Source organism: Mycoplana sp. 10N416 (assembly GCF_056394765.1).
On record NZ_JBFTIM010000002.1, the window covers coordinates 508,694 to 624,036 of the forward strand.

The 115,343-nt window shown below is 63.7% G+C and carries 98 protein-coding genes (2 of these 98 running past the window's edge); 56 read left to right on the forward strand and 42 right to left on the reverse strand.

Going from position 1 to position 115,343, the window contains the following annotated elements; all coding sequences use genetic code 11:
- The 4 genes from pcaF to qhpR all read left to right on the forward strand — a co-directional run.
- Nucleotides 1–668 carry the 3' portion of a 3-oxoadipyl-CoA thiolase gene (gene pcaF / locus AC1DDS_RS06685; protein ID WP_477478160.1) on the forward strand. It extends 541 nt beyond the left edge of the window, so only the last 668 of its 1,209 coding nucleotides appear in the window; the start codon falls outside the window, past its left edge; its stop codon occupies nt 666–668.
- Nucleotide 669: 1 nt separating this feature from the next.
- A complete protein-coding gene (locus tag AC1DDS_RS06690) occupies nt 670–2,748 on the forward strand; it encodes an FAD-dependent oxidoreductase (protein ID WP_477478161.1) in 2,079 nt (692 codons plus the stop codon).
- Nucleotides 2,749–2,775: 27 nt separating this feature from the next.
- On the forward strand, nt 2,776–4,797 hold the full coding sequence (gene paaZ, locus AC1DDS_RS06695; RefSeq protein ID WP_477478162.1) for a phenylacetic acid degradation bifunctional protein PaaZ: 2,022 nt from the start codon (nt 2,776–2,778) through the stop codon (nt 4,795–4,797).
- Nucleotides 4,798–4,964: 167 nt separating this feature from the next.
- Nucleotides 4,965–5,984 carry an AraC-like transcriptional regulator QhpR gene (qhpR, locus tag AC1DDS_RS06700; RefSeq protein ID WP_477478163.1) on the forward strand — a complete coding sequence of 340 codons (1,020 nt, stop codon included), beginning with the start codon at nt 4,965–4,967 and terminating at the stop codon, nt 5,982–5,984.
- A gap of 143 nt (nt 5,985–6,127) precedes the next feature.
- Here the strand turns inward: qhpR and AC1DDS_RS06705 are convergent, their stop codons facing one another.
- From AC1DDS_RS06705 to AC1DDS_RS06715, 3 genes are all read right to left on the reverse strand, one after another.
- Entirely contained in the window at nt 6,128–8,131 is a 2,004-nt protein-coding gene (locus AC1DDS_RS06705) for a copper amine oxidase (protein WP_477478164.1), read from the reverse strand.
- Between the two features lie 160 nt (nt 8,132–8,291).
- The gene (locus tag AC1DDS_RS06710) at nt 8,292–9,527 is read right to left on the reverse strand and encodes a dihydrolipoamide acetyltransferase family protein (RefSeq protein WP_477478165.1); all 1,236 of its coding nucleotides are present in this window, start codon (nt 9,525–9,527) and stop codon (nt 8,292–8,294) included.
- A 2-nt stretch (nt 9,528–9,529) separates the two neighbouring features.
- Nucleotides 9,530–11,608 carry a transketolase C-terminal domain-containing protein gene (locus tag AC1DDS_RS06715; RefSeq protein WP_477478166.1) on the reverse strand — a complete coding sequence of 693 codons (2,079 nt, stop codon included), beginning with the start codon at nt 11,606–11,608 and terminating at the stop codon, nt 9,530–9,532.
- 128 nt (nt 11,609–11,736) lie between these two features.
- Between AC1DDS_RS06715 and AC1DDS_RS06720 the strand changes: the two genes are divergently transcribed.
- The 7 genes from AC1DDS_RS06720 (at nt 11,737) to abc-f (ending at nt 21,096) form a co-directional block, all read left to right on the forward strand.
- The gene (locus tag AC1DDS_RS06720; RefSeq protein ID WP_310414004.1) at nt 11,737–12,204 is read left to right on the forward strand and encodes an Lrp/AsnC family transcriptional regulator; all 468 of its coding nucleotides are present in this window, start codon (nt 11,737–11,739) and stop codon (nt 12,202–12,204) included.
- A gap of 194 nt (nt 12,205–12,398) precedes the next feature.
- Complete coding sequence (locus tag AC1DDS_RS06725; protein WP_477478167.1) at nt 12,399–13,337, forward strand: ImuA family protein; 939 nt, start codon at nt 12,399–12,401, stop codon at nt 13,335–13,337.
- The gene (locus AC1DDS_RS06730; protein WP_477478255.1) at nt 13,288–14,808 is read left to right on the forward strand and encodes a Y-family DNA polymerase; all 1,521 of its coding nucleotides are present in this window, start codon (nt 13,288–13,290) and stop codon (nt 14,806–14,808) included. Before AC1DDS_RS06725 ends, AC1DDS_RS06730 begins: the two co-directional genes overlap by 50 nt.
- A complete protein-coding gene (locus AC1DDS_RS06735; protein ID WP_477478168.1) occupies nt 14,805–18,164 on the forward strand; it encodes an error-prone DNA polymerase in 3,360 nt (1,119 codons plus the stop codon). Before AC1DDS_RS06730 ends, AC1DDS_RS06735 begins: the two co-directional genes overlap by 4 nt.
- Nucleotides 18,165–18,447: 283 nt before the next feature.
- Nucleotides 18,448–18,759 (forward strand): (2Fe-2S)-binding protein, encoded by a 312-nt coding sequence (locus AC1DDS_RS06740; protein WP_310414332.1) that lies wholly within the window; start codon nt 18,448–18,450, stop codon nt 18,757–18,759.
- The gene (bfr, locus tag AC1DDS_RS06745) at nt 18,725–19,210 is read left to right on the forward strand and encodes a bacterioferritin (protein ID WP_310414013.1); all 486 of its coding nucleotides are present in this window, start codon (nt 18,725–18,727) and stop codon (nt 19,208–19,210) included. Before AC1DDS_RS06740 ends, bfr begins: the two co-directional genes overlap by 35 nt.
- A 263-nt stretch (nt 19,211–19,473) precedes the next feature.
- Nucleotides 19,474–21,096 carry a ribosomal protection-like ABC-F family protein gene (gene abc-f / locus AC1DDS_RS06750; protein WP_477478169.1) on the forward strand — a complete coding sequence of 541 codons (1,623 nt, stop codon included), beginning with the start codon at nt 19,474–19,476 and terminating at the stop codon, nt 21,094–21,096.
- An 85-nt stretch (nt 21,097–21,181) separates the two neighbouring features.
- On the opposite strand, the gene purH is transcribed toward abc-f, so the two are convergent.
- From purH to htpX, 4 genes are all read right to left on the reverse strand, one after another.
- Nucleotides 21,182–22,792: a bifunctional phosphoribosylaminoimidazolecarboxamide formyltransferase/IMP cyclohydrolase gene (gene purH, locus AC1DDS_RS06755; protein ID WP_477478170.1), complete on the reverse strand. Its 1,611-nt coding sequence runs from the start codon at nt 22,790–22,792 to the stop codon at nt 21,182–21,184.
- 106 nt (nt 22,793–22,898) lie between these two features.
- A complete protein-coding gene (locus AC1DDS_RS06760; RefSeq protein WP_477478171.1) occupies nt 22,899–24,584 on the reverse strand; it encodes a heparinase II/III family protein in 1,686 nt (561 codons plus the stop codon).
- 135 nt (nt 24,585–24,719) lie between these two features.
- Nucleotides 24,720–26,117: an RsmB/NOP family class I SAM-dependent RNA methyltransferase gene (locus AC1DDS_RS06765; RefSeq protein ID WP_477478172.1), complete on the reverse strand. Its 1,398-nt coding sequence runs from the start codon at nt 26,115–26,117 to the stop codon at nt 24,720–24,722.
- Nucleotides 26,108–27,070, reverse strand: coding sequence for a zinc metalloprotease HtpX (gene htpX, locus AC1DDS_RS06770; protein ID WP_477478173.1), 963 nt, complete (start codon nt 27,068–27,070; stop codon nt 26,108–26,110). Before htpX ends, AC1DDS_RS06765 begins: the two co-directional genes overlap by 10 nt.
- Before the next feature lie 128 nt (nt 27,071–27,198).
- Between htpX and AC1DDS_RS06775 the strand changes: the two genes are divergently transcribed.
- Both AC1DDS_RS06775 and AC1DDS_RS06780 read left to right on the forward strand, forming a co-directional pair.
- Nucleotides 27,199–27,396 (forward strand): DUF1674 domain-containing protein, encoded by a 198-nt coding sequence (locus tag AC1DDS_RS06775; protein WP_477478174.1) that lies wholly within the window; start codon nt 27,199–27,201, stop codon nt 27,394–27,396.
- A 48-nt stretch (nt 27,397–27,444) separates the two neighbouring features.
- A complete protein-coding gene (locus tag AC1DDS_RS06780; RefSeq protein WP_477478175.1) occupies nt 27,445–27,921 on the forward strand; it encodes a thermonuclease family protein in 477 nt (158 codons plus the stop codon).
- Nucleotides 27,922–28,041: 120 nt separating this feature from the next.
- Here the strand turns inward: AC1DDS_RS06780 and acs are convergent, their stop codons facing one another.
- Complete coding sequence (acs, locus tag AC1DDS_RS06785; RefSeq protein WP_477478176.1) at nt 28,042–29,997, reverse strand: acetate--CoA ligase; 1,956 nt, start codon at nt 29,995–29,997, stop codon at nt 28,042–28,044.
- Between the two features lie 215 nt (nt 29,998–30,212).
- Here acs and AC1DDS_RS06790 point away from each other — a divergent pair, with 215 nt between their 5' ends.
- A complete protein-coding gene (locus tag AC1DDS_RS06790; protein WP_310414041.1) occupies nt 30,213–30,914 on the forward strand; it encodes a DUF1013 domain-containing protein in 702 nt (233 codons plus the stop codon).
- A 101-nt stretch (nt 30,915–31,015) separates the two neighbouring features.
- Here the strand turns inward: AC1DDS_RS06790 and AC1DDS_RS06795 are convergent, their stop codons facing one another.
- Together AC1DDS_RS06795 and AC1DDS_RS06800 are read right to left on the reverse strand one after the other, a co-directional pair.
- Nucleotides 31,016–32,923 (reverse strand): propionyl-CoA synthetase, encoded by a 1,908-nt coding sequence (locus tag AC1DDS_RS06795; RefSeq protein WP_477478177.1) that lies wholly within the window; start codon nt 32,921–32,923, stop codon nt 31,016–31,018.
- Nucleotides 32,924–33,106: 183 nt separating this feature from the next.
- Nucleotides 33,107–33,763, reverse strand: a complete 657-nt coding sequence (locus AC1DDS_RS06800) for a YggS family pyridoxal phosphate-dependent enzyme (RefSeq protein ID WP_477478178.1) — start codon at nt 33,761–33,763, stop codon at nt 33,107–33,109.
- 196 nt (nt 33,764–33,959) lie between these two features.
- Between AC1DDS_RS06800 and leuS the strand changes: the two genes are divergently transcribed.
- From leuS to holA, 3 genes are read left to right on the forward strand one after another with little or no spacing between them, the layout of a single operon-like run.
- Nucleotides 33,960–36,578: a leucine--tRNA ligase gene (gene leuS / locus AC1DDS_RS06805; RefSeq protein WP_477478179.1), complete on the forward strand. Its 2,619-nt coding sequence runs from the start codon at nt 33,960–33,962 to the stop codon at nt 36,576–36,578.
- The gene (gene lptE / locus AC1DDS_RS06810) at nt 36,565–37,086 is read left to right on the forward strand and encodes an LPS assembly lipoprotein LptE (RefSeq protein WP_310414055.1); all 522 of its coding nucleotides are present in this window, start codon (nt 36,565–36,567) and stop codon (nt 37,084–37,086) included. The genes leuS and lptE overlap by 14 nt, the downstream gene beginning before the upstream one ends.
- A gap of 6 nt (nt 37,087–37,092) precedes the next feature.
- A complete protein-coding gene (gene holA, locus AC1DDS_RS06815; protein ID WP_477478180.1) occupies nt 37,093–38,127 on the forward strand; it encodes a DNA polymerase III subunit delta in 1,035 nt (344 codons plus the stop codon).
- A 12-nt stretch (nt 38,128–38,139) separates the two neighbouring features.
- Here the strand turns inward: holA and AC1DDS_RS06820 are convergent, their stop codons facing one another.
- The 8 genes from AC1DDS_RS06820 to hemE all read right to left on the reverse strand — a co-directional run bounded on the left by AC1DDS_RS06820 (nt 38,140) and on the right by hemE (nt 47,037).
- Nucleotides 38,140–39,036, reverse strand: a complete 897-nt coding sequence (locus AC1DDS_RS06820) for a ParB/RepB/Spo0J family partition protein (protein WP_477478181.1) — start codon at nt 39,034–39,036, stop codon at nt 38,140–38,142.
- Between the two features lie 20 nt (nt 39,037–39,056).
- Complete coding sequence (locus AC1DDS_RS06825) at nt 39,057–39,851, reverse strand: ParA family protein (RefSeq protein WP_477478182.1); 795 nt, start codon at nt 39,849–39,851, stop codon at nt 39,057–39,059.
- Between the two features lie 12 nt (nt 39,852–39,863).
- On the reverse strand, nt 39,864–40,499 hold the full coding sequence (locus AC1DDS_RS06830) for a 16S rRNA (guanine(527)-N(7))-methyltransferase RsmG (protein ID WP_477478183.1): 636 nt from the start codon (nt 40,497–40,499) through the stop codon (nt 39,864–39,866).
- Entirely contained in the window at nt 40,496–42,376 is a 1,881-nt protein-coding gene (mnmG, locus tag AC1DDS_RS06835; RefSeq protein ID WP_477478184.1) for a tRNA uridine-5-carboxymethylaminomethyl(34) synthesis enzyme MnmG, read from the reverse strand. Before mnmG ends, AC1DDS_RS06830 begins: the two co-directional genes overlap by 4 nt.
- A gap of 94 nt (nt 42,377–42,470) precedes the next feature.
- The gene (mnmE, locus tag AC1DDS_RS06840) at nt 42,471–43,811 is read right to left on the reverse strand and encodes a tRNA uridine-5-carboxymethylaminomethyl(34) synthesis GTPase MnmE (RefSeq protein WP_477478256.1); all 1,341 of its coding nucleotides are present in this window, start codon (nt 43,809–43,811) and stop codon (nt 42,471–42,473) included.
- 188 nt (nt 43,812–43,999) lie between these two features.
- Nucleotides 44,000–45,265: a transcription termination factor Rho gene (rho, locus tag AC1DDS_RS06845; RefSeq protein WP_310414073.1), complete on the reverse strand. Its 1,266-nt coding sequence runs from the start codon at nt 45,263–45,265 to the stop codon at nt 44,000–44,002.
- Between the two features lie 201 nt (nt 45,266–45,466).
- Nucleotides 45,467–46,006, reverse strand: coding sequence for a protoporphyrinogen oxidase HemJ (gene hemJ, locus AC1DDS_RS06850; protein ID WP_477478185.1), 540 nt, complete (start codon nt 46,004–46,006; stop codon nt 45,467–45,469).
- Nucleotides 46,003–47,037: a uroporphyrinogen decarboxylase gene (hemE, locus tag AC1DDS_RS06855; RefSeq protein WP_477478186.1), complete on the reverse strand. Its 1,035-nt coding sequence runs from the start codon at nt 47,035–47,037 to the stop codon at nt 46,003–46,005. Before hemE ends, hemJ begins: the two co-directional genes overlap by 4 nt.
- A 403-nt stretch (nt 47,038–47,440) precedes the next feature.
- Here hemE and AC1DDS_RS06860 point away from each other — a divergent pair, with 403 nt between their 5' ends.
- The 5 genes from AC1DDS_RS06860 to dnaQ are packed head-to-tail and all read left to right on the forward strand — an operon-like array spanning nt 47,441 to nt 51,041.
- Nucleotides 47,441–48,262, forward strand: coding sequence for a pyruvate, water dikinase regulatory protein (locus AC1DDS_RS06860; protein WP_310414081.1), 822 nt, complete (start codon nt 47,441–47,443; stop codon nt 48,260–48,262).
- Between the two features lie 27 nt (nt 48,263–48,289).
- Entirely contained in the window at nt 48,290–48,889 is a 600-nt protein-coding gene (locus AC1DDS_RS06865) for a Maf-like protein (protein ID WP_477478187.1), read from the forward strand.
- Entirely contained in the window at nt 48,882–49,742 is an 861-nt protein-coding gene (locus tag AC1DDS_RS06870; protein WP_477478188.1) for a shikimate dehydrogenase, read from the forward strand. The genes AC1DDS_RS06865 and AC1DDS_RS06870 overlap by 8 nt, the downstream gene beginning before the upstream one ends.
- Nucleotides 49,739–50,338 carry a dephospho-CoA kinase gene (gene coaE, locus AC1DDS_RS06875; RefSeq protein ID WP_477478189.1) on the forward strand — a complete coding sequence of 200 codons (600 nt, stop codon included), beginning with the start codon at nt 49,739–49,741 and terminating at the stop codon, nt 50,336–50,338. The genes AC1DDS_RS06870 and coaE overlap by 4 nt, the downstream gene beginning before the upstream one ends.
- Nucleotides 50,331–51,041: a DNA polymerase III subunit epsilon gene (gene dnaQ, locus AC1DDS_RS06880; RefSeq protein WP_477478190.1), complete on the forward strand. Its 711-nt coding sequence runs from the start codon at nt 50,331–50,333 to the stop codon at nt 51,039–51,041. Before coaE ends, dnaQ begins: the two co-directional genes overlap by 8 nt.
- 63 nt (nt 51,042–51,104) lie before the next feature.
- On the opposite strand, the gene secB is transcribed toward dnaQ, so the two are convergent.
- Together secB and AC1DDS_RS06890 are read right to left on the reverse strand one after the other, a co-directional pair.
- Nucleotides 51,105–51,593: a protein-export chaperone SecB gene (gene secB / locus AC1DDS_RS06885; RefSeq protein WP_477478191.1), complete on the reverse strand. Its 489-nt coding sequence runs from the start codon at nt 51,591–51,593 to the stop codon at nt 51,105–51,107.
- 89 nt (nt 51,594–51,682) lie between these two features.
- Complete coding sequence (locus AC1DDS_RS06890; RefSeq protein WP_477478192.1) at nt 51,683–52,141, reverse strand: FxsA family protein; 459 nt, start codon at nt 52,139–52,141, stop codon at nt 51,683–51,685.
- 164 nt (nt 52,142–52,305) lie between these two features.
- On the opposite strand from AC1DDS_RS06890, the gene AC1DDS_RS06895 reads away from it, so the two are divergent.
- The 9 genes from AC1DDS_RS06895 to AC1DDS_RS06935 all read left to right on the forward strand — a co-directional run bounded on the left by AC1DDS_RS06895 (nt 52,306) and on the right by AC1DDS_RS06935 (nt 62,773).
- Nucleotides 52,306–53,007, forward strand: coding sequence for a Tim44/TimA family putative adaptor protein (locus tag AC1DDS_RS06895; RefSeq protein WP_477478193.1), 702 nt, complete (start codon nt 52,306–52,308; stop codon nt 53,005–53,007).
- Nucleotides 53,008–53,015: 8 nt separating this feature from the next.
- Nucleotides 53,016–54,131 (forward strand): murein transglycosylase A, encoded by a 1,116-nt coding sequence (mltA, locus tag AC1DDS_RS06900; RefSeq protein ID WP_477478194.1) that lies wholly within the window; start codon nt 53,016–53,018, stop codon nt 54,129–54,131.
- Nucleotides 54,118–54,684: a Smr/MutS family protein gene (locus AC1DDS_RS06905; protein ID WP_477478195.1), complete on the forward strand. Its 567-nt coding sequence runs from the start codon at nt 54,118–54,120 to the stop codon at nt 54,682–54,684. The genes mltA and AC1DDS_RS06905 overlap by 14 nt, the downstream gene beginning before the upstream one ends.
- Nucleotides 54,681–55,055 (forward strand): helix-turn-helix domain-containing protein, encoded by a 375-nt coding sequence (locus tag AC1DDS_RS06910; RefSeq protein ID WP_310414114.1) that lies wholly within the window; start codon nt 54,681–54,683, stop codon nt 55,053–55,055. The genes AC1DDS_RS06905 and AC1DDS_RS06910 overlap by 4 nt, the downstream gene beginning before the upstream one ends.
- 138 nt (nt 55,056–55,193) lie before the next feature.
- A complete protein-coding gene (gene gyrB / locus AC1DDS_RS06915) occupies nt 55,194–57,629 on the forward strand; it encodes a DNA topoisomerase (ATP-hydrolyzing) subunit B (protein ID WP_477478196.1) in 2,436 nt (811 codons plus the stop codon).
- Nucleotides 57,630–57,842: 213 nt separating this feature from the next.
- Entirely contained in the window at nt 57,843–58,796 is a 954-nt protein-coding gene (locus tag AC1DDS_RS06920) for a glutathione S-transferase family protein (protein ID WP_477478197.1), read from the forward strand.
- 208 nt (nt 58,797–59,004) lie between these two features.
- Nucleotides 59,005–60,411 carry a pyridoxal phosphate-dependent decarboxylase family protein gene (locus AC1DDS_RS06925; RefSeq protein ID WP_477478198.1) on the forward strand — a complete coding sequence of 469 codons (1,407 nt, stop codon included), beginning with the start codon at nt 59,005–59,007 and terminating at the stop codon, nt 60,409–60,411.
- Between the two features lie 34 nt (nt 60,412–60,445).
- Nucleotides 60,446–61,900 (forward strand): NADP-dependent succinate-semialdehyde dehydrogenase, encoded by a 1,455-nt coding sequence (gene gabD / locus AC1DDS_RS06930; protein WP_477478199.1) that lies wholly within the window; start codon nt 60,446–60,448, stop codon nt 61,898–61,900.
- Between the two features lie 72 nt (nt 61,901–61,972).
- Nucleotides 61,973–62,773 carry an HpcH/HpaI aldolase family protein gene (locus tag AC1DDS_RS06935; RefSeq protein WP_477478200.1) on the forward strand — a complete coding sequence of 267 codons (801 nt, stop codon included), beginning with the start codon at nt 61,973–61,975 and terminating at the stop codon, nt 62,771–62,773.
- Nucleotides 62,774–62,797: 24 nt separating this feature from the next.
- Here the strand turns inward: AC1DDS_RS06935 and AC1DDS_RS06940 are convergent, their stop codons facing one another.
- The gene (locus AC1DDS_RS06940) at nt 62,798–63,676 is read right to left on the reverse strand and encodes a GntR family transcriptional regulator (protein WP_477478201.1); all 879 of its coding nucleotides are present in this window, start codon (nt 63,674–63,676) and stop codon (nt 62,798–62,800) included.
- 215 nt (nt 63,677–63,891) lie between these two features.
- Here AC1DDS_RS06940 and AC1DDS_RS06945 point away from each other — a divergent pair, with 215 nt between their 5' ends.
- From AC1DDS_RS06945 to AC1DDS_RS07010, 14 genes are all read left to right on the forward strand, one after another.
- On the forward strand, nt 63,892–64,911 hold the full coding sequence (locus AC1DDS_RS06945; RefSeq protein WP_477478202.1) for an aldo/keto reductase: 1,020 nt from the start codon (nt 63,892–63,894) through the stop codon (nt 64,909–64,911).
- Between the two features lie 26 nt (nt 64,912–64,937).
- Nucleotides 64,938–65,384, forward strand: a complete 447-nt coding sequence (locus tag AC1DDS_RS06950; protein WP_477478203.1) for an RbsD/FucU family protein — start codon at nt 64,938–64,940, stop codon at nt 65,382–65,384.
- A gap of 306 nt (nt 65,385–65,690) precedes the next feature.
- Nucleotides 65,691–66,680, forward strand: coding sequence for a substrate-binding domain-containing protein (locus AC1DDS_RS06955; RefSeq protein ID WP_477478204.1), 990 nt, complete (start codon nt 65,691–65,693; stop codon nt 66,678–66,680).
- Between the two features lie 113 nt (nt 66,681–66,793).
- On the forward strand, nt 66,794–68,344 hold the full coding sequence (locus AC1DDS_RS06960; protein WP_477478205.1) for a sugar ABC transporter ATP-binding protein: 1,551 nt from the start codon (nt 66,794–66,796) through the stop codon (nt 68,342–68,344).
- 32 nt (nt 68,345–68,376) lie between these two features.
- Complete coding sequence (locus tag AC1DDS_RS06965; protein ID WP_477478206.1) at nt 68,377–69,351, forward strand: ABC transporter permease; 975 nt, start codon at nt 68,377–68,379, stop codon at nt 69,349–69,351.
- A 112-nt stretch (nt 69,352–69,463) separates the two neighbouring features.
- Nucleotides 69,464–70,195, forward strand: a complete 732-nt coding sequence (locus AC1DDS_RS06970; protein WP_477478207.1) for an SDR family oxidoreductase — start codon at nt 69,464–69,466, stop codon at nt 70,193–70,195.
- A gap of 184 nt (nt 70,196–70,379) precedes the next feature.
- Nucleotides 70,380–71,663, forward strand: coding sequence for a polyhydroxyalkanoate depolymerase (gene phaZ / locus AC1DDS_RS06975; protein WP_477478208.1), 1,284 nt, complete (start codon nt 70,380–70,382; stop codon nt 71,661–71,663).
- Nucleotides 71,664–71,803: 140 nt separating this feature from the next.
- A complete protein-coding gene (locus tag AC1DDS_RS06980; RefSeq protein WP_310414156.1) occupies nt 71,804–72,232 on the forward strand; it encodes a DUF2852 domain-containing protein in 429 nt (142 codons plus the stop codon).
- Nucleotides 72,233–72,324: 92 nt separating this feature from the next.
- Nucleotides 72,325–73,086, forward strand: a complete 762-nt coding sequence (locus AC1DDS_RS06985) for a M48 family metallopeptidase (RefSeq protein ID WP_477478209.1) — start codon at nt 72,325–72,327, stop codon at nt 73,084–73,086.
- Between the two features lie 65 nt (nt 73,087–73,151).
- A complete protein-coding gene (locus AC1DDS_RS06990) occupies nt 73,152–73,844 on the forward strand; it encodes a phosphoribosylanthranilate isomerase (RefSeq protein ID WP_477478210.1) in 693 nt (230 codons plus the stop codon).
- Complete coding sequence (gene trpB, locus AC1DDS_RS06995; RefSeq protein WP_477478211.1) at nt 73,841–75,061, forward strand: tryptophan synthase subunit beta; 1,221 nt, start codon at nt 73,841–73,843, stop codon at nt 75,059–75,061. Before AC1DDS_RS06990 ends, trpB begins: the two co-directional genes overlap by 4 nt.
- Before the next feature lies 1 nt (nt 75,062).
- On the forward strand, nt 75,063–75,902 hold the full coding sequence (gene trpA, locus AC1DDS_RS07000; protein ID WP_310414168.1) for a tryptophan synthase subunit alpha: 840 nt from the start codon (nt 75,063–75,065) through the stop codon (nt 75,900–75,902).
- A gap of 38 nt (nt 75,903–75,940) precedes the next feature.
- Complete coding sequence (gene accD, locus AC1DDS_RS07005) at nt 75,941–76,843, forward strand: acetyl-CoA carboxylase, carboxyltransferase subunit beta (RefSeq protein ID WP_310414170.1); 903 nt, start codon at nt 75,941–75,943, stop codon at nt 76,841–76,843.
- A 38-nt stretch (nt 76,844–76,881) separates the two neighbouring features.
- A complete protein-coding gene (locus tag AC1DDS_RS07010; protein WP_477478257.1) occupies nt 76,882–78,210 on the forward strand; it encodes a bifunctional folylpolyglutamate synthase/dihydrofolate synthase in 1,329 nt (442 codons plus the stop codon).
- Between the two features lie 87 nt (nt 78,211–78,297).
- Here AC1DDS_RS07010 and trxA read toward each other — a convergent pair whose 3' ends face one another.
- From trxA to AC1DDS_RS07070, 12 genes are all read right to left on the reverse strand, one after another.
- The gene (gene trxA / locus AC1DDS_RS07015) at nt 78,298–78,621 is read right to left on the reverse strand and encodes a thioredoxin (RefSeq protein WP_477478212.1); all 324 of its coding nucleotides are present in this window, start codon (nt 78,619–78,621) and stop codon (nt 78,298–78,300) included.
- A 74-nt stretch (nt 78,622–78,695) separates the two neighbouring features.
- A complete protein-coding gene (addA, locus tag AC1DDS_RS07020) occupies nt 78,696–82,250 on the reverse strand; it encodes a double-strand break repair helicase AddA (protein WP_477478213.1) in 3,555 nt (1,184 codons plus the stop codon).
- Complete coding sequence (gene addB / locus AC1DDS_RS07025) at nt 82,243–85,434, reverse strand: double-strand break repair protein AddB (protein WP_477478214.1); 3,192 nt, start codon at nt 85,432–85,434, stop codon at nt 82,243–82,245. The genes addA and addB overlap by 8 nt, the downstream gene beginning before the upstream one ends.
- A complete protein-coding gene (locus tag AC1DDS_RS07030; protein WP_477478215.1) occupies nt 85,431–86,162 on the reverse strand; it encodes a nucleotidyltransferase family protein in 732 nt (243 codons plus the stop codon). The genes addB and AC1DDS_RS07030 overlap by 4 nt, the downstream gene beginning before the upstream one ends.
- A gap of 15 nt (nt 86,163–86,177) precedes the next feature.
- Nucleotides 86,178–87,677: a tRNA (adenosine(37)-N6)-threonylcarbamoyltransferase complex ATPase subunit type 1 TsaE gene (gene tsaE / locus AC1DDS_RS07035; RefSeq protein ID WP_477478216.1), complete on the reverse strand. Its 1,500-nt coding sequence runs from the start codon at nt 87,675–87,677 to the stop codon at nt 86,178–86,180.
- Nucleotides 87,678–87,681: 4 nt separating this feature from the next.
- The gene (locus AC1DDS_RS07040) at nt 87,682–90,186 is read right to left on the reverse strand and encodes a sensor histidine kinase (RefSeq protein ID WP_477478217.1); all 2,505 of its coding nucleotides are present in this window, start codon (nt 90,184–90,186) and stop codon (nt 87,682–87,684) included.
- 344 nt (nt 90,187–90,530) lie between these two features.
- The gene (gene ahcY / locus AC1DDS_RS07045) at nt 90,531–91,931 is read right to left on the reverse strand and encodes an adenosylhomocysteinase (protein ID WP_477478218.1); all 1,401 of its coding nucleotides are present in this window, start codon (nt 91,929–91,931) and stop codon (nt 90,531–90,533) included.
- 173 nt (nt 91,932–92,104) lie between these two features.
- Nucleotides 92,105–92,377, reverse strand: a complete 273-nt coding sequence (locus AC1DDS_RS07050; protein WP_477478219.1) for an HPr family phosphocarrier protein — start codon at nt 92,375–92,377, stop codon at nt 92,105–92,107.
- 32 nt (nt 92,378–92,409) lie between these two features.
- Nucleotides 92,410–92,811 (reverse strand): PTS sugar transporter subunit IIA, encoded by a 402-nt coding sequence (locus AC1DDS_RS07055; RefSeq protein WP_477478220.1) that lies wholly within the window; start codon nt 92,809–92,811, stop codon nt 92,410–92,412.
- Between the two features lie 150 nt (nt 92,812–92,961).
- A complete protein-coding gene (locus AC1DDS_RS07060) occupies nt 92,962–93,417 on the reverse strand; it encodes an HPr kinase/phosphorylase (protein WP_477478221.1) in 456 nt (151 codons plus the stop codon).
- On the reverse strand, nt 93,414–95,183 hold the full coding sequence (locus AC1DDS_RS07065) for a stimulus-sensing domain-containing protein (protein ID WP_477478258.1): 1,770 nt from the start codon (nt 95,181–95,183) through the stop codon (nt 93,414–93,416). The genes AC1DDS_RS07060 and AC1DDS_RS07065 overlap by 4 nt, the downstream gene beginning before the upstream one ends.
- 160 nt (nt 95,184–95,343) lie before the next feature.
- Entirely contained in the window at nt 95,344–96,069 is a 726-nt protein-coding gene (locus tag AC1DDS_RS07070; protein ID WP_477478259.1) for a response regulator transcription factor, read from the reverse strand.
- Between the two features lie 326 nt (nt 96,070–96,395).
- Here AC1DDS_RS07070 and AC1DDS_RS07075 point away from each other — a divergent pair, with 326 nt between their 5' ends.
- From AC1DDS_RS07075 to AC1DDS_RS07085, 3 genes are all read left to right on the forward strand, one after another.
- A complete protein-coding gene (locus tag AC1DDS_RS07075; protein WP_477478222.1) occupies nt 96,396–98,006 on the forward strand; it encodes a phosphoenolpyruvate carboxykinase in 1,611 nt (536 codons plus the stop codon).
- Nucleotides 98,007–98,160: 154 nt separating this feature from the next.
- Nucleotides 98,161–98,595, forward strand: a complete 435-nt coding sequence (gene arfB / locus AC1DDS_RS07080) for an alternative ribosome rescue aminoacyl-tRNA hydrolase ArfB (protein WP_477478223.1) — start codon at nt 98,161–98,163, stop codon at nt 98,593–98,595.
- Nucleotides 98,596–98,680: 85 nt separating this feature from the next.
- Nucleotides 98,681–99,298 carry an alpha-ketoglutarate-dependent dioxygenase AlkB family protein gene (locus tag AC1DDS_RS07085; RefSeq protein ID WP_477478224.1) on the forward strand — a complete coding sequence of 206 codons (618 nt, stop codon included), beginning with the start codon at nt 98,681–98,683 and terminating at the stop codon, nt 99,296–99,298.
- Nucleotides 99,299–99,424: 126 nt separating this feature from the next.
- Here AC1DDS_RS07085 and coaA read toward each other — a convergent pair whose 3' ends face one another.
- The 7 genes from coaA to hisB form a co-directional block, all read right to left on the reverse strand.
- The gene (coaA, locus tag AC1DDS_RS07090; protein WP_477478225.1) at nt 99,425–100,423 is read right to left on the reverse strand and encodes a type I pantothenate kinase; all 999 of its coding nucleotides are present in this window, start codon (nt 100,421–100,423) and stop codon (nt 99,425–99,427) included.
- A complete protein-coding gene (locus AC1DDS_RS07095) occupies nt 100,420–100,740 on the reverse strand; it encodes a phosphoribosyl-ATP diphosphatase (protein WP_477478226.1) in 321 nt (106 codons plus the stop codon). Before AC1DDS_RS07095 ends, coaA begins: the two co-directional genes overlap by 4 nt.
- A 21-nt stretch (nt 100,741–100,761) precedes the next feature.
- Complete coding sequence (hisF, locus tag AC1DDS_RS07100) at nt 100,762–101,538, reverse strand: imidazole glycerol phosphate synthase subunit HisF (protein WP_477478227.1); 777 nt, start codon at nt 101,536–101,538, stop codon at nt 100,762–100,764.
- 106 nt (nt 101,539–101,644) lie between these two features.
- The gene (gene hisA, locus AC1DDS_RS07105; protein ID WP_477478228.1) at nt 101,645–102,388 is read right to left on the reverse strand and encodes a 1-(5-phosphoribosyl)-5-[(5-phosphoribosylamino)methylideneamino]imidazole-4-carboxamide isomerase; all 744 of its coding nucleotides are present in this window, start codon (nt 102,386–102,388) and stop codon (nt 101,645–101,647) included.
- 28 nt (nt 102,389–102,416) lie between these two features.
- Nucleotides 102,417–103,067: an imidazole glycerol phosphate synthase subunit HisH gene (hisH, locus tag AC1DDS_RS07110; RefSeq protein ID WP_477478229.1), complete on the reverse strand. Its 651-nt coding sequence runs from the start codon at nt 103,065–103,067 to the stop codon at nt 102,417–102,419.
- A 2-nt stretch (nt 103,068–103,069) separates the two neighbouring features.
- Entirely contained in the window at nt 103,070–103,546 is a 477-nt protein-coding gene (locus AC1DDS_RS07115) for a DUF2628 domain-containing protein (protein ID WP_477478230.1), read from the reverse strand.
- Between the two features lie 25 nt (nt 103,547–103,571).
- Complete coding sequence (gene hisB, locus AC1DDS_RS07120; RefSeq protein WP_477478231.1) at nt 103,572–104,165, reverse strand: imidazoleglycerol-phosphate dehydratase HisB; 594 nt, start codon at nt 104,163–104,165, stop codon at nt 103,572–103,574.
- A gap of 204 nt (nt 104,166–104,369) precedes the next feature.
- On the opposite strand from hisB, the gene hslV reads away from it, so the two are divergent.
- From hslV to AC1DDS_RS07155, 7 genes are all read left to right on the forward strand, one after another.
- Entirely contained in the window at nt 104,370–104,930 is a 561-nt protein-coding gene (gene hslV, locus AC1DDS_RS07125) for an ATP-dependent protease subunit HslV (RefSeq protein WP_310414235.1), read from the forward strand.
- Entirely contained in the window at nt 104,917–105,432 is a 516-nt protein-coding gene (locus AC1DDS_RS07130) for a GNAT family N-acetyltransferase (protein ID WP_477478232.1), read from the forward strand. Before hslV ends, AC1DDS_RS07130 begins: the two co-directional genes overlap by 14 nt.
- Nucleotides 105,425–106,732, forward strand: a complete 1,308-nt coding sequence (hslU, locus tag AC1DDS_RS07135) for an ATP-dependent protease ATPase subunit HslU (protein WP_310414241.1) — start codon at nt 105,425–105,427, stop codon at nt 106,730–106,732. The genes AC1DDS_RS07130 and hslU overlap by 8 nt, the downstream gene beginning before the upstream one ends.
- Nucleotides 106,733–106,921: 189 nt before the next feature.
- Nucleotides 106,922–107,869: a DUF1402 family protein gene (locus AC1DDS_RS07140; protein WP_477478233.1), complete on the forward strand. Its 948-nt coding sequence runs from the start codon at nt 106,922–106,924 to the stop codon at nt 107,867–107,869.
- Nucleotides 107,870–107,943: 74 nt separating this feature from the next.
- Nucleotides 107,944–109,359 (forward strand): cytochrome P450, encoded by a 1,416-nt coding sequence (locus AC1DDS_RS07145; RefSeq protein WP_477478234.1) that lies wholly within the window; start codon nt 107,944–107,946, stop codon nt 109,357–109,359.
- Between the two features lie 139 nt (nt 109,360–109,498).
- Entirely contained in the window at nt 109,499–111,505 is a 2,007-nt protein-coding gene (locus AC1DDS_RS07150; RefSeq protein ID WP_477478260.1) for a hydantoinase/oxoprolinase N-terminal domain-containing protein, read from the forward strand.
- 124 nt (nt 111,506–111,629) lie between these two features.
- The gene (locus AC1DDS_RS07155; protein WP_477478235.1) at nt 111,630–113,798 is read left to right on the forward strand and encodes a malate synthase G; all 2,169 of its coding nucleotides are present in this window, start codon (nt 111,630–111,632) and stop codon (nt 113,796–113,798) included.
- A gap of 95 nt (nt 113,799–113,893) precedes the next feature.
- Here AC1DDS_RS07155 and AC1DDS_RS07160 read toward each other — a convergent pair whose 3' ends face one another.
- Entirely contained in the window at nt 113,894–114,562 is a 669-nt protein-coding gene (locus tag AC1DDS_RS07160) for a L,D-transpeptidase (RefSeq protein ID WP_477478236.1), read from the reverse strand.
- A gap of 234 nt (nt 114,563–114,796) precedes the next feature.
- Between AC1DDS_RS07160 and AC1DDS_RS07165 the strand changes: the two genes are divergently transcribed.
- Nucleotides 114,797–115,318, forward strand: coding sequence for an MmcB family DNA repair protein (locus AC1DDS_RS07165; RefSeq protein WP_477478237.1), 522 nt, complete (start codon nt 114,797–114,799; stop codon nt 115,316–115,318).
- 11 nt (nt 115,319–115,329) lie between these two features.
- Here the strand turns inward: AC1DDS_RS07165 and AC1DDS_RS07170 are convergent, their stop codons facing one another.
- Nucleotides 115,330–115,343, reverse strand: partial view of an ActR/PrrA/RegA family redox response regulator transcription factor gene (locus AC1DDS_RS07170; RefSeq protein WP_310414262.1) — the end only. 574 nt of this gene lie beyond the right edge of the window; only the last 14 of its 588 coding nucleotides appear in the window; the start codon falls outside the window, past its right edge; the stop codon is at nt 115,330–115,332.

Genomic DNA, 115,343 nt, shown 5'->3' on the forward strand with positions numbered 1-115,343 from the left:
AGGACCTCTTTGCCTATCGGTCGCAGCAGCGCACCAAAGCGGCGCAGGACGCCGGCTTCTTTGCCCGCGAGATTTCGCCGATCGACGTCGCCGGCAAGAAGGGTGCGGTGACCACCGTCAGCGTCGACGAACATCCGCGTGCGGAGACGACGCTGGAGCAACTCGCCAAGCTGAAGGCGCCGTTCCGGAAAGAGGGCGGCTCGGTGACGGCGGGCAATGCGTCGGGTGTCAATGATGGCGCAGGCGCACTGATCATCGCCTCGGAAGCGGCCGTCAAGCGCTATGGCCTGACGCCGCGCGCGCGCGTCGTTTCGGTCGTCTGCGCCGGCGTCGCTCCGCGCATCATGGGCATCGGCCCGGCCCCGGCGACGAAGAAGCTTCTCGAAAAGACCGGGCTGTCGCTCGCCGACATCGACCTGATCGAGCTGAACGAGGCTTTCGCCTCGCAGGGCCTCGCAGTGTTGCGCCAGCTCGGCCTGCCGGACGACGCCGAGCACGTCAACCCGCACGGCGGCGCGATCTCGCTTGGCCATCCGCTCGGCATGTCCGGTGCGCGCCTTGCCATGACGGCCGTCAGCGCCCTGGAAGTGCGCGGCGGCAAGCGGGTGATCGCCACCATGTGCATCGGCGTCGGCCAGGGGATCGCCGGATTGATCGAAAGGGTGTGAGATGACCAGCCCTGCCCATCCCGTTTCCATTACCCGCCATGACGGCGTCGCCGTCATCACCATCGACTACGCGCCTGTCAATGCGCTTTCTAAGGCCGTACGCGAGGGCCTTCTCTTTGCCGCCTCGGAGGTCGCCTCGGACGACAGCGTCACCGCCGCCGTCATCTACGGCGGTCCGGGCCGCTTCATCGCCGGCGCCGATCTGAAGGAAATGTCCCTGCCGCCGGACGAACCGTTCCTGCCGGACGTGGTGGCGGCGATCGACGCCCTGGAAAAGCCGGTCGTTGCCGCGATCGACGGGGCCGCCCTTGGTGGCGGGCTCGAGATCGCGCTTGCCTGCGACTACCGCATCGCCGGCCCGAAGGCGATGGTCGGCCTGACGGAGACACGGCTCGGCATCATTCCCGGCGCCGGCGGCACCCAGCGGCTGCCGCGTCTGACCGGCATGGCGGCAGCGATCACCCTGATCGCCGAGGGCAAGATCCTGAAGGCAGCCGAGGCCCAGAGGCAGGGCATCGTCGACCGCGTCGTCGAGGGCGACCTGCTGGCTGCGGCGATCGCGGCGGCGGAGACGATGGAGAAGCGCCGCGTGCGCGAACTGCCGGTCCCCGAAGGCGACGAGGCCGAAGAAGAAAAAGCAGCCGCGGCCGCCATCGCCCGCGCCAAGGGCGTGCCGGCGGTGACGGAGGTCATTCCGATCATCCGCACGGCGCGCAACCCAGCCTTTTCCGACGGGCTCGCCACCGAGCGCGCCGCGTTCCTGCAACTACGCGAAAGTGTGGAGGCGAAATCGCTGCGCCACCTGTTCCTCTCCGAGCGCGAGGTCTGGAAGGTGCCGGGGCTGCAGGGTGCCACCGCGCGGCCGGTCGCCAAGGTCGCCGTCATCGGCGCCGGCACCATGGGCGCCGGCATTGCCGTGGCGCTCGCCGATGCCGGCTTGACAGTCACCGTGCTCGAACGCGACGCGACCGCGGCCTCGGCCGGCCGGGAGCGCGTGAAGGGACTCTACGAACGGCAGGTCAAGAGCGGTCGCATCAGCGCCGAGACGATGGTCGAGCGGCTCGGCCGGCTGGCCGTCGGTGCCGACTGGAGCGTGCTGTCCGAGCAGGATCTCGTCATAGAGGCGGCCTTCGAGGACATGACCGTAAAAGCCGATATCTTCAAGCGGCTGGACGAGCTTTGCCGGCCGGGTGCGATCCTTGCCTCCAACACCTCCTATCTCGACCTCGATGCGATCGCCGCCGTTACGAAACGACCGGAAGACGTGGTCGGTCTGCATTTCTTCTCGCCGGCCAACATCATGAAGCTTCTGGAGGTCGTGCGCGGCGAAAAGACCAGCGCCGGGACGCTTTCGACCGCGCTGGCGCTCGCGAAGAAGATCGGCAAGGTGCCGGTCGTCGCCGGCAATTGCGACGGTTTCGTCGGCAACCGCATCTATGCCGTCTATCGCCGCCACGCCGAGTACCTGATCGAGGACGGCGCCTCGCCGGAGCAGGTGGATGCGGCACTGGAGGCCTACGGCTTCGCCATGGGCATCTTTTCCGTCTCCGACATGTCCGGCCTCGACATCGCCTATGCGATGCGCAAGCGCCGTGCTGCCAATCGCGATCCGGGCGAGCGCTACGTGACGATCGCCGATAGCCTGGTCGAAGCCGGCCGCCTCGGCCGCAAGACCGGTGCCGGCTGGTACGCCTATGACGCCGCCGGCAAGAAGGCGGTCGATCCCGTGGCGACGCAGGCGATCGAGGCCGCTCGCGCGGCAAAGGGCCTTTCGCCCCGCGCCTTCACGCCGGAAGAGATCCAGCGCCGCCTTGTCGCCGTCATGGCCAACGAGGGCGCGAAAGTGCTTGCCGAGGGGATCGCGCTGCGCGCCTCCGACATCGATCTCGCCTTCGTCAACGGCTACGGCTTCCCGCGTCTCAAGGGCGGGCCGATGTGGGCCGCAGACCAGATCGGGCTTACGCGCGTCCTCGAAGAAGTCGAGGCGGCGCACAAGGCCGGCGGCACCGGTTCCGGACCGGCCCCGCTTCTCACCGAACTTGCCCGCTCGGGCAGCACCTTTGCCGCGTGGCGCCGCTAAGCGCAGCGCAAACAAGGAGATCATAACATGTCGACCATCCTGAAAAGCTATGTCGAGGACCGCTGGTTCATGCCGGAAAGCGGCTTTGCCGACATTCCGAGCGCCATCGACGGCCGCGTCGTCGCACGCGCCTCGACCAAGGGCCTCGATTTCGCCGCAGCCCTTCGCCATGCGCGCGAGGTCGGTGGCCCGGCGTTGCGTGCGCTCACCTTCCACGAACGTGCGGGGATGCTGAAAGCGATTGCGGTCTACCTCAACGACCGCAAGGAAGAGCTTTATCAGTTGGCCTTCGACACCGGCGCCACCCGCCGCGACAACTGGATCGACATCGACGGCGGCATCGGCACGCTGTTCGCCTATGCCTCGCGCGGCAAGAAGGAACTACCGAGCGAGCGCTTCGTCATCGAGGGCGAGACCGAACCGCTTTCCAAGAGCGGCACCTTCGTCGCCCGGCACATCCTGACGCCGCTGACCGGCGTCGCTGTCCACATCAACGCCTTCAACTTTCCCTGCTGGGGTATGCTGGAGAAGCTGGCGCCGACGATCCTCGCAGGTGTTCCTGTCATCACCAAGCCGGCGACGGCAACCGCCTACGTGGCCGAAGCCTGCGTGCGGATGATCGTCGAAAGCGGCATCCTGCCGAAGGGAGCGCTGCAGTTCATCGCCGGCTCCACCGGCGACCTGCTCGACCACCTGACCGGCCAGGATATCGTCTCCTTCACCGGCTCGGCCGACACGTCGGAGAAGCTGCGCAACCAGCCCGCGATCTCGCGCAATGCCGTGCGCTTCATCGCCGAGCGCGATTCGCTGAACGCCGCCGTGCTGGGTCCGGATGCGGTACAGGGAACGCCGGAGTTCGACATCTTCGTCAAGGAAGTGGCGCGCGAGATGACGGTCAAGGCCGGGCAGAAGTGCACGGCGATCCGCCGCGTGCTCGTGCCGCGGGCGCAGGAAACCGCCGTGACCGAAGCGCTGAAAGCGACCCTCGGCAAGGCCGTTCCCGGCGACCCGCGCCTGGATGAAACCCGCATGGGCGCGCTTGCCTCCCGCGCGCAGCGGGCTTCCGTCATCGAGGCGATCGAAGAGTTGCGGACCGAAGCGAAGATCGCCGTCGGCCATGCCGACATCGCGGAAGGCCAGGGCGCGTTCTTCGCGCCGGTGCTGCTGCGCTGCGACGAGCCGTTGAAGGCGGCAAAGGTGCACTCGGTGGAAGCCTTCGGCCCGGTCGCCACACTGATGCCCTACGACACGCTGGACGAGGCGGTCGAACTGGTGAAGAAGGGCGAGGGTAGCCTTGTCGCCTCCGTCTACACCTATGACGCCGACGTCGCCGACGCGCTGATCTTCGGCATCGCGCCCTATCATGGTCGCGTGCTGGTGCTCGACCGCGACTGCGCCAAGGAATCGACCGGCCACGGCTCGCCGCTTCCGGGGCTCGTCCATGGCGGTCCCGGCCGGGCCGGCGGCGGCGAGGAGATGGGCGGCCTGCGCGGCGTGTTTCACTACATGCAGCGCACGGCGCTGCAGGGTTCGCCCGAGCGCATCGCGTCGATCACCCGCCGCTGGACCAAGGGCGCAGCCGCTCCGGTCACGGCCGAGCATCCCTTCAAGCGCAACTATGAAGGGCTCAAGGTCGGCGAGACGGTCGAGACCGAAGCGCGCACGGTCAGCCTGGAAGACATCGAGCATTTTGCGCATTTCACCGGCGACGAGTTCTACGCCCACATGGACGAGGAGGCCGCGAGCGCCAATCCGTTCTTCCCGGGCCGGGTGGCGCATGGCTACCTGATCCTGTCCTTTGCCGCCGGCCTGTTCGTCGATCCGGCGCCGGGCCCGCTGCTCGCCAACTACGGCCTCGACAACCTGCGCTTCCTCAAGCCGGTCTCGCCCGGCGATTCCATCCGAGTGCGGCTGACCGTGAAGGACAAGAAGGCGGCGCGCAGCCCGGAATACGGCGAGGTGCGCTGGGACGTCGAGGTGTTCAACCAGAACGACGAGACGGTCGCCCGCTACGACCTTCTGACGATGAGCGCGCGCACCGTCGTGTAACGGTCCCGATATCCAGCGCCGCACCTGGCGTGCGGCGCTATGAAAGCGAAGCGCTTGCGTTCGAGGAGGGACGCAAGCCATGCTTCGCTCATTTGCTTGGCGATGCCTTCCCGGCGTCACCCATCACATGCCGGAATTCGTATCACGATCGTCCTGGAGGAAAGGCGATGGAGCATGCGGAGGCAAGCGGACGCATCGACCGGCGAGTCCTCGCCGGCGTCGGTGCGCAACTGCGCGACAGGGGCGTCGATCCCGAACCGATCGGCCTGCGCATCGGCTGCCCGGTCACAAGCGGCGAACATTCCGATTCCACCATCGGCCTCGGCCAATTCGTCGGCTTTCTCGAGGAAGCCGGCCGGGTGCTTCGTGATGCGGCCGGTATCTGGCAGTGCGGCCGCGCCTTCGTGCCGTCCGGATTGCCGGAACTCTTCCCCCATTTCGAACGCGGGAGCCGGCTCGGCACCGTGCTTTCGGCCCTTGTCGCAACGATGAACGAGGTCCAGTCCGGCAGCCTTATCCGCCTCTCCGTCAAAGACTCGCTCGCCCTCATCGAATACCGGATCCTTGATCCGGCGATCTGGCCTCGCGCCTTCGATGTCGAGTTCACCTTCGGCTTCTTCGACGGCGTCATCCGTCACTATTTCAAGCCGGACTTCCGTCCCGAAAGCCTCGTTTTCGAGCACGAGGCCGGCCAGCGGCGAAACGCCTTCGACAGCGCCTTCGGGCTTACTTGCGTCTACGGCTATTCTTGCAATCTTTTCGCCTTTCCCGCCGCAATGCTGTCGCTGCCGGTGCTGATGGAGTGGCCGGCCGGTGCACATGTCGCCGATGCCCCGGGGCGCTCTGAACGCAGCGAACGGCTGGCCGACCGGTTGCGGCTTGCGCTGCTGTCCTGCATCGGCGAGGGTGAGATGGATCAGGCGACGATCGCCACGATGATCGGCCTTTCGGCCCGCACCCTGCGCCGGCGGCTGCTGGAGGAGGGTCTGTCGTTCCGTGATGAGATCGACCGCCTGCGGATGAAATACGCCCGCGAGATGATCCTGCGGACGAACCTGCCCTTCATGGAACTTGCAAGCCGGCTCGGCTACCGCCAGCAATCGGACTTCACTCGCGCGTTCCGCAGGGCAGAGGGCGTGCCACCGAGCATGTTGAGACGGCTGCGGTCTGATGACGATCCGAAATAAGAAAAGGGCCGGCGCGATGCACCGGCCCTTAGTTTCCGCCCAAAGCACGTCTCCCGAAAGTGGGAACCGGTTTCGGGATAAAGACATGCGCAAGAACAAGGACCTAAAGCGTGGCAAGCGAATTGAAAAGATCGCGACGCGCTTTACGACGGATTGCGGATCGTGATCGCCGGATTGTGATCGAAGAAGTTGTACGGCATCAGCGTGATGCCCTTCCACATCGTCGACATCACCGGCCAGTCCTCCATGTGCGGCACGTGGTGGAAGCCCATCGTGTACCAGGTGACGATGTCGGTGTCGTGGATGCTGCGGTCCCTCTTCACCCATTCCGGCAGGCTGTCCTTGCCGTCGCCCTGGAAGGCGTATTCGCCGCCGGCGTAGCGCTCCTTCGGGTCGTAGGGCGTGTTCCAGAAAGTATACTCGATATAGGCGTTGCGGCGGGCCGGCGGGTCGTTGACGACGTCGAGCGGCGAATAGGCGACGCTGTTCTCCGGCAGGATCATGTAGCCGGGATGATGGCCGAGCTTGGTTTCCTTGCCCATGTTCATGATGTGATACATGGCCGGCGTCGCCGGGTTGACCTTGTAGCGGCCCTCGAGTTCCGTCATCGGCATCTCGTCCTTCGTCTCCCAGAAGGTGCGGCGCGGCGTGCCTTCCGGCGCGGTCGCGGGCACGAGACCGGTGCGCGCGAACATGTTGTTCTGCCCGTCGATGTCGAAGTCGAAGCGGAAGTTGAAAAAGTGGTCGTGGTTCGGCGCGACGAGGTTCGGCGCGATCAGCGTGCCGTACTTCGTATCTTCCGCCGCTGTTGTGTCCTGCATCGACGTCGAGGCCACGCCCTTGACGGCATCGAGGCCGGTCGCGCCGACCATGACGCGCATCATGCCGTTCTGCTGGAAGACATAGTCGATCAGGTAGTCGTAGTTGCCGACTTCCGAAGCCGAGCGGACGACGAGTTCGGTCGCCGGTCGGCCTTCCGCCGGCAGCGGCTTGTCCGGTGTCTGGGCGAAGATCTCGTAGTGGCGCCAGGCCGGATCGCCGATGTTGCGCTCGAAGATGCAGATGGCGTTCGGGATCTCGACCGGCGAGCCATCGTCGGCGTGAACGACGGCCGGCAGAAACTTCGCATAGGCCGGGCAGTCGACGCCGGCGGTCAGCGGGCTCAGGAAGATGCCGAAGCCGTATTCGCCGCTGTCCATGTAGGTGCGCCAGTACCAGCCCTCGCTCGGATCCATGTAGGGAACGAAGACTTCGGAGAGATTGGCCTGATAGAGCACCGAGCGCGGCCCCTTGCCGTCATTGGCGGAGATCTCGGAGAGCACGACGCCGGGCCGCTTGTCGACGCGCCAGCGGAAGCTCCACATGTCCCAGTTGACCAGGCTGCCATTGATGGAGAAGTTGGCCCCATCCGGCTGCGACAGCGTCGCCGCCTTGATCGGTTCGGCGAGCTTCATGTCCTTGCGCGCACCGATATCCTCCTGCACGTATCCCCAGCCGTCCTCCGGCACCGGCACGACGCCGGTGTCGACCACCTTGACCACCTTCTGACTGGTCAGATCGACAGTGGCGAACAGGCCCTCGATCGGCTTCGCATAGAAGTTGCTCTGGGTCGGATTGACGTAGCAGGGCACCTTCATCAGGCGCTTTCCGGCCTCGTCGGGCGTTCCGAACGCACCGGCGGTCAGCGGCAGGCAGAAGACTTCGTCCGGTTTCAGGTTGCGCTTGGCCAGGGCCGCGACGAAATCGGGGTTCTGAACGGCCAGGTTCATCGCGCCGAGGAATTCCTCGAGCAGCAGCATCGGCTGGCCGGTGACCGGCTCCCACGACAGCACCTTCTTGGTCGTGATGTCCACCTCACCCTTGAAGACGCCCTTGGCGGTCTTGGCGTTGACAACGGCGCGGCGGTCTTCCGGGTCGCCGTCCTTCCATTTCAGCACGGCCTCCTTCGCTGGCTCCCGCAGTTCGATCAACGGATAGCGGCTGTCTGCGTCCGTCTTGCCGTCATCCTTGAGGATCTGGACGACGGCGGCGATTTCGGCCGTGGAGAGGCCGTCGAGCGGGTGAGACAGGGCAGCGCTGCCGCCCGCAACGGTGATGACGGTGGCGGCCAGCAGCCGGCCAGCCGTACGCTTCAAAAGAGTTGGCATGGTGATTTCCCTCTGGACTTGTTGCTACGCGCCCGGGGCACCAGCCCGCTCGCGCCGCAAGTCTAGCGGGGCAAATTTCTTGCGGTTTGGCATTTTCGGCCAAGGTGGAACAAATCGAGCGCCGGGGTTTCGGGCTTGGGAAGCCTCCCGAGCCGGAATGTCACGCGGGCCAGTTTTCCAGAACCTCGACGAAGCGGGTCAGCCACAGGTTCGTCTGGTGGCCGTCAACGGCGCGGTGATCGATCGTCAGGGAAACGTAGGCCATCGGGCGAATCTGGATCGTATCGACCCCGCCGACTTCGCGCACGACCACCCGCTTTTCCAGCTTGCCGATCCCCAGGATCGCCGTCTGCGGCTGGTTGATGATGATCGGGGAGGCGAAAAGCGAACCGGAGACGCCGTGATTGGAGATGGTGAACGTGCCGCTGCGCATGTCCTCGGGCTTGAGCGTCCCGGCGCGGGCACGCGTGGTCAGATCTTGCAACGCGGTCGCGATCCCGGTCAGCGACAGGTGCTGCACCCGGCGGATCACCGGCACCACCAGGCCCTTGTCGCCCAAGGCGGTTCCGACGCCGATATTGACGTCGTCGAAAATCTCCAGGTGGTCGTCATGCCAGCGGCTGTTGATCTCCGGCACGGCCCGCATGGCGGCAGCGGCAGCAGCGACCATATAGGCGGTATAGGAAAGATTGGTACCTCGCGCGGCCAGCGCGGCCTTGTTCGCTTCGCGATGCTTCAGGATGGCGGAGAAGTCCGCCTCGAACACCGCAGTGACGTGCGGGGCGACAGTCACCGAGTTGAGCATGTTGCTGGCAATCGCAAGCCGCATCGGCGAGTGCGGCACGCTTCGGCTGCCGCGTTCGGCAGGTTCGTCGCGCCCGGAATGGGCCTCGGCCGGTAGTGGCACGGGACGGGATTGCGAGATTGGCTCGATCGAGGGGGACGCGTCTGTGCGCGCGGCAAAGGCCGCCTCGATGTCGATGCGCGTCACGCGCCCGTTCTTGCCGGTGCCGGCGACTGTTCCCGGATCAATGCCGTACTGCAGGGCGGCGCGGCGCACCGCGGGCGAGTAGCGCATGAGATCGGGCGCCACCGCCTTGGCTGTTTCATGTGAAACAAGGACGGCCGCAACGGCCGGTGCGCTCTGGCGCGTGCCTTCGGCACGGATGCGCCCGAGCACCGAACCCGGCCCGGCATCGTCCCCGCTTTGCAGCAGGATTTCGGCAAGGATGCCGGCGACCGGGGAAGGGACCTCCTGCGTGACCTTGTCGGTTTCCAGTTCCACGAGCGGATCGTCAATATTGACCGTCTCGCCCGGCCGCTTGAGCCAGGCGCGCACGACCGCCTTGGTCCCTTCCTGCTCGAGCGGAGCCAGAACGTCCATCAGCGCGGCCATGCTCAGAACTCCACCAGGGACTGGATCTTTTCGCGGATGCGTTCGACGGAAGGCACGACCCAGTCGAGCAGCACCGGATTGTGCGGGCTCGGAATGTCCGGCATCGTCAGGCGGGAGACGGGCGCGTCGAGGTCCATGAAGGCTTCGTCGGCGACGACGGCGGATATTTCCGCGCCGAAGCCGGCCGTGCCGAGATCCTCGTGCACGATCAGGCAGCGCCGGGTGCGCCGCACCGACGACAGCACCGCCTCCCGGTCCCAGGGCATCAAGGTGCGAAGGTCGATCACATCGGCAGAAATGCCTTCCGCGGCCTCCTCGCAGCGCGGCACCATCGCCCCCCAGGTGACGATGGTGATGACGTCGCCCTGTCTGGTGAAGCGGGCCTTGCCGAAGGGCAGGGCGAAATCGTCGCCCGGATAGGGCCGGCGTGCCCAGGCATGGTCGAGCATCGCGCGATGCTCGAAGAAGATCACCGGGTCGTTGCCGCGCAGCGCCGTGCGCAGCAGGCCGACGGCATCCTCGGCATTGGAAGGCACGGCGACCTGCCAGCCCGGCTGATGGACGAAGGCGACCTCGTTCGTCTGGCTATGCCAGGGATCCCCGCATTTGAAGAAGCCGCCCGGCATGCGTAGCACGATCGGGGCGGCGAAGCGGTTGTTGGTCCGCCAGCGGATCGTGCCACAATCGTTGATCTGTTCGGTAGCCGGCTCAGCATATTTGCGGAACTGGATCTCCGGCACCGGCACGAGGCCGGCAAGCGCCATGCCGACGGCGCGACCGACAATGCCCTCCTCCGACAACGAGGTGTCGAAGACCCGCTCCTTGCCGAATTTCTCCTGCAGGCCAAGTGTCACCGCGTGGACACCGCCCTTCGGCCCAATATCCTCGCCGAAGAGGACGACGCGCTCATTGATGGAGAGTTCGCGGTCGAGCGTGCGCCGGATCGCTGTCACCATGTTGATGCGCTGGCCGTCGCCGGCCGGTTGATCGCTCGTCGGCGGCGCAAGGTAGCCAAGACTGTGCTGGCCGCCCATCTGCTGCATCTCGCCCTCGAAGAAGACGTGGCTGGTAACGGTCTGCGGATCGGCGACTGGCCGAGCCTCGGCGGCCTCGCGGGCGGCCTCGACGGCAGACGCCGCCTGGGCAACGGAGGCCTGCCACTCCTCCGCACTCATCACGGCGGGAACGAGATAGTCCTTCAGCCGCGGCAGCGGATCGCGGGCCCATTCGGCCCGCACGACATTTTCGCTCTTGTAGGTCTGCGTATCCTGGAAGCTGTGGCCTTCGAGGCGGGGCACGGTGAGCCGCAGAAGCGCCGGCGCGCGGTTCTCCCTGACGAAGTCCACCGCCTCCGTCGTCAGCCGCGCGGCCTCGGCGGGGTCGCAGCCGTCGCCGTCGAACACGGCCAGGTTCCGCCAGCCGGAGAGGTTGGCGGCGATGTTGCCGCCCGGCGTCTGCAGGGTGGAGGGAACCGAAATGCCGTAGCCATTGTCCTCGACGTAGAACAGCATCGGCAGGGCTTGCGTGGTAGCAATCGTCAGCGCCGACCAGAAGCCGTTCGAGGCGACCGAGCCATCACCGCCGAGCACGACAGCGATGGCACGGTCGTAGTCCGACTGCTTGAGCACCGTGCGGCAATATTCGATCGCCTGGGCCCAGCCGGCCGTCGGCGTGTATTGCGAGCCGACGCCGCCGCACATGGGCAGCGCCGAGGCGCCGCTGCGGTTCGGGTAGTTGAACACGACGCCGATGTCGCGGCCATCCGAATAGCCGCCGGCCCGGCCCATGGCCGAGGCGAGGGCATCCGCCGGATCAACGCCGAGCGCCAGGAGGAGAGGGCGGGAGCGATAGTAGCCGCATGCACCGTCATGCCGCTCCGTCAGTCGGCAGCCGAGCAGGATCTGCGCCATGTCGTGGCCACGGGCGGAGAACTGGTAGAGCACCTTCTTCTCCGGCACCAGCCGCGTCTCTTCCATCTCGTCGAGTGCCCGGGACAACTGGAGGAGATAGGCAATGCGCTTCCAGTCAATCGTCTCGTCCGGCGCATTGCGAACGATCCGTCTTAGCGCTGCCTGTGCCATCTCGGCGTCCTCCTCCGCGATACAATCCCATGAGAAATGATAATACGGCTTGACCGTGAGTTCCTTTCAGAGTTCTGCTGGAATGATGCATCCTTGAAACATACGTTTCACATGAGGGAAGAAAACGAATGAACCATATCGAGCTTGATGCCATCGACCGGCAGATCCTCCGCGTGCTCCAGCACCAGGCCGATATCAGCCACGCCGCCCTGGCCGAGAAGGTCGGCGCCTCGAGCGCGTCGTGCTGGCGCCGGATCAAGGCACTGGAGGCTGCCGGCGTGCTCGGAAAGACCGTTCGCCTGGTGGAGCCGGAGGCGATCGGCCGGGGGTTGAACGTCTTCTGTCAGGTGCGGATGAAGAGCCACGATCCCGTCGCTCGGCGGGATTTCGAGCGGTTCGTCGAAAGCCACGACGAGGTGCTCGAATGCTATTCGATGTCGGGCGAATGGGACTATCTGCTGCGCGTGGTGGCGGCGGATGTACGCGACTACGAACGGCTTTTAATGCATGGCATTCTCACCCATGAGGCCGTTGCGAATTCATCCTCGCATTTTGCTCTCAAGAGCGTGAAGTACACGACGGCACTGCCGGTTTAACGTCCCCAAATTGCCGACGCTGGCGGCGCCGGATCTTTCCAGGTCCCGCGCTTTTCCTCGAATATCGTCAGCCACTCCCGCATCCGGGAGCACGCGCGGCTTTGTGATCGCGCCAGTTCAAATTGCCGTTGACTCTTGTCCGGCGTTCTGGAATCCATAAGAACATAACAGGAACAAATAAAGGAACGAACGTCATGGCAACGCCTGCCTTGGCGCAGAGGCGGCTTTTTGCCCTGCGTGAGACCATCGCCCGCATCGAGAATGCCGATGGTCCTGGTCTGGCCGGACGCAAGCGCCGCTGGCAGTGGGATATGCAGGGGTCGCCGGGCGATGCGTCGCCTTTTTCCGAATCCGGCGAAACAGGCGGCCTCGAAGCTATTTTCAATGGCGATCTACCGGCTTGCGGTCTCGTCGAGATCCGCAACGCGCAGACCCGCGATATGGGGGCTGCAACCGGTTTCTCCCTGGCCTTGGCCGCGCTTCGTCAGGACCGGACCGAGAAGGGCCAAGGCGCAACACTCTGGATCGGTCAGGCGCTGGCATCCTCCGAAGCCGGCATACCTTACGGCCCGGGCCTGAAAAAGCACGGCCTCGATCCGACCCGTATGCTTCTTGCCAGGCCACGGACGATCGCAGATGCGCTCTTGATGGCGGAGACGGCACTCGGCGTGCCGGCCTTTTCCACCGTCATCCTGGAGATCCGCGGCAATCCCACCGGATTCGGGCTGACCGAAAGCCGCCGGCTGCAACTGCGGGCCAAGGCGAACGGCACCCTGCTCCTGCTTCTGCGCCAGGCCGGCGAGGAGGAGGCGAGCAGCGCGCTCTACCGGCTGCGCATCGATCCGGCCCCGGCTTGCGAACGCCCATTGCCAGACGGAACCACGCTGGCCGGCAGCATCGCCAATCCCGTCTTCCTGGTCACGCCGGAGAAGAACAAGACCGCCGACCCCGTCGGCATCCTCCTGGAGTGGAACTCCCATGACCGCCGCTTTTACCGCCTCGACCCCCGCCCTGCCGTTCCTCAAGAAGAGCAGCGACCAGCGGATCCTCTGTCTATGGTTTCCCTATCTGCCCGCCGATCGGGTGGCGCGGCAGCGTTGGGGGAGGTCGTGGCTTTCAAGGGGGCGTCCTGAGCATCCGCCGGTCGCCTTCGCCGGCCGCAGCGACAGTGCCATGCGGCTCGCCTTCCTCGACCGGGAAGCCGAACGGATCGGCCTTCGCAAGGGGCAGGGCGTCACAGAAGCGCGCGCGATCTGTCCGGCGCTGGACATTCTTCCTGCCGATCCGGCCGCGGACAGGGCCCTGCTCGAGGCCCTCGCCGACTGGTGCGACCGTTACACGCCGCTCATCGCGCTGGAGGGCGCCGACGGCCTCTATCTCGACATCACCGGCTGCACCCATCTCCATGGCGGCGAGCGGGCGCTGCTCGATGACGTGCTGTCGCGCCTCTTTTCGCTCGGCATCGAGGCGCGCGGGGCGATCGCGGCCTCACCCGGCCTTTCCTGGGCGGCCGCCCATTTCGGCGACGGCGGCGTGATCGATGCCGATGCGGCGCAGGATGTGCTCGCTCGCTTGCCGGTCGCAGCCCTGCGCCTGCCTGAGGACGTGCTCGGGCCGCTCGGCCGGGTCGGGCTGAAGTCGATCGGCGATCTCCTGCCCCTACCGCGCGCACCGCTCGCCCGTCGCTTCGGCCCCCTGCCGCTCCTCAGGCTCGATCAGGCGCTGGGGCTGGAGGATGAACCGATTTCACCGCGCTTGGCCGTGCCGATGCTGTCGGCGGAGCGGCGGCTGTTCGACCCCATCCAGTCCGAGGAGGACATTCTTGCACTTGCCACCCATCTTGCCGGCACCTTGAAAGAAGGACTTGAACGGCGCGGCGAGGGCGGGCGCCTGTTCGCGCTGTTGCTCTTTCGGGTGGACGGCCGCGTTTTCCGCATCCAGGCCGCCACCTCGGCGCCGCTCAGAGACCCCGAGCGGATCGCCCTGCTCTTCCGCGAACGGCTGTCGGCCGTGCATGATGACCTCGATGCCGGTTACGGTTTCGAGATTGTCCGGCTTTGCGTGCTCACAAGCGAGGCCTTCGCGGCGATGCAGCAGGATTTTGCCGCCGACACCGGCGAAAGCCAGTCGCTTTCGGGCTATGCCGACCAGATCGTGGCCCGCTTCGGGCCGGAAAGCCTGCTCGCCGTCACCCTGCCGGAAAGCCACGTGCCGGAGCGCGCCGCACACCTTGCGCCCGTCGCCGAGCACTGGGACCACGAGCGGGCCGTCGGTCGGAACGGAAAGCCGGCACTCGCGACGGCCATCCTCGGTGATCGTCCTTTGCGCCTGTTCGCGCCACCCGAGCCGGTCGAGACCCTGGCGGGCGTGCCGGAGGATGCGCCGAAGACCTTCCGCTGGCGCAGGAGCTTTCATCGGATCACCCGCACGGAAGGACCGGAGAGGATTGCCGGCGAATGGTGGGTCGACGGCGAGGACCAGCCGGCCCGGGACTACTTCAAAGTCGAGGACGAGGCCGGCCGCCGCTACTGGCTTTTTCGCGCGGGAGCGTATGGGGCGCAGCCACAACTGCCGCGCTGGTTCATCCACGGGGTCTTCGCATGAGCGACGCTCTCGCCTTCTACGAATTCGGCGCGCGCAGCAATTTTTCCTTCCTGGAAGGGGCGGCGCCTGCCGAGGCCATGGTGGAAGCCGCCAGCCGGATCGGCCTTTCCGGCCTCGGCATCGCCGACCGCAACACGGTTGCCGGTGTGGTGCGGGCATACTCCAAGGCACGGGTCGAAGGCCTGCCCTTCCAGCCCGGTGCCCGCCTTGTCTTTGCCGACGAGACGCCCGACGTCCTCGCCTATCCGCAAAACCGGTCGGGCTGGGCCCATCTCTGCCGTCTGTTGAGCCTCGGAAACCTGCGCGCGAATAAGGGCGAGTGCCTCCTTTACCTGCCAGACCTTCTGGAATGGCAGGCGGACCTCCAGCTCATCGTTATGCCGGCCGCCGGCCGACCCGAGCCGGAGCGTCTTAGGCCCCTGCTTGCGCGCTTGCGGGAGCGCGTCGACGACAGGCTCTTTCTGGCGCTGGTACCGCGCCGTGACGGTTTCGACCGGCATGACCTTGCCGTGCTGGCGCAGCTCGCCCGCGAAAACCGCATCCGGCCGATTGCCACCAACGACGCGCTTTACGATGTCGCGCAGCGCCGCCCGCTCGCCGACGTGGTCGCCGCCATCCGCCGCAAGACGCCGATTGCGGAGCTGGGTTTTCACCGGCAGGCCAATGCAGAGCGATACCTGAAGGGTTTCGCCGAGATGGCGAGGCTGTTGCGCGACCATCCGGAGGCGATCGCCAATACGGCGCGCTTCTTCCACGGCCTCGCCTTCAACCTGGAGGAACTGAGCCACCAGTATCCAGATGAATCCGAGGAGGGTATGACCCCGGCCGAGACACTGCGGCGGCTCGTGCGCAAAGGCGGGGCCGAACGCTACCCCGATGGCATTCCGGCCAAGGTCGAGGAGAGGTTGTCTTACGAACTCGGGCTGATCGAACGGAAGAAATACGAGCCTTACTTTCTGACCGTGCACAAGTTGGTGACCTTTGCCAGAAGCGAAGGAATTCTCTGCCAGGGACGTGGTTCGGCTGCCAATTCCTCGGTCTGCTACTGCCTGGGCATCACGGAGGTCGATCCGAACAGGTTCACGCTGCTCTTTGACCGCTTCATCTCCGAGGACCGCGACGAGCCACCGGATATCGACGTCGACTTCGAACACGAACGGCGCGAGGAGGTCATCCAGTACATCTACAAGACCTACGGCAAGGAACATGCAGGGCTGGCGGCGGCGGTCATCAGCTACCGCGGTCGCTCGGCCGGCCGCGAGGTCGCCAAGGCCTTCGGCCTGTCGGAGGATGTCCAGTCAGCTCTGTCGGGTTCGATCTGGGGCTGGGGGCGCTCGTCCTTCTCCGAGGAACAGGTCAAGGCGGCCGGCCTCGACATGGGCGACCCGACGACGATGAAGGTGCTGTCCTATGCCGGGCAACTGATGGATTTTCCCCGGCATCTTTCGCAGCATGTCGGCGGCTTCCTCATCACCCGCGACCGGCTCGACGAGGTCGTGCCGATCATGCCGACGGCCATGCCCGGCCGCTACATGGTGGAATGGGACAAGGACGACCTCGACACGCTGAAGCTCCTGAAGGTCGACGTGCTGGCGCTCGGCATGCTGACCTGCATCGCCAAGGCGTTTTCGCTGCTGGAAACCCATTACGGCGAAAGCAAAACGCTGGCAAAAATCTATCCGGATCAAAAGGACGAGGTCTACGACATGATCTGCCGCGCCGACACGCTCGGCGTCTTCCAGATCGAAAGCCGGGCGCAGATGAGCATGCTGCCGCGCCTGAGACCGCGCGAGTTCTATGATCTCGTCATCGAGGTGGCGATCGTCCGCCCCGGGCCGATCCAGGGCGACATGGTTCATCCCTATCTGAAACGGCGCGAGGCGGTCAGAGCCGGCCGGAAGATCCGCTATCCGAGCAAGGAACTGGAAAGCGTGCTGGAGCGCACGCTCGGCGTGCCGCTGTTCCAGGAGCAGGCAATGCAGATCGCCATCACCGCCGCCGGCTTTTCCCCCGCCGAGGCCGACCGCCTGCGCCGCGCCATGGCGACCTTCAAGCGTACCGGCACGATCGGCACCTTTCGCGACAAGATGATCGAGGGCATGGTCGGCAAGGGTTATGAGCGGGCATTCGCGGAGCGCTGCTTCCGCCAGATCGAGGGGTTCGGCGAGTACGGCTTTCCGGAGAGCCACGCCGCCTCCTTCGCGCTCCTCGTCTATGCCTCCTCCTGGCTCAAGGCCTATTATCCGGATGTCTTCTGCGCGGCGATCCTGAACTCCCAGCCGATGGGCTTCTATGCACCGGCGCAGTTGGTGCGCGATGCGCGCGAACATGGCGTCGACGTGCGTCCCGTCGACGTGAACCGTTCCACCTGGGACTGCCTGCTGGAGGGCGAGGGCCTGTTCGACCCTGCCGCAATCGCCCCACGCCACCGCCAGATGTCCGGGATGATCCGCTCGAAAAAGGCCGTGCGGCTGGGCTTCCGGCTGGTCAAGGGCCTGAGGGAGACGGACATGGCAAGTCTTGCCGCCCGTCGCGGCGGCGGCTATCGCTCGGTGCGGGACCTCTGGCTTCGCTCCGGTCTGTCGCGCAGCGTCCTGGAACGTCTTGCCGACGCCGATGCCTTCAGGTCGATGGGCCTCGATCGACGACAGGCGCTCTGGGCCGTCAAGGCCCTCGACGACAGAGGCGCGGCGGGAGCGCTGCCGCTTTTCGACCGGAGCGAAACGGAAGAATTGCGGCCCGAACCGCATGTCCGGCTGCCGATAATGCCGGACGGCGAGCAGGTCATCAACGACTACCGTTACCTGACGCTTTCGCTCAAGGCCCATCCGGTCTCCTTCATGCGCGCCGATTTCGCCCGCCAGGGGATCACGCGGAACAACGCGCTTGAAACGGCGGCAAAAGGCAACACCGTCACGGTGGCCGGCCTCGTGCTGGTGCGGCAACAGCCGGGTTCGGCCAAGGGGGTCGTCTTCATGACGATCGAGGACGAAACGGGAATCGCCAATATCATCGTCTGGCGAAAGATGATGGAGAAATACCGCGGCGTGGTGATGGGCGCGCGACTCGTCAAGGTGCGCGGCCGACTGCAGCGGGAAAGCGGCGTCATCCACGTCGTTGCCGACCATTTGGAGGACATGAGTGGAATGCTCGGTCTTCTGAAAGGCGAGTTGCACAGCTTTGGCGCCATGAGCCGCGCGGACGAGATCATTCATCCGGTGGACGAGGATGCGCGCGCGAAGCGGGCGCTGCGGCAGTTGCGCCTGGCAGGAAAAGATTTGACCCGGGAGAGGGAGGCAAAGTCCGTCCTGCGGCAGACCGCAGATGTCATACCGAAAGGTCGCAACTTCCACTGATACTGCCGAACGTGCTGGACCACCTGTCGAGGCAATCGCCCAACCCCGAACCGGCCGGTGCAGCCACAACAAAAAGTGATCGGCCGCACAGACCTGGCATTTGTGCGGCCTGGGCCGGAAGTGTTTCTTCCCAATCGCTTGAAAACACGATCAGTTTTCTCAAGTTTAGAATGATTACAAACAGATACGGCAGCAGTGCTACCTTGTTATATCTTGACAGCAACGGTCCCCTTTTGCTTAATCGCCGGAATTCAAGGCATTGCGCATGGGGCAGGCAGGACAGATGCTGGTTTGCAGCTGCAACTTCATCAGCGATAAAGAGATCGTCGACGTCATCAACGAACTCCTCGACCAGGATTGCTGGCAGCTGATCGTGCCCGCAAAAGTCTATCACGCGATGGGAAAGCGAGGCCGCTGCTGCGGCTGCTTCCCCAATGTCGTCGACATCATCGTGCGCACCACTGAACAGTATCATGCCGAGCGGCCCTCGACGGACGCAGAGATATTTGATTTCATGATCCGCCTCAAACAGTTCCACGAAGACAACAGGAGAGCGGACCTTGAAAGGCGACAAAAAAGTCATCGAGCAGCTTAACGAAGCGCTTTTTCTCGAACTCGGCGCCGTCAACCAGTACTGGCTCCACTACCGACTCCTCGAGGACTGGGGATACACCCTCCTCGCCAAGAAGGAGCGGGAGGAATCGATCGAGGAAATGCACCACGCCGACAAGCTGGTGGCCCGCATCATCTTCCTCGAGGGCCATCCCAACCTGCAGACCCTTGCCCCCCTGCGCATCGGCCAGAACGTCCAGGAAGTCCTGGAGGCCGACCTCGCCGGCGAGTATGACGCGCGCACGGCCTACAAGAAGTCGCGCGATATCTGCCACGACGCCGGCGACTACGTCAGCATGAAGCTCTTCGAAGAACTTCTCAGCGACGAAGAAGGCCACATCGACTTCCTAGAGACTCAGCTTGGCCTGCTGAAGCAGCTTGGCATCGAAAAATACGGCCAGCTCAACGCCGCCCCGGCCAACGAAGCGGAATAGCCGCAAACACCTTGGAGACGCAGGCCGCGTGGGCCTGCGCCTCCAGTCGCGATCGCCAAGGCAACGAACCATCAATCAATCCGGGCTTTTCCGCACGGTCGCGCCACGGTAATCTCGCGTTCGCTTCAGTATTGCCGCGTCACGGCAAGCCGACACATGACGCTGCCTGGCTGGAAGTAGAGTGCTGATCCTCCGAGAGCGTGCGTGACAGTGGATCGGGCGCATGTCATAGGAGTGCCCGCAAACCGACCGGGCAACTCCTCATGATACGCATCGACAGCATCAGCAAGTCCAACAGCCATCGCATCCTCTACATCGAAGCCTCCGCCGCCCTGAACCGTGGCGAGAAGATCGGGCTCGTTGGGCCGAACGGCGCGGGCAAGACGACACTTTTCCGCATGATCACCGGCGAGGAGCAGCCGGATGAGGGGCAGGTCTCGGTCGATAAGGGCATTACCGTTGGCTATTTCGACCAGGATGTCGGAGAAATGGCCGGACATTCGGCCGTCGCCGAGGTGATGGAAGGCGCCGGTCCGGTGAGCGCCGTGGCCGCGGAACTGCGCGAGCTCGAGGCGGCCATGTCGGATCCGGAGCGAATGGACGACATGGATGCCATCATCGAACGCTATGGCGAGGTGCAGGCGCGCTACGAAGAACTCGATGGGTATGCGCTGGAGGGACGGGCGCGCGAAGTCCTGGCCGGGCTCGGCTTCGCCCAGGAGATGATGGACGGCGACGTCGCCAAGCTGTCCGGCGGCTGGAAGATGCGCGTGGCGCTCGCCCGCATCCTGTTGATGCGGCCGGACGTCATGCTGCTCGACGAGCCGAGCAACCACCTCGATCTCGAAAGCCTGATCTGGCTGGAATCCTTTCTGAAGGGCTATGACGGCGCACTCCTGATGACGTCGCATGACCGCGAGTTCATGGACCGGATCGTCACCAAGATCATAGAAATCGATGCCGGCGCACTGACGACCTATTCCGGCGACTACGGCTTCTATGAAGCGCAGCGGGCGCTGAACGAGAAGCAGCAACAGGCCCAGTTCGAGCGTCAGCAGGCGATGCTGGCCAAGGAAATCAAGTTCATCGAGCGCTTCAAGGCCCGGGCGTCCCACGCTTCACAGGTCCAGAGCCGGGTGAAGAAGCTGGACAAGATCGACCGTGTCGAGCCACCGCGCCGCCGCCAGACGGTCGCCTTCGAGTTCCTGCCGGCGCCGCGCTCCGGCGAGGACGTCATCAGCCTGAAGAATGTTCACAAGGCCTACGGCAGCCGCACGATCTATACCGGCCTCGATTTCATGGTCCGCCGTCGCGAACGCTGGTGCATCATGGGCATCAATGGCGCCGGAAAGTCGACACTGCTCAAGCTGGTAACGGGTACGGCCGCACCGGACAGCGGCAGTGTGTCGCTCGGCGCCAGCGTCAAACTCGGCTATTTCGCCCAGCATTCGATGGACCTGCTCGACGGCGACAGCACGATCCTGCAATGGCTGGAGGAGCGCTTTCCCAAGGCTGGGCAGGCGCCACTTCGCGCGCTCGCCGGCTGTTTCGGTTTTTCCGGCGATGACATCGAGAAGCGCTGCAGGGTCCTTTCCGGCGGCGAGAAGGCGCGATTGGTGATGGCGGCGATGCTGTTCGACCCACCCAATCTCCTCGTTCTCGACGAACCGACGAACCACCTCGACCTCGACACGAAGGAAATGCTGATCAGGGCCCTTTCGGCCTATGAGGGCACGATGCTGTTCGTCTCGCACGACCGCCATTTCCTGGCGGCCCTGTCGAACCGGGTGCTGGAACTGACGCCGGACGGAATCGAGCAATATGGCGGCGGCTACACCGAATACGTGGAGCGCACCGGCCAGGAAGCGCCGGGCCTGCGCGGGTAACGCCCGCCCCGGATCCGAGGGGCCGACAGAATCAGGCAGGCGGCTCCGGCCTCGTTCGAGACCGGAACCTAAGCCTGCCCGCGCCTCAATGGCGGAAGTGGCGCATGCCGGTGAAGACCATCGCCACACCGGCTTCGTCGGCTGCGGCAATCACCTCGGCATCGCGCATCGAACCACCCGGCTGGATCACGGCGGTGGCACCGGCCGCAATCGCCGACAATAGTCCATCCGCAAACGGCAGGAACGCCTCGGAGGCGACCGCCGAGCCACGCGTCAGCGGCTGGGACAAGCCCATCGCCTTTGCGGCCTCCTCCGCCTTGAGTGCGGCGATGCGGGCCGAATCGACGCGGCTCATCTGGCCGGCGCCGATGCCCGCGGTCTGCCCGTCCTTGGCGTAGACGACTGCGTTCGACTTGACGTGCTTGGCGATCTTGAAGGCGAATTTCATGTCCTCGAGCTCCTGGGCCGTCGGTGCGCGCTTCGTCACGACCTTCAGCTCCAGATCCTCCACCATGCCGTTGTCGCGGCTCTGCACCAGAAGGCCGCCCGACACGGTCTTTGCAGAAACCCCGGGGGTGCGGGGATCCGGCAGACCACCGGTTACAAGCAGCCGCAGGTTTGGCTTGCCGGCAATCACGGCGCGCGCCGCGTCATCCGCATCCGGCGCGATGATGACCTCGGTAAAAAGCTTGACGATCTCTCCGGCCGTCTCGGCATCGAGGGTGCTGTTCAGGGCGATGATGCCGCCAAATGCGGACACGGGGTCGCAGGCCAGCGCCCGCATATAGGCTTCCTTCAGGGTCGGCGCCGTCGCGACGCCGCAGGGATTGGCGTGCTTGATGATGGCGCAGGCCGGACCGTTCTCCGGCAGGAACTCCGCAACCAGTTCGAAGGCCGCATCCGTGTCGTTGATGTTGTTATAGGAAAGCTGCTTGCCCTGCAGAAGCGTGGCCGTTGCCACACCGGGGCGGGTGTCGCCGGTGACGTAGAACGCCGCCTTCTGGTGCGGATTTTCGCCGTAGCGCATCTCTTCCTTCAGCACGCCGCCAATCGTGCGGTAGGCCGGCGTGGCGATATCGAGGGCTTCGGCGAACCAGTTGGAAATGGCCGTGTCATAGGCCGCGGTTCGCGCGAACGCTTTCGCCGCCTGGCGTTGGCGGAAGGCGTAGGAGGTCGCACCCGTCGCCAGCTCCTCGATCAGGGCCGGATAGTCGGCAGGATCGGTGACGATCGTCACATAGGCGTGGTTCTTGGCCGAGGCGCGAATCATCGCTGGGCCGCCGATGTCGATGTTTTCCACCGTTGTCGGGTAGTCCCCGCCCTTGGCGCGAACCTCCTCGAATGGGTAGAGATTGATGACGGCGAGGTCGATCGCCTCGATCCCATGCGCCTTCATCGCCTCCACATGATCCGCGTCGTCCCGGATCGCCAGCAGGCCGCCATGGACATTCGGGTGAAGCGTCTTGACGCGGCCGTCCATGATCTCCGGAAAGCCCGTGACCTGCGAGACATCGGTGACCGGGAGGCCGGCATCGCTCAACGCCTTGTGCGTGCCGCCAGTGGAAAGAAGCCGGACGCCCTTACTGGCAAGCGCGCTTGCAAGTTCAACGATGCCGGTCTTGTCGGAAACGGACAGAAGCGCGGTCCTGACCTGAACGCGATCGGGGGCGGGAATTTTCTTGGAAGCGACGGCCATGGGGTATCTCCGGGAGTAGGGGCCGGCGTCCAAGCATGTCGCCGGCGGCGTGCATGCGCCCCGTTAACATAGGCGCGCAGGCGAGGAAACCGCCAATTTCGAGCCGTCAGCGCCGTTCGCGCCGCATGAGCCACTGCAGCTCTGGAACACCCGCGAGCGGCATGGTCAGCGTCAGCTGACGCGCGGCGCGAACGCCGGTCGGATCGGCAAAGAAGACATCCTCTTCCTCGACGACAACGACATCGAGGCAGGAGAAGACCCAACTCTCGCCATCATGGGCGACAAGCCTGATTTCATGGTCGCTCAAGGGAACGATGCGGATCGCCGGATGAATGTGAAAACGAACCACCGCAATGTTCTTGCCGCCCTCCGGCACGGCCCCGTTGGGCTTCACGAACCGCTCCCGCCCGCGAATTTCGGTGCCCGCGGCGTTCAAGTAGATGTCGCGTTCGTATAGCAGGCCGAAATTGTCGAGATAACCGTCGTGGCTGGCCTTCAGGCCTTCCGCGCCGTCGGTTCCGTCGTAGCGCGCAACCCCGACATTCGTTGCGCCCGCGAAAACGACCGGGCCGAGATAGCGGGAGGCGGAAATGCGCGCCGACGAGGTGTCGTTCAATGTCGCCACGGAATGGGCAGCCGTGGCGCGCGACAACTGTCGGATCGCATCGCCGGCGAAGCGCGGCAGGCCCGAATTGACCAGGTACCGGTGCCGTCCCGACGACATCTCCAGGGAGAGGCAACCGGCTGTCGCAGACGTCGAAAGGGGAACGGAGAGCGGCTTGCCCGTGTCGATGATGATCGCGGTGTCACCGGCCGAGATCCGTTCGTAGCCCGTCTGCGGCAGGCCGCGAAAGGGTGCGCCAGCGGTCTCGTCGTACCGCAGAACCGACAACAGTTCGTTCGCGAGTGTATAGGTGGCACCGTTGAACAATGCGAGCTCGCCGCCCTGATGCCGGAAAAAGCGCAGCGCGGGATAGATGCGGTCAATGCAGGGAATGAGCCGCTGCGGGACGTCGTGGCCGAGATTGACGTAGGTCTGCCGAAGCGGCAGCAGGTCGAACAGCAGGTCCAGGCCGACGCGCGGATTGCGTGAAACGTGGCCGCCGTCGGCCAGGATCTGCCGGTCCAGCTCCCGGTCCAGATGCCGGGCGGCGCGACGGATCGTCGAACCCGAGTTCGGCATGGCGATCGACGCCATGGCGAGGGCGGTGCGCACCCGCAGCCGGGTCTCCCCCTCGCGCGTGGCGTCGGCAATGTGCCTGAGGTAGCGAACCTGGAAGGCGAGGTTCTTCAAGAAGCGGCGATAGAAGGAGTAGTCGGCATCGCGCAGAACGACAGGAGAATGGGACAGCCAGGAGATAATGCGTTCGGCAATGACCTCAGGTCGCCAGGCGATACCATCGATGACACGACCATGGGTCTCGATCCAGTCGCCGATCACAGATCGCACGACGGGCGGGGCCGTCTCCTTGTCGGCGATGCGCATGTGCCGAAGCCAGCCGAAGGAATGCAGCCGGCAGGCGAATTCCTCGGAGGGGAGTTCCAGCGCGAAGGGAGACTCGCCGCCGCACTCGAGCATTCGCCCCGCCAGTGGAAACCGCCCGGCAATGATTTCCTCGGCCGTGAACGAATCGGCCGGCCGCAGATCCGTCGGTGCGACGAGAAGCCTGTCTGGCGTGCGGCCGGCAAAGCGCAGCGCCGACACGCGCCCGACGGCCAATCGCCGCGAAAAACGCCGCCACGTCTCATGCCCATACAGATAGACAAGCCGCTGCTGGTCTGAAAGCCGCATCGTTAACAAACTCTTTCCCGCATTCCATTGGTAGGCACAGGATGTCGTTGCGTCAATTCGCCGTGCGGTACGCGGCTGTTGATGGCTGGACGGCGGTGGCGGCTTCATGCGCTGCCGGGGCGGGCATTTTTCTCATTACTGCCGCTGGAGCAGCACGGCATAGAAGCCATCCAGTCCGCCGGCTGTGGCCGCATCTCCCGGCAACATTGCCGGCGTGGCGCGAAACTCGCCAAGCGGCGATATCGCCTCCTCCAAACCCGGCCAACGGGCGGGATCGATGGCAACCCGCGACCAGCCGGACGTGTCGGACAAGACGCGCGCGGTAACCTCCTCGCCCTCAAGAGGATCAAGGGAACAGTTGGAGAAGACGAGATGGCCGCCGGGCCTCACCAGTGTCAGCGCATGCCGGAGAAGTTTCTCCTGCAACTGCGCAAGTTTTGTGATGTCCTGCGGACCTTTCGTCCAGAGCACGTCGGGATGGCGGCGGATGGTCCCGGTCGACGAGCAGGGGGCGTCGAGAAGAACGGCATCGAAGAGATCGTCGGGACGGAAATCGAGAAGGTTCATCTCGACGGTCGTGGCCGACAAGCCGAGCCGATCGAGATTGGCCTCGAGCCGCTTCAGTCGATTTGCATTCTGGTCGAGGGCCGTGACCTTCGCACCCGCGAGTGCAAGTTGCGCGGTCTTGCCGCCAGGGGCGGCGCACAGGTCAGCCACCCGCTGCCCTGCGAGGGAGGGGAACAGCCGCGCCGGGATCGCCGCGGCGGCGTCCTGCACCCACCATTCGCCCTCGGCAAAGCCGTCGAGGTCGGGGATCCGGCCGGCAAATGCCGCCAGGCGCACCGAGCCGGTCGGTAAGAGCTTGCCGCCGAGCCGCGTTGCCCAGGCCTGGGCCTCGGTCTTGACCGTGAGGTCGATCGCCGCTGGCGCAAGCAGCGACTCGGCGATGTTGCTGGCATGATCTTCGCCGTAGACCGCTACCAGCCGGTCGAAGAACCAGCCCGGAACGACCGGAACGGTGTGCGTTGCGGTCAGATGCGGTCCCTTCTCACGCGCTAGACGCCGGAGTACGGCATTCACGAGATTGGCGAATCGGCGGGTGCGCGGGTCGGATTGCGCCTGCTCCACCGCCAAGTCCACGGCGGAGTGGTCCGGAACGTCAAGGTAGAGTATCTGCGCCGACGCAACCGTAAGAACGTGGTAGAGCGCGCGCGCACCCTCTGGCAGCGGCGTTTCCACCAGCGAATCGATGATCACCTGGATCCGCGGAAGGTGGCGGAGGGCGGTGTTGAGCATTGCGCGCACCAGCGCCCGGTCGGCTTCGTTCAGCGCTCGGTAGCCGGGATTGCCGTTGTCCGCGTCAAGCATTCCGTCCAGCGACGTCTGCCGATCGATGACCGCGGCGAGCAACTTCGTGGCGACCTGACGGGATTTTAGGCCAGGCTTTTCGGGCTGTCCGTCCGGTCGGCTATCGCGAGTTCGGGCCGGCGCGCGTTTTTGTTTCGGTTGCGATTCGTTTCTCGTCAAGACCAAGGACCTTTGGGTGGCTCTGAACCACCGCGTCCCCAGCCGGTCGTCGGAACGGAACGCGATTTCCGCCCGGCCTTAGCAGCCCCCGGCTGTCCCGTCGAGGTCTGGCGCATCTGCGCCGCCATTTGCTCGAGCGCGGCGATCCGATTGCCGGTGTCGGGATGGGTCGAGAACAGGTTGTCCATCCGGGCACCGGACAGCGGATTGATGATGAACATATGGGCCGTAGCTGGATTGTGCTCGGCCTCGTCGTTGGGAATCCGGCCGGCTGCCATGGCGATCTTCTGAAGGGCGGTCGCAAGCCACAACGGATTGCCGCAGATCTCGGCGCCGCGCCGATCGGCGGAATATTCTCGGGTGCGGCTGATTGCCATTTGCACCAGCATCGCGGCGAAGGGGGCGACAATCATCGCAACCAGAATCCCGATGAAGCCGAGCGGATTGTTGTTGTTTCCCCGGTTGCCGCCGAAGAACATCGCGAAATTGGCCAGCATCGAGATCGCCCCGGCGATCGTCGCCGTGATCGTCATCGTCAGGGTGTCGCGGTTCTGGACGTGGGCGAGCTCGTGCGCCATGACACCGGCCACCTCTTCGTATGAGAGCGCCTGCAGGAGCCCCGTCGAGGCGGCCACCGCCGCGTTCTCCGGGTTTCGACCGGTCGCAAAAGCGTTCGGCTGGTCGCTGTTGATCACGTAGACCCGCGGCATCGGCAGCCCGGCGCGGGCCGCGAGATCGCGGACGATGCCGTAGTATTCCGGTGCGCTGCGCTCGTCGACTTCCTTGGCGCCGTACATCGACAGCACCATCTTGTCGGCATTCCAATAGGAAAAGAGGTTGGTGGCGGCGGCGATTGCGAGCGCGATCATCATGCCGCTCGTGCCGCCGATCAGAAAGCCGACACCCATGAACAGCGCGGTCATAAAGGCCAGCAGCATTGCCGTGCGGACAAGATTCATGGTTGCCTCCATGCAGAAGCGCGGCTGCGGCGATGTTTCACGTGAATCAAGGCTTTGCCGCGATTGGTATCGTGCCTATATGATGGGGAAGCTAGGGCCGATCTTCAATATCTCGCGACGAGGATGCAATGCAGGGCGACAATGACAATTCCGGCGGCGACGGTCGCGTCCTTCCCCCCGCGGCGGTCCGCGCGCTGAAGGAGGCCGAGGCGCGCCGCGCGGCCGAGAAGCCGGTTCCGCTGCCGCCGGAGATCGGCGGGCGCGGCGGTCTGGATCCGTCCCGCTTCGGCGACTGGGAAATCAACGGCCGCGCGATCGATTTTTGATAGGCGTTAATTCCTATTGCGTACGGCGCAATTGCGGAATATCTTCCTATGATGTCGATCCGCCGCCGCCTTTCCGCGTTGCTCCTGACATTGACCAGTCTGTTCCTGGCCAATGTTACCGCTCATGGTGCCGAGGGCATCACGACTAACGTGATCGCAGGCCCCGTCGCAGCGCAAGTCATACGCGTGATAGACGGTGACACCATCCTTGTCTCCGCTCGCCCATGGCCGCAGCAGCACGTTGATGTCTTCGTTCGCCTGCGGGGCATAGATACGCCGGAGATGAAGTCTCGCTGCGCAGGCGACCGCGCTGCTGCCAAAACGGCAAGAGATCTATTGTCCAGCCTTGTCCTGGGTGGCGACAACCTGTTCCTGACCGATGTCTCCGCCGACAAGTATTTCGGCCGGGTCGTTGCCGACGTCCATCTCATTGATGGCCGGAATCCGGCTCACGACCTGGTGGCTGCGGGTCTTGCGACACCCTATGACGGTGGAGCAAAGCGGCCCTGTGCCGACAGTGAGTGAGGCGCGGGCCTGTTCCGCTCACACCTCGGTTTTTTCCGACCGGGACGGCGTTCGTGCACCACTCGTTGATTCGTTCCCCGCCGGTGACGGCGGGGAACGGTCTGCACCCGTCTTGGCTGCTCAGCCAGCGGCCCGGTTCTGGCGATTGGCGATAAGATCATCGACGACGGCCGGATCGGCCAGCGTCGAGGTGTCACCCAGCGCGCCGAAATCGTCTTCGGCGATCTTGCGGAGAATCCGGCGCATGATCTTGCCGGAGCGGGTCTTTGGCAGGCCCGGGGCGAACTGGATCTTGTCCGGCGTGGCGATCGGTCCGATTTCCTTTCGGACGTGCTTGATCAGGTCCTGGCGAAGAGCGTCCGTGCCTTCCTCGCCCGCCATCAGCGAGACGTAGCAGTAGATGCCCTGACCCTTCAGGCCATGCGGATAGCCGACCACCGCCGCCTCGGACACCAGATGGTGCGAAACGAGCGCCGATTCGACCTCCGCCGTACCAAGACGGTGGCCGGAAACGTTCAGCACGTCATCGACGCGGCCGGTGATCCAATAGTAGCCGTCCTCGTCGCGGCGGCAGCCGTCACCGGTGAAATACTTGCCCTTGTAGGTCGAGAAGTAGGTCTGGATGAAGCGCGGATGGTCGCCATAGACCGTCCGCATCTGTCCCGGCCAGCTATCGGCGATGCAAAGGTTGCCATCGCTCGCACCCTCCAGGACGTTGCCCTCGTTGTCGACAAGCTGCGGTTTGATGCCGAAAAACGGCCGCGTCGCCGAACCCGCCTTCAGGTCCGTGGCCCCCGGCAGGGGACTGATCAGGATGCCGCCGGTCTCCGTCTGCCACCAGGTGTCCACGATCGGGCATCGGGCGTCACCGACCGTGTTGTAGTACCACTCCCAGGCTTCGGGGTTGATCGGCTCGCCAACCGAACCGAGCAGGCGCAGCGATGAACGCGAGGAGCGCTTGACGAAGGCGTCACCGGCACCCATCAGCGCGCGGATCGCCGTCGGCGCGGTGTAGAAGATGTTGACCTTGTGCTTGTCGACCACTTCCCAGAAACGGCCGGCGTCCGGGAAGTTCGGCACGCCTTCGAACATGAGCGTCGTCGCCCGGTTCGCCAGCGGTCCGTAGACGATGTAGGAATGTCCCGTCACCCAGCCGACGTCGGCGGTGCACCAGTAGATATCGCCATCGTGGTAGTCGAAGACGTACTTGTGGGTCATCGACGCATAGACAAGGTAGCCGGCGGTCGTGTGGAGCACGCCCTTCGGCTTGCCCGTGGAGCCGGAGGTGTAGAGGATGAACAGCGGGTCTTCTGCCTTCATCTTCGCGGGCGCGCACTCGCGCGGGACGCTTGCCACTTCCTCGTGATACCAGAGGTCGCGGCCCGGCGCCCAGCCGGTTTTTCCGCCCGTACGGCGGACGACCAGAACCTTGTTGACGATCACGAATTGCTTGGCGGCGATGTCGATCGCCGTGTCGGTGTTTTCCTTCAGCGGGATCGGTTTTCCGCCGCGCACACCCTCATCGCAGGTAATGACGAACGTCGATTCGCAGTCGACGATGCGCCCGGCGAGCGCATCCGGCGAAAAGCCGCCGAACACCACCGAATGGATCGCGCCGATCCGCGCGCAGGCGAGCATCGCGTAGGCCGCCTCGGGGATCATCGGCATGTAGATCGTGACCCGGTCGCCCTTCTTGACGCCGTGCTTCTTCATCACGTTCGCCAGCCGGCACACGTGCTCGTGCAGTTCGTTGTAGGTGATTTTCTTGTCGATGTAAGGGTTGTCGCCTTCCCAGATGATCGCCACCTGGTCGCCATGCGCCTTCAGATGGCGGTCAATACAGTTGTAAGAGACGTTGGTGATGCCGTCCTCGAACCACTTGATCGGAACCTTGCCGCTGAAGGATGTGTTCTTGACCTTTGTGTAGGGCTTGAACCAGTCGATCCGCATCCCGTGCTTGTCCCAGAAGCGCTCCGGATTTTCGACGCTCTCGCGATACCATTTCTGATAGGTGTCGTTGTCGATCAGCGCACGACTTTTCGCGGATTTCAGGACCGGATAGGTCTTAGCAGACATAAACTCCTCCTCATGCGGTGTTCGGGCCTCCAGCCCGATCGGTCAGCGCCATTCATAACAGCTCAAGCCCTTACGGCAATTAGACAAAGGTCATTTGTTACTTGTAGAATTGCATTTCTGCGATGGTGGCGGTATAGAGATGCCCAATTCCCGGAAATCAGTGGTTAGACCCCACGGCCCGCGACACCGGCGCGGACGAACAAAGGATTGTATCCATGGCTCAACAACTGCTCATGCCAAAGGCGACCGCCGTCTGGCTGGTCGACAACACGGCGCTGTCGTTCGACCAGATCGCCCAGTTCTGCAAGCTGCACCCGCTCGAGGTCAAGGCGATCGCGGACGGCGAATCGGCCCAGGGCATCAAAGGTCTCGACCCCATCGCCACCGGCCAGCTGTCCCGCGACGAGATCGCCCGCGCCGAAGCCAATCCGAATCACAAGCTCAAGCTTTCCGAGCCGAAAGTGCGCGTACCGGAATCGAAGCGCAAGGGACCGCGCTACACCCCGGTCTCCAAGCGCCAGGACCGGCCCAACGCCATCCTCTGGCTGGTCCGCAACCATCCGGAACTGAAGGACGCCCAGATCTCGCGTCTCGTCGGCACGACCAAGTCGACGATCGAGCAGATCCGCGAGCGCACGCACTGGAATTCCGCCAACCTGACGCCGATGGACCCGGTCACGCTCGGCCTGTGCTCGCAGATCGACCTTGATCTCGAGGTCGAGCGCGCCTCCAAGGGCCGGCCGCTGCCGACGGCTGCGGAACTCGGCGCAACGCTCGAATCCGCGCAGGAAACCGAAAAGCTGCCCTTCGGCGGCCACGAGCGCGAGGAAGAGAAGGAAATCGACGCCGACGCCGTCTTTGCCAAGCTGAAGTCGCTGAAGTCGTCGCATCCCGAGGATGAAGACGACGATCTCTGAGCGATCGGCAAGTCGCAAAAAAAATGGCCCGGCCGCAAGGACCGGGCATTTTTTATGGTGCTTTACGCTCTCTAGATATCTTTCCCGCTTAACGGGATGCTTCAGACGCCGATTCCATGCGTCGCCAGCGCCTCGCGTATCTCATCGAGAATGGCCGGATCGTCAATCGTTGCCGGCATTCTCCACTCCTGCCGATCGGCGATCTTCTGCATCGTTCCCCGCAGGATCTTGCCGGAGCGCGTCTTCGGCAGACGCTTGACACAGACGACGGTCTTGAGCGCTGCAACCGGCCCAATGCGGTCGCGCACTAGCGCCACCACCTCGCCCTCGATAACTGATGATTCACGTGAAACACCGCGGTTGAGAACGAGGAAGCCGGCGGGGATCTGCCCCTTCAACGCATCGGCGATGCCGATGACGGCGCATTCGGCAACATCCGGATGGCTGGCGCAGACCTCTTCCATCGCACCGGTGGAGAGGCGATGCCCCGCCACGTTGATGATGTCGTCGGTGCGCGCCATGATGAACACGTAGCCGTCTTCATCGAGGTAACCTGCGTCGGCGGTCTTGTAGTAACCGGGGAATTCAACCAGGCAGACGGCGCGAAAACGTTCGTCGGCGTTCCAGAAAGACGGCAGGCAGCCCGGGGGCAGGGGAAGCTTCACGACAATGTTGCCGAGCGTCCCCGGTTCGACCGGGTGACCGGCATCATCGAGCACATCGATCGTGTAACCGGGCAGGGGCACCGTGGGCGAACCGTGCTTCACCGGCAGAAGCCCCAGACCGAGCGGATTGCCAGCCATCGGCCAGCCCGTTTCCGTCTGCCACCAGTGATCGATGACCGGCACCTGCAGGACCTTTTCCGCCCACTGCAGCGTGTTCGGATCGGCCCGCTCTCCGGCGAGGAAGAGCGCCCGCAGTGAACTCAGGTCGTATTTCGGGATCAGTGACCCGGACGGGTCTTCCCTGCGGATGGCGCGGAACGCGGTCGGCGCGGTAAACAGGACACTGACCTGATGCTCCTGGATCACCCGCCAATAGGCGCCGGCATCCGGCGTGCCGACCGGTTTGCCTTCGTAAAGGACAGTCGTGCTCCCGTTCAGAAGGGGCCCATAGACGATGTAGGAATGGCCGACCACCCAGCCGATATCCGAGGCAGTCCAGAACACCTCGCCGGGTCGAACCCCGTAGAAGTGCTTCATGCTCCAGGCCAGCGCCACCATGTGTCCGCCGTTGTCGCGCAGCACGCCCTTTGGCTGGCCGGTCGTCCCGGACGTGTAGAGGACATAGAGCGGGTCGGTCGCGCGCAGCGAAACGCAAGGCACGGTGCGCCCGCCTTGCTTTGCCCGAGCGACAGCCGCGGTGAAATCGACGTCGCGATCCTCGACGAGCGAAGCCTCGAGTTCGGGACGCTGCAGCACGAGACAGCGCTCCGGCTTGTGGCCGGCCATCTCAAGCGCGGCGTCGAGCAAGGGCTTGTAGGCAACCACGCGGCCCGGCTCGATGCCGCAGCTCGCCGTAATGACTATCTTCGCCTTGCAGTCATCGATGCGGGTCGCCAGCTCGTTCGCCGCAAACCCGCCGAAAACGATGGAATGGACTGCGCCGATGCGCGCGCAGGCGAGCATACTGAAGACCGCCTCCGGAACCATCGGCATGTAGATGATGACCCGATCGCCGCGCTCGACGCCCAGATCGGTCAGCACCGCCGCAATTGCCTGAACCTCAACCAGCATCTCGGCATAGGTGTATCGGCGCTTCTGGCCGGTCACCGGGCTGTCATAGATCAGCGCCGCCTGGTCGGCCCGACCAGACGCGACATGGCGATCGACGCAATTGTAGCAGGTGTTGGCTTCGCCGTCGGGAAACCAGTGTCCATAGACGCCCCGCTCGCCGTCGAACGCGATGGACGGCGCCTTGAACCAGTCAATCGCGCTGGCGGCTTCCGCCCAGAACGCGGACGGGTCCGCCTGCCATTGCGCATAGGTGGCTGCGTATGTGCTCGCCATGATGATGATGCTCCTCCGGTATTCGTCTGGCCGTCGAGACGGCCCCTCCGAAGGAAAGAATAGGCAACTCCCTTCACGCAGGGAAGCCAGACCATTGGGCTAGATGCACGCGGAGTTCCCGGTCGCATTGCCGATCATCACGATAGGACAGTCGAACCGCACGCAGCGACGCTCAAAATCGTGTTACCGCGAGCCGAAAATGGCCGACCCGACGCGGACGCTTGTCGCGCCGAAGGCCACGGCCGTTTCGTAGTCCCCCGACATTCCCATCGACAGGCGCTCGACGCCTGCCTCTTTCGCGAGTTTCGCCAGAAGCGCAAAATGCGGGCCTGGATTTTCGTCGGCAGGCGGAATGCACATCAGGCCTTCGATATCGAGATTCAGCGACCGGCAGGATACCACGAACGACGCCGTATCCTCCGGCGCAATCCCGGCCTTCTGCGCCTCGAGACCGGTATTGACCTGAACATAGAGCCGCAGGCGTCGGCCCTGCCGTTGCATCTCCGCAGCAATTGCCTTGGCGATCTTCTCCCGATCGACGGTCTCGATCACATCGAACAGGGCCACCGCTTCCGCCGCCTTGTTCGACTGGAGCGGGCCGATCAGGCGAAGCTCCAGATCGGCCATCTCGCCGCGGAGCCCGGGCCACTTGCCCTGCGCCTCCTGGACACGGTTTTCGCCGAACACCCGTTGGCCCGCGGCAATCGCCGGACGGATCGCCTCCGCATCGAAAGTCTTCGATACGGCAACAAGCGTGACCGCGTCCGGGGCACGGCCGGTAGCCAGGGAAGCCTTGCGGATTCGACCGCGAACCTCGTTGAGACGCTCTTCCAGTTCCATGCCCAGCCTCCGATGTCTAATCGTGTGTCCGGACCTAGCGAAATCGGTACGGCTTGCCAAGGGCGGGTCCTAGAGCGAAGCGCGTTTGAGGCTCGAGGGGGCGGTCAAAAACTTGACGCTATCGCGGTTTCATGGTGAAGGTCTCGCCACCAATTCTCATGGGCTTTGCCCACAGCTTTTCGGACAAATCGACGACATGGCAACCGAACGTTACAACCCTCGCGATGCCGAGCCACGCTGGCAGGCAAAATGGAATGAAGAGAACGTCTTTCTCACCAAGAACGACGATCCGCGGGAAAAGTACTACGTGCTTGAGATGTTCCCGTATCCCTCCGGGCGCATTCACATGGGCCATGTGCGCAACTACGCCATGGGCGATGTCGTCGCCCGCTACAAGCGCGCCCGCGGCTTCAACGTGCTGCATCCGATGGGCTGGGACGCCTTCGGCATGCCCGCGGAAAACGCCGCCATGGAACGCGGCGTCCATCCGGCATCCTGGACCTACCAGAACATCGCCTCGATGAAGGCCCAGCTCAAGGCCATGGGCCTGTCGCTGGACTGGTCGCGCGAGTTCGCGACCTGCGACGTCGAATATTACCAGCACCAGCAGCGGCTGTTCCTCGACTTCCTCGAGAAGGGTCTGGTCTATCGCAAGCAGTCGAAAGTCAATTGGGATCCGGTCGACAACACAGTGCTTGCCAACGAGCAGGTCATCGACGGCCGCGGCTGGCGTTCGGGCGCTCTGGTGGAGCAGCGCGAGCTGACGCAATGGTTCTTCCGCATCACCGACTTCTCGGACGACCTGCTGCAGGCACTCGATACGCTCGACCAGTGGCCGGAAAAGGTCCGCCTGATGCAGAAGAACTGGATCGGCCGATCGGACGGGATGATGATCCGCTGGGAGATCGCGGACCAGGCCGGCCTGACCGATGCCAGCGACGTGACGGTCTATACGACCCGTCCCGACACCCTGTTCGGTGCCTCGTTTCTGGCTATTTCGGCTGACCATCCGCTCGCAAGGGACGCCGCGAGTCACAACGCCGCGATCGAAGCCTTTTGCGAGGAGTGCCGCCGTGCAGGAACGTCGCTTGCGGCGCTCGAGACGGCCGAGAAGAAGGGAATGGACACCGGCATCCGTGTCCGCCATCCGTTCGACCCGAATTGGGAACTGCCCGTCTACGTAGCCAACTTCGTGCTGATGGACTATGGCACGGGCGCCATTTTCGGCTGCCCTTCCGGCGACCAGCGCGACCTCGACTTCGCCCGCAAGTACAACCTCTCGGTCGTACCGGTCGTCATGCCGGACGGCGCCGACGCGACCACGTTTGCCATCGCAGACGAGGCCTATGTGGGCGACGGCGTGATGATCAATTCGCGCTTCCTGGATGGGCTTTCGACCGAGGCCGCCTTCGAGGAGGTCGCAAAAAGGCTGACGGAGGCGACTGTCGGCAACGCACCGCAGGGCGAGCGCAAGGTCAATTTCCGTCTGCGCGACTGGGGGATCTCTCGCCAGCGCTATTGGGGCTGCCCGATTCCGATCATTCATTGCGAGGCCTGCGGCGTCGTTCCGGTGCCGGCCAAGGACCTGCCGGTGAAGCTGCCGGACGACGTCTCTTTCGACAGTCCCGGCAACCCGCTCGATCGCCATCCGACCTGGCGGCATGTCGGCTGCCCGCAGTGCGGCAAGGACGCTCGGCGCGAGACCGACACCATGGACACGTTCGTGGATTCGTCCTGGTATTTCGCCCGCTTCACAGCTCCCTGGGAGAGCCGGCCGACGGATCCTGCGGCAGCCGACGCCTGGTTGCCGGTCGATCAGTATATCGGCGGCATCGAGCACGCGATCCTGCATCTGCTCTATTCCCGCTTCTTCACGCGCGCGATGCAGGTGGCCGGCCATCTTGACCTGAAGGAACCCTTCAAGGGCCTCTTCACCCAGGGCATGGTGGTGCACGAGACCTACAAGCGCGGTCGCGATTGGGTGACGCCGGCCGAGATCCGCATCGAGGAAGTCGACGGCAAGCGTCACGCAATCCACCTCGAATCCGGCGAAGAAATTACCATCGGCTCGATTGAGAAGATGTCGAAGTCGAAGAAGAACGTCGTCGACCCGGACGACATCATCGCCTCCTACGGCGCGGACACGGCGCGCTTCTTCGTGCTGTCCGATTCGCCCCCGGATCGAGACGTGATCTGGTCGGAGTCCGGTGTCGAGGGCGCGCATCGCTTCGTGCAGCGCGTCTGGCGTCTGATCTCCGAAGCTTCCGGCATGTTGAAAGCTTCCCCGTCCCGGCCAGGTGACGACGGCGACGCTTTGGCTGTGTCGCGCGCCGCCCACCGGACGCTGAAGGCGGTCCAGGCCGACTACGACAAGCTGGCCTTCAACAAGGCCGTTGCGCGGATTTATGAGTTCATGAACGTACTGGCGTCACCGTTGACCCTGGTTGCCGAGGGCAGGGCGACTGCTGACATGATCGCCGCGGTGCGCAACGCCAGCGAGATCATGATCGCCATGATCGCCCCGATTATGCCGCACCTGGCGGAGGAATGCTGGGCCGTGATCGGCGGGCAGGACCTTATCGCCCAGACCACGTGGCCGGCTTACAACGAGGCGTTGGTGGCCGAGAATGAAATCACCCTTCCGGTCCAGATTAACGGCAAGAAGCGCGCCGATTTGACAATCGCCCGCGACGCAGATCAGATGGCGGTCGAGGCGGCCGTTCTGGCCCTGGAGCAGGTTCAATCCGTTCTAGCCGGACAGAAGCCGAAGAAGATCATCGTCATCCCACAGAGGATCGTGAATGTTGTTGTCTGACGGCAGGAGCTTGAAGTTCGCAATTTCCGCGATTGGCCTTTTGGCCCTTACCGTCACCGCCGGTTGCCAGGTCCGGCCACTCCATTCGACCGGATCGGCCGGCGCTGGAGCAGCCGCGTCCGTCTCCGTGTCGGAGGCCGATGATCGCGTCGAACAGCGGGTCCGCAACGAACTGATCTTTCTGCTCGGCGGCGGCGCCGGCGAGCCAACCGCGGCCGCCTATCATCTGGAGTTGAGCGTCGCCTCGCGCGCAGTCGACGTGCTGGTCTCGTCGTCTGACGACGTTGCCCGCGCAGGCCGTATCGTCATGACGGCCGACTACAACCTGACGCGATCCGATTCCGGCGAAACGATTCGTTCCGGCAGGCGGCAAGTCGTGGCGCTCGTCGATTTCCCTGTCCAGGAGTTCGCCAAGTTGCGGGCAATTCGCGATGCCGAGAACAGGGCCGCTCGCGAGCTCGCTGAGCTGTTACGCGCAGATATTGCAACGGGCCTCGCAAAACGTTAGCCGGCTATGACAGAGATCAAGTCGCATGAGTTCGACGCGTTTCTAAAACGCGCCCCCCGATCGGGCGGCATATTTTTGGTATATGGTCCCGATCGCGGTCTCGTGTCCGAGCGCGCGAGCCTGCTGGCGCGCTCGACGGGCGTTCCCCTCGATGACGCCTTCTCCACCCTGCGAATCACCGCATCAGACCTCGTCGGCCAACCGGGCAGATTGCTGGACGAGATGCACGCGATCGGTCTGTTCGGTGGCGATCGCCTTGTCTGGATCAAGGATGCCGCCAATGAGCGCCCGCTGCTCGAGGCTCTCGACCTGCTCAGCAAAGAGCCGCCCGTCGGCAGCACGCTGATTGTCGAGGCTGGCGACCTCAAGAAGGGGGCGGCGCTGCGCAAAGCCGTCGAGGCATCGCGGAGCGCGGTCGCCATTCCCTGCTATTCCGACGACGCGCGCGCCTTGAACGGACTGATCGATAATGAATTGGAAGCAGCTGGATTGCGGATCGCGCCCGCCGCCCGACAGCGCCTGGTGGAATGCATCGGCGGCGACCGCATCGCCTCACGCAACGAGATCCGCAAGCTAGCGCTGTACTGTCAGGGACAGGGGCTCGTCGAGGATGAGGATGTCATTGCGGCGATCGGCGACGCCAGTGCAATTTCCGTGGATGACGCAGTCGATGCAATTCTGAAAGGTGATCAGTCGGCATATCTCACTGCCATGCAGAAGATCATGTCGTCCAAAACCCCGGTATTTCTCGTTCTGCAAGCCTGCCTGAAGCAGTTCCAATTGCTTGAACTGATGCGGGCGGAGATGGACGAGAAACGCCTCGACGCTTCGCAGGCGGTGGCGACCATGGGTCGTCATCTCCATTTCCGGCGTAAGCCGGTGATCGAGCAGGCGTTGAGGCGGTGGCGGAGCGACGCGCTCCGGCGCGAAACGTCGCGGCTTCAGGCCACCATTCTGCAAAGCCGGCAACGATCTGCGTTGGAAGGAACCATTGCGCTGCAGACGCTGCTGTCGACCGCGCTCCAGTCGGCCCGCGGGTAAGGAAACGACCGGTCAGCGGCGCTCCAGCAGCCGGCAGATTTCTTCCAACTGCTCGAGCGTCTTGTAGCCGATGCGCAGATATCCGCCGCCGGCCTTGTGGCTGACCGTCACCTCAAGTCCCAGGCTGTCCGAAAGCGTGCGCTCGAGCGCAAGCGTATCGGCGTCCTTTTCTTCCTTGTGCGCTGGCTTGCGGTTCTGATGGTCCGGGTCGGCCTGCGCCTTGATATCATTCTGCGCCAGCCGCTCGGCATCGCGGACGGACATTCCCTTCGCGACAATCGTTTTGGCCAGACTGACCGGATCCGACGTCGGCACCAGCGCGCGGGCATGACCGGCCGAAAGCGCGCCGGAGGCGAGCATGTCTCGTACCGGTTCCGGCAGCTTCAACAGCCGCAGGCTGTTAGCCACGTGACTGCGGCTCTTGCCGATGATCTCGCCCAGGTCGTTCTGCGTATAGCCGTGCTCGGCAATCAGCTGATCGTAGCCGAGCGCCTCTTCCAACGGGTTAAGATCGGAGCGCTGGACGTTCTCGACGATCGCAATCTCCAACGCCGTGCGATCGTCCACATCACGGACAATCACCGGAATTTCCACGAAACCGGCGAGTTGGGCCGCCCGCCAGCGCCGTTCGCCGGCGATGATCTCGAAGCGCTCCGCTGCAATCGTCCGCACGACGACCGGCTGGACGATGCCGTGCTGGCGGATCGACGCCGCCAGGTCCTGCAACTCCGCCTCATCGAAGTAGCGGCGCGGGTTTCGCGGGTTTCGTCCGACGAATTCGATCGGCACCATCCGGTCGGGATTGATCGGCGGCGGTTCGGCCGCACCGATTGCCACCGGCTGGTCCATTTCGCCGATCAGTGCGGCCAGACCGCGTCCGAGCCGCCGCTTCGCGTTATCGTCACTCATGATTGCCACTCTCAATAAGACTATGCCGCTTTGCGCTGCCGTTCGCGCTGGAGGACTTCGGAGGCCAGTTGCAGATAGGCCTGGCTGCCGGCGCATTTCAGATCATAAAGAATAGCCGGCTTACCATAGGAGGGCGCTTCCGATACGCGAACATTCCGTGGGATCAGGGTGTGATAAACCTTTTCGCCCAGATGGGTGCGCACGTCGTTGACAACCTGCAAGGCAAGGTTGTTACGCGAGTCATACATCGTCAGCACGATTCCCTGGATGTCCAACGACGGGTTCACCGTGCGCCGAATCTGGTCGACCGTCTCCAGGAGCTGGCTGAGACCCTCCAGGGCAAAAAACTCGCACTGCAATGGCACAAGTACCGAATGCGCAGCCGTCATCGCATTCATCGTCAACAGGTTGAACGAGGGCGGACAATCGACGAGGATATAGGAATACGCAGACGCATCTTCGGAAAACAATGCGCGCCGCAGGCGAAAGACCCGATCGCTCTCGCCGGCGATCTCCATCTCGATTCCCAGAAGATCCATCGTCGAGGGCAGAATGGACAGATTGGGCACGGCGGTCTGCTGGGCGATCTCGCCGATGCTGTGCGTGCCGATCAGCAAGTCGTAGGATGAAAGCTTCCGGTCGCGGCGGTCGATGCCGAGCCCGGTGCTGGCATTACCCTGCGGGTCGAGATCGACGATCAGCACCCGCTCGCCGATGGCCGCAAGCGCCGTCGCCAGGTTGATCGCGGTGGTGGTCTTGCCGACCCCACCCTTTTGGTTCGCAATGGTGATGATTCGGTTGGGTAGGCTTGCCATTTGACTCCGCCGTCACTGAATGATCCGCGAAAGATTCGTTATCTCCAGCACGACAGAATCGCGCTCAACGACACTTTGATGTTTTACCAGATCGAAGCACCAGCGACCAACTGCTTTATCCACTTCGGTCTGGTAATCCCGGCCTTTATGGAAATAGGCCCGGCAGTTCGGATTGGGCGTCATCCAGGGTGCACTGAATTCAAGCAAGAGCGACAGATCGGCCAGGGCCCGCGCCGAGATCGCGTCGCATCGCGGAATTGTGGTCGGCGCCGCCTCGATTCGAATGGGATGGACGCTGGCCAAGGCGCCGGTCTCGGCAATCGCGGTTCGCAAGAACGCCGCTTTTTTGTTGTTGCTTTCAACCAGATGCACCCAACCGCCGCCGGCTTCGTTCAGGAGGATCGCAGTGATAATGCCGGGGAAACCGCCGCCGCTGCCCAGATCGACCCAGGTTCGCGGGCCGGGATTCAGTTGATAAATCTGGGCGCTGTCGCGGATGTGCCGCTCGCCGAACTCAGCCAGCGTCGAGGGCGCCACAAGATTAATGGTGCGTGCCCACTTCTTGAACAGCAAAGCAAAGCGAATCAATCGTTCATTCGTTTCACGTGAAACAGGCAAACCCGCAAGGGGCAGATCCGTGTCTGTCATGCCCCGGCGCTCCGAGCTTCATTTCCAATCACCAATTCATCGCGCCGCAACGCCGTCAGCAGCAACGAGATCGCCGCCGGCGTCATGCCGTCGATTCGCGATGCCTGCGCCACATTGGCTGGACGGTGCTGCGCGAGTTTGCCGCGCAACTCGTTCGACAGACCCGGCAGACTGCTGAAGCTGAAGTCCGATGGAATGGTGCGCTGCTCCTCGCGTCGCACATCGGCGATGTCGGCCGCCTGCCGATCCATATAGACCGCATAACCAGCCTCGATCTCCAACGTCTCGCGCAGGCGCGGCGGAATCTGCGACAGTGGCGGCCAAACCGCTTGCAGCGACGCAATCGAATGTTCCGGGTATGATAGCAGTTCGTAAGCGCTGCGTCTCTGGCCGTCCTGATTCAGCCGCAAGCCATGCTGCGCTGCCTGGCTTGGCGTGATCGTTAGGGACTGCGCCAGGGCGCGGAACCGGTCAAGGCCCGCTTGCCAGGACTCAAACCGATCGCGGCGCGGCGCACCGACGATCCCCAGTTCGATCCCTAGCGGCGTCAGGCGTAGATCGGCATTATCCGCCCGGAGCGACAGGCGGTACTCGGCTCGCGAGGTGAACATCCGGTAGGGCTCAGCCACGCCGCGTGAGGTCAGGTCGTCGATCATCACGCCGATGTAGCTCTCCGTGCGGCTGAAATGGTGGGGCGGCAGCCCGCCAACGCACCGAGCAGCATTCAGGCCGGCCACTAGGCCCTGGGCGGCGGCCTCCTCGTAGCCGGTCGTTCCATTGATCTGCCCGGCCAGGAATAGCCCGGGTCGCTTCTTCACTTCAAGCCCGTGGCTCAGTTCGCGCGGATCGACATGGTCGTACTCGATCGCATAGCCCGGCTGGATGATCTCGACGCGTTCCAGTCCCGATATCGTGCGGATAAAGGCCGACTGGATCTCAGCGGGGAGGGAGGTCGAGATTCCGTTCGGATAGACCGTGTCGTCCTCCAGCCCTTCCGGCTCAAGAAAGATCTGGTGGCCGTCGCGCTCACCGAAGCGGACAATCTTGTCCTCAATCGACGGGCAATAGCGCGGCCCAACGCCCTGAATCTGACCGGAGTACATGGCGGACCGGCCGATGTTCTCTTCGATGATCCGGTGGGTCTCACCCGTCGTGCGCGTGACGCCGCACTCGATCTGGGGATTGACGATCTGATCGGTCATGAAGGAGAACGGCACAGGCTCCGCGTCGGCCGCCTGCCGACCCACCTGGTCCCAGGCGATCGTCTTGCCGGACAGACGCGCCGGCGTTCCGGTCTTCAGCCGTCCGAGGTTGAGGCCGAGCCGGGCGAGGGTCTCTGACAGGCCAAGGGACGGCTTCTCGCCGACCCGGCCGGCTGGGATCGTCTCATGACCGATATGAATCATGCCGCGCAAGAACGTTCCCGTGGTCAGCACCACGGCCCGGCAGGCGATTTTCCGTCCATCCGCGGTGTGAACGGCGGTTATCTCGTCGCGGTCGATCTCGATATCGAAGGCATCGCCCTCGATGATGTCGAGGTTCGCGACGGAGGCAATCTCCTCCTGCATCCCGGTGCGGTAGAGTTGGCGATCGGCCTGTGTCCGCGGCCCCCGCACCGCGGGACCCTTGCGACGGTTCAGCAGTCGAAACTGGATTCCCGCCCGGTCGGCGACCCGCCCCATCAGCCCGTCCAGCGCGTCCACCTCGCGAACGAGATGCCCCTTGCCGAGCCCGCCAATGGCGGGGTTGCACGACATGACACCGATCGTCTGGCGCGAATGCGTCAGTAGCGCGGTGCGCGCCCCGGCGCGGGCGGACGCGGATGCGGCTTCACATCCGGCATGCCCCCCGCCAATTACCACAACATCGTACTTCATAGTTCTTCCCATCTGGCGTTCGCCAATGTTGGAATCGTTTCACGTGAAACACCGCACCGGACTCGTCTGCGTTGTACAGGTTGTTTCACGTGAATCACTTCCCGATGCAAAATTCCGAGAATATCACGTCAAGCAGGTTCTCAACGTCGACGCGGCCAGTGATGCGGCCAATGGCGTTCGCAGCCAGCCGAAGGCTCTCCGCCTGCAACTCGAGACTTGCCGCATCAAACGCCAGCGCGTCCTCGATTGCGTGAAACGCGGTGCGTAACGCATCATTGTGTCGCTCACGCGACGGGATCGCGAAAGCGGCAGCGTCCGTCACATGCGGCAAATGCTGCCGGATGGTATCGAGCAGGGCCTCCATGCCGTCGCCGGTACGGGTCGAGATCGGAAAGATACTGCCAGGACGGGCGGTGTTGCCCGTTTTGTCGTCCAGATCCGATTTCGGCGCAATGTAGATCGTCGGCGCGCCGCCATGCTGGGCAGCAGCGGTGGAGATGGTGGCAACGCTCTCGCTTCTATCCACCAGCCGCAGGATGAGGTCCGCACTGGCGACAGCCGATCGTGCGCGTCGGATGCCCTCCATCTCGACGACCTCGACCGTGTCGCGAATCCCAGCCGTGTCGAGCACTCGTACGGCAAATCCGTCCAGATCGAGGTCGACCGCGATGACATCACGCGTGGTGCCGGGAATATCGGTGACAATAGCGATATCCCGACCGGACAAATAATTGATAAGGCTGGATTTTCCAACGTTTGGCGGACCTGTGATGACGACCGTCAGGCCATCGCGAATGATTTCCCCGGCCCGCGCGCCCTTCAGGTGCTGGGCGAGCTCGGCGCAGATTGCGCGCAGGTCCTCGCGGATCGTCTGTCCGACCGCGCCGGGCACATCCTCCTCGTCGGCGAAGTCCAGTTCCGCTTCGATCATCGCCCTGGCATGCGTCAGCCGGCGCGTCCAATCATCATAGAGCTTGGAGACGCCGCCGGCGGCGTGCTCGAGCGCCAGGCGGCGCTGCATCTCGGTCTGCGCGGAAACAATGTCGGCAAGCCCCTCGATTTCTACGAGGTCGAGCTTGCCGTTGTGAAAGGCCCGGCGGCTGAACTCACCGGCCTCGGCCGGCCGCAGCCCCGGGATTGCAGCGAGTGCATCGAGCGTCGCCCGCACGGTGGCGCGGCCGCCATGGATATGCAGTTCGGCTGAATCCTCTCCGGTGAATGAGGCCGGGTTGGGAAAGAACAGGACCAATCCCTGATCCAGGATATCGCCGTTTCGGTTGCGAATCGAACACAACGACGCGTGACGCGGGGCCGGAATCTTTCCGATCATCGCCGTAAGTGCATTCGAACAGCCCGGACCGCTGATACGTATGACCGCAACGCCGGACGGAAGTCCACCGCTCGAAAGCGCAAAAATGGTATCACTGACAACCATTGTCATCACAACTGCGGGGGTTTGGCTGGGCGCGTCGGCAAAAGCCGACCATCTCGCCGATTTCGCACGTTCGATACACTATGGAAATAGCGGCGTCCAGCATTGCCCGCCAATGGACATCGAAACGAAAAACGGCGAGCCGCCGCAAAGCGCCCCGCCGTAATGATGAATCCGGATAAGGATCCGGTTTAGGTATTCATCGAATCGAAGAAGTCGCCGTTGTTCTTCGTTTGCTTCAGCTTGTCGATCAGGAACTCGATCGCATCCGTGGTGCCCATCGGCGCGAGGATGCGGCGAAGCACGAAGATCTTCTGCAGATCCTGGCGTGGAACGAGCAGATCCTCCTTGCGCGTGCCGGATTTGAGAATGTCCATTGCCGGGAAGATGCGCTTGTCGGCGACCTTGCGGTCAAGAACGATTTCCGAGTTACCGGTACCCTTGAACTCTTCAAAGATCACTTCGTCCATCCGGCTGCCGGTATCGATCAGGGCGGTCGCGATGATCGTCAGCGATCCGCCTTCCTCGATATTGCGTGCCGCGCCGAAGAAGCGCTTCGGACGCTGCAGTGCATTGGCATCGACACCGCCGGTCAGCACCTTGCCGGAAGACGGCACAACGGTGTTGTAGGCGCGCCCCAGGCGAGTAATCGAATCGAGCAGGATGACCACGTCGCGGCCGTGCTCCACCAGCCGCTTGGCTTTCTCGATCACCATCTCGGCGACCTGAACGTGGCGCGTGGCCGGCTCGTCAAACGTCGAGGAAACGACTTCGCCCTTGACCGAACGCTGCATGTCGGTGACTTCTTCCGGCCGCTCGTCGATCAGCAGAACGATCAGGTAGCATTCCGGATGGTTGGCGGTGATCGAATGCGCGATGTTCTGCAGCAGCACGGTCTTACCCGTGCGCGGCGGCGCAACGATCAGCCCGCGCTGGCCCTTGCCGAGCGGCGCCACCAGATCGATCACCCGCGGTGACAGATCCTTCGAGGTCGGAACCTCGAGTTCCATCTTGAAGCGCTCGTTCGGATAGAGCGGCGTCAGGTTGTCGAAATGGACCTTGTGGCGGATCTTTTCCGGATCATCGAAGTTGATCGTGTTGACCTTCAGCAGCGCGAAGTAGCGCTCGCCTTCCTTCGGTCCGCGGATCGGTCCCTCGACAGTATCGCCCGTCTTCAGCGAGAAACGCCGGATCTGCGACGGGGAAATATAGATGTCGTCAGGACCGGGCAGGTAGTTCGCATTGGCCGAACGCAGGAAGCCGAAACCGTCCTGAAGCACTTCGACGACGCCTTCGCCGATGATCTCGGTGTCCTGCGTCGCGAGCATCTTCAGGATCGCAAACATCAGCTCCTGCTTGCGCATCGTGCTGGCATTCTCGACCTCGAGCGACTCGGCAAAGGCCAAAAGATCGGTCGGCGTTTTGTTTTTCAGTTCTTGTAGCTTCATTTCAGCCATGAAGGGGACCATGCGTGATTTCGAGGAGAAAAGCTGGCGTGCGGGTCAAGACCGAACTGCGGGGGGGGGGAATGCAGCTCACGAAGCGGGATACACATGCCACGAAAGATGAGATGGGGCCGAAAATAGCGGTTCACGTGCAACCCTGCAAGTGCCTCAGACGATTTCCAGGCAGGAATCGACGTGAAGCCGCCGAAAGCCTCAGAACGGCTTCACCACGACGAGGATTACGATCACCACCATCAGCAGCGCCGGCATCTCGTTCAGGAAGCGCCATTGGCGTGCACTGAATCGGTTGTCGTCCCGCGCAAAGGCGGAAACGGACCGGCCGTAGAACACGTGCACCCCGGTCAGAAGCAGCACAAAAGCAAGCTTGGCATGCAGCCAGCCGCCTTGAAAGCCATAGACGAACCAGGCGAGATAGAGGCCGAGAACCCAGCTCAACATCATCGCCGGGTTCATGATGACGCGATACAGTCGCCTTTCCATCGTCTTGAATGTCTCGGACAACTCCGAGCCCGTCGCAGCGTCCGTGTGATAGATGAAAAGGCGCGGCAGATAGAGCAGGCCGGCCATCCAGGAAATCACCGCGACGACGTGAAGCGCCTTGACCCAGAGGGCCAGATCCGACGGCGGGTAGACGGTCAAGGCAGCGGCAGCGGCGGTGAAAAGCAGCAGGACAACCGCCGCACGCCGCGCAGCGCGTCGCCCGACCGATCCTCCCGTCTGCCGCTCGCTCATCGCGAGAAGCCCCTGACACGCTCGACCAGCGCGGCCACGTTCGCAGGATCGGCCTGCGGCGTGATGCCGTGACCGAGGTTGAAGATCAACGGACCGTTGCCCAGCGCCTGCAGGATTGCGTCGATACCGTCGCGCAGTGCTTCCCCGCCGGCAACGACGCGCTGCGGATCGAGATTGCCCTGAATGGGCCCTTCCTTCTGCAGGTCGGCGGCGAAAGACAGAGGAACAGTCCAGTCCAGCCCGATGGCGTCCGCACCCGTGCCCTGCCGGTAGTCCTTCAGCAACATTCCCGCACCCTTGGCAAAAGCGATGATCTTTGCCTGCGGGCGGCGCGCCTTCACGAGATCGATGATGCGCCTGACGGGTTTCACCGCATAAGCGGCAAACTCGTTCTCGCCCAGAACGCCGGCCCAAGAATCGAAGATCTGAACCGCATCGGCGCCGGCATCAATCTGGGCGACGAGATACTCGGCCGACTTCTCCGCAAGGATATCCAAGAGCGCCGCGAAGGCCTTCGGCTCCTTGTAGGCGAACAGCCGCGTCGGCGCCTGGTCGGGCGTCCCGTGGCCGGCGATCATGTAGGTGGCAACCGTCCAGGGCGCACCGCAGAACCCGAGCAAAGTCGTTTCGTCCGGCAATTCCGTGCGCAGACGCCGGACCGTCTCCATGACAGGCTCGAGGTGGTCGAGGACTGGCATAGCCGCCAGTGCGGGAATTTCCTCGCTGCCAAGCGGCTGCATCCGCGGCCCGTGGCCTTCGTCGAAGCGAACCTGCCGCTTCAGGGCATCCGGTATCACCAGAATGTCGGAGAACAGGATCGCCGCGTCGAAGCCGTAGCGCCGGATCGGTTGCAGGGTCACCTCAACCGCGTGATCCGGCGAGTAGCACAGATCGAGAAAGGAACCAGCCTTCGCGCGCGTCTCGCGATATTCCGGCAGGTACCGGCCGGCTTGTCGCATCAACCAGACCGGAGGTGGGGTAACGGTCTTTCCGTTCAGGACTTCGACGATCTTTCGCGTTCCGCTCGCCAACTTTGCGGTTCTCCTTCTAACAAAGAAATTCATATTGAAGAGGTTTCTATTTCTTAGAGTCGGTGAGTATCAAGGATTAAATTCCCTCCACAGAAAGCCAGCGGAAGCCGGGAGAGGCAAAAGTGCTTGAAAAAATGCCGACCGAAAGCGACGGGCTTGTGGGTATCGTTAAAATGCTATCGCCTTCAATAGGTTACATTAGAGGCGCAATTTCGCTGCCTGTGGACAGAGATGGAAATCGCGTGACACAATGTCGCCCGGTTTCGTTTGTCCACAAGCCGCCGGAAGTGGCGTCCACGAAATCGCGAATTGTGGAAAAAGTGACGGTTTTCCCAGAGGCTCGGCCGCATCGCGCCGGGCCGCCGTTTTTATCCCGCCTTATCAACAGCGTCCGGAGGATCATGTGGAGAACCCCAAAAACTACTTTCACCTGCATCTGATCTCCGATTCGACCGGCGAGACGCTGATCGCCGCCGGGCGCGCAGCGGCCGCGCAGTTCCAGGCATCGCAGGCGCTGGAACACGTCTATCCGCTCGTCCGCAATCGCAAGCAGCTTGCGCCTGTTCTCGACGCGATCGATGGGGCGCCCGGGATCGTGCTCTATACGATTGTCGATCGCGAACTGTCGGCCGTCATCGACCAACGCTGCCGGGAAATGGGATTACCCTGCGTCTCCGTGCTCGAACCGATTCTCGACATTTTCCAATCCTATCTCGGAGCGACTTCGCGTCGGCGCGTCGGCGCCCAGCACGTCATGGACGCCGAATACTTCGCGCGGATCGAAGCGCTCAACTTCACGATGGATCACGACGACGGGCAGTTGCCCGCCGACCTGGAGGAGGCGGATGTGATCCTCGTCGGCATCAGCCGGACCTCCAAGACGCCAACGAGCATCTATCTCGCCAACCGCGGCATCAAGACCGCCAATATCCCGATCGTGCTTGGTGTTCCCCTGCCGGAGCGGTTGTCGCATGCAGCGCGTCCATTGATTGTCGGGCTTATTGCTACGAGTGATCGGATCGCGCAGATCCGTCAGAACAGGGTCCTTGGATCGGCGAAAGACTTCCATGGCGAGGACTACACGGACAGGGCCCAGATTGCCGAAGAATTGAAATATGCGCGTTCGCTGTGCGCACGCCACAACTGGCCGGTAATCGACGTCACGCGCCGGTCGATCGAGGAGACCGCCGCGGCCATTGTTGCCCTGCGGCCCAAGCTTCGCTAAGCGAAAGACATACTGTCCGTGAGCGCCATGACCCAGACCCTGATCCTCGCTTCCCAAAGCCCCTTTCGCCGCATGCTGATGGAGAATGCCGGTCTCTCCTTTTCGGCAATGGCTGCCGACATCGATGAGAGAGCGGTCGAGGCGGAGCTCGCGCATCTGGCGCCGTCACCATCGGACGTGGCGCTGCATCTGGCCGAGGCCAAAGCCAGGGATGTGGCACGGCGAAATCCAGGGCATATCGTCATCGGATCCGATCAGACGCTGTCCCTGGATGACCGGGTGTTTCACAAGCCGCGCGACCTGGCGGATGCAAGGGAACACCTGCGCGCGCTGTCCGGCCGCACACACGCACTCAACAGCGCAATTGCCCTGTCGCTGGACGGCGAGATGCGGTGGCGTCATGTCTCGACAGCATGGTTGACGATGCGCTCGCTGTCTGACGCGTTCATCGATCGACACGTCGCCCGGGTCGGCGACAAGGCGCTTTCCAGCGTCGGCGCCTACCAACTGGAAGGCGAGGGGATCCAGCTCTTTGAAAAGATCGAGGGCGACTACTTCACGATCATCGGCTTGCCGATGCTTCCGCTGCTCGCCCAGCTGAGGAAAATGGGTGCGATCGATGCGTGATTCACGTGAAACATTTGTTAACCATGCCTTTGTCGTCGGGCATCCGATCAAGCACTCCCGATCGCCGCTGATCCACGGCTATTGGCTCGAGGCACTTGGCATTGCAGGCAGCTACACCCGCCAGGACGTGGCGCCGGAAGCCTTTGCCGCTTTCATCGCCGAGCTGAAAGGCGCAAACCGCCGGTTTGTCGGCGGCAACGTGACAATACCGCACAAGGAAGCCGCGTTCCGGCTTGCCGACCGGCCTGACGCGCTGAGCGAAGAACTGGGCGCAGCCAACACGCTCTGGGTGGAGGACGGCCTGGTCCACGCGACCAATACCGACGGACGCGGGTTTGTTGCCAATCTCGACGAGCGGGCGCCCGGCTGGGACCGCACGGGACGCGCCGTCGTGTTTGGAGCCGGCGGCGCCAGCCGGGCCGTGCTGCAGGCGTTGCGCGATCGGGGCATCGCCGAGATCCATGTCGTCAACCGCACGCTCGCCCGTGCCCGGGAACTCGCAGACCGCTTCGGCGCGAGGATCCATGCCCATCCGGTCGAGGCGCTGGGGGAAGTGATGGCCGGGGCTGGTTTGTTCGTCAACACGACCTCGCTCGGAATGGATGGCGAGCCGGCACCGGAACTGGATTTCGCCGCGCTTGCTCCCGAAGCGATTGTCACCGACATCGTCTATGTGCCGCTGAAGACGCCGTTCCTGCTTCAGGCCGAACGCCAGGGCCTTGCGACGGTCGACGGGCTGGGGATGCTGTTGCACCAGGCCGTCCCCGGTTTTGAGAAATGGTTCGGCCAAAGGCCCGTCGTCGATGCCACCCTCCGCCAGCGCATCATCGACGACATGGAGCGCCACGCATGATCGTGCTTGGCCTCACCGGCTCGATCGGCACCGGCAAGTCGACGACGGCCGAGATGTTCCGTTCCCTCGGTGTGCCGGTGCATGACGCGGATGCGACCGTGCATGCACTCTATCGCAACGAAGCGGTCGGCCCGGTCGGTGCGGCGTTTCCCGACGTGATCGAAGACGGCGTCGTCGACCGCAAGGCGCTCGCGGCGCATCTGGCGGCTCGGCCGGAGGACTTCAAGCGGCTGGAGGACATCATCCATCCGCTGGTGCGCCAGAAGGAGAATGTCTTCCTGGAAGCGCAGCGCGCAGCAGGCGCACCGCTCGTCGTTCTGGATATCCCGCTCCTATTCGAGACCGGCGGAGACCGTCGCGTCGACAAGACTGTCGTGGTCACCTGTGGGCCAGAGACGCAGCGCCGGCGGGTGCTGGCACGTCCGGGCATGACGGAAGAGAAGTTCGCCATGCTGCTGGCGCGTCAAATTCCCGACGCCGAGAAGCGGGCGCGGGCGGATCTTGTGGTCAACACCGACAACGGTCTTGAAGACGCGCGCGAACAGGTGGAACAGATTGTCGAGCGCTTGAGAAAAGGAAATGGTGCCGATGCGTGAGATCATCTTCGACACGGAAACGACCGGCCTCGACAACCGTCTCGATCGTGTCATTGAAATCGGCGGCATTGAACTCGACAATCATTTTCCGACCGGGCGCACCTTTCACGTCTACATCAACCCGGGCGATCGCAAGGTGCATCCGGACGCGCTCGCGGTGCACGGCATCTCCGACGAGTTCCTGAAGGACAAGCCGCCTTTCGCCGGCATCGTCGAGGAATTGCAGGCCTTCTTCGGCGAGGCCCGCTGGGTGGCGCACAACGCCACCTTCGACATGGGCTTCATCAACGCCGAGTATGAGCGGCTCGGCATTCCGCCGGTACCAGGTGAGCGGGTAACCGACACGCTGGCGCTTGCGCGCCGCAAGCATCCGATGGGTCCGAACTCGCTCGACGCACTCTGCCGGCGCTACGGCATCGATAACTCGCACCGCACCAAGCACGGCGCACTGCTCGACTCCGAACTCCTGGCAGAAGTCTATATCGAGATGATCGGCGGGCGTCAGGCGGCACTCGGGCTGGGAGTTGCCGAGCGGCGCGAGGAGTTTGACTCTGCGGATGGCGAAGAGATCGTGCTGCCGATCGCACCGCGCCCGCGGCCACTGCCGCCGCGCATCAGTGCCGACGAAGTCGCTGCCCATGCCGCGATGGTCGAGAAGATGGGCGGCAAGGCGATCTGGCTGAAGTACGACCAGCAGGACTAAGGTCCCAAAACGCAAAACGCCCGGCCGGAGCCGGGCGTTCCACCTTGATCATCGATGAGACGATCAGTTGGTCGTGCTCGCCACCTTCGCCTTCAGCTGTTCCTCGGCCATGCGCTGCTGGAACATCTGGGCAAAATCGATCGGGTCGATCATCAGCGGCGGGAAGCCGCCGTTGCGGGTTGCGTCGGCAATGATCTGGCGGGCGAACGGGAAGAGCAGGCGCGGGCACTCGATGAAGAGGACCGGCAGCATGTGCTCCTGCGGGAAGCCGGCAATGCGGAAGACGCCGCCATAGGCCAGCTCGGCATTGAACAGCACTTTCGTGTCGTCCTTCGCTTCGGCGTTCAGCGTCAGGATCACGTCGAACTCGGTTTCCGACAGCGGATTGGCGTTCACGTTGACATTGATGTTGATCGACGGAGCCTTGTCGCGCGCCTGCAGCGAGCGCGGTGCACCCGGGTTTTCAAAGGAAAGATCCTTCACATACTGCGCCAGGATGTTGATGGATGGGCTCGCCGCGCTGTTGGCGGATGCGTCGTTGTCGGTTGCCATGGGTCTTTCCTCGGACGAAAAATGGTGGGCAGCGATCTAGCACTTCGCCCAAGGGCTTACAACCCTGCGAGACTCGGCGCCGAATTGGCTTAAGGCCGGTCCTCCCGGGTGAAATCGCCATCATCGAGATCGATTGTGCGTGGCGGAGACGGCTTGGTGGCGTGTGGATCGGCTGCGGCGGTGAAGTCGACCACGACGAAACGACTGGCAAGTCGGCTCGCCACGCGCTGCCGGATGGGCGGTACCAGCAACAACAGCGCAATCAAATCCGTCACGAAGCCGGGCACGATCAGAAGCAGGCCGGCAAGAAGGACGATGGCGGTATCGAAAAAACGCTCGGCCGGCAGATCCTGCGGCAGACGTCTCTGGCGCAGCTTCGTCAGAGCCTGAAAACCCTGGCGCCGCAGGATGGCCAGGCCGATCATTGCGGACGCAACGACCAGCAGCAAGGTCGGCCCAAGACCGATACGCCGTCCAACCACGATGAACCCGGCGATTTCCAGGAGCGGAAGAGACAGGAGAAAAAGAGCGATGAGTGACCGTGCCATGAGGATGCCCGATGTTTGGGGTAGTCCGTTTTCTTGTTTCGACGGCAGATGGTCAACCCTGCGCCTGGCACAATCGAGTGAACGGTCTCGTCGACATTTGAAGATTGGGCGTTTGCGGACTATATGGAAGAAGTCAAAAAAGGTGAACGGTGGTTTCGGATCATATGGGCTCATTCGACTTTGTAACGATTTTCTTTCTCGTGGCGGCGGTCGTGATTTTTCTGCAGCTGCGCAATGTTCTTGGTCGGCGCACGGGAAACGAGAAACCACCCTTCGATCCCTACTCGCGGCGCGAGTCGACCGAATCGGTGCCGACCCCTGACCGCGGCAAGGTCGTCACCCTGCCACGCCGGGATGGCTCGGAAGGCGAGGACGGGCCTTATGCGCAGGTCGATGCCTTCACGCCGGCCGGACCGCTGAACCAATCGCTTCGCCGCGTGGTCGACGGCGACCCGTCCTTCAGCCCGAACGAATTCGTCAATGGCGCAAAACTGGCCTATGAAATGATCGTTGTTGCCTTCGCCGACGGCGATCGCAAGACCCTGAAAAATCTCCTCTCCCGCGAGGTCTATGAGGGCTTCGACGCCGCCATCTCGGAGCGCGAGAGCAAGGGCGAGGTGGTGAAATCGAATTTCGTCGGCATTGAAAAGGCCGACATCGTTTCTGCCGAGGTCAAGGATCAGGAAGTCAACATTACGATCAGGATCATCAGCCAGCTGATTTCCGCGACCTACGACAAGGATGGCAACCTGATCGACGGTGATGCGGAAGCGGTTGCCGAGGTGAACGATATCTGGACCTTCGCCCGAGATGTCCGTTCGCGCGATCCGAACTGGAAGCTGATCGCCACCGAATCGGAAGGCTGATCGGCAAGATGCAATTCCGTCTGAAACCGGTTGCTTTCCCCGATCTGCCCGGATGGACGGAGGACGATCCGACAAACCTCTTCGAGATGATGGCGCGCTGTCGCCACCAGATCGTGACAGCGAAGCCCTATCGCACGGGCTCGCTTGGCGTCAGCGCCGGCGAACTGCTGCCAGCCCTGACCGCGGCAAGCGAGTACGCCTCGGGGAGCCCCGCACAGGCGCGGGAATTCTTCGAGAGTTGGTTCAAACCGTTCCTGATTGAGAGGATGGACGGTGAAAGCGGGCTCGTTACCGCCTATTACGAGCCGGAGGTCGAGGTGCGGGCCGAGCCGGACGCGGAATTCCGCTTCCCGTTCTATCGCCGGCCAGACGACATTGTCGACATCGACGACGCCAATCGCCCGGCGGGTTTTGATCCTTACTTTGCCTTCGGCCGCCTTCGCGACGGCCGGATCGAGGAATACCCCGATCGGGCGGCGATCGACCAGGGACTGCTTCGCGGCCGCGGTTTGGAAATCGCCTTTTGCCGCTCCAGGGCGGATGTCTTCTTCATCCACATCCAGGGCGCGGCGCGCCTGCATTATCCCGACGGAACCGTCCGGCGCATTACCTATGCCGCCAAGACCGGCCATCGCTTCTCGCCGATCGGCAAGCTCTTGATCGAGCGCGGCGAGATCGATGCGGCGACGGTGTCCATGGCCTCGATCCGCGATTGGCTTGCCCGCCATCCCGAACAGGTGGACGCGGTGCTTTGGCACAATCGATCCTATATTTTCTTCCGGGACGCGCCGGTCGACGATTCAGCGCTGGGTCCGGTTGCGGCCGCAAAGGTTCCCATCGTTGCCGGACGATCGCTTGCGGTGGACCGCCAGATTCATACGTTCGGCACGCCGTTCTTCATCCGCAGCGACGGCCTGACCCATCTCGATGGCGGCGAACTCTTTGCCCGGACGATGCTGGCGCTCGATACCGGGTCGGCCATCGTCGGGCCGAACCGCGGCGACATCTTCACCGGTTCCGGTTATGCCGCCGGCGACCTCGCGGGGCACGTCCGCAACGCCGCCGATTTTTTTGTCTTCATACCGAAAACGGCCGCGCAGAGATATGAGCATGGCGAAGGATAAGCCCCTCAGCGGCGAAGACCGCATTCTTTGGGGCAAGGTTGCGCGGAGTGCCCGCGCCCTGCCGGGCCGGCTGCAGGAGCTGGAAGCACTGGAAGCATTCCTCGCGCCGAAGGAAGAGGCGGATTTGGTGACCGCCGTAATGCCCGAAGCGCAGCGCAACGGGGCGAAGGATAGCGGAATCCGGATAACGACCGCCCCGAACGAGCGTCGCCTTCATCCACTGGAACGTCCCGTCAAGCGCAAGATCGCCAAGGGCCATCTGGCGCTCGAGGCGCGGCTCGACCTGCATGGAATGATCCAGAGCGAGGCGCACGGCCTCCTCTTGAGTTTCTTGATCAAGGCGCACGCCCGGGGGATGCGCCACGTGCTGGTGATCACGGGCAAGGGAACATCCCTCGGCAGCGACGGGGCGCTGAGGCGCGCGGTACCGCTCTGGTTCTCGCTGCCGGAGTTCCGTCCGCTGATTTCCTCCTACGAGCCAGCGGCGCGCAATCACGGCGGCGACGGTGCGCTCTATGTGCGGCTTGCCCGCCACAAGGCCGAACGGTCATGACGACCCCGTTCGGCGTCGCGGTTAGACACCTGCGGGAACAAAAGCGCGTCTCGCAAAAGGAGATGGCGGCGGCCCTGAACGTTTCGCCGGCTTATCTTTCGGCACTGGAGCACGGCCGGCGCGGTATGCCGAGCTTCGATTTTCTCCAGCGCGTCGCAGGCTACTTCAACGTCATCTGGGATGAGGCCGAGGAACTGTTCCGGCTGGCGCGCATCTCCGACCCGAAAATCACCGTTGACACGGCCGGATTGCCACCGGAGTACACGGCCCTTGCCAATCGTCTCGCGGCGGAAATTCGCGATCTGCCGCCAGAAACCATCAGGCGCCTCGCCGGCATTCTCGAAAAGGCCTGCAATAGCCGGGCAAAATGACGTGTTCCCCTGATTTCTGCCGCTATTGGCGGCCACAAGATTTGGAAAGCTGGGCCAAAATCCCTATATTCGACGGGCTGGATGCGTGGTGATTCGCCGCGTCCGTGCTCCTCGTGGAACCCTGGAAAGACACCCCGCATGACCGATACGCATGAGACCGAAAACAGCGGCCCGGCCGAGTATGGCGCCGATTCCATCAAGGTGCTCAAGGGCCTCGATGCCGTGCGCAAGCGGCCGGGCATGTATATCGGTGACACGGACGACGGTTCGGGGCTTCATCATATGGTCTACGAGGTGGTGGACAATGCGATCGACGAGGCGCTGGCGGGGCACGCCGACATCGTCACCGTGACATTGAACGCCGACGGCTCTGTGACCGTTACCGACAATGGACGCGGGATTCCAACCGACATCCACAAGGAAGAGGGTGTCTCCGCGGCTGAGGTCATCATGACCCAGCTGCACGCGGGCGGAAAGTTCGACCAGAACTCCTACAAGGTCTCCGGCGGCCTGCACGGCGTTGGTGTTTCGGTCGTGAACGCGCTTTCGGTTTCGCTGAGGCTCAAGATCCGCCGCGGCGGGCACATCCACGAGATGAGTTTCACCCACGGCGTCGCAGACGGGCCGCTGACGGTGACCGGCGACTGCGGCGATGAGACGGGCACCGCGGTGACCTTCCTGCCGAGCCCAGAGACGTTTTCAAACATCGAGTTCAACTATCAGACGCTCGAGCACCGGCTGCGCGAACTCGCCTTCCTGAACTCCGGCGTGCGAATTCTCCTCACCGACCGGCGCCACTCCGACGTCAAGCAGGACGAACTGATGTATGACGGTGGCCTCGAGGCCTTCGTCCATTTCCTGGACCGCGCCAAGAAGCCGCTGGTGCCCAAGCCCATCGCCATCCGAGGCGAGCGCGATGGAATCACGGTCGAGGTGGCGATGTGGTGGAACGACAGTTACCACGAAAACGTGCTCTGCTTCACCAACAACATCCCCCAGCGCGACGGCGGCACGCACCTTGCCGGCTTCCGCGGCGCGCTGACGCGCCAGGTCGTCTCCTATGGCGAGAGCTCGGGCATCCTCAAGAGGGAGAAGGTCTCCCTGACCGGCGACGACTGCCGCGAAGGCCTGACCGCGGTTCTCTCCGTCAAGGTCCCCGACCCGAAGTTCTCCTCGCAGACGAAGGACAAGCTCGTCTCGTCCGAGGTCCGGCCGGTCGTGGAGAGCCTTGTCAGCGAAGCATTGAGTAATTGGCTCGAGGAGCATCCTTCCGAGGCCAAGGTATTGGTCGGCAAGGTGGTCGAAGCCGCAGCCGCCCGCGAGGCCGCCCGCAAGGCGCGCGAGCTGACGCGCCGCAAGGGCGCGCTCGACATCTCCTCGCTGCCCGGCAAGCTTGCCGATTGTTCCGAACGTGACCCGGCAAAGTCCGAGGTTTTCCTCGTGGAGGGCGACTCGGCCGGCGGCTCGGCAAAGCAGGGCCGGTCGCGCGAGAACCAGGCGATCCTGCCGCTGCGCGGCAAGATCCTCAACGTCGAGCGTGCCCGCTTCGACAAGATGCTGTCGAGCCAGGAAATCGGCACCCTGATCACCGCGCTCGGCACCTCGATCGGCAAGGACGAGTTCAATCCGGATAAGCTGCGCTACCACAAGATCATCATCATGACCGACGCCGACGTCGACGGCGCGCATATCCGTACATTGCTTCTGACCTTCTTCTTCCGCCAGATGCCGGAACTGATCGAGCGCGGTCACCTCTATATCGCCCAGCCACCGCTCTACAAGGTTTCGCGCGGAAAGTCGGGCCAGTACCTCAAGGACGAAAAGGCGCTTGACGACTACCTGATCTCGGCGGGCCTGGAAGATGCGGCGCTGGAGCTCGGCTCGGGCGAGGTCCGCGCCGGACAGGACATGCGCGAGGTGATCCAGGACGCACTGCGGCTGCGTGCACTGCTCGATGGGCTGCATTCGCGCTACAATCGCGCCATCGTCGAACAGGCGGCCATTTGCGGTGCGCTCAATCTGGAACTGAGCCACAACCGCGAAGGCTACGCCGAGATGGCCGAACAGGTTGCGCGCCGGCTGGACCTGATTGCCGAAGAAACCGAACGTGGCTGGAGCGGGTCGGTCGCCTCCGATGGCGGGTTGGCGTTCGAGCGCACCGTGCGCGGGGTGAGGGAATATGCCCATCTCGACATGGCCTTGGTCGGCTCGTCCGATGCGCGCCACCTTGACCAGTTGTCGCTGCGGCTGAAGGACATCTACGCGATTCCCCCGAAACTGCGGCGGAAGGATTCGGAGATCGAGATCAGCGGACCACGCATGCTTCTTGACACGATCTTCGCGGCCGGCCGCAAGGGACTGACCCTGCAGCGCTACAAGGGCCTTGGCGAAATGAATGCCGAGCAGCTCTGGGAAACGACGCTCGATCCGAACGTTCGGACCCTGCTGCAAGTCCGTGTGTCGGACGCCACCGATGCGGACGGGCTGTTCTCGCGCCTGATGGGCGACGAGGTGGAACCGCGCCGCGAGTTCATTCAGGAGAATGCACTCAGCGTCGCCAATTTGGACATCTGATTGGCGGTCATTGTCGGCATGGATTTGCTGGAACGGATAAGGAAGCCCCGCGTTGTCGCGGGGCTTTTCGTTATTGTTTAGCGAAATCAAAAGGGCGCGGTCCGCACCTCAGAAAATTGACACGGTTGGTGTTTTGGTTCGTGATCAAGCGCGGTCGTCGCCGATCGGCGCGGCTGACCCGTCCGCAAGAACACGCGAGCAGAGGAGACCGTCATGCTGGTGGATGGCAAATGGACGACGGACTGGCAGCCGGTACAGGCAAAGGACGAAAAGGGCGGATTTGTTCGACAGATTTCCGGCTTTCGCAATTGGGTCACGCCCGATGGTGCGCCGGGCCCGACGGGCGAGGGCGGCTTTGCTGCCGAGGCCGGTCGCTATCACCTCTATGTCGCCTACATCTGTCCCTGGGCGTCCAGGACGCTGATCGGCCGAAGCCTCAAGCGGCTGGAGGACGTGATCGGCCTCTCCGTGGTGGAGCCGGCGCTGACGAAGGAGGGCTGGCGCTTCGGCGGCTATCCGGGGTCGACTCACGACGAGGTGAACGGCGCCACCTACATGCACGAGATCTACACACGCGCCGATCCCCATTATACCGGCCGTGCGACGGTGCCGGTGCTCTGGGACAAAGAGCGCGGAACGATCGTCAACAACGAATCGGCCGACATCCTGCGCATGATGAATGACGGTTTCGGCGATCTCGCCACCGGGATAATCGACCTCTATCCGGAGCAGCATCGCGAAGTGATCGACGCGTTCAATGCCCGGATCTATCCCGGCTTGAACAACGGCGTCTATCGCGCCGGCTTCGCCACGACACAGCTTGCCTATGAGGAGGCATTCCTCGACGTCTTCACGACACTCGACTGGGTCGAGGGCGAACTCGGTGATCGGTCCTTCCTCTTCGCCGACCACCCGACGGAGGCGGACATCCGGCTGTTCGTCACTTTGGTCCGTTTCGACGCCGCCTATCACGGCCTGTTCAAGTGCAACTTGCGAAGGCTTGCGGATTATCCGCGGCTGCGTGCCTTCGTGCGCCGCCTGCATGACTGGCCCGGCGTGGCCGAAACGGTCAATCTCGATCATATCAAGCGCGGCTACTATTCGATCGCTTCGCTCAACCCGGCCGGAATCGTGCCGGTCGGTCCGGCGCAGGAGATGTTGTTCTGAGAAAGTGTTGACGGATCGGCATCCGAGCGCCTGCCGGTAACCGTGCACGCCATTCCCAATCGCGGGCGAGCGGCTGTGTATGTCGACAGGAAGAGGAAAGTCGCCATTTTTGCCGGATCGGTGCAGACGCCAGTGCGTCTGCACGAGGCTTGATCGGTCAATCGAAAAGCATTTATGTCGAATAGATTGAGCGAGGAGCGACAACGACATGGATGCAGGCGAATTCAGGCATTGGTCGGCCAAGGCGGCCGAATGGGGCGCGGACTATCGAGAGACCATCCGTGAACGTCCCGTAAGGCCCGTCCTGATGCCAGGTGAAACCGGATCAAAGATTCCGGCGTCGCCGCCTGAAGTAGGCGAGCCGATGGAACAGATCTTCGCCGACTTCGAAAACAAGATCGTGCCGGGCATGACCCATTGGCAGCATCCGCGCTTCTTCGCTTACTTTCCGGCCAATGCAGCCCCCGTATCCGTGGTCGCCGAGTATCTTGTCAGCGCGATGGCGGCGCAATGCATGCTCTGGCAGACCTCGCCGGCGGCAACCGAACTCGAGACGAGAGTGCTCGACTGGCTGCGACAGGCGATCGGCTTGCCCGAAGGCTTTGCCGGCGTGATCCAGGATTCAGCCTCCTCGGCGACGCTCGCCGCCGTGCTGGTGATGCGCGAACGGGCGCTGCAGTGGAAAGGCAACAAGAGCGGCCTGTCGGGCGGCGACCGCGTGCGCGTCTATGCCTCGGACCAGGTCCACACCTCGATCGACCGCGCAATCTGGGTTTCCGGCATCGGCGAGGAGAACCTCGTCCGAATTCCAGTGGCGGGACAACTTCGTGGAATGGATGTCGGCGCACTCGAGGATGCAATCAAGTTGGATCTAGAATCCGGCTACCGACCGGCCGGAATCGTCGCCTGCACGGGCGGCACCAGCACGGGCGCCTGCGATGACATTGGCGCCGTCGTCGAAGTGGCGAGGCGGTACGGGCTCTATGTCCATGTCGACGCCGCCTGGGCGGGAGCGGCGATGATCTGCGAGGAGTTCAGGTCGTTGTGGCGGGGCGTTGAAGGCGCCGATTCGGTCGTGTTCAATCCGCACAAATGGCTCGGCGCCCAGTTCGACTGCTCGGCGCATTTCCTGCGCAACCCGGACGATCTGGTCCGCACCCTGGCAATCCAGCCCGAATATCTGAAGACGCACGGCAAGGACGGCATCATCAACTACTCGGAGTGGTCGGTGCCGCTCGGCCGGCGTTTTCGTGCGCTGAAGCTCTGGTTCCTCATCCGCCATCACGGCCTGTCCGGACTGAAGACGATGATCCGCAATCACGTCGCCTGGTCGCAGCGGCTGGCGCAGCGCCTGGCGGCGGAGCCGGATTTCGAGATCGTCACCGAGCCGGTGCTGTCGCTGTTCTCTTTCTGCCACCGAACGGACGGCGATGCGGATCAGCACAATCAGGCGCTCCTGAACGCGATCAACGATGACGGCCGCATCTACCTGACGCAGACGCGTGTCGGCGGGCGCCTCGTCATCCGTTTCCAGGCGGGACAGTTCGAGATGACTGAGGCGGACGCGGAAACCGCCTTCGACGTGATTGTCGAAACGGCGCGAAAGAGCCTATAACCACGCCAAATGAAATGAATCGAGGAGACCCCTGATGAGCTTGAAGGATCCCACACTGCTGCGCCAGGCAGCCCTGGTCGGCACACGCTGGATCGAGGCCGATCCGAAGTCGGCGATCGCCGTGAAAAACCCGGCAACCGGCGAGCTCGTGGGCTACGTGCCGAAGCTCGGTGCCGCCGAGACCAAGGAAGCGATCGCGGCTGCGGAAAAGGCCCAGAAGGAATGGGCCGGCCGCACCGCCAAGGAGCGCTCGACGATCCTTCGCAAATGGTTCGAGCTGATGATGGCAAACCAGGACGACCTCGGCCGGATCCTGACGATGGAGCAGGGCAAGCCGCTGGCGGAAGCCAAGGGTGAGATCGCCTATGGCGCCAGCTTCGTCGAATGGTTCGCCGAAGAGGCGCGCCGGGTCTATGGTGACATTATGCCGGGCCACCAGAAGGACAAGCGCATCCTGGTGATGAAGCAGCCGATCGGTGTCGTCGCGGCGATCACGCCATGGAACTTCCCGAACGCAATGATCACCCGCAAGGCCGGCCCGGCCTTCGCCGCCGGCTGCGCGATGGTGTTGAAGCCGGCGTCGCAGACCCCGTTCTCGGCAATTGCCATTGCGCTGCTTGCCGAGCGTGCTGGCCTGCCTGCCGGCCTGTTCAGCGTCATCACCGGCTCGGCGGCGGCGATCGGCGCGGAAATGACCGCAAATCCGACCGTGCGCAAGCTGACGTTCACCGGTTCGACCGAGATCGGCGCCGAACTCTACCGCCAAAGCGCGCCGACCATCAAGAAGCTCGGTCTCGAGCTTGGCGGCAACGCACCCTTCATCGTCTTCGACGACGCCGATCTCGATGCGGCCGTCGAGGGTGCGCTGATCGCGAAATTCCGCAACAACGGCCAGACCTGCGTCTGTGCCAACCGCATCTATGCGCAGGACGGAGTCTACGAGGCGTTTGCCGAGAAGCTGGCGGCGGCCGTCGGCAAGCTCAAGACCGGCAACGGTTTCGACGAGGGCGTGATACTCGGGCCGCTGATCGACCAGGCGGCGCTCGCCAAGGTCGAGGAGCATGTTTCCGACGCGGTTTCCAAGGGCGGTCGTGTCGTCCAGGGCGGCAAGCGCCATGCGCTCGGCGGCACCTTCTATGAAGCCACCGTCATTGCCGACGTCACGCCGGAAATGGCGGTCGCCCGCGAGGAGACTTTTGGCCCGGTGGCGCCGCTCTTCCGGTTCAAGGACGAGGCGGACGTGATCGCGCAGGCGAACGACACCGAATTCGGACTGGCCTCGTACTTCTATGCCAAGGATCTCGCCCGCGTCTTCCGCGTCGCAGAGGCGCTGGAGTACGGCATGGTCGGCGTCAACACCGGGCTGATCTCGACCGCCGAGGCGCCGTTCGGTGGCGTGAAGCTGTCGGGCCTGGGCCGGGAGGGCTCGAAGTACGGCATCGAGGAGTTCACCGAGATCAAGTATGTCTGCCTTGGTGGCATCGCCTGATCAACGTAATCCTTCACCGGCCGGGCCGAACCGGCCGGTGAACCGTCAATCGTCGCACCGAGGAATTGCGCCATGTCCGCCCCCAAGAACACCTTCAAGGCCGCCCTTCGGGAGGGCCGGTTTCAGCTCGGCCTGTGGGTCGCGCTCGGCAGTGCCTATGCTGCGGAGATCGCGTCCGGCAGCGGCTACGACTGGTTGCTTTTGGACGGCGAGCACGGACCGAACGACATGCCGCTGCTCGGTGCCCAGATCGGTGCCCTGCGCGGCACCGCCAGCCACCCGATCGTCCGCCCGCCGATGGGCGAGGCGTGGCTGTTGAAGCAACTGCTCGACCAGGGCGCGCAGAGCTTTTTGATCCCGATGGTGGAGACCGCCGAGCAGGCCCGTGCGCTGGTGCGCGCCGTGCGCTATCCGCCCGCCGGTATCCGCGGCGTCGGGGCCGGGCTCGGGCGCGCGAGCGATTTCAACCGCACCCCCGAATATCTGACTACGGCAAATGACGAGATCTGCCTGATCGTGCAGATCGAGAGCCGGGCCGGATTGGCCGCGCTCGACGAGATCGCCGCAATCGAGGGCGTCGACGGCATCTTCATCGGCCCTTCCGATCTCGCCGCCGACATGGGCTATCTCGGCCAACCGTCGGCCCCGCCGGTGACGGAGGCGATCCGCGATGCCTTCGCGCGCGTTCACAAGCACGGCAAGGCGCGCGGCATCATGACCGTTCTGCTGGATCAGGCGCACGAATACCGGGCCATGGGCGCCGATTTCATGGCGATCGGCACCGACGTCAATTGCCTGGTAGGGGCGATGGACCGGTTGCGGCGCGACTTCCTCGGCCTGGCCGAGACGCAGCAAAAGGGCGGCGGCTACTGAGGCCGTAAAGAGACGACCGGACCTTCAACTGATCGATTGCAGCAAGGTTTCCCGCGCCGACTTCAAGTGCCGCCGGCAGGCTTCGTCGATCCGGGCGGGGTCACGCGACTGCAACGCCTGGATATAGGCAAGGTGTTCCTCCAGTGCGCGAGCATTGCGCTGGCGGGCATTCGTCTTGTTCCACTGGTAGTGGTAGTGGAAGACGATCGCGATGATGTCGTAGAAATCGACGATGAAGCGGTTCTTCGAGGCCTTGTGCACGAGCAGGTGAAACCTCTCGTCCAGTGCGGAGAACTCGCGGTAGCGGTTTTCCACGTCGGAGAGGATTTCGCGGTGGAGGGCGGCGATCGCCTCCAGTTCCGCCCAGGCATGATGCTCTGCCGGCAGGTGTGCGAAGGCGGCTGCGGAGCGCAATTCGAACATCTCGCGCACCTCTGTCAGTTCCAGCGCGAACTCGGGTGTGAATCCCTTCAGTACCCAATGGCTGTTCGGCCGCTTCTCGATCAGGCCGAACCGGCTGAAGCGGATCAGGAATTCGCGCACGCTCGTCGTGCCGGTGCCGATCTCGCGGGCTAGCTCCAGTTCGTTGATCTGCATGCCGGGCTCGGCGCCGCCGGCGAGAATCCGCCGCATGAAGCTGCGCTCGATGATCTCGGAAAGCGAGTCGGTCTCTTCCGCCGGGAAGTGGTCGGACCGAGAAGGTTTGCGGAGAACGACCTTGCGGCGCTTGGACCACTCGATCAGCCCGATCTCCTCCAGGCGCGCCAGGATCGCGCGGACGGTGGTGCGACTGACGCCGAGCTGGCTGCCGAGTTCCGGTTCGGATGGTAGCCTGTCGGCCTTCTCGATGAGACCGAGGCAACGATTGAATGCATCCTTGAACACGGTGTTCTGCTTGGCCATGAATCCCGCCCCGAGGAATGAGGTGCCGTCGCGCTCCCTTAGCAGTAGTCGGCGCCTTATCCAGTCGGTTGATACGGAGGCGCGCGTGTTCCTACTCCCTACTGCTGCTGAGCACATAGACCATTGACCTTGATCTGTCTATTGTAGTTAAAAGACAGAAGGGTTTAGCGCAAAGCACTACGCGCAGGGTGGTCCAGCGTGCTGCGGGAGGCGCCATGCTGACAAGCACCATTGGGACGACGGGGCTTTCCGTCACGGAATACAGCTTCGGCACGGCCGCGCTGGGCGGTCTCTACCGTGCCTGCCCGCGCGACGTGGCGATGGAAACGTTGCAGGCGGCCTGGGACGAGGGGATTCGGTATTTCGATACAGCGCCCTGGTACGGTTTCGGCCTCGCCGAACGCGAGCTTGGCGATTTCCTGCGAGACAAGCCGAACCAGGAATGGGTCCTGTCCACCAAGGTCGGCCGCATCATGTTTCCGGTCGCCGACGACAAGGTCCCGAACTACGGCTACGTCGATCCGCTGCCGTTCGACGTGCGCTACGATTACAGCTACGACGGCATCATGCGATCACTGGAACTGAGCTACGCCCGGCTCGGCCTGAACCGGATCGACATCCTGTATGTCCACGACATCGGCGTTTACACGCACGGGGCAGAGGGCAATGCATACCATTTCAAGGCGCTGATGGATTCCGGGCTGAAGGCGCTTGAGGAACTCAAGACATCCGGCACGATCAAGGCCTTCGGGCTGGGCGTGAACGAGGTCCCGATCTGTCTCGACGTGATGAAGCATGCGTCGATTGACTGCATTCTTCTGGCCGGCCGCTACACGCTGCTGGATCGGACGGCCGTCGATGATCTGTTGCCGCTCTGCCTGGAGCGCAACACCTCTGTCGTCGCGGGCGGCGTCTTCAATTCCGGCATTCTGGCAACCGGGGCTGCTGAGGGCGCGCATTTCGACTACATGCCGGCATCGAACGACGTACTTTCGAGGGTGCGCGCACTGGAGGAACTGGCCGGCGCGAATGGTGTTCCGCTTGCCGCTGCCGCAATGCAGTTTCCTCGTCGGCATCCGGCGGTTGCCTCCGTCCTGATCGGTACGGCCAAGCCGTCCAGCCTGCGCCGCAATGCCGAGTTGCTGAGGACGCCCGTGCCGGATGCGTTCTATGCTGAGGCATCGGCCTATAGCCTGGTGGCTCCCCCGCTCGGAACCGAGGCCGTCCGTCAGTAGGAAGTTCTCCAAAAGGAATCTGGCGCATGTTGAAAGGCATCCATCCCCTTCTCGGACCCGACCTGCTGCATGCGTTGCGGACTATGGGCCACGGCGACGACATCGTCATTGCGGACGCGAATTTTCCGGCGAGTTCCATGGGACCCCGGGTCATTCGCGCCGATGGCGTCGATGCGATCAGCATGACCGAGGCGGTGTTGACGCACATGCCGCTCGACACCTTCGTACCTGAAGCCGCCTGGCGAATGCAGGTCGTCGGTGATCCGGCCGCCGTGCCGCCGGTGTGCGCCGAGTTCCAGAAGGTCGTCAACCGGCTTGCGGGCGACTTCGCCGTCCATTCGGTGGAGCGCTTTGCGTTCTACGAGATGGCCAGGCAGGCGGCCTATATCGTCGCCACCACCGAATTTCGGCTTTACGGCAACATCATTCTCAGGAAGGGCGTCGTGCTCCCGAACGAAGTCTTCAAGGCCTGACCGCTAGGCCCTGATGACCGGCGAATAGAATGAATATTCTGCGTTGACAACGTTGCGGAACCGATGTTTCACTTGGGCAGGTTCCCGCCGATCGCAGGTCGGTCGGGTTGGGGGACGTAGAAGGAACTGTGCGAAAGCGCCTGGGGCAGGGCGTGGAATAATCAGAGGCGGTCAATTGTTTGCCAAGCGGGGTCGCCGCTGCCCGCGTACCTGAGAAGATGTTTTTTATAGATAAAAACCATCCGCAGTGCGTTCAGCGGTTCGGTTTGTGGAGGAGAGAACGCACCGAGAGAGGAGAACTTCCAAATGCGCATCGCCAAATCGCTTTTGTCCCGCCGCGCCTTTACCGCGCTTGCCGGTGCCGCCGTTCTCGCGACGATGTCGCCGGCCGCATCCTTTGCGCAGGACGTCACCATTCCGATCATCGTGAAGGACACGACCTCGTTCTACTGGCAGATCGTGCTCGCCGGCGCCCGCGCCGCAGGCAAGGATCTCGGCGTGAACGTGCCGGAACTGGGTGCGCAGTCGGAGGCCGACATCAATGGTCAAATCAGCATTCTCGAGAACGCGGTTGCCGGCAAGCCGGCGGCGGTGGTGATCGCACCGACCGAATTCAAGGCGCTCGGCAAGCCGATCGACGAAGCGGCAAAAGCCGTGCCGATCATCGGCATCGACTCGGCCGCGGATTCCAAGGCCTTCAAGTCATTCCTGACCACCGACAACGTCCAGGGCGGACGGATCGCCGCTGATGGCCTAGCCGCCGCCATTAAGGAAATGACCGGCAAGGAAGAGGGTGAAGTCGTGATCCTCACCAATCTCCCTGGCGTCGGCTCGCTTGAGCAGCGCCGCGAGGGCTTCCTCGACCAGGTCAAGACGAAGTATCCGGGCCTCAAGGTGATTGCCGACAAATACGGTGATGGCCAGGCGACGACGGGCCTCAACATGATGACCGACCTGATCACCGCCAATCCGAACCTCGTCGGTGCCTTTGCATCGAACCTGATCCTGGGGCAGGGCGTCGGTCAGGCGATCGCGGAAAACAACCTCGGCAGCAAGCTCAAGGTCATTGCCTTTGACAGCGATGACAAGACGGTCGGCTTCCTGAAGGACGGCTCGCTTGCCGGTCTCGTCGTGCAGGACCCCTACCGTATGGGCTATGACGGCATAAAGACGGCGCTCGCGGTCTCGAAGGGCGAGAGTGTGCCGGAAAATGTAGACACCGGCGCGAACCTGGTGACGAAGGTCAACATGAGCGACCCGAAAATCGACGCGCTGATCAACCCCAAGATCAAGTAGGCGGCTTCACAGCCGCGCCGACATTGACGTGTCGGCGCGGCTGGCTTTGACATACGCCCCTTGGACGTCTTCGACGTTTAGGGCCGCACCGGACATGACGGGAGGAGACGTCCATGAGTCGGCTGGAAGAACTCGCGCATCGCCATGATGACGCGCTGTTGACCGAAGGAAGCCGTATTGCCGCGGGCACTCCGATCCTCGAATTGAAGGGTTTGCAGAAGAACTACGGCTACGTGCAGGCGCTGAAGCCGGCGACGATGATCTTTCTGGCGGGCGAAATCCACGCGATCGTCGGCGAGAACGGTGCGGGCAAATCCACCCTCATCAAGCTCCTGACCGGCGTCATCACGCGCACCGCCGGCGAAATCCTGTGGTGCGGTCACCCGGTTACCCTAGCCACGCCGAACGAAGCGATCGCCCGCGGCATTAATGCGGTGCATCAGGAAGTGGTCCTCTGCCCACACCTGACCGTGGCGGCAAATCTCTTTCTCGGCGACGAGGTGAACCGCAACGGCCTGATGCGGAAGAAGCAGATGGAGAAGATGGCCCGGGCCGTCCTCGACGATCTGGGCTTCGGCCTACCCGCGGATGTGCCCCTCGGTTCGTTGACGATCGGCCAGCAGCAGCTCGTCGCCACCGCCCGGGCGGCCATGCGCGGCACGCAGTTCCTTATCTTTGACGAGCCGACCGCCTATCTGACGCGCCAGGAGTCCGCGCAGCTCTTCAAGCTGATCCGGCGCCTGCAGAGCGAGGGCGTGACGATCGTCTACATCAGCCATCGCCTGGAGGAAGTGTTCGAGTTGGCCGACCGGGTCTCGGTTCTGCGGGACGGCACGCATGTCGGCACGCGGAATATCGGCGACACCAACGAGAACGAGCTGATTGCGCTGATGATCAACCGCTCGATCGAGCAGATCTACCACAAGGAGGAGATCCCGCTCGGGGAAACGATTCTCGAGACGCGCGGTCTCTCCGGTCCGGGCTTCGAAGACATTTCGCTGTCGGTGCGGGCGGGCGAGATCGTCGGCCTCTATGGCCTGATCGGCGCCGGCCGCAGCGAGTTTGCGCTCGGCCTCTACGGGCGCCATCCGATCTCAGCAGGCGAGATCCGTTGGATGGGCAGCAAGGTCGAGATCAGGAACGAACGGACCGCGATGGAGCTGGGCATTGCCCTTGCCCCGGAAAGTCGCCGCGACCAGGGGCTGTGCCTCAACCTGCCGATCGGCCTCAACATCAATCTTCCCGTGTTCAGGAAACTGAGTCACGGCCCGGTGATCGGTCGCGCCGAGGAGGCGGCGAATGCCGACAAGCAGATCCGCGACCTCAGCATCAAGACCCCGACCCGGCGCGCGCTCGCCTCGGCGATGTCGGGCGGTAACCAGCAGAAGATCGTCATCGGCAAGTGGCTGAGCTACGGTGCACGGCTTTTCGTCTTCGATGAGCCGACCGTCGGCGTGGACGTCGGCACGAAGGCGGAGATCTACCGGCTCTTCGCCAAGCTCCTGAAAGAGGGCGCCGGCATCATCCTGATCTCCTCCTATCTGCCGGAAGTCTACGAGCTGGCGGACCGACTGCATGTGTTCCGTGGCGGCAGGCTCGTCGGCAGCCACGATTTCCATGATGCGACCCACGAAGAAGTGCTCGGCGAAGCGATTGGCGTCTAGGCGGACGCGAGAGTGAAGAGGGAGAAGCAAGCATGACCATCACTTCAACGGACGCCGCAGCCGTCGCGCCGCGGCGCGGGATGAACGTCCTCTTCAGCCTGACGCTCATCGGCTTGCTTCTTCTTCTGTGGATCGGGCTCGGTATCGTCACCGCGAGCTTCTGGACGCCGCTGAACATCTCCAACCTGCTGCGACAAGGGGCGATGACGGCCATCCTCGCGGTTGGCCAGACCTTCGTCATCATCACCGCCGGCATCGACCTGTCGGTCGGTGCGATCGTCGGCTTTTCCAGCGTCATCCTCGCCTGGCTTCTGCAGGCAGGCGTGCCGCTCTGGATCGCCATCGCGGCCACGCTTCTCCTGGGTGTCGCGATCGGCGTCTTTCACGGCTTCGGCATCGTGCGCATGGGGCTTCCTCCGTTCATCATCACCCTTGCGACGCTGACGGCGTTGCGCGGCATCGGTCTGCTGATCACCAATGGCTCGACGATCTCGATCACCAACGAAGCGTTCACCAATTTCGCCCGATCCGACTTCCTCGGCATTCCGAGCCTGTTCTGGATGGTGATCCTGATCGCGGTGCCGGCCTACGTGTTCCTGCATCTGAGCCGCTGGGGCCGCTATCTCTTCGCCGTCGGCTCCAACAGCGAGGCTGCGCGCCTGTCTGGCGTCAACGTCAACCGCACGATCTACATGGCCTATATCCTGTCGGCGACCTGCGCGGCTTTCGTCGGTGTCTTGCTCGCCTCGCGCATCGGCATCGGCAACGCGACACAGGCGGAGGGCTGGGAGTTGCAGGCGATCGCCTCGTCGGTCATCGGTGGAACCAGCCTCTTCGGGGCGGTCGGCTCGGTCCATGGCCCGTTGATTGGCGCCTTCATCCTGGCGACCATCAACAACGGCGCGAACCTGCTGAATGTCAATTCGTTCTGGCAGCGCATCATCACCGGCCTGCTGATCATTGTGATCGTCTATTTCGACCAGCTGCGCCGCCGCAGCAGCCGTTGACGAGGCACTTCGACGCGGAAGCATGGTCTGATCAAGGCGGTAGCGAAGGTCTCTGGCTGATTGCCTGCCGTACCATCAATCCCTGAAGAACCCAGATGTCGAGGACAGCAACATGAGCGCAAACCTGATGGGCAAGACGGCGCTGGTCACGGCCGCGGGGCAGGGGATCGGCCGCGCGTCGGCGCTCGCCTACAAGCGTGCCGGCGCAAACGTGATCGCAACGGACATCAACAGCGAAGCCCTGCAAACGCTGGCCGTGGAGGGCATTTCCACGCGTCTTCTCGATGTCCGCGACGAAACCGCGATAAGGGGTACCATTGCAGAGGTCGGCGCGGTCGACGTTCTCTTCAACTGTGCTGGTGTCGTCCACGGAGGAACCGTCCTCGATGTGAAGGACGAGGAACTTGAGTTTGCCTGGGACCTCAATGTCCGTTCCATGGTGCGCACCGTGCGGGCCGTGCTGCCGGGCATGCTGGCGCGGGGCGGCGGCACCATCGTCAACATGTCTTCCGTTGCAAGCAGCGTGAAAGGCGTGCCGAACCGCTTTGCCTATTCCGTGACCAAGGCTGCCGTGATCGGCCTGACCAAGTCCATTGCCGCCGACTATGTCGGCCAGAATATCCGCTGCAACGCGATTTGCCCCGGAACGGTGGAAAGTCCGTCGCTGCAGGAGCGCATGCGGGCGGGCGGTGACTACGAGGCGGCGCGTGCCGCCTTTGTCGCGCGCCAGCCGATGGGGCGGATCGGAACGCCGGAGGAGATCGCCGATCTCGCCGTCTATCTCTCCGGGGCGACCTACACGACCGGCCAGGCCTATGTGATCGATGGCGGCTGGACGGGGTAGCGACCCGGCAAAATGCTTATCGGGGGTAGTTTTTGCCCCCAATCGGCCGGTGTCCGTTCTGTTGCACCGCAGCGAAAACATGATAGTGTGTTAATAATCACGGATCAGCAGCATGCACCGAGCGCAGTGCGCGCCCGAACGGAACGGCGGCTTCCAAAAGTTCACGACGGGGTGATTGCTTAGAATGTACTACCAACTCTATGAAATGAATCACGCCATGATGGCGCCCTGGCGCGCTGTGGCCGACCAGATGCGGCTTGCCTACAGCAACCCGCTCAATCCCCTCTCGCACACCTATTTCGGTCGGTCGATGGCGGCGGGGCTGGAGGTTTTGGAGCGGGCGACCCGGCGCTACGCCAAGCCGGCGTTCGGTCTCGACGAAACCGTGATCGATGGCAAGACTGTGTCGGTTCACGAGAAGATCGTCTGGCAACGTCCGTTCTGCAATCTCATCCATTTCGAGCGCTGCCTGCCGGCCGGGCACCGGCCCGATCCGAAGACCCTGATGGTGGCGCCGATGTCGGGCCACTACGCAACCCTCCTGCGCGGTACGGTCGAAACGCTGCTGCCCGATGCGGAAATCTACATCACGGACTGGGTCGACGCCCGGATGGTGCCGCTGTCGGATGGCGCCTTCGATCTCGACGATTTCATCGACTACATCGTCCAGATGCTGCACGCGCTGGGACCGGACACGCACGTAATCGCAGTCTGTCAGCCGTCCGTGCCGGTGCTCGCCGCCGTAGCGCGCATGGAAGAGGACGGCGATCCGCTGTCGCCGTCGTCGATGACGCTGATGGGCGGTCCGATCGATACGCGCGTCAACCCGACCGCGGTGAACCGTCTTGCCGAGGAACGTCCGATCGACTGGTTCCGGGACAATGTGATCATGCCGGTGCCGTGGCCTCAACCCGGTTTCATGCGCCTGGTCTATCCCGGCTTCCTGCAGCTTTCCGGCTTCATGTCGATGAACCTCGACCGACACCTGATCGCCCACAAGGAGTTCTTCGCGCATCTCGTCAAGAACGACGGCGACGCTGCGGAAAAACACCGCGACTTCTACGACGAGTACCTGGCGGTGATGGACATGACGGCCGAGTTCTATCTGCAGACAGTCGAGACGGTGTTCATGAAGCATTCCCTCCCGAAGGGGGAGATGATGCACCGCGGCCGGCGCGTCGACACGACGGCGATCCGCAACGTCGCACTCCTGACCGTGGAGGGCGAGAATGACGATATCTCCGGCGTCGGCCAAACCAAGGCCGCGCAGACGATCTGCACCAACATCCCGGAAAACATGCGCATGCACTACATGCAGCCGGATGTCGGTCACTATGGCGTGTTCAACGGCTCGCGCTTCCGTCGCGAGATCGCCCCGCGCATCCTCTCCTTCATCGCCGCCAACGGCCGCGGAGAGAAAACCGTCCCGCGCGTCGTCAAAGGCGGCAAGTCCGCAAGCGGGAAATAGCTCCACATCGATTTTGCGTGGAGCTTTCAGGCGCTTGTCCGATTCCGCCGGACGGCGTCTTGAAGGGCGATCTTCACCTTACCACATCGAAATCACCGGGCGCCGTGGTGGCGGTCGGGCGAATGTGAGGAAGATTGCAAATGAACCAGTCTGCACTGCTGCGTCCCGACTGGACGCCTGCGACCATCGCGCTGATGGTGCTGGGCTTTATGGTCTTCTGGCCCCTGGGCCTGGCCATGCTCGCCTACATCATCTTCGGTGAGCGGCTGAAAAGCTTCAAGAAAGATGCCAACGAGAGAGCGGATGGCTTTTTCGCCTCCTGCCGCGGGCATCGCCGTGGGTTTCGCGGCCATGGCTTCGGATCTGGCAACGTCGCCTTTGACGAATGGCGCGATGCCGAACTAAAGCGCCTCGAAGAGGAGCGCCGCAAGCTCGACGAGATGCGCGAGGAATTCGACGCCTATATGCACGAACTGCGCAAGGCGAAGGACAAGGAGGAGTTCGACCGCTTCATGCGCGAGCGCCGCTCCGGCAATGGCGGCTCGGTGCCGGTCGCCCCGAACGCCTGACGGCGATGTGCTGGCCGACGTGATTGCCGGCGCCCTCGCGGCGCCGGTTTTGCGTGGTTCAATGGCAACGCGAATCGGCTAATAAGGACCTGATGTTTTCCTCTCTTCTGAAATCCCGCCGTGCCTCCGGGACGCCGCCTCCACCGGAGACCAGGCAGGTCGAGGTGAATGGCAGGAGCGTGCCGCTGACGATCCGCCGCAACGCCCAAGCCACACGGCTGACGCTGCGCATCGAGCCCGGCGGGCGGGCACTGAGGATGACGGTGCCGACCGGCCTTCCCGAGCGTGAGATCCGGGATTTTCTCGATCGGCATCAGGCTTGGCTGATGACCAAGCTCGCACGGTTTTCGACGACCAGTACGCTGTCGGACGGCCATCACATCTTAATCCGCGGCGTTGCCCATCGCATCGAGGAAACCGGCAAGCTGCGCGGTCTGACAGAGGCCGTGATGGTCGACGGTGAGCCGGTCCTGCGGGTCAGCGGCCTGAGCGAGCACGTGCCGAGACGCATTTCTGACTTCCTCAAGAAGGAAGCGCGGAAGGACCTGGAGGCGCGTGTCGCAATCCATGCACCGAACGTTGGCCGCAAGGTCCGTTCGCTGACGCTGCGAGACACACGCAGCCGCTGGGGTTCCTGCTCCGCGGACGGTGCGCTCAGCTTTTCCTGGCGAATCGTCATGGCCCCTCCCTTCGTGATAGACTACCTCGCCGCTCACGAGGTTGCGCATTTGCGCGAGATGAACCACGGCCCCGCGTTCTGGAAGCTGTGCGGAGAGCTGTGCCCGCGCGTCGACGAAGCCAAGCACTGGCTCAAGCGTAACGGCACCATGCTTCACGCTCTCGATTTCGACTGACCGCCTTGTCAGGGGCGAGGCGAATGTCCTCGACTCTTCGGCGATTTCATGCGAGGTCCATCCCCATGAACAGCAGTGCCAGGACAAACCTCGACATCAAGATTTGCGGGCTGAAAACCTGTGAGGCAGTGCAGCGTGCCGTCGATCTCGGTGCCAGCCACATCGGCTTCATCTTCTTCGCAAAAAGCCCGCGCAATATCGAGCCGGCGGACGCTGCCGAGCTGGCCGAGCTGGCGCGTGGCCGCGCGAAGATCGTCGCCGTGACCGTAAACGCCGACAACGATGATCTGGACGAAGTCGTTGCGCTTCTGCGGCCGGATATCCTGCAATTGCATGGCAGCGAAAGTCCGGAGCGCGTCCTGACGATCAAGGCCGTTTACGGGCTGCCGGTGATGAAGGCCTTTTCCGTGCGTGAGGCGGCGGATCTGGAAAAGATCGACGCCTACGTCGGCATTGCCGACCGGTTCCTGTTCGATGCAAAACCGCCGGCCGGTTCCGATCTACCCGGTGGCAATGGCGTATCCTTCGACTGGGCCCTGATGCATGCGCTTGACGACGGCCTCGATTACATGCTTTCCGGTGGATTGAACAAGGACAATGTCGGCGAAGCCATCGCGGTGACGCGCGCGCCGGGCATCGATATCTCGTCTGGGGTCGAAAGTGCCCCTGGCGTCAAGGACATCGGCAAGATGGAAGAGTTTTTTGCAGCGGTACGGCGGGCGACCGATCCGGCCGTGGCCGCAGGGAGCAGGATGTGAATCAGTCACCCAATCTGAATTCGTTTCGCGGTGGTCCCGATGAGGACGGGCGCTTTGGCATCTATGGCGGCCGCTTCGTCGCCGAAACGTTGATGCCGCTGATCCTCGACCTGCAGGAGAAATGGGACGAGGCGAAGACGGATCCGGAGTTCCAGAAGGAACTGGCCAATCTCGGTACCCATTACATCGGCCGGCCCTCGCCGCTGTACTTCGCCGAGCGCCTGACGGAGCATCTCGGCGGCGCGAAGATCTACTTCAAACGCGAGGAACTGAACCACACCGGATCGCACAAGATCAACAACTGCATCGGCCAGATCCTGCTGGCCAAGCGCATGGGCAAGACGCGGATCATCGCCGAGACCGGTGCTGGACAGCACGGCGTTGCCTCCGCGACGGTTGCCGCGCGCTTCGGTCTGCCTTGCGTCGTCTACATGGGCGCCACCGACGTCGAGCGCCAGGCGCCGAACGTCTTCCGCATGAAGCTGCTCGGCGCCGAGGTGAAGCCGGTCACCGCCGGCCACGGCACGCTAAAGGATGCGATGAACGAGGCCCTGCGCGACTGGGTCACGAATGTCGACGACACCTACTACCTGATCGGCACGGCCGCAGGCCCGCACCCCTATCCGGAAATGGTCCGCGATTTCCAGGCCGTGATCGGCCGCGAGGCGCGCGAACAGATCCTGGCGGCGGAAGGCCGGCTGCCCGACGTCGTCATCGCCGCCGTGGGCGGTGGCTCGAACGCCATCGGCATCTTCCATCCGTTCCTCGACGACAAGGACGTGAAGATCGTCGGCGTCGAGGCCGGCGGTAAGGGGCTCGACGGAGAGGAGCACTGCGCCTCGATCACGGCGGGCTCGCCGGGCGTGCTGCATGGCAACCGCACCTATCTGCTGCAGGACGGCGACGGCCAGATCAAGGAAGGCCATTCGATATCGGCAGGTCTCGACTATCCGGGCATTGGACCGGAGCACTCCTGGCTGAACGACGTCGGCCGCGCCGAATACGTGCCGATCATGGACTACGAGGCGCTCGAAGCCTTCCAGCTTCTGACCCGGGTCGAAGGCATCATCCCGGCGCTTGAGCCGAGCCATGCGTTGGCCGAGGTGATCAAGCGCGCACCGAAGATGGGCAAGGACGAAATCATCCTGATGAATCTCTCCGGCCGCGGCGACAAGGACATCTTCACCGTCGGCAAGATTCTCGGCATGGAGCTCTAAGATGACCGCGCGCATGGACAAACGCTTTGCCGATCTCGCAGCCGAGGGCCGCCCGGCGCTCGTGACCTATTTCATGGGCGGCGACCCGGATTACGCAAGCTCGCTTGCCATCATGAAGGCCTTGCCGAAGGCCGGTGCGGATGTGATCGAACTCGGCATGCCCTTTTCCGATCCGATGGCCGACGGCCCGGCGATCCAGCTCGCGGGCCAGCGCTCGCTAAAGGGCGGGCAGACACTGGCCAAGACCCTGCAGATGGCGCGCGACTTCCGCCTCGAGGACGCCGACACGCCGATCGTGCTGATGGGATACTACAATCCGATCTACATCTACGGCGTCGACCGTTTCCTGGAGGATGCGCTGGCAGCCGGCATCGACGGGCTGATCGTCGTCGACCTTCCGCCGGAGATGGACGACGAACTCTGCATTCCGGCGCTTGAGCGGGGAATCAACTTCATCCGGCTGGCCACGCCGACTACGGACGCGAAGCGCCTTCCGAAGGTGCTCGAGAACACGTCCGGGTTCGTCTACTACGTGTCGATGAACGGCATTACCGGATCGGCGCTGCCGGATCCGGCCTTGATCGGCGGCGCCGTCAGCAAGATCAAGAACCATACGAAACTGCCCGTCTGCGTCGGCTTCGGTGTCAAGACGGCGGAGCACGCGCGCGCCATCGGCGCCTCGGCGGACGGCGTTGTCGTCGGCAGCGCAATCGTCAACCAGATCGCGTCGAGCCTCACGGCCGAGGGCGCTGCCAGCGAAGCGACCGTCGCCGGTGTTGAGGCGCTGGTGCGCAGCCTCGCATCGGGCGTGCGCGGCGCCCGGCTTGCCGCAGCGGAATAAATCCCCACATAGGGGCGAAAAATTCAGGAGTAACTTCAGTGAACTGGATCACAAACTACGTTCGGCCGAAGATCAATTCGATGCTGGGCCGCAGGGAAGTTCCGGAGAACCTCTGGATCAAGTGCCCGGAAACGGGCGAGATGGTCTTTCATCGCGACCTCGAAGAGAACAAGTGGGTCATCCCGGCTTCCGGCTATCACATGAAGATGCCGGCCAAGGCTCGGCTGAAGGACCTGTTCGATGACGGCGCCTACGAGGCCCTGCCGCAGCCGAAGGTGGCGCAGGATCCGCTGAAGTTTCGCGATTCCAAGAAGTATGTCGACCGCCTCAAGGACAGCCGCGCCAAGACCGAGCAGGAAGACACGATTCTGGCGGGCGTCGGACGTGTCCGCGGCCTGAAGCTCGTCGCTGTCGTGCATGAGTTCAACTTCATGGGCGGCTCGCTCGGAATTGCTGCGGGCGAGGCGATCGTCAAGGCCTTTGAGCGGGCGATCTCGGAAAAGTGCCCGCTGGTGATGTTTCCGGCCTCCGGTGGCGCGCGCATGCAGGAGGGGATCCTGTCGCTGATGCAGCTGCCGCGCACGACGGTCGCGGTCGAGATGCTGAAGGAAGCGGGGCTGCCCTATATCGTCGTCCTGACCAACCCCACGACCGGCGGCGTCACGGCATCCTATGCCATGCTCGGCGACGTCCACATGGCCGAACCGGGTGCCGAAATCTGCTTTGCCGGCAAGCGGGTGATCGAACAGACGATCCGCGAACAGTTGCCGGAAGGCTTCCAGACGTCCGAGTACCTGCTGGAGCACGGTATGGTGGACATGGTGGTCAAGCGCCATGATATCCCCGATACGCTGGCGCGCATTCTGAAGATTCTGACGAAAAAACCGGTTGCAGAGGCCACCAAGTCGGCTGGCGTTGTCGCCATTGCCGCCAGCGCCTGATTGATCCGGGGCAGAGGCGCGACATGGAAACGGCCGACATGACCGAGGCGGGTCGGGAGATCGAGAAGCTCCTTGCCCTGCACCCCAAGGGTTTCGATTTGTCGCTGGATCGCATCACGCGCCTGCTTTCGGCGCTTGGCGATCCGCACAAGCGCCTCCCGCCCGTGATCCATGTCGCCGGCACGAATGGCAAGGGATCGGTCACGGCCTTCAGCCGGGCCATTCTGGAAGCCGCCGGCCTTTCCGTCCACGTCCACACCTCTCCCCATCTCGTCAATTGGCACGAGCGCTACCGGCTTGGCCGGAAGGATGGCGGTGGCGCATTCGTTTCCGACTCGGTCCTGGCCGACGCCGTGCGTCGGGTCGCCGACGCCAACGGTGGTGAGAAGATCACGGTTTTCGAGATCCTGACCGCCGTCACATTCCTCCTCTTTTCCGAGCATCCGGCCGATGTTGCGATCATCGAGGTCGGGCTCGGCGGCCGCTTCGACGCCACCAACGTCATCGAGCAGCCGGCGGTATCGGTCATCATGCCGATCGCCCTGGATCACCAGGCTTATCTCGGTGATCGCGTCGAGCTGATCGCGGCCGAGAAGGCTGGGATCATGAAGAAGGGTGCGCCTGTCGTTATTGGGCAGCAGGCCGAGGATGCGGCTCGCGACGTGCTCGTCGCCACTGCCGAGCGTCTCTCCTGCCCGCATGCGGTCTACGGCCAGGATTTCCTCGCCTACGAGGAATTTGGCCGCATGGTCTATCAGGACGAGTTCGGTCTTTTTGACCTCCCGCCGCCAAAGCTTCCCGGGCGGCATCAGTTTGCGAACGCCGCTGCGGCAATCCGTGCGGTCAAGGCAACCGGTCTGCCGGTGACCGAGCGAGCCATCGAACGGGGTCTCGTTTCGGTCGAGTGGCCGGGTCGATTGCAACGGCTTACCGTCGGTGCGTTGACGAAGGTCGCGCCGGCATCCTCGGAGATCTGGGTCGACGGCGGACACAATCCGGGCGCCGGCGTGGTGATCGCCGAGACGATGGCGACGTACGAGGAACGCGATCCGCGGCCGCTCTTCCTCGTCATCGGCATGATCAATACCAAGGATCCGGTCGGCTTCTTCGAGGCGTTCCGGGGGATTGCCGAGCGTGTCTTCACCGTGCCGATTCGCGGTTCGGACGCGGGCATCGATCCGGTGGCGCTGGCAAGCGATGCAATGGATGCAGGACTGCAGGCCGAGCCGGTCTCCTCCGTTGCCGAAGCACTGCATGCGATCGGCCGCATCGTCGAGGATGACGCGGTCGCGCCCCGCATCCTTATCGGCGGTTCGCTTTATCTCGCCGGCGACGTGCTTGCCGACAACGGAACGCCGCCGACCTGAGGGTGGCCGCATTGCTCGAACAATGTCACCCAACAACAAAAAGGCCCGGAAAAACCGGGCCTTTCAAAGCATCGGTGCGCAAGCGGATTATGCCGCTGCAGTCGAAATCCAGGACGACAGCGCCGTCTTCGGGGCCGCGCCGACCTTGATGTCCGCCACCTGGCCGCCCTTGAAGATGGCAAGCGTCGGGATAGAGCGCACGCCGAATTGCGCAGCAAGTTCCGGGTTCTCGTCGATGTTCAGCTTGGCAACCTTCACCTTGCCGGCGAGCTCGGCAGAAATCTCCTCCAGTGCGGGTGCGATCATCTTGCACGGGCCGCACCATTCTGCCCAGAAATCAACGACCACCGGCTCGGCGGAATTGAGGACTTCGGCCTGGAAATTAGAATTGTCAACTTTCACGGTAGCCATGAGGGGCTGCTCCTTGGGAGATTGAGGTTGCACTTCATGTGATGAGGGGCCGGAGCCATTTCAATGCCGGTATCTCACTTTGTCGCAAGCTCGGCAAGACTTGCGGCCATGGCTTCGTCAGCAAGCCAGAAGACCTGCGGCGCTTCGGTATAGACCAGGCCGCAGCGGATCGTCCGGCCGGGATAGAGCGGCGCCAGGATCGCACGATAGATCGAGAGCTGCGCGACATGCTCGAAGGGGAGGTCGGCCTTGGCGGTCGGCGGCTGCCGATTCGTCTTGAAGTCGACGATCTCGACCGCGTCCTGCGTGACGACCATCCGGTCAATGCGCCCGGACACCGCATAGTCCGTCCGTCCGAGTCTCATCGTGCCCATGATGGAGACCTCGGCGCGTGCGAGCGGTGAAAAGATCGCAGCAAGAGATCGTTCCTGCATGATCGCAAAAGCGGCACTGACAAGATTGTCCCGGTCACGGCCCGGCCAATGCCGCGTGGCGCGGTCAAGGTACCGCCGCGCCGCCGCCGGGCGGTTGGCGACGGGCAATCCAGGCAGGATCTGCAGGAAGCGATGGAGAATCCGGCCGCGTTCGAGCGAGCGGCCGGTCCCCGATCCCGTGCGCGACGCAAAGAGCGCCGAGCCAACGATCAGATCGGATTGCGATGTGTCGATAACTGCGGCCGCGCCGGAGGGGCTCAAGGGGCGGGGCAGATGGCGCTGCGGCGGCAGGGGACGGCTCAGCGCCGGTGGTAGCGGCGATGCACGCTCCGCCTCGGCCTGAATGACGGCTTCGGGTGAACCGCCTCGGGCATCGGGCTCCCGCCAGGCATGGCCAAGCCATTTGTCCGACGCGGTCGAATATGTGATCTCGTTGCAGCGGGCGTCCTGCGAGAGTGCCAGCTGAACCATTCCATGCCAGGTGCCCTTGCTTTCCTTCTTGCCGCGGTAACCGCAGACGATCAGTCGGTCGGCGGCGCGGGTCATGGCGACATAGAGCAGGCGGCGGTATTCCTCTTCCGCCTGCGTGCTGAGGCGCAGGGCATCGGTCTCCGTCAGGGCATTGCCGAGGGAGGTGGTTGGCAGCCAGGCAGGCAGGGCGCCGCCATCGCTGCCCGCTCCGGCCAGGAAGCGAAATTTCGGCATATGCGTGTGCGTGAACGGCGCGCCGCCGCCGTCCACGAGAAAAACGACAGGAGCCTCGAGTCCCTTGGCTGCGTGCACCGTCATGATGCGCACTTCGTCGCGACCCTTGTCCTGCTCCCGCTTGACGCTCGGCGCCTCCAACTCCAGCGTCGAGATGAACGCCTGCAGGCCAGGCAGGCCGTTCTCCTCCTGCTCCAGCGCGAAGGAGAGGAATTCGTCGATGATTTCGCCGGCTTCCTGCCCCAGGCGCGCCAGGAAGGCTGCACGGCCGCCGAGCGCGCCGATCACGCGGGCATAGAAATCATGAACGGGCAGCGCGCGGGCCAACTGTGCGAAGTGGTTCAGCCGGCTCACGATTGCTGAAACGACGTCGTCCCCTTCGGCCTGGGTTTGCAGGTGGTGCCAGAGGCTTGTCCGCTCCGGCCTGCGCGCCGCAAGCTCGAACAGCGTTTCCTCGGATAATCCGAACAGCGGGCTTTTCAAAAGGGCGGCCAGCGACAGGTCGTCCTCGGGCAGCAGCGCAAAGCGACCGAGCGCAAGCAGGTCCAGCACGGCGATGTGCCCGGTTAGTACCAGCCGGTCGGCGCCGGCGACGGGGATCTGATGCGGCTGCTTCAATGCGCGCGTCAGGGCGTTGACGAAGGCATCGCGCTTGCGAACGAGGACGATGATATCGCCGGGCCGCATCGGCCGCGCGACACCCTTTTCCGTCACTGTCTCCTGGCCGATCCAACTGGCAATCGTATCGGCGATGCGCCGGGCAAGGACATTGACCGGCGCCCGTTCCGGCACCGCGTCGAAGGGGGCCGTCCAATCCTCCTCGTCGATCGCTTCGACCGGCGCGATCACCTCCCAGACGTCCACCGCGCCCGGCTCACGGCCCCGGTTCGAGGCGTGGACGATGTCGGCGTTGTCGGGCGAAAGTCCACGCGCATGATCGGCGATGGAGAAGACCTGATCAACGGCGGAGAGCACGTCGCGAGTCGAGCGGAAGGACAGCAGCAGCCGGATCGTCTGGAAGGCGATCTCCGCGTCATTCGCCCGCCGCGCCGTTTCCCGACCTTCCTGCGCGAAGCGCTCCGGGCGCGCGCCCTGGAAGGAATAGATCGACTGCTTTTCATCGCCGACGGCAAAGACGGTGCGCACCGCGTTGCGCGCACTGGAGCCGGCGAAGAATTCGCCGGTCAGCGCGCCGATAATCGCCCATTGCCGCGGGCTTGTGTCCTGTGCCTCGTCCACCAGCACGTGATCGATGCCTTGGTCGAGCTTGTAGTGAATCCAGGCGCCGACATCGCTGCGGGTCAGCAGCGCGGCGGCGCGGTCGATAAGGTCGTCAAAGTCGAGCAGACTGCGGCCGCGCTTGAGGTCCTCGTAGTCACCGATAAGTCGCTCGGCGATGACAAGCGCGGCGCAAGTGGCCTCGAACATGTCAAACCGCCGCAAGCGGTCCTGGCAGGCGATCACGTGGCTCTGAAAGTCAGCAAAGAACGGCTCGAAATCGGCAGACGCATCCTTGATCTTCTTTGATAGGAGAGCGCGGTCGAGGCTGGCGGGCGTCCCGCTGGCGGTGAAGAAGATCTCGCACAGGGTCGTTCGCCGTTGCTCCGGATCGCGCAGTTCGGGCACTGTTGCAAGGACCGCGACATTGCCCTTGACCGTCTCGCTACCGACAGCGAGCGCCGTCTCGATGTACCGCCGGAACAGGTTTGCGTCGAAGTTGCGGGGCGGCCAGAAGGCTTCGGTGAGGCTTGCGGCGTCTTCCCCCGGCCCAAAGCCGAGCTGCTCGCGCAGAAAGGCCTGCGTGCCACCATGTTCCGTGGCCGTCTCGATGAAGTCGCGAATGGCGCCCCGGTTGGCGATAATGTCGCCGATCAGCCGTTCGAGCCCGGTGTCGTCGGCAATGTCGAGGACCGTCGCGAAGGCTTCGGCAAGTGCGGGGTCGTCCTCCGTCGAGGTGGCGGTCAGAAGCGATCTGCGGGCATCGGCGAGGAGAACCGCCGCGGCCCGGTCGTCGAGCACGGAGAAATGGCCGGCGACGTTGGCCTCGAGCGGAAACTGATGCAGCAGCGCCTCGCAGAAGGCGTGAATGGTCTGGATCTTCAGGCCACCCGGCGTCTCCAGCGCGCGGGCGAAAAGGCGGCGCGCTTCCGCGAGCTTCAGCTCGTCCGGCCGCACGCCTTCGATCTCCTCGACGCGGGCGGCCAGCGCTTCGTCGGGCAGCACCGCCCATTCGGCGAGGCGGTCGAAGACGCGGTTCGACATTTCCGATGCCGCCGCCTTGGTGTAGGTGAGGCAGAGAATGGCCGAGGGTCGGCAGCCGGCGAGCAGCAGGCGGATCACCCGTTGCGTCAGCACGTGTGTCTTGCCGGAGCCGGCATTGGCCGAAACCCAGGCCGAACCGGAGGGGTCGGAGGCGGCGGCCTGCTTGCGGCCGGTCCAGCTCAGCCAGGCGCCGGGATCGTCGGCATGCGGCCGGTCGTCCTTAAGCATCGTCCTCTCCTTCGCTGCCCTCGGCCGTCGACCATTCCGCAACCCGCGCGAGGTGGTCGTATTCACCGCCAAAGTCGCGCTCTGCTTCCGGAATGACCCGCGAGGCGAAGCCGTAGCGCCCGGCAAGCAGCTGCGTCAGCAGCTTTTCAAGCTCGCCGAGAGCCTCGTCGGCGAGATCTGCGGCCGATTTTGGCTGCCGGTCCTTCGTCGGCTTTGCGTGCTCGTTGTTGACGTTCTCGGCGCCGAAGCGGTCGCCGGGCTTCAGCCGAACATAGGTGAGGTCGGCCGGCGCTATTTGCTTGAGGTCGCGGAACCCGCCTCGCTTGAGCGCGGCGGCTTCGAGCGCAAGCTGCGGATCGAGCAGCGCGCGGGCGATTTTCAGCGATGGCGAGCTGCCGGTCTTGTAGTCAATCAGGTCGGCGCGGCCATCGGCGTACAGATCGATGCGGTCGGCGACGCCGGTCAGGCGCAAGCCGGGGATACCGAGTTCGAGCGAGGCGGGCACTTCCGTCAGGCTCTTGACCACGGAGGCGCGTCGCCTGGTGTCCCAGTCGAGAAAGGCGCGCGCGACCGCCTGGAAGCGCGGACGCCAGACGGCGTTAATGTGCAAGGGCAGAGCGATGCGGTCGAACTCTTCCGCGGTAATGCGGCCCATCAGCTCGGGATCGGCGCCGTCGCTCGACCGCTCGCGCACGTAGCGATCGACGATCCGGTGGTAGAGCGTTCCGCGCTCGGCAGCACCCGGATCGATATTGAACGGCGCGACCGGATGAAGGCGCAGGATCCGGCGCGCATAGATCGCATAGGGATCGCGGCGCAGCCGCCCGACCTCGCTGAAGGAATAGCTGCGCGGCTGGAGCTCTGCCGGGGGACGAGGCTCGGGCCGCGCCGCCGGCTTTTGCGGCGGGCGTTCGTCGAGGAGGTTCGCCCAGTGCAGGAAGTCACTGCCTTGTCTGCGGAGATCGTTGCCAAGCGCCTCGCCACCGACGGCGAGCAGCCGCTGCAGCCAGCGCGAGGCGACGGTGGGGGACGTGCCGCTGCGCATCGCGCGGGTCAACACCAGGTTCTTTGCCGCGCAGGCCATCTGGAAATCGTGCGCGAGCTGTCCGATGCGCCGCTCCGGCGGCTCCAGCCCGATATTGGCTTTCATGACGCGCGACAGGAAGGCGTCGTTGGTTGTCTGTCCCGGCCAGGTTCCCTCGTTCAGACCGCCGATGACGATCGTATCGACGTTTTGCAGGCGCGATTCGAGCGCCCCGAAGATGAACACCCGCGGATGGCGCATGGAGCGCGGCTTGACGGTTTCGCTGGCGCCGAGCGCCTCGAGCGCATCGCACCATTGCGGCCCGTCCGCCTCGAGCTGGCCCTCTGCTTCCATGACGCCCTTGAGGAGCGATGCGAGGCCGTCGCCGGCCTCCCCGGACCAGAGGCCGGCGAGGCTGCCATGTTCGTCGACAGCGACGGCCTCCAATGCCCGCCCGGTGAGCTCGGCCCAATCGGACAGCGGCAGCGCCGAGGTGTAGCGCCGTCCGCTGCGGCCGTGGCGCACCAGGACACCAGCCAGTGGCTCGACGGCGGCGGCGATCCGCCGCGCCAGGTCAAAGGCCATGGGCGCGGCATCGTCGCTGATCGCTTCGCGCCAGGCGGGCGGCTTCCTGTCGGCGGAGTGGCGTGAAAGGGCTTCGTCCAGGAGGGGTTCGAGGGCGGAAATATCGACTTCGGTCGTCCCACCGCGAAGCGCGTAGAGCTCCAATGCGGTGGCTGCCTTGCCCATCGTCTCGGCGGGCAGGCCGAACCGCGCCAGCGGATGTTTCAGGAGGGCCACAAGGGCGACGGGATCGCCGGGACGAAGCGTGGCTTCCAGCAGAAGTCGCACGAGGCCGCCCTGCGGCGTCGACAGCAGTGGCGTGCCGGCGGAATCGTCGGCCTCGATGCCGAAGCGGGCAAGTTCGATCGCGACGCGCCGGGCCAGCTTGCGGTCGGGCGTGATCAGCGCGGCCTGGCTTTCTTCGCCGGCTTCGAGCGCGAGACGAAGGGCGATGGCGATCGCGGTCGCCTCCGCGCGTTCATTGGGTGCTTCGACCAGCGAGACGCCGGCAAAGGCATTGCGCAGCTCGCCATCGTCCACCCTTCGGCGTTGTTCTTCCCAGCCGGCGGTGGCATGGACGGGCAAGAGCGCCCGCGACAGCACGTCGGCCCGCCGTTCGAGATCGGGCTGCGGTTGTCCAAGGGGAAGGACCATCGTGCGGTCGAGGCCGAGGCGCTCGAGCAGGCGGCTCAGGCCGTATTGCGGGTGGCTGCGGTTTGACGCCTCTTGGGAGGGGTTGCCCGACGGATCATGCGCGACCAGCTGCCATTCGTCGTTCGACATCGAAAAATCGAGCCCGGGCAACACGACAGCACCGTTCGGCATCGCCGCGACGGCCTCGATCAACCGGGCGGTAGCGGGAATCGAACCCGTGGAGCCGGCGATGATCACCGGACCCGCGGGTGGTGCGGTCCGATAGCGTTCGGTTTCCGCTTCAAGCGTGGCGTTTCGACGAATCGAGGGCGACGAGCGGTTCAGCTCCTGCAGCCGTTGCGGCCAGAACACGCTGGCGATCCGCAGGAAAGCCAAGGTCAACTGCCACCATTGCGCATGATCATTGGCGTCAATCGTCTCGAGTGCCTGCCAATCGCGTTCCTCCGTCTCCATCGCATCGATGAGATCGGCAAGCTCGCGGGCGAGCCAGATCGCGTCGGCCGGGCTCGCCGGGGCAACGAGCGGGCTTTCGGCATGGACGGCGGTGATGGCGGCCGGCAGGCTGTTGCGCCAGGCGAGAACGAGCCGGGCGAGTTCGAGCAGGCGCGCGGGGCCGGACAGCGGCTCGGCCATGTCGAGCGCCGCCGGAGCGATCTCGTCGAAGAAACCGCTGTCGTCGTCCGTTTCGCCGAGCGGGCGAATGACGGGCAGGATCGCCGAGCGGCCGCCGAGCAGGTCGACGAATTCGGAGCGCAGCGTTCGCGCCGAGCGGCGCGTCGGCACATAGATCGTCAGGTCGGCAAGCGACAGCGGATCTGCCGGATCGTAGCGGAAGCCGGAGATGATTTCTCCCTGGCAGATCCTTTGCGCAAGCGTCTGCAGGAAGGGCAGGCCGGAGTGGATCGAGAAGACGTTGCCAGCGCTTTCGGTTCGTCCGTTCATGCCGCGCCGACCCGCCTGCCGACCGCCGCCTCGGCCTCGGCAATCGCTTCGGGCGTGCCGACGGTGATCCAGTGCCCGTCGAGCATCAGGCCGCGGAGACGGCCGGCAGCGATGGCGCGGTCGAAGTAGATGTTGATATTGAAAGGCTCGTTCGGGGCGTCGGAGAGAAGCGAGGGCAGCATCGCGATCGCGCCGGCGTAGACCACCGGTTCGCCGAGGCCAGCACTATAACGCGTCAGCCGGCCTTCCGCGTCCATCGAGAAATCGTTCTTGCCGTTGTGCCCGGTGGTGTTTTCGAGGCGGACGCAGAGCATCGCCATGTCCATCCGGGCCGGATCGAAGAAGGAGGCGAGGCGGCGCAGGTTCGTCTCCTCTCCCTGGCGTTCGCCAACCCAGAACAGGTCCGCATTGAGGACGAAGACCGGTTCAGGGCCGAGCAGTTGCAGGCCCTTGGCAAGTCCGCCGCCGGAATCCATCAGCGCATCCGTCTCGTCGGAAATCAAGATGTCGGGCCGCTGGCGGCGGGACAGGTGATCGATCATCTGGCCGGCAAAGTGATGCACGTTGACGACGGCGCGACGCACGCCGGCCGCAGCGAGCGCGTCCAGGCCATAGTCGATCATCGGCTTTCCCGCGATCGGTACCAGCGGCTTCGGCATCGTATTGGTGACCGGGCGCAAGCGCGTACCGAGGCCTGCGGCGAGCAGCATGGCATTTTCGATCTTCATCGCCGGCATCCGTCCTTATGATTCGTCGGACAGGATTCCAGCCTTTCTGCACCAGTCGCGCAAGGGGGAGAGGCATGGATGACCGAGCGCAACACGCAGGTTTTCCAGGGTTCGTGGCATATGTCTCATATAAGCCGGCTTGCCGTCGCGCTGCATGAGCCGGACCCAGATGCCGACGAGCTTGCAGTTGCGTTGCGCGGCCATGATGTGCCAGGCCTCGAGAAAGGCGTCGCGGTCGAAGTTTTCCGACCGCGCCCTGAGGTCCAGATACCGCTCCAGCATCTGTTGCGCAAGCTCGACGGGGACATCGACGCGCGCGTCCTGTACCAGCGAGGCGACGTCATAGGCTGTGGGCCCGATCATCGCGTCCTGGAAGTCGATGATGCCGACGCGGTCGATACCCTGCGCTTGTGGCCGCCAGATGATGTTGGGCGAATGGAAGTCGCGCAACAGCAGGTTCTTTTCAGCCGATGCCAACCGGCTGGCCAGACCGGCCCAGATTGCCCTGTATTCCGCCCGCAGGGTATCGCTGGCGGGGCTTCCGGTCCGCCAGGGCAGGTACCAGTCGGTCAGAAGGCTGACCTCGATCTGGATCGCGTCGTGGTCGAAGTCGGGGATGCGGTAGTCCGTTCCATCATCGATCGGGATCGTATTGCTGACCGGTTGCGAATGCAGCTCGGCGAGCAATGCCACGCTTTCCAGATAGCGTTCGGCGATCGGCCGACCCTGGTGGTCAAGGACCCCCTCGGTCCCGAGGTCCTCGAGCAGGAGAATGCCGCGGTCCAGGTCGTGGTGGAAGACCGCAGGCGCGGCAAAGCCACGGCTGCCGAGATAGGTGGCGATCGCCACGAACGGGCGTACGTCCTCGGCGATGTGGGCGATCTGCTGGTAATATTTGCCATTCTCGAGAATCGGGCCCGGCGGATGGCGCGGCGAATCCATCAGGACAAAGCGCTGGCCACCCACGTAGACGTGCTCGTAGGCCCGGACGGATGCATCGCCCGTCAGGTGCCGCCGGCGTGCGTCCGGGTAACCGGCGCCAGCGAGGAAGGCGCGGATGTCGAGCGTTCGCCTGACGCGCGCGGCGATGGCGTCCGGGGCCTCGATCTCGACGCGCCGGCCGGTTCCTTCGTGCAGGAACCGCAGGGCGAGCCGCTCAGCCGGCAGGGCGTCTTCCGCGCGCTCCGGCCATTCCACGAGACAGACGCCATCCTCCAGCGCCTCCTCCAGCCCGAGCTCGTCCAGTTCCGCTGCCTCGGCGATGCGGTAGAGGTCGAAATGCGCGATCGGAAGGCGGAGTGCATAGCTCTGCACCAACGTGAACGTCGGGCTCGGCACTTCCAGGAACTCGTCGTCGGCAACGGCGCGGATCAGCGCGCGGGCAAAGGTCGACTTACCGGCGCCGAGATCGCCGGAAAGAGCAACCAGATCGCCCGGGCGCAGCGCGCGGGCGATGTCCTCGCCGAAGCGGATGGTTTCCGCTTCGTCCGAAAGATGGATCGTGCCGACGAGCATGGTCCTATTCCGCTGCCACGATTGTCGGCAGTTGGGCGGCCGGGATGCGGCAGGTGACGCGGGTGCCTTCTCCCTCGCGGCTATCGATCGTCACGGTGCCGTGGTGCAGGCTGACGAAGCTCTCGACGATGGAGAGGCCGAGACCGGCGCCACCGCGGCGGCCATGACTTTCGAACCGGCTGAACACGGTGCGCAGCACGTCCTGCGGAATACCGGGACCATTGTCGGAGACGGTGAAGGCCAGATCCTCGCCCTCACGCCAGCATTTCAGTTCAATTTTCGTCCCGTCCGCGGCAAAGTTCGCAGCGTTCGCCAGGAGCTTGATGAGGATCTGCTTCAATCGCTGGTGATCGGCCACGATCGTGCCCAGCGCGTCCGATGCGACGATATCCAGCGTCACGTGGCTTTCCTGCAGTCGGTCGGCAAACACCGCCGCGACCTCGTCGAGCAGGCCCGCCAGGCTGATCTCGGAAAGGTCGAGTTGCATGATCCCGGCGTCGACCGTCGCCAGATCGAGGATGTCGTTGACGATCGTCAGCAGAACTGCGGACGAGGTGGCGATGTGATCGACATATTCGGCCTGGCGTTCGCTCAGCGTCCCCATCGACGGCGTTTTGAGCAGGTCGGCGAACCCGATAATGTTCGTCAGCGGCGAGCGCAGTTCGTAGGAGACGTGCTGGACAAAATCGTTCTTCAAGGCGTCGGCCTTGCGCAGCGCCTCGTTCTTTTCCGTCAGGGCGCGCTCCACGCGCACGCTGTCGGTGATGTTGACGAACGTCAGCATCGTCTGGGCGTTGGAGAGCGGAGTGACGGCAAAGTCCAGCACCAGACCGGTGGAGAGCTCGAGCACGCCGCGGTCCGAGGGGCGCTCGTCGTCGAAGCTGGTGATGAGCTGACCGAACCGCTTCCAGCCGTCGGCGCCGTCATAGGACGGTGCGCATGCCAGTTCGATGTCGCGAATATGCGTTCCCGGTTGTGCCTGTTGCTCGGTGATACCCCAGATCGCCCGGAAGGCGGGGTTAGAAAGGCGAAGACGCCCGTCCGGCCCGAAAACCGCCACGCCCTCGGAGAGATGATCGATCGTCTCGTCCTGGACCTGCACAAGCGTGTTGTAGCGCGTTTCGAGATCGACCTTTTCCGTCAGGTTCTCGAAAACCCAGGTTGCCCCACCTTGCGGGCGGGCAGTCGCGAAGACCCGCAGTGTCTGGCCGTTCGGCAGGTGCCAAAGGTCGGTCTGCGTGTCGATGGCCCGATAGACGGACAGGGCGTTTTCCTTCCACTGCCGCCAGTTCAGTTGCTCGGGCAGCTTTGCTGCGGCGCGAAGGCGATCCAGCATCTCACCGTGATCGGGATGGCTCTCGAGAAAAGCCATATCGAGGTCCCAGAGCCGCTGGAACGCCTGGTTGTAAAACTGTAGCCGCTGGGCGCCGTCGAAAATCGCCACCGGCGTTGCCAGATGGTCGAGCGTCTCGGCATGGCTCTGCAGCGTGCGTTTCAGCTCTTCGCGTACGGCCTCGGTCTCCGACACGTCGAGCGCGATGCCCGCCGAGCCGGCGGGGCAAAGGGCATCCACGACGTCGAAGAATCCGCGCGTGCCGCGCACGACGGTGGAAACCCTATCGCGAAACGGTGTGTCGACGGTGCTGCTTGCTCGGATTTTTTCCCGGGCGACGGCCGGCAGAAGTTCGCGGCCTTCGCGTACGGCCTCCTCGGCATCGCGGGCCTCGACTGCCTCGCCATAGGCCGCGTTCGCCCAGACGAGTGTTCCTTCCTTCGCGCGCTGCCAGACCGGCAGATCGAGCGAGTCCAAAAGGTTCTGGAAGACGGTCAGGGATTGCTCCAGCCGGTCGCGTTCGAGCTCCAATTCGGCGGCCTCGCGGCGCAGATTGTTGAGCGCGACGAAGCGCACAAAGGCCTGACCGCCGGAAACGCGGCCCTGGACCTCGATGATCTCGTCTCGACTGGTCTCGACGATCAGGTCGAAGCTCTGTGCATGCGACCGTAGCGCCTCGATTGCCCGCTCCGCCTCCGCTGCCGAACCTGGCTTGAGCCAGCGCCCCAAGGCAAGAAACTCGCCGTCGACGGTGGGGGCGCCGGTTTCTGGCGGCAACTGGCCAAGCAGTTCCGGCTTCTGCGAAAAACCGTCCCAGATGATGATGCGGCGATTCTTGTCGCTGATCAGCGCCTGCAATCGAGCATTACGGTGCTTGGTGTCGGACACCGTCGAACGAAGCGCCCGGTTCTCGTCTTCCAACCTGCTGCGCTGGCGGATCATCCAAATGGCGGAAAACAGCGCCGCCGACACCACGCCCAGCAGCACGGAAAAGGTCACCACCTCGGAGGAGCCAAGGAGGCGGGCACTGGCTTCGTTGGCCGCCAAAGCGCCGGACGGACCGCTTGCGGTCGCAAGTGCCGATCCAGCCAAAAGATGTCGCAGCCGGCGGCCATGGCGTGGCGCGCTCGAAAGCGAGCCGATGCATGCCGCCGCAAATTGTCTGGCGCGATCCATGGCCGCTTGCTCAGTCGTCCGGCAACCGCCCCGTTTCAAATCCCACCTCATCCCCGGTATGTCTCCGTCCATTTGCCGCCTGATCGACAAGACATCCCAGACCCGACGCCCACGCACGACCTCGCCCGTTGAAAGGCGGAGGTTTGTAGCGGAGACGCGATTCTGGAGCGACCCTTGTACGTCCCTGATGGACGTGCGGCGCTCCAGCTCCGCATCTCGGCGTCGAATCAACGACATAACCATACTTCCTTAGCGAATCTGCGGGAAGCGGCGCGGGCAAAAAAGAAACCGCCGCCCTGTCAAGGCGGCGGCTAACTACATGTTGTGGATAAGTCGGGTAAGGATCAGTACCGGTAGTGTTCGGCCTTGAATGGACCCTGCGGGGCGACGCCGATATAGGAGGCCTGTTCCTCGGAGAGGTCGGTCAGCCTCGCGCCGAGCTTGGCGAGATGCAGACGGGCGACCTTCTCGTCGAGGTGCTTCGGCAGGATGTAGACCTCGTTCTGGTACTTGCCGGTATGGGCGTAGAGTTCGATCTGGGCCAGCACCTGGTTCGAGAACGAGGCAGACATGACGAATGACGGATGACCGGTGGCATTGCCGAGGTTCAGCAGACGGCCTTCGGACAGCAGGATCATGCGGTTACCCTTCGGGAACTCGATCATGTCGACCTGTGGCTTGATGTTCGTCCACTTGAGGTTGCGCAGACCGGCGACCTGGATCTCGTTGTCGAAGTGGCCGATGTTGCCGACGATCGCCATGTCCTTCATCTCGCGCATGTGATCGACGCGGATGACATCCTTGTTGCCGGTGGTGGTGATGAAGATGTCGGCCGTGGCAACGACGTCCTCAAGCTGGACGACCTCGAAGCCGTCCATGGCGGCCTGCAAGGCGCAGATCGGGTCGATCTCGGTGACCTTGACGCGGGCGCCGGCGCCGCGCAGCGAAGCCGCCGAGCCCTTGCCGACGTCGCCGTAGCCGCAGACCACGGCGACCTTGCCGGCCATCATCACGTCGGTGCCGCGGCGGATGCCGTCGACCAGCGATTCCTTGCAGCCGTACTTGTTGTCGAACTTCGACTTGGTGACCGAGTCGTTGACGTTGATCGCCGGGAAGGGCAGCAGGCCCTTCTGCTGGAGCTGGTAGAGACGGTTGACGCCGGTCGTGGTTTCCTCGGTGACGCCCTTAATCGCATCACGCTGCTTGGTGAACCAGCCAGGGGAGGCCTTCAGCCGCTTCTTGATCTGGGCGAACAGGATTTCTTCCTCTTCCGATCCCGGATTGGTAAGCACGTCCTCGCCGGCCTCGGCGCGCGCGCCAAGCAGGATGTACATGGTGGCGTCGCCGCCGTCGTCGAGGATCATGTTGGAGAGGCCGCCATCGGCCCACTGGAAGATCTGGTCCGTGTAGTTCCAGTATTCCTCCAGCGTCTCGCCCTTGACGGCAAACACCGGGATGCCGGCCGCAGCGATCGCCGCGGCAGCGTGATCCTGGGTGGAGAAGATGTTGCACGAGGCCCAGCGGACTTCGGCGCCAAGCGCAACCAAGGTCTCGATCAGCACGGCCGTCTGGATGGTCATGTGCAGCGAACCGGTGATGCGCGCGCCCGTCAGCGGCTTGGCGGTGCCGAACTCTTCCCGGCAGGCCATCAGGCCCGGCATTTCCGTCTCCGCGATCGCGATTTCCTTGCGGCCGAAGTCGGCGAGGCCGATGTCGGCAACGTGATAGTCCTTGGTGTTGCTCATGCGTTTCTCCAGACTGAATTGGTCGTGTCTCGGCGCCGCGTTCGCGCCGATCGTAGCGGCAGCCGGCATCACTCGATGCGGCCGCACCTCTCGGTGGGCGCATGCTTATCAGTAAATATCAGGGCGGGCAACCAAGACATAAAGAAGTCTTTATGTCTTTATGTTCGTCAGGATCAGATTTCCTCGCCGAAGCGATTTGCGACGAGCGCCTCCAGGGCGGCGAGAACTTCCGACGCCTGAACTCCGATTGCGGTGACATGCACCGAGCAGCCGGGGCTGGCAGCCAACATCATCAGCCCCATGATCGACGTTCCGCCCACGGTCATGCCGTCCTTGGACACGGTCACCTCCGCATCGAAGCCGTCAACGGTTTGGACGAACTTGGCCGAGGCGCGCGCGTGCAGACCACGCTTGTTGATGATCAGGAGGTCTTTGGAGTGGGACATGGTCGAGCCGTGCATGGGGTGAGCGCATCCATCTACTTGCCGCTGAGAACACGGCTGGCGACGTTGATATATTTGCGGCCCGCTTCCGATGCCTCGACGAGGGATCGCTCCATGTCGTCATCATTGCGCACGCCCGCCAGCTTGATCAGCATCGGCAGATTGACGCCGGCGATGACCTCGATCGTGCCGCTGCTCATGACCGAAATGGCAAGATTTGAGGGCGTGCCGCCGAACATGTCCGTCAGGATGATGACGCCGTGGCCACGATCGGCGCGCTGGGCCGCTTCCACCACGTCCTGCCGTCGCTGATCCATGTCGTCCTCGGGGCCGATGCAAACGGTTTCGATCGCCTCTTGCGGCCCCACGACATGCTCAAGTGCGTGACGGAACTCTTCCGCCAGCTTGCCGTGGGTGACAAGCACCAGTCCGATCATATGCACCGCTCCAATTGCCCAAATAAGCCGGCGTCCGGTCATATCGCACTGCAAAATGGACGTCCACCGTTGGGGAGGCCATCTTGTCGATGAAAAGGCCGAGTGCAAGTTAAAAATGCCGGCTGGCAGCCATTTCGCCCGGCATCCGGGTCAGTTCTGGACCAGAAATGGCAAGATAAGCGTCAATCGATCGAAGAAATCAAAGCCGTCGCCGATCGGCAAGCGCGTGACCGGTAGCCGGCGGTCCGGCAGGATTTCGCGATCCTCCGTCTCCGGCGCGATCCGCTCGGCGAAGGGGGAGCGGATGGGTTGGACGATCCGCGTAAGGATGGCGCAGGGCACGGTCTCCACCGTAACGATGCCGGCGCCGCGCACCTCGGCGAGGCCCGCGATCGTTGCCGGCGCGCGCGCCACGATGGCGCTCCCGGCTGCGCTGACCAGGACCTGATCGTCGGCGACGAGCGCCGAAAAGAGCCCCCGTTCGCGTGCACGACCGACGCAATGAAGCGCGGCCGCACTCTTGCCGGACCCGGATGGCCCCATGAAAATCAACCCGGTGGTGCCGATGACGATCGCGGTGCCATGCACGTTGACGCCGTGACTCATTGGGGGCGTCCCGCCGGCAGCGAAAGGATGAAGCGCGCGCCCTTGATCTCGCCGGTGCCGCGATCGATGATGTTTTCGGCTTTCAAGGTGCCGCCATGCGCCTCGGCGATCTGTCTGGAGATCGACAGGCCGAGGCCGGAATTCTGGCCGAAGCCCTCGCTCGCAGGGCGATCGGTGTAGAAGCGCTCGAAGATGCGGTCGATGTCTTCGACCTGGATGCCGGGGCCGTTGTCCTCGACCTTGACGATCCGTCGACCATTGCGGCTGTTCGACAGCCGCACGACGATCCGGCCGCCCTGATCGGGCACGAAGGACCGGGCGTTCTCGATCAGGTTCGTGATGATCTGGCCGATGCGCAGCTCGTAGCCGCTGATGCTGAAGCGCGCCTTCGGGTTGTCGCTGCGGTCGACGACGAAATCCAGGATGACAGGCTTTTTGTTGCTGCGGACCTGACGCGAGATGTCGACCAGATCGCCGAGGACTTTTTCCAGGTCCACCGTCTTGGCATCGCTCCTGGCCAACTCGGCATCGAGGCGCGAGGCATCCGAAATGTCGCTGATGAGCCGGTCAAGGCGGCGCACGTCATGCTGGATGACATCCATCAGGCGCTTCTTCGAGTCATCCGTGCGTGCCAGCGGCAGCGTCTCGACGGCACTGCGCAGCGACGTCAGCGGGTTCTTCAGTTCGTGGCTGACGTCGGCAGCGAAGCTTTCAATCGCGTCTATGCGGTCGTAGAGCGCCGTCGTCATTTCGCGCAAGGCGATCGAAAGGTTGCCGATCTCGTCCTGACGGGCGGAGAAGTCGGGAATCTCTTCGCGCTCTTTCGCTCCGCCGCGCCGCACCCGGATTGCCGCAGCCGACAGGCGGCGCAGCGGATTGGCGATCGTGCTCGACAGGAGCAATGACAAAAAGACGTTGCCGAGCGCGGCTACGCCGAAGACGCGCATGATGGCGAGCCGTTCGGCATGGACGATCTTGTCGATGTCGCCGGCTTGTGTAGAAAGCAGCAGAACTCCGAGCACGGCCCGGAAGCGCTGCACCGGAACCGCCACCGAAACGATGAGCTCACCCTTGTCGGTGACGCGCACGACGGCACCGCGCACACCGGTCAGCGCGTTCATGACCTCCGGATAGATGGAACCGTCGCCGCCCGGCGCTTCCTTATACTGCGGCAGGTTGCTCGGCTGCAGCATGCGGTTGAGCCAGACGAGGAACCGATCCAGCGCCGACAGTTCCTCGACTTCGACGGGCGGAAGGTCGAAGCGCAGAACCTGGCCCTGCGTGTAGAGGTGTTTGGAGTCGAGCAGCATGTTGGCGTCGGTGTCATAGATGCGCGCACGCACCCGGGTCGGCGAAATCAGGCGCCTGAGCACCGGAGCGACGCGTTCCGGGTTGATCGGGAATTCGAGATCGTCGTCGTTTGGCAGCGGCGTGATGCTCTGGCCGGCCTGCAGTTCCAGCAGTTTCTCCGGATCGATGGTGATGGAGTTGGTGTCGACGGAAGCCGAGGCCGAAATCGCGCCGGCGATGATCTCGCCTTGCGTCAGCAGGCTTTCGACGCGGGCGTCGATCAGGCCCTCGCGGAACTGGTTGAGATAGAGGATGCCGGCGACCAGTACGACCAGCGCGACCAGATTGAAGAACAGGATGCGGCGCGTCAGGCTGGAGAAGACGGCGTTGCCGAAGATGCGCCGGATCAGCTTGAAGGGATAGGTCCAGTACCAACGTGCAGTTCGGCCGGCCGGGCGTCCTTCCTGATCGTCCAGTTCCCTGTCCAGTGCGTTCTGTGGCAAAGCGGTCAAATGTCTCGAACGGCTCGCTCGCCGCCTCCGTTCTGGCCGAAATGCCACCGTCGTCCCTTATGATGCAAGTAAAATCGCATCAATTCGCTGGCGGAGAGGCGTTCCGGTCGTCCGAGGCCGTGATTCAGGCCGATTCGCGGAAGCGGTAGCCGACGCCGTAAAGTGTTTCGATCATGTCGAAATCGGCATCCACCATCTTGAACTTCTTGCGCAGCCGCTTGATGTGGCTGTCGATCGTGCGGTCGTCCACGTAGACCTGCTCGTCGTAGGCCGCATCCATCAGGGAATCGCGACTCTTGACCACGCCAGGACGTTGCGCCAGCGCGTGCAGGATCAGGAACTCGGTCACGGTCAGGGTGACGGGCTCGCCCTTCCAGGTGCAGGTGTGGCGCTCCTGGTCCATCGCAAGCTGGCCGCGCTCGAGCGAGCGCGCCTGGACGTCGCCCGTCTTCACGGTCGTGGTCGCTCCGGCGGCTGCGGCCTCGCGGCTGGAGGCGCGGCGGAGGACCGCCTTGACGCGCTCGACGAGCAGGCGCTGCGAGAACGGCTTGGTGATGAAGTCGTCCGCGCCCATCTTCAGGCCGAAAAGCTCATCGATCTCCTCGTCCTTGGAGGTCAGGAAGATCACCGGAAGATCCGATTTCTGCCGCAGTCGGCGCAGAAGCTCCATGCCGTCCATGCGCGGCATCTTGATGTCGAAGATCGCAAGCTGCGGCGGCCGGGCGAGAAGGCCGTCGAGGGCGGACGCGCCGTCCGTATAGGTCTCGACACGGTAGCCTTCGGCCTCGAGCGCGATCGACACCGACGTCAGAATGTTCCTGTCGTCGTCCACCAGTGCGATCGTCTGCATCCTGCTTGTCTCCATGCTCATGTGCGCCTCGCTGTGTTCCTTGGACGTGGTTACGGCCGGCCGATTGGTGCGCTTTCTTTGAGTATAAAGGTGGAACAAATTGTGGCAAAGGCAAAGGTGCGGCCTTCAGCGCGCTATTCGCCATCGCCTAATTTGGCCGATTAAATCGATTTTCAAACCGATTTAAAAAGATGCACAAAATGTTAAATCGATTAATATACTGATATCATTGACATATTTTGAGTGTCCTCTTGTCATTTATCTGCGCAGAGATTAGTTTCCAAAGAAATTCACTCTCTCCCTACAGCGCGAAGGAAAACTGGGCCATGACGGAACTGGGCATTCGCAACCCATCACACGGCCTCGAAGCGATTGGCTTCAAGGACACTGGAACGGTCCGCTATAACCTGACGGAAACCGATCTCTATGACGAGGCACTCGGTCGCGGAGAAGCCGTCAAGACGGCGCACGGCGCGCTGCGTGCGCTGACCGGCCAGCATACCGGCCGCTCGCCGAAGGACAAGTTCGTCGTTCGCGACGACAATACCACCGATCAGATCTGGTGGGACAACAACAAGGAACTGTCGCCGGCGCATTTCGAGGCGCTGCGCCAGGACATGCTGGCGCATGCAGCCGGCAAGGATCTCTTTGTCCAGGACCTGATTGGCGGAGCGGATGCGGAAAACGCGCTTCCGACCCGCGTGGTGACGGAACTCGCCTGGCACTCGCTGTTTATTCGCAACCTTCTGATCCGCCCGGCGCGTGAAAAGCTCGAAGGCTTCCTGCCGAAGCTGACGATCATCGACCTTCCGACCTTCAAGGCCGACCCGGTCCGGCACGGCGCCCGCACCGAGACGATGATCGCCTGCGACCTGACCAACGGTCTCATCCTGATCGCCGGCACCTACTATGCCGGTGAAATGAAGAAATCCGTCTTCACCGCGCTGAACTACATCCTGCCGGCCAAGAACGTCATGCCGATGCACTGCTCGGCCAATGTCGGCCCGGATGGGGACGCTGCGGTCTTCTTCGGCCTGTCGGGCACCGGCAAGACGACCCTTTCGGCAGATCCGAAGCGCACGCTGATCGGTGACGACGAGCACGGCTGGGGCGAAAACGGCATCTTCAACTTCGAAGGCGGCTGCTACGCCAAGACGATCCGCCTGTCGGCCGAGGCCGAGCCGGAGATCTATGCGACGACCCAGCGTTTCGGCACGGTCCTTGAGAACGTCGTCCTCGATGCCAACGGCGTGCCGGACTTCAACGACGGTTCGCTGACGGAAAACACCCGCTGCGCCTACCCGCTGCACTTCATCCCGAATGCGAGCGAGACGGGCGTTGCCGGGCACCCGAAGACGATCATCATGCTGACGGCCGATGCCTTCGGCGTCATGCCGCCGATCGCCCGTCTGACCCCCGACCAGGCGATGTACCACTTCCTCTCCGGCTACACCGCCAAGGTCGCCGGCACCGAGCGTGGCGTCACCGAACCGGAAGCGACCTTCTCCACCTGCTTCGGCGCGCCCTTCATGCCACGCCATCCGGCGGAGTATGGCAACCTGCTGAAGAAACTGATCGCCGAGCACGGCGTCACCTGCTGGCTGGTCAACACCGGCTGGACCGGCGGTGCCTACGGCGAGGGCAAGCGCATGCCGATCAAGGCGACGCGCGCACTGCTGACGGCCGCGCTCGACGGTTCGCTGAACGGCGCACTGTTCCGTCGTGACGACAACTTCGGCTTCGACGTCCCGGTCTCGGTGCCCGGCGTCGACACCAAGATCCTCGACCCGCGCTCGACCTGGGCCGACGGTGCCGCCTACGACAAGCAGGCGCGCAAGCTGGTGGACATGTTCATCGCCAACTTCGCCAAGTTCGAAGACCATGTCGACGGAGGTGTCCGCGACGCGGCGCCGGGGTTTCGTGCCGCAGCCGAATAGTCGCCCCGAAAGTACAGTGTGATTCACGTGAAACCCGGCTCCGGCCGGGTTTTTCGTGTCCTGGCCGCAGCAATGGTAGCGCGTGGTCCGAAAACGGATTTCGCCCGGGCGTCTCCTGGGCTATGCAGGGCACTCATCGTTCAGGAAAAACATCATGGCCAGCGATCCGCTCCCCATCAGAGGCTCCATCGTCATTGCCGGCTGGGAATTGACCGAGCAGTTCGTCCTGGCCGGCGGGCCCGGCGGCCAGAACGTCAACAAGGTCTCGACGGCGGTACAGCTCTTCTTCGATTTGAGGAACTCGCCCTCCTTGAACGATCGCATCAAGGCCAATGCAACGAAGATCGCCGGCCGCCGCCTGTCCAAGGACGGCGTGCTGATGATCGAGGCCAATCGCTTCCGCAGCCAGGAGCGCAATCGCGAGGACGCCCGCGAGCGACTGAAGGAGTTGCTGCTCGAAGCCGCTGAACCGCCGCCGCCGCCGCGCAAGAAGACGCGGCCGTCGAAAGGGGCGGTGGAACGGCGCTTGAAGGCGAAGGCCGGCCGCTCCGACGTGAAGCGGATGCGAGGCAAGCCGACGGCGGATTGATGCCCCACCTGTCGAATGGCCATGTCAGTGCCTGCCGGGTATTCGGTGATGCCCGACGGAAGCCATGAAGAAGCGAGGCGTTGCAATGGCAAGCCATGATCTGCCGGAAGGTTTCACGTATTTGCCGGGCTATCTCGATCGGCCGGGGCAGGAGGCGCTTGTCGAGGAAATCCGCGCGGTCGTTGCCGCAGCGCCGCTCTATGTCCCGCAGATGCCCAAAACCGGCAAGCCGATGTCGGTCCGCATGACCAATTGCGGGTCGCTCGGTTGGGTGACCGATCGCGAGGGCGGATACCGCTATCAGGAGAAGCACCCGGTCACGGGCCAGCCGTGGCCGCCGGTCCCGGCGGGATTGCTGCGAATTTGGGAAGATGTTTCCGGCTATCCGGCGCCGCCGCAGGCCTGCCTCGTCAACTTCTATGACGGAGAGGCGCGAATGGGACTGCACCAGGACCGCGACGAGCGGACCTTCGAGGCCCCCGTCGTCTCGGTGTCGCTCGGCGACCAGTGTCTCTTCCGGATTGGTGGAACGGCGCGCAGCGCTCCGACGCGTTCCTTGCGGCTTTCCAGCGGCGACCTCGTTGTGCTGAGCGGCGAAAGGCGGCTAAGCTTTCACGGCGTTGACCGGGTCTTCACGGGAACATCGACATTGCTGCGGAATGGCGGCCGGATCAATCTGACCCTGCGCCGCGTCGACCCCTAGAGTATGTCTCCCGAAAGTGGGAACCGGTTTCCGGACAAAGACATGCGAAAGAACAAGGACTTAAAGCGTGGCATAGCGAATCTGAAGGATCGCGACGCGCTTTTAAGCCGCGACGCCAGCAGGGGCTTAGATCTTTCTGAGCGCGACCGTCTCGACCAGGTGATTCTCGCCCTTCTGAAGGATGAGATCCGCCCGGGGGCGGGTCGGCAGAATGTTCTGGCGCAGGTTCTTCAGGTTGATGTTTCTCCAGAGCCCCTCGGCGATCGAGAGCGCGTCCTCCTCGCTGACCGCGGCGTAGCGGTTGAAATAGGACTCGGGACTCTTGAAGGCGGTTTCCCGCAGCCGCATGAAGCGTTCGACGTACCATTTGTGAATCAGGTCTTCGTCGGCATCGATGTAGATCGAGAAGTCGAAGAAGTCCGATACCATCGGCACGATCTTGCCATCGGCGGGCAGGCTGCGCGACTGCAGCACGTTGATCCCCTCGAAGATCAGGATGTCCGGCCGGTCGATGACCTGGGAAACGTCGGGCTGGACGTCATAGGTGAGGTGCGAATAGGTCGGCGCCCGGACGTTGGCTTGTCCAGCCTTGATGGCGGAGAGGAACCGCAGCAGCGCGCCGGTGTCGTAGCTCTCCGGAAAACCCTTGCGCTCCATCAGCTTCTCGCGCGTCAGCACTGCGTTCGGATAGAGGAAGCCGTCCGTGGTGACGAGATCGACCTTCGGGCTCGATGGCCAGCGCGACAGCAGTTCGGCGAGAATGCGGGCCGTGGTCGACTTGCCGACGGCGACCGATCCCGCAATCCCGATGACGAACGGCGTCTTCGCCTCGTCTGAAAGGCTGAGGAAGTGCTTGCGCTGCTCGAACAGCAGTTGCGAGGATTCGAGGTGTGCCGAGAGAAGCCGCGACACCGACAGGTAGATGCGCCGCACCTCGTCGAGATCGACGGGGTCGTTCAGGGAGCGCAGCCGCCTGACCTCGTCGGCGGTCAGCGTCAGCGGCGTGTCCGCCCGGAATTGCGCCCATTCCTCGGTGGAGAAGAAGCGATAGGGGGAGTAGCGGGTATGCCCGTAATTGTCGGGAATGTCCGCCTGGATCTGGTCGCGAAGGGACGATGCCGTCATTGCGTTCGGCCCGCCTTCTCAGTGATGCCGGACTGTCCGGTCCGCCGCCCCAGTTCGTCCATGACGTCGACGAGCGCGACGCCGCCGATCCGGAGCACGACCATCAGGTGATAGAGGAGATCGGCGCTCTCGCTTATCAGTGCGGGCCGATCTCCCTCGATTGCGGCGATCACGGTTTCGACCGCCTCCTCGCCGAGCTTCTTGGCCGCCTTCGGTTGGCCGGCGGCGATCAGCTTGGCGGTCCAGGATTGGTCTGGTGAGGCTCCGGAGCGTTCAGCGACGATCCGCTCCAAGTCGGCAAGGGTGAAATCACTCATCGAGGGGGCCTGCCTTTCCGCTCAGTCGAGCCGCATGGCGATGCCATGATCGGCCATGTAGCGCTTGGCCTCGCCGACCGTGTAGGTGCCGAAGTGGAAGATCGAAGCGGCCAGCACCGCAGTCGCATGGCCGTCGCGGATGCCCTCGACGAGGTGATCGAGCGTGCCGACCCCGCCCGAGGCGATCACGGGAACCGATACCCGATCGGCAATCGTGCGCGTCAGGGCGATGTCGTAGCCGCTTTTCTGGCCGTCACGGTCCATCGAGGTGAGCAGCAGTTCGCCTGCGCCCCGTTCCACCATCTTTTCGGCAAAGGCGACGGCGTCGATGCCGGTTGCCTGCCGCCCGCCGTGCGTGAAGATCTCCCAGCGGTCCTCCTCGCCGTCCTTCGATACCTTCTTGGAATCGATCGACACGACGATGCACTGGTTACCGAACTTGTCGGCGGCCTCGGCGACGAAATCCGGGTTCTTCACCGCGGCGGAATTGATGGAAACCTTGTCGGCGCCGGCAAGCAGAAGCTTGCGGATGTCAGCCAGGCTGCGCACGCCGCCGCCGACGGTGAGCGGCATGAAGCAGTGGTCGGCCGTGCGGGCAACGACGTCGAAGATCGTGTCGCGATTGTCGGAGGAGGCGGTGATGTCGAGGAAGCAGAGCTCGTCGGCACCCGCCGCGTCATAGGCCTTGGCCGATTCCACCGGATCGCCGGCATCGACGAGGTTGACGAAGCTGACGCCCTTGACGACGCGGCCGTCCTTCACGTCCAGGCAGGGGATAACACGGGCCTTGAGGGTCAAAGGACGGCCTCCTTCTTTCGCATTTGCGCGTCCTCGCCGCCAAGCGGCTGCGGGCGGCGCGGCATGTCCTTGACATCGAGGCAGGGGATCACGCGGGCCTTGAGGGTCATGCAGTCTGTCCTTTCGCGGCGCGGATCAGCGCAAGCGCCTCCTTCGGATCGATCCGTCCATCATAGAGCGCACGGCCGGAGATCGCACCTTCAAGTTTTGCGGCATCCGGCTCCAGCATTCGGCGGATATCGTCGATCGAGGCCAGCCCACCGGATGCGATGACGGGAATGGAGACGGCATCGGCGAGCTCCAGCGTGGAGGCCCAGTTGATGCCGGTCAGAATGCCGTCGCGGTCGATGTCGGTGTAGATGATCGCAGCGACGCCGGCGCCCTCAAACTTCTTTGCAAGTTCGATCACGCCGAGTTCCGAGGCCTCCGCCCAGCCTTCGACGGCGACCTTGCCGCCCTTGGCGTCGATGCCGACCGCAACCTTGCCCGGGAATTTTTTGCAGGCCTCGATGACGAGGGCTGGATCGCGCACGGCGACGGTGCCGAGGATGACGCGGGCGAGGCCGCGTGTCAGCCAGCTCTCGATGTGATCGAGCGTGCGGATGCCGCCGCCGAGCTGCACCGGGTTCTTCGTCGCCTTCAGAATCGCATCCACGGCTGCTCCGTTGACGCTCTCGCCGGCAAAGGCGCCGTTGAGATCGACCACGTGCAGCCATTCGAAGCCCTGCGTCTCGAAGACTTTCGCCTGAGCGGCCGGGTCGGGATTGTAGACCGTGGCTTGGTCCATGTCGCCGAGCTTCAGGCGGACGCACTGGCCGTCCTTGAGGTCGATGGCGGGAAAGAGGATCATTCTTGTCGTCCGTTCAGTGGCGTGGAAATCAGGGCTTCCAGCGCAGGAAATTGGTGATCAGGGCAAGGCCGAGCGTCTGGCTCTTCTCCGGATGGAACTGCGCCCCCGCCTTGTTGTCGCGGGCGACGAAGGCCGTCAGCGGTCCGCCATAGCTCGTCGTCGCGATCACGTCATCGGGGTTTTCGGCGGCGAGGTGATAGGAATGAACGAAATAGGCGTGCAAGCCGCCTTCACCGGTGCGGATGCCGGCAAAGAGCGGGTGCTCGCGCTGCAGTTCCAGCGTGTTCCAGCCGATCTGCGGAACCTTCAGGTCCGGATCATCCGGCTCGATGAGGACGACGTCGCCGCGGATCCAGCCAAGTCCCTGCGTCACGGTCTTTTCGAGGCCGCGCGAAGACATCAACTGCATGCCGACGCAGATGCCGAGGAACGGCCGTCCGCCCAGTTCGACGCTCTCGCGCAGCGCCTCGACCATGCCGGGTACGGAGTCGAGGCCACGCCGGCAGTCGGCATAGGCGCCGACGCCAGGCAAAATTACTCTGTCAGCGGAGACGACCCGTTCGGGCCGGTCGGTAAGCTCGATCTCGGCGTCGATGCCGGCCTCGCGCGCGGCGCGTTCGAAGGCCTTGGTGGCAGAACGGAGATTGCCCGAACCGTAGTCGATGATTGCCACGCGCATGCTCATTCTCCGTCATAGCCGAGGAGGCCGAGCGCGGGAGGACGGGCGGCCTTGGTGGATGTATCAGAAGCGGGCAACGAAGCGGTCGCGGCGGTTGCGGGGGCCCGCTGCGGCGCATGCTCGCTGTAGTAGATGTGTTCCGCCGTCTCCAGATCGTGGGCCACCACGACCGAACGCAATGTCCAGTCGCGTGCTTCGCGGGCCTTTGCCAGGGCCAGCGGACCTTCGAGCGCCGTCAGGAGCGAGACGGCGATGGCCAGCGTCCAGCCGGCCACGCCAAGTTCGGGTGACGCGATAAGGATCATCGCCGCAAACTGTAGCACCAGCGCGATCGCGCCCCAGAACCACATCCGATGGACAAGCAGCCACAGCGCCGGAAAGAAGAACGCGGTCCAGCGGAAGCCGTCGCGGATGAAGGTGGCATTTTCAGCCGCGGCCGGTTCGCCGGGCGGGGTCAGGATCAGGAATGACGCGGTCAACTCGGTTGTCCTGCCGGTCTGCCGGTCAGGCCAGCGACCCCTTTGTCGAGGGGATGCGGCCTTGCTGGCGGGGATCGATTTCGGTTGCCGTGCGAAGCACCCGGGCGACGGATTTGAAGCAGGTCTCGGCGATGTGATGGTTGTTGGCGCCGTAGATGTTCTGGATATGCAGCGTAATCCCGGCGTTCTGCGCCAGCGCCTGGAAGAACTCGCGCACCAGTTCCGTGTCGAAGGTGCCGATTTTCGGGGCCGAGAAGGCGACATTCCAGACGAGGAACGGCCGGCCGGAAACGTCCACCGCCGCACGCGTCATCGTCTCGTCCATGGCCAGGTCGAGCGAGGCGTAGCGGGTGATTCCGCGCCGGTCGCCAAGCGCCTTGGCGATGGCCTGGCCGATCGCAATTCCCGTGTCTTCCACCGTGTGGTGGTCGTCGATATGGAGATCACCCTTGGTCTCGATGTCCATGTCGATGAGCGAATGCCGCGCGAGCTGGTCCAGCATATGGTCGAAGAAGCCCACGCCCGTCGAGATCTTCGACGCCCCGGTGCCGTCGATATTGACGGTTACGGAAATGGCCGTTTCGTTCGTCTTGCGGGAAATGCTGGCTTTGCGGCTCATTGGACTTGCGCACCCTGAGTGGTCGAAGAAATCTTCGCCGTCCCCATAACAGGGCGAGGCGCAAAAGACCAGTATTCCCGACAGCCCCGATCGCCCGCCGATTGCATTTGCCGTTTCGCCCCCTACATAGGACACGAGGAAGGCCGGCCCATCATGGGCGGCGCGAACCCGGCTTCGGTGGGTTCGAGAGTTTCGGGTGTATCCATGAGTGAACACGATCCCTATGGAACCATGCATGCCACAACCATCATCACCGTCCGCAAGGACGGCAAGGTGGTGATGGCCGGCGACGGCCAGGTGAGCCTTGGCCAGACCGTGATGAAGGGCAACGCGCGCAAGGTGCGCCGGCTCGGCAAGGGCGATGTGATCGCCGGTTTCGCCGGCGCCACGGCCGACGCCTTCACGCTGCTCGAGCGGCTCGAGGAGAAGCTCGAGCAATATCCCGACCAACTGATGCGGGCGGCCGTCGAGCTTGCCAAGGACTGGCGCACCAACAAGTACCTGCGCAACCTGGAGGCGATGATGCTGGTCGCCGACAAGACGATCACACTGGCGATCACCGGCAATGGCGACGTGCTGGAGCCCGAGCATGGCACGCTGGCGATCGGCTCCGGCGGAAACTATGCCTATGCCGCGGCGCGTGCGCTGATGGACACGGATAAGTCGGCGGAAGAAATCGCCCGCCGCGCCATGCAGATTGCCGGCGACATCTGCGTCTACACGAACCACAATATCGTGGTCGAGACGCTGGATGCCGAACGCTGACTTGATTGGCTTCCGGCCATTGACGGAGGCGGATCTTCCCCTCCTGCGGCACTGGCTCGCCGAACCGCATGTGCGGCGCTGGTGGGGCGAGCCGGAGGCCGAGGCCGCCGAAATCCGCGGCCATTTCGGCGATCCGCTCGTGAAGCCCTATCTGGTTCTGCTTGATGATGAGCCGATCGGCTACTTGCAGAGCTATGAGGTCGACGGACCGGGACACCCTTACGGTGACCAACCCGTCGGCAGCGTGGGAATCGATCAGTTCATCGGCGTGCCGACGCTCATCGGCAAGGGCATCGGCCCAAGAATGATAGAAGCCTTCGTTGCAGGGCTTTTCAAGCAGGGGGTGCAGCGGGTGATCATTGACCCGCACCCCGACAACAGACCGGCGATCCGGGCCTATGAGAAGGCGGGGTTCCGTGTTTTTGATCAACGACAGACAGAGGACGGTCCGGCGCTGATGATGGCCCGGGACCGTGCCCAAGAGCGAGAGCGAGATGAGTAACTTTTCCCCCCGCGAGATCGTCTCCGAACTGGACCGCTACATCATCGGCCAGAAGGACGCCAAGCGCGCCGTGGCGATCGCGCTACGCAACCGCTGGCGGCGCCATCAGCTCGACGCCGACCTGCGCGACGAGGTCATGCCGAAGAACATTCTGATGATCGGTCCGACCGGTGTCGGCAAGACGGAGATCTCGCGGCGCCTTGCCAAGCTCGCGGGCGCCCCCTTCGTCAAGGTCGAGGCGACCAAGTTCACCGAGGTCGGCTATGTGGGCCGCGACGTCGAGCAGATCGTGCGTGACCTCGTCGAGGTCGGCATCGGCCTGGTGCGCGAGAAGAAGCGGGCCGAGGTGGTAGCCAAGGCGCACATGAACGCCGAGGAACGGGTGCTCGATGCGCTGGTCGGCGCGACGGCATCGCCTGCCACACGCGATTCGTTCCGCAAGAAGCTGCGCAACAACGAGCTGGACGACAAGGAGCTCGAGATCGACGTCGCCGACACCGGCTCGGGCATGCCCGGCTTCGAGATCCCGGGCATGCCCGGCGCCAATGTCGGTGTCCTGAATCTGTCGGAAATGTTCGGCAAGGCACTCGGCGGTCGCACCAAGAAGGTGAAGACGACCGTCAAGGACTCCTACAAGCTTTTGATCGCTGATGAATCGGACAAGCTGATCGACAACGAGCAGATCCAGCGCGAGGCCGTGCAGTCGGTCGAGAACGACGGCATCGTCTTCCTTGACGAGATCGACAAGATCGCCGCGCGTGAGGGCGGCATCGGCGCCGGTGTCTCGCGCGAGGGCGTGCAGCGCGACCTGCTGCCGCTCGTCGAGGGCACGACGGTCGCGACGAAGTACGGGCCGGTGAAGACCGATCATATCCTCTTCATCGCCTCCGGCGCGTTCCACGTTTCCAAGCCGTCCGACCTCCTTCCGGAACTGCAGGGCCGCCTGCCGATCCGCGTCGAGCTGAGGGCGCTGACGAAGGAAGACTTCCGCCGCATCTTGACGGAAACCGAGGCAAGCCTGATCCGCCAGTACAAGGCGCTGATGGAGACGGAGCAGGTGACGCTCGACTTCACCGAGGATGCGATCGATGCGCTCGCCGATGTCGCCGTGCAACTGAACTCCAACGTCGAGAACATCGGCGCGCGCCGACTGCAGACGGTGATGGAGCGGGTGCTTGACGAAATCTCATTCGAAGCGCCGGACAAGGCGGGCAACAGCATCGTGATCGACGCCGAATACGTGCGCAAGCACGTCGGCACGCTGGCCTCCAATACGGACCTGTCGCGCTACATCCTGTAAGTGATCGAAGCGGGGGCCTGCGCTCATAACGCGAATTTTATCGCTGCAGCCTCGACACGCGCCGCGCTTCACCTTAGAAACGCGGCGCGTTTTTTATGGGAATGCGGCATCTTTCCGACATGATTTCACGGCATGGGAGCCGCGGGATTTGAACTGGCGGCCACCATCCGACATCGGAGACATCTGAGCGTGCGACATCTGCTGACTATGTTCGTCATGGCCACCGTCATGCTGGCCGGCGAGGCAAACATCGCCCGCGCGATGGAGATCGTTCCGCCGGGCAATCGTCATGCGGAGCAGCCTGCCATCCCCGGTGCCTCGGTTCGACGGACCAAGGCGGGTAAGACGAGCTTCGACGCCAAGTACGAGAAGGTGCGCGACCTGCTGGCGACCGACCGGGAGTTGACCGGCAAGATCAAGTCGGTCGCCGCGCAGTATGGCATCGCGCCGATTCACATGGTCGGTGCCATCGTCGGCGAGCACACCTACAACGTCGATGCCTATGACCGGCTGCAGAGCTATTACATCAAGGCCGCCTCCTATGCCGGCGACAGTTTCCGCTTTGCCCATAATGGCCAACGGGTCGATGAATTCGTGAGCCGGCCGGAATTTTCCGTCTGCGAAGGCAAGAAGGGGTCATATGCACTCTGGTCCTGCCGGGAAACGGTCTGGAACCGGGAATTCAAGGGCAGGGCCGTGGGCGGCGTCTCCTATCCGAACAACCGTTTCAGCGCCGTCTTCTTCCAGCCGTTCTATGCCGGACAGACCTTCGGCCTCGGCCAAATCAATCCGCTAACGGCGCTGATGCTGACCGATGCGGTCGCCCGTGTCTCGGGTTACGACCGGTTGGACGAGAAGGATGCGGCGGGCGTTTATCAGGCGATCATGGATCCGGACATCTCGCTGGCGTACATGGCCGCCTCGCTGCGTCATTCGATAGACGCCTACAAGCAGATCGCCGGTGTTGATATCTCCGGCAATCCGGGGATTACGGCAACTCTCTACAACGTCGGCAATTCCGATGCACGGGCCGCCGATTTTGCCCGTCGCCGTGCGGAAGGTGCAGTCTGGCCGGAGGAAAACTATTACGGCTGGCTCGTGAACGACAAGCTGGCGGAACTGCAGGGCCTGCTCTAAACTTCGTCCCCTGTCGCTGAATGCGGTGGTGCAGCCATTCCGCCGCGTACGCGCGAATCCGCGAGGTGATTTCCATGGACATGCGTCCGGAACCCTTCGAGCCGCCCGCGCCCCAGCCACGCACGGTACCGCCGTCGTGGCTCGAGATCATCCGCACGATCTTGCGAAATCCGCTCGAACTGTGGGGTGTGCCGTCCTACACGCTGCCCTGGATCGAAACGCGATTTTTCCGCGAGCACACCCTGATCGTCAACGATCCCGGCCTGATCAAGCATGTACTCGTCGACAACGCCCAGAATTACCGAATGGCCGACGTGCGCCAACTCGTGTTGCGCCCGATCCTGCGCGACGGCCTGCTGACGGCGGAAGGCGCGGTCTGGAAGCGTTCGCGCAAGGCGGTTGCGCCGAGCTTTACGCCCCGCCACGCGAAGGGCTTCGCCACCCAGATGCTGCATCAGTCCGAACTGTACGCGACTAAGTATGACCGCGGCGGTCGCGACGGCGCCGACTTCGACATTGCCGTCGACATGACGGAACTCACCTTCGCCATTCTTGCCGATACGCTCTTTTCTGGCGAAATCGCATCCTCCTCCGGTACGTTTGCCGACGACGTGAATGCGCTTCTGCACCGCATGGGCCGTGTGGACCCGATGGACCTGCTGAAGGCGCCGTCCTGGGTGCCGCGACTGACGCGGATCGGGGGCCAGAAGGTGCTCGACAAGTTCCGGGCCATCGTGCGGCGGACGATGGACCAGCGGCTGCAGCGCATCCGGGCCGAACCCGAGGCCACGCCCAGGGATTTTCTGACGCTCCTTCTGGAGCAGGCCGGCCCGGATGGCCTGACCGAGGCTGAGATCGAAGACAACATCCTCACCTTCATTGGCGCCGGTCACGAGACGACGGCGCGAGCACTCGCGTGGACGCTCTATTGCGTGGCCAACTCGCCGCATGTCAGGGATGCAATGGAAGAAGAAATCGATCGCGTCCTCGCCTCTCGCGCCGAAGCGGTCGATTGGCTCGATCTCATGCCGTGGACGCGTGCCGCCTTCGAGGAGGGGATGCGGCTTTATCCGCCTGCACCTTCGATCAATCGCGCCGCGATCGCCGCCGATCGATGGACCAGCCCGACTGGGGAAGTTGTCGACATCCCGGCGGGTATTACCGTCCTCATCATGCCCTGGACGCTGCACAGGCACGAACTCTACTGGGAAAAGCCGCGCGCCTTCATGCCGGAACGCTTCCTTCCCGCAAACCGCAACCGCATCGACCGATTCCAGTACCTGCCGTTCGGCGCCGGTCCGCGGATCTGCATCGGTGCGACCTTCGCCCTGCAAGAGGCGGTGATCGCGCTTGCGGTCCTGATGCATCGGTATCGTTTCGATGCCGCCGGCGATGCACCGCCCTGGCCGGTGCAACGGCTGACGACCCAGCCGGCGAACGGACTGCCGATGCGGGTGAGCGCGCGCCCGTCCGCTGCCTCGCCCGCCTGATGCCCTCCGCACCGGTCGGCGCCGCTTACCCCGATCATGTCGCGCGTGGAGCGGTGGCAATCCCGCACAAGATGCAATATCACCGCCGATGACCCGTCTCGGTTTCCTCGAGACGCCGCATTTTCCGGAAAGACGTGACGTGAAAGACCATTTGCTACTCGGCATCGACACCGGCGGAACCTATACGGATGCCGTTCTCTTCAGCGAGATTGAGGGGGTTGTCGCCAAGGCCAAGGCATTGACCACCCGCCACGACCTGGCCGTGGGCATTTCCGGTGCGGTTGGAGCGGTGCTGGACAAAGCGCGGGTTCCGGTTTCGGCGATCAGCCTCGTCTCGCTGTCGACGACGCTCGCCACGAATGCACTCGTCGAGGGGCAGGGCGGCCGGGCGGGGCTGGTCATGATCGGCTTTTCGCCCGATGACCTGAAGCGCGATGGGCTGGCCGAAGCGCTCGGAAACGATCCGGTGATCTTCCTGCCCGGCGGCCACAACGTCCACGGCAACGAGAACCCGCTCGACATGACAGCGCTGGATGCGGCCCTGCCGGAACTTGCGACGTCCGTGTCCTCCTTCGCGGTCGCCGGATACTTCGCCGTGCGCAATCCGGCGCACGAGCAGCGCGTGCGCGACCGGATCCGGGAAATCTCGCATCTTCCCGTCACCTGCAGCCACGAGCTTTCCTCCAAGCTTGGCGGCCCGCGCCGGGCGCTGACGACGCTCCTCAATGCCCGGCTCGTGTCGATGATCGATCGGCTGATCGGCGCCTGCGAGGGCTATCTGGAACAGCGCGGCATCCACGTGCCGATGATGGTGGTGCGCGGCGATGGTGCTCTGATCTCCGCTGCCGAGGCGCGGCTTCGGCCGATCGAGACAATCCTGTCGGGCCCGGCGGCGAGCCTTGTCGGGGCGCGGCATCTGACCGGGTTGGACGACGCCGTCGTCTCCGACATCGGCGGCACGACCACCGACGTGGCGGTCCTTGATGAGGGACGCCCGCAGCTGGATGCGGAAGGGGCGGTCGTCGGCGGTTACCGGACGATGGTCGAAGCGGTGGCCATGCGCACCTACGGGCTCGGGGGTGATTCGGAGGTTCGCATCAACGATCGCGGTCTCGTCGCCCGCATTGATCTCGGACCCCGTCGCTTCCTGCCGCTGAGCCTCGCGGCCAAGATTCATGGCGACGCCGTGCATGCCGTGCTGGAGCGGCAATTGCGGGCGCAACACATGGGACGGCACGATGGCCGCTTCGCCGTGCGCACCGGCGTCCCGGACCAATTCGCCAGCGGCCTGCAACCTCAGGAGCAGGCGCTCTATGAGCGCATCGGCGCCGTGCCGGTGGCGCTGGATGCCCTGCTGGCGAACACGCTGCAGAAGGCGACGCTCGATCGCCTTGTCGGGCGCGGGCTTGTGCACATCTGTGCCATCACCCCCTCCGACGCAATGCATGTCCTCGGCCGGCAGGACCAGTGGGATTGCGAGGCAGCGCGGCTCGGCCTCGAGCTGGCGGCGCGCGCCAAGGATGGTTCGGGCCGCGCGATTGCCGGCTCGGCGGAGGAACTAGCAGGCAAGATCGTTTATCGGCTGACGCGCCAGTCTTCCGATGTCATCATGGCGGCCTGCCTTGCCGAGGACGGCGCCGGTACGATCGATCCGGCGGCATCGTTGCCGGTCGACCGGGCGTTGCAGCGGACCGACGGGATCGTCCAGTTTCGCATTCATCTCGATCGGCCGCTGATTGGTCTCGGTGCGTCCGCGCCGGTCTATTATCCGGCGATCGCCGACATGCTGGGCGCGGAGTCGGCGATACCGTCCGATGCCGACGTTGCCAACGCCATTGGCGCCGTGGTCGGCCAGGTGCGCGCCAGTGTCACCGCTTTTGTCACCGCTCCCGAGGAGGGCGTGTTCATTGTCGGCGGGGCCGGCGAGAGCGTGCGGCTGACGGACGAGGAGGCGGCCTTCTCGCTCGCGCGGGAACGAGCGATCAGCAATGCGCTCCATTCCGCACGCCTGAACGGGGCCGACGAACCCGCCGTCACGATCTCCGAGGCGATCGATGCGCCGGAGATCGAGGGACGCCGCAAGCTCGTCGAAGCGCGCTTCACCGCCACGGCCAGCGGCCGGCCGCGAATCGCGTCGGCTCAATAGCGGTCGATTTGTTCCATGAAGGAACAAATTCTTTGAACTGTCGCTGAATTGACTACGAATGACAGGTCTGGAAAGTGGCAGCATTCACGGGACCAGAAGGGTTCCGCAATCCGGAGTGCACGAGATGGGTTACACCGAGAAAAACGGACTTTCGTTCGATCAGGAACTGCTGGATTTCATCGTCAAGGAGGCACTTCCGGGAACCGGCGTCGATGCAGGCCGCTATTTCTCGGAGTTCGCTGCGATCGTAGAGGCGCTGGCGCCGGAGAACCGGGCACTGCTCGAAAAGCGTGACCGGCTCCAGGAGCAGCTTGACGCCTGGTACAAGGCGAACGGCGCGCCGACCGACCTGGGTGCTTACGAAGCCTTTCTGAGGGACATCGGCTACATCCAGCCGGAAGGGCCCGATTTCGTGGTGACGACGACCAATGTCGATCCGGAGATTTCGACGATGGCGGGACCGCAGCTCGTCGTTCCCGTCATGAACGCCCGCTACGCGCTTAACGCCGCCAATGCGCGGTGGGGCTCGCTCTACGACGCGCTCTACGGCACCGACGCGATTCCGGAAACGGACGGTGCGGAAAAGGGCAAGGCCTACAATCCGAAGCGCGGCGAAAAGGTCATCGCCTGGGTCCGTGCATTCCTCGACGAAAGCGTCCCGCTTGCCGGCGCCGCTTGGAGCGAAGCGCGTTCCTTTGCCATCCGGGACGGCGCGCTGAAAGTCGGCCTTTCCGGCGGTGAAGTCGGGCTGAAGTCACCGGAGAAATTTGCCGGCCATGTGGGAGAATCCTCGGCGCCGCGCGCGATATTGCTGCGCAACAATGGCCTTCACATCGAGATTGTCATCGATGCGTCCACCGAAATCGGCCGCGGCGACCTGGCGCATATTTCGGACGTCCGCATCGAAGCGGCGCTGACGACGATCATGGATGCCGAGGATTCGGTCGCAGCCGTCGATGCAGCCGACAAGGTCGTCGTCTATCGCAACTGGCTTGGCCTGATGAAGGGCGACCTGGCGGAAGAGGTCGCCAAGGGCGGCAAGACGTTCACGCGCAAGCTGAATCCGGATCCGGCCTATACGGCACCGAACGGTTCTGCCCTGACGCTGCCCGGCCGCTCAATGATGCTGGTGCGCAACGTCGGCCATCTGATGACCAACCCGGCGATCCTCGACAAGGATGGACGCGAGGTGCCGGAAGGCATCATGGATGCGATGGTGACGGTGCTGATTGCGCTGCACGACGTTGGTGCGAACGGCCGGCGGATGAATTCACGCGCCGGCTCGATCTATGTCGTGAAGCCGAAGATGCACGGACCGGAGGAGGTAGCTTTCGCCAGCAAGATTTTTGCGCGCGTCGAAGCTGCACTCGGGCTCGCGCCGAACACGATCAAGATGGGCATCATGGACGAGGAGCGACGCACGACCGTCAACCTCAAGGAATCGATCCGCGCGGCGAAGGAGCGGGTTTTCTTCATCAACACCGGCTTCCTCGACCGGACCGGTGACGAGATCCACACCTCGATGGAAGCCGGCCCGATGATCCGCAAGGGCGACATGAAGCAGGCCGCCTGGATCTCCGCCTATGAGAACTGGAACGTCGACATCGGCCTCGAATGCGGCCTGTCCGGCCATGCGCAGATCGGCAAGGGCATGTGGGCGATGCCCGACCTGATGGCGGCGATGCTCGAGCAGAAGGTCACCCATCCGAAGGCGGGCGCCAACACCGCCTGGGTGCCGTCGCCGACGGCGGCGACCCTGCATGCCACGCACTACCACAAGATCAATGTCGCTTCGATCCAGGCGGGGCTGAAGAGCCGCCCGCGGGCGAAGCTCTCCGACATCCTGTCGGTGCCGGTAGCCACCCGACCGAACTGGACGCCGGAGGAGATCCAGCGCGAACTCGACAACAACGCACAAGGCATTCTCGGCTATGTCGTGCGCTGGGTCGATCAGGGCGTCGGCTGCTCGAAGGTGCCGGACATCAACAATGTCGGTCTGATGGAAGACCGCGCGACGCTGCGCATCTCGGCCCAGCACATGGCCAACTGGCTGCACCACGGTGTCGTGACCGAGACGCAGATCGTCGAAACCATGAAGCGCATGGCTGCCGTCGTCGACGAGCAGAATGCCGGCGATCCGCTCTACACGCCGATGGCCGCGGACCTCGATGGCTCGATCGCCTTCCAGGCAGCCTGTGAACTGGTGCTGAAGGGGCGTGAGCAGCCGAACGGCTATACCGAGCCGGTGCTGCACCGCCGTCGCCGCGAGCTGAAGGCCGCGCGCGCGGTCTGATTCTGCGCGGCTGCAGCTTCGGCAGCCGTGATGACAAAACGAAAAAGCCGCCGGTCGATCCCGGCGGCTTTTCCATTGGAGACTGTTACCAGTCGTTACTGCTGCACGACCACGCGCGAGCCCTTGCCCGGACGGACACGGCTATAGAGGTCGATGATGTCCTGGTTGATCATGCGGATGCAGCCCGAGGACGCGGCGGTGCCGATCGAGGCCCATTCCGGCGTACCATGCACCCGGAACAGCGTGTCCTGGCCCTTGTCGTTAAAGAGATAGAGCGCACGTGCACCGAGCGGATTCGTCAGGCCCGGCTTCATGCCTTCCTTGACGTACTTCGCCACATCCGGCTTGCGCTGCGCCATTTCCTCCGGCGGATGCCACATCGGCCATTCCTGCTTCCAGGCGATGTAGGCCTCGCCTTCCCAGGCAAAGCCCTGCTTGCCGACGCCGATGCCGTAACGAACGGCCTTGCCGCCCGGCAGCACGAAATAAAGAAAGCGGGTCGGTGTGTTGACGACGATCGTACCCGGCTTCTCGCTGGTCTTGTAGTCGACGATCTGGCGATGGAACTTCGAATCCACGCGCTGGATCGGAATTGCCGGCAGTGCGTAGCCGTGATCCTCGACCGGACCGTAACCGGAGGTGAAGATCTGGTTCGTTGCGACCTTCTCGCCAATGATCGGAGCGGAGGAGGGGACGGACGAGCATGCGGCAAGCGTCGTGGACGCTGCAAGGCCACATAGAAGCAGGGCAGTGCGGAGGCGCATCGAATTCTCTTCAACTAGGGGATGAAACGTTCCAGGATATCCGGACGTTTGTCGAGACGGTTTTATTTGCGAATCCGCGGATTTTGCAAGCGCGCAGCCCGGCGCTCGCGGTTGTGCAACAGCAAAAAGCGGGGGGATTGCTTTTTTGCAACAATCCCGAAACGGCAGCCGGTTGAGGCGCGATCCGATACCATCTGCTATGGTGTTGAAATTGCATTTCGCTGAAGGCCCGCCATGACGATCGTATCGCTGCACAATGACAACCCGCTTGCCGACGGCCGGCAGTCCGAACGGGCGATGATGGTCCGGCGCGGGGTCCAACGCCTCTTTGCCGAGCTGAACTATGCGGTGCTGGCGGAGATGACGCTTGCGAGCGGACGGCGCGCCGATCTCATCAGCCTGTCACCGAAGAACGAGATCTGGATCGTCGAGATCAAGACGTCGATCGAGGATTATCGCGTCGACCGGAAATGGCCGGACTATCGCGCCCATTGCGATCGGCTCTTCTTTGCCACCCATCGGGGCGTGCCGCTGGACATTTTTCCGGAGGATTGCGGATTGATCGTCTCGGACGGGTATGGGGCACACGTGATCCGTGACGCGCCGGAGCACAGACTTGCGGCGCCGACCCGCAAGTCGGTCACATTCGCCTTTGCACGGATCGCTGCAGGCCGGCTGCTACAGGCCGAATTTCTGACGGATCGAAACGATCAAGGCGCCGAGATGGCCGCAATCGTTTCCGGCGATCTCGACTGAGCGATTCGCGTCTACTTGGGGGCGC

What these genes read in the sequence shown, in the direction of transcription:
- AC1DDS_RS06690 (WP_477478161.1), top strand. Translation starts at nt 670, where the DNA reads ATGACCAGCCCTGCCCATCCCGTTTCCATTACCCGCCATGACGGCGTC.
- paaZ (WP_477478162.1), top strand. Translation starts at nt 2,776, where the DNA reads ATGTCGACCATCCTGAAAAGCTATGTCGAGGACCGCTGGTTCATGCCG.
- qhpR (WP_477478163.1), top strand. Translation starts at nt 4,965, where the DNA reads ATGGAGCATGCGGAGGCAAGCGGACGCATCGACCGGCGAGTCCTCGCC.
- AC1DDS_RS06705 (WP_477478164.1), bottom strand. Translation starts at nt 8,131, where the DNA reads ATGCCAACTCTTTTGAAGCGTACGGCTGGCCGGCTGCTGGCCGCCACC.
- AC1DDS_RS06710 (WP_477478165.1), bottom strand. Translation starts at nt 9,527, where the DNA reads ATGGCCGCGCTGATGGACGTTCTGGCTCCGCTCGAGCAGGAAGGGACC.
- AC1DDS_RS06715 (WP_477478166.1), bottom strand. Translation starts at nt 11,608, where the DNA reads ATGGCACAGGCAGCGCTAAGACGGATCGTTCGCAATGCGCCGGACGAG.
- AC1DDS_RS06720 (WP_310414004.1), top strand. Translation starts at nt 11,737, where the DNA reads ATGAACCATATCGAGCTTGATGCCATCGACCGGCAGATCCTCCGCGTG.
- AC1DDS_RS06725 (WP_477478167.1), top strand. Translation starts at nt 12,399, where the DNA reads ATGGCAACGCCTGCCTTGGCGCAGAGGCGGCTTTTTGCCCTGCGTGAG.
- AC1DDS_RS06735 (WP_477478168.1), top strand. Translation starts at nt 14,805, where the DNA reads ATGAGCGACGCTCTCGCCTTCTACGAATTCGGCGCGCGCAGCAATTTT.
- AC1DDS_RS06740 (WP_310414332.1), top strand. Translation starts at nt 18,448, where the DNA reads ATGCTGGTTTGCAGCTGCAACTTCATCAGCGATAAAGAGATCGTCGAC.
- abc-f (WP_477478169.1), top strand. Translation starts at nt 19,474, where the DNA reads ATGATACGCATCGACAGCATCAGCAAGTCCAACAGCCATCGCATCCTC.
- purH (WP_477478170.1), bottom strand. Translation starts at nt 22,792, where the DNA reads ATGGCCGTCGCTTCCAAGAAAATTCCCGCCCCCGATCGCGTTCAGGTC.
- AC1DDS_RS06760 (WP_477478171.1), bottom strand. Translation starts at nt 24,584, where the DNA reads ATGCGGCTTTCAGACCAGCAGCGGCTTGTCTATCTGTATGGGCATGAG.
- htpX (WP_477478173.1), bottom strand. Translation starts at nt 27,070, where the DNA reads ATGAATCTTGTCCGCACGGCAATGCTGCTGGCCTTTATGACCGCGCTG.
- AC1DDS_RS06775 (WP_477478174.1), top strand. Translation starts at nt 27,199, where the DNA reads ATGCAGGGCGACAATGACAATTCCGGCGGCGACGGTCGCGTCCTTCCC.
- AC1DDS_RS06780 (WP_477478175.1), top strand. Translation starts at nt 27,445, where the DNA reads ATGATGTCGATCCGCCGCCGCCTTTCCGCGTTGCTCCTGACATTGACC.
- acs (WP_477478176.1), bottom strand. Translation starts at nt 29,997, where the DNA reads ATGTCTGCTAAGACCTATCCGGTCCTGAAATCCGCGAAAAGTCGTGCG.
- AC1DDS_RS06790 (WP_310414041.1), top strand. Translation starts at nt 30,213, where the DNA reads ATGGCTCAACAACTGCTCATGCCAAAGGCGACCGCCGTCTGGCTGGTC.
- AC1DDS_RS06795 (WP_477478177.1), bottom strand. Translation starts at nt 32,923, where the DNA reads ATGGCGAGCACATACGCAGCCACCTATGCGCAATGGCAGGCGGACCCG.
- AC1DDS_RS06800 (WP_477478178.1), bottom strand. Translation starts at nt 33,763, where the DNA reads ATGGAACTGGAAGAGCGTCTCAACGAGGTTCGCGGTCGAATCCGCAAG.
- leuS (WP_477478179.1), top strand. Translation starts at nt 33,960, where the DNA reads ATGGCAACCGAACGTTACAACCCTCGCGATGCCGAGCCACGCTGGCAG.
- lptE (WP_310414055.1), top strand. Translation starts at nt 36,565, where the DNA reads ATGTTGTTGTCTGACGGCAGGAGCTTGAAGTTCGCAATTTCCGCGATT.
- holA (WP_477478180.1), top strand. Translation starts at nt 37,093, where the DNA reads ATGACAGAGATCAAGTCGCATGAGTTCGACGCGTTTCTAAAACGCGCC.
- AC1DDS_RS06820 (WP_477478181.1), bottom strand. Translation starts at nt 39,036, where the DNA reads ATGAGTGACGATAACGCGAAGCGGCGGCTCGGACGCGGTCTGGCCGCA.
- AC1DDS_RS06825 (WP_477478182.1), bottom strand. Translation starts at nt 39,851, where the DNA reads ATGGCAAGCCTACCCAACCGAATCATCACCATTGCGAACCAAAAGGGT.
- AC1DDS_RS06830 (WP_477478183.1), bottom strand. Translation starts at nt 40,499, where the DNA reads ATGACAGACACGGATCTGCCCCTTGCGGGTTTGCCTGTTTCACGTGAA.
- mnmG (WP_477478184.1), bottom strand. Translation starts at nt 42,376, where the DNA reads ATGAAGTACGATGTTGTGGTAATTGGCGGGGGGCATGCCGGATGTGAA.
- mnmE (WP_477478256.1), bottom strand. Translation starts at nt 43,811, where the DNA reads ATGGTTGTCAGTGATACCATTTTTGCGCTTTCGAGCGGTGGACTTCCG.
- rho (WP_310414073.1), bottom strand. Translation starts at nt 45,265, where the DNA reads ATGGCTGAAATGAAGCTACAAGAACTGAAAAACAAAACGCCGACCGAT.
- hemJ (WP_477478185.1), bottom strand. Translation starts at nt 46,006, where the DNA reads ATGAGCGAGCGGCAGACGGGAGGATCGGTCGGGCGACGCGCTGCGCGG.
- AC1DDS_RS06865 (WP_477478187.1), top strand. Translation starts at nt 48,290, where the DNA reads ATGACCCAGACCCTGATCCTCGCTTCCCAAAGCCCCTTTCGCCGCATG.
- AC1DDS_RS06870 (WP_477478188.1), top strand. Translation starts at nt 48,882, where the DNA reads ATGCGTGATTCACGTGAAACATTTGTTAACCATGCCTTTGTCGTCGGG.
- coaE (WP_477478189.1), top strand. Translation starts at nt 49,739, where the DNA reads ATGATCGTGCTTGGCCTCACCGGCTCGATCGGCACCGGCAAGTCGACG.
- dnaQ (WP_477478190.1), top strand. Translation starts at nt 50,331, where the DNA reads ATGCGTGAGATCATCTTCGACACGGAAACGACCGGCCTCGACAACCGT.
- secB (WP_477478191.1), bottom strand. Translation starts at nt 51,593, where the DNA reads ATGGCAACCGACAACGACGCATCCGCCAACAGCGCGGCGAGCCCATCC.
- AC1DDS_RS06890 (WP_477478192.1), bottom strand. Translation starts at nt 52,141, where the DNA reads ATGGCACGGTCACTCATCGCTCTTTTTCTCCTGTCTCTTCCGCTCCTG.
- AC1DDS_RS06895 (WP_477478193.1), top strand. Translation starts at nt 52,306, where the DNA reads ATGGGCTCATTCGACTTTGTAACGATTTTCTTTCTCGTGGCGGCGGTC.
- mltA (WP_477478194.1), top strand. Translation starts at nt 53,016, where the DNA reads ATGCAATTCCGTCTGAAACCGGTTGCTTTCCCCGATCTGCCCGGATGG.
- AC1DDS_RS06905 (WP_477478195.1), top strand. Translation starts at nt 54,118, where the DNA reads ATGGCGAAGGATAAGCCCCTCAGCGGCGAAGACCGCATTCTTTGGGGC.
- AC1DDS_RS06910 (WP_310414114.1), top strand. Translation starts at nt 54,681, where the DNA reads ATGACGACCCCGTTCGGCGTCGCGGTTAGACACCTGCGGGAACAAAAG.
- gyrB (WP_477478196.1), top strand. Translation starts at nt 55,194, where the DNA reads ATGACCGATACGCATGAGACCGAAAACAGCGGCCCGGCCGAGTATGGC.
- AC1DDS_RS06920 (WP_477478197.1), top strand. Translation starts at nt 57,843, where the DNA reads ATGCTGGTGGATGGCAAATGGACGACGGACTGGCAGCCGGTACAGGCA.
- AC1DDS_RS06925 (WP_477478198.1), top strand. Translation starts at nt 59,005, where the DNA reads ATGGATGCAGGCGAATTCAGGCATTGGTCGGCCAAGGCGGCCGAATGG.
- gabD (WP_477478199.1), top strand. Translation starts at nt 60,446, where the DNA reads ATGAGCTTGAAGGATCCCACACTGCTGCGCCAGGCAGCCCTGGTCGGC.
- AC1DDS_RS06935 (WP_477478200.1), top strand. Translation starts at nt 61,973, where the DNA reads ATGTCCGCCCCCAAGAACACCTTCAAGGCCGCCCTTCGGGAGGGCCGG.
- AC1DDS_RS06940 (WP_477478201.1), bottom strand. Translation starts at nt 63,676, where the DNA reads ATGGCCAAGCAGAACACCGTGTTCAAGGATGCATTCAATCGTTGCCTC.
- AC1DDS_RS06945 (WP_477478202.1), top strand. Translation starts at nt 63,892, where the DNA reads ATGCTGACAAGCACCATTGGGACGACGGGGCTTTCCGTCACGGAATAC.
- AC1DDS_RS06950 (WP_477478203.1), top strand. Translation starts at nt 64,938, where the DNA reads ATGTTGAAAGGCATCCATCCCCTTCTCGGACCCGACCTGCTGCATGCG.
- AC1DDS_RS06955 (WP_477478204.1), top strand. Translation starts at nt 65,691, where the DNA reads ATGCGCATCGCCAAATCGCTTTTGTCCCGCCGCGCCTTTACCGCGCTT.
- AC1DDS_RS06960 (WP_477478205.1), top strand. Translation starts at nt 66,794, where the DNA reads ATGAGTCGGCTGGAAGAACTCGCGCATCGCCATGATGACGCGCTGTTG.
- AC1DDS_RS06965 (WP_477478206.1), top strand. Translation starts at nt 68,377, where the DNA reads ATGACCATCACTTCAACGGACGCCGCAGCCGTCGCGCCGCGGCGCGGG.
- AC1DDS_RS06970 (WP_477478207.1), top strand. Translation starts at nt 69,464, where the DNA reads ATGAGCGCAAACCTGATGGGCAAGACGGCGCTGGTCACGGCCGCGGGG.
- phaZ (WP_477478208.1), top strand. Translation starts at nt 70,380, where the DNA reads ATGTACTACCAACTCTATGAAATGAATCACGCCATGATGGCGCCCTGG.
- AC1DDS_RS06980 (WP_310414156.1), top strand. Translation starts at nt 71,804, where the DNA reads ATGAACCAGTCTGCACTGCTGCGTCCCGACTGGACGCCTGCGACCATC.
- AC1DDS_RS06985 (WP_477478209.1), top strand. Translation starts at nt 72,325, where the DNA reads ATGTTTTCCTCTCTTCTGAAATCCCGCCGTGCCTCCGGGACGCCGCCT.
- AC1DDS_RS06990 (WP_477478210.1), top strand. Translation starts at nt 73,152, where the DNA reads ATGAACAGCAGTGCCAGGACAAACCTCGACATCAAGATTTGCGGGCTG.
- trpA (WP_310414168.1), top strand. Translation starts at nt 75,063, where the DNA reads ATGACCGCGCGCATGGACAAACGCTTTGCCGATCTCGCAGCCGAGGGC.
- AC1DDS_RS07010 (WP_477478257.1), top strand. Translation starts at nt 76,882, where the DNA reads ATGACCGAGGCGGGTCGGGAGATCGAGAAGCTCCTTGCCCTGCACCCC.
- trxA (WP_477478212.1), bottom strand. Translation starts at nt 78,621, where the DNA reads ATGGCTACCGTGAAAGTTGACAATTCTAATTTCCAGGCCGAAGTCCTC.
- addA (WP_477478213.1), bottom strand. Translation starts at nt 82,250, where the DNA reads ATGCTTAAGGACGACCGGCCGCATGCCGACGATCCCGGCGCCTGGCTG.
- addB (WP_477478214.1), bottom strand. Translation starts at nt 85,434, where the DNA reads ATGAACGGACGAACCGAAAGCGCTGGCAACGTCTTCTCGATCCACTCC.
- AC1DDS_RS07030 (WP_477478215.1), bottom strand. Translation starts at nt 86,162, where the DNA reads ATGAAGATCGAAAATGCCATGCTGCTCGCCGCAGGCCTCGGTACGCGC.
- tsaE (WP_477478216.1), bottom strand. Translation starts at nt 87,677, where the DNA reads ATGCTCGTCGGCACGATCCATCTTTCGGACGAAGCGGAAACCATCCGC.
- AC1DDS_RS07040 (WP_477478217.1), bottom strand. Translation starts at nt 90,186, where the DNA reads ATGGATCGCGCCAGACAATTTGCGGCGGCATGCATCGGCTCGCTTTCG.
- ahcY (WP_477478218.1), bottom strand. Translation starts at nt 91,931, where the DNA reads ATGAGCAACACCAAGGACTATCACGTTGCCGACATCGGCCTCGCCGAC.
- AC1DDS_RS07050 (WP_477478219.1), bottom strand. Translation starts at nt 92,377, where the DNA reads ATGTCCCACTCCAAAGACCTCCTGATCATCAACAAGCGTGGTCTGCAC.
- AC1DDS_RS07055 (WP_477478220.1), bottom strand. Translation starts at nt 92,811, where the DNA reads ATGATCGGACTGGTGCTTGTCACCCACGGCAAGCTGGCGGAAGAGTTC.
- AC1DDS_RS07060 (WP_477478221.1), bottom strand. Translation starts at nt 93,417, where the DNA reads ATGAGTCACGGCGTCAACGTGCATGGCACCGCGATCGTCATCGGCACC.
- AC1DDS_RS07070 (WP_477478259.1), bottom strand. Translation starts at nt 96,069, where the DNA reads ATGCAGACGATCGCACTGGTGGACGACGACAGGAACATTCTGACGTCG.
- AC1DDS_RS07075 (WP_477478222.1), top strand. Translation starts at nt 96,396, where the DNA reads ATGACGGAACTGGGCATTCGCAACCCATCACACGGCCTCGAAGCGATT.
- arfB (WP_477478223.1), top strand. Translation starts at nt 98,161, where the DNA reads ATGGCCAGCGATCCGCTCCCCATCAGAGGCTCCATCGTCATTGCCGGC.
- AC1DDS_RS07085 (WP_477478224.1), top strand. Translation starts at nt 98,681, where the DNA reads ATGGCAAGCCATGATCTGCCGGAAGGTTTCACGTATTTGCCGGGCTAT.
- coaA (WP_477478225.1), bottom strand. Translation starts at nt 100,423, where the DNA reads ATGACGGCATCGTCCCTTCGCGACCAGATCCAGGCGGACATTCCCGAC.
- AC1DDS_RS07095 (WP_477478226.1), bottom strand. Translation starts at nt 100,740, where the DNA reads ATGAGTGATTTCACCCTTGCCGACTTGGAGCGGATCGTCGCTGAACGC.
- hisA (WP_477478228.1), bottom strand. Translation starts at nt 102,388, where the DNA reads ATGATCCTCTTTCCCGCCATCGACCTCAAGGACGGCCAGTGCGTCCGC.
- hisH (WP_477478229.1), bottom strand. Translation starts at nt 103,067, where the DNA reads ATGCGCGTGGCAATCATCGACTACGGTTCGGGCAATCTCCGTTCTGCC.
- hisB (WP_477478231.1), bottom strand. Translation starts at nt 104,165, where the DNA reads ATGAGCCGCAAAGCCAGCATTTCCCGCAAGACGAACGAAACGGCCATT.
- hslV (WP_310414235.1), top strand. Translation starts at nt 104,370, where the DNA reads ATGAGTGAACACGATCCCTATGGAACCATGCATGCCACAACCATCATC.
- AC1DDS_RS07130 (WP_477478232.1), top strand. Translation starts at nt 104,917, where the DNA reads ATGCCGAACGCTGACTTGATTGGCTTCCGGCCATTGACGGAGGCGGAT.
- hslU (WP_310414241.1), top strand. Translation starts at nt 105,425, where the DNA reads ATGAGTAACTTTTCCCCCCGCGAGATCGTCTCCGAACTGGACCGCTAC.
- AC1DDS_RS07145 (WP_477478234.1), top strand. Translation starts at nt 107,944, where the DNA reads ATGGACATGCGTCCGGAACCCTTCGAGCCGCCCGCGCCCCAGCCACGC.
- AC1DDS_RS07155 (WP_477478235.1), top strand. Translation starts at nt 111,630, where the DNA reads ATGGGTTACACCGAGAAAAACGGACTTTCGTTCGATCAGGAACTGCTG.
- AC1DDS_RS07160 (WP_477478236.1), bottom strand. Translation starts at nt 114,562, where the DNA reads ATGCGCCTCCGCACTGCCCTGCTTCTATGTGGCCTTGCAGCGTCCACG.
- AC1DDS_RS07165 (WP_477478237.1), top strand. Translation starts at nt 114,797, where the DNA reads ATGACGATCGTATCGCTGCACAATGACAACCCGCTTGCCGACGGCCGG.